This window comes from Lacrimispora sp., from assembly GCF_031982545.1.
In the GTDB taxonomy this organism is placed as follows: domain Bacteria; phylum Bacillota; class Clostridia; order Lachnospirales; family Lachnospiraceae; genus Lacrimispora.
This window is the reverse complement of record NZ_DALYXB010000006.1, coordinates 230,687-333,289: the sequence shown is the minus strand read 5'-3', so window position 1 is coordinate 333,289 and position 102,603 is coordinate 230,687. Positions and strand designations below refer to the sequence as shown.

At 41.8% G+C, this 102,603-nt stretch carries 104 protein-coding genes and 5 tRNA genes (1 of these 109 running past the window's edge); 21 read left to right on the top strand and 88 right to left on the bottom strand.

Translation table 11 applies throughout. The features are described 5' to 3' along the window. Nucleotides 1-122: 122 nt before the first annotated feature. The 16 genes from ABS301_RS12620 to ABS301_RS12545 form a co-directional block, all read right to left on the bottom strand. Nucleotides 123-899 carry a class I SAM-dependent methyltransferase gene (locus ABS301_RS12620; protein ID WP_349672550.1) on the bottom strand — a complete coding sequence of 259 codons (777 nt, stop codon included), beginning with the start codon at nt 897-899 and terminating at the stop codon, nt 123-125. 16 nt (nt 900-915) lie between these two features. Beyond that, on the bottom strand, nt 916-1,578 hold the full coding sequence (locus ABS301_RS12615) for a type 1 glutamine amidotransferase family protein (RefSeq protein ID WP_349672549.1): 663 nt from the start codon (nt 1,576-1,578) through the stop codon (nt 916-918). Between the two features lie 155 nt (nt 1,579-1,733). Then, complete coding sequence (locus tag ABS301_RS12610; RefSeq protein WP_349672548.1) at nt 1,734-4,001, bottom strand: hypothetical protein; 2,268 nt, start codon at nt 3,999-4,001, stop codon at nt 1,734-1,736. Between the two features lie 9 nt (nt 4,002-4,010). Beyond that, nucleotides 4,011-4,532, bottom strand: a complete 522-nt coding sequence (locus ABS301_RS12605) for a putative phage tail protein (RefSeq protein WP_349672547.1) — start codon at nt 4,530-4,532, stop codon at nt 4,011-4,013. Further along, complete coding sequence (locus ABS301_RS12600) at nt 4,522-5,670, bottom strand: baseplate J/gp47 family protein (RefSeq protein WP_349672546.1); 1,149 nt, start codon at nt 5,668-5,670, stop codon at nt 4,522-4,524. The genes ABS301_RS12605 and ABS301_RS12600 overlap by 11 nt, the downstream gene beginning before the upstream one ends. Further along, complete coding sequence (locus ABS301_RS12595) at nt 5,667-6,071, bottom strand: DUF2634 domain-containing protein (protein ID WP_349672545.1); 405 nt, start codon at nt 6,069-6,071, stop codon at nt 5,667-5,669. The genes ABS301_RS12600 and ABS301_RS12595 overlap by 4 nt, the downstream gene beginning before the upstream one ends. 13 nt (nt 6,072-6,084) lie before the next feature. Continuing rightward, the gene (locus ABS301_RS12590; protein ID WP_349672544.1) at nt 6,085-6,378 is read right to left on the bottom strand and encodes a DUF2577 family protein; all 294 of its coding nucleotides are present in this window, start codon (nt 6,376-6,378) and stop codon (nt 6,085-6,087) included. Then, complete coding sequence (locus ABS301_RS12585; RefSeq protein WP_349672543.1) at nt 6,365-7,366, bottom strand: XkdQ/YqbQ family protein; 1,002 nt, start codon at nt 7,364-7,366, stop codon at nt 6,365-6,367. Before ABS301_RS12585 ends, ABS301_RS12590 begins: the two co-directional genes overlap by 14 nt. Beyond that, nucleotides 7,363-8,085, bottom strand: coding sequence for a hypothetical protein (locus ABS301_RS12580; RefSeq protein ID WP_349672542.1), 723 nt, complete (start codon nt 8,083-8,085; stop codon nt 7,363-7,365). The genes ABS301_RS12585 and ABS301_RS12580 overlap by 4 nt, the downstream gene beginning before the upstream one ends. An 8-nt stretch (nt 8,086-8,093) precedes the next feature. Beyond that, nucleotides 8,094-10,256: a tape measure protein gene (locus ABS301_RS12575; RefSeq protein ID WP_349672541.1), complete on the bottom strand. Its 2,163-nt coding sequence runs from the start codon at nt 10,254-10,256 to the stop codon at nt 8,094-8,096. A 10-nt stretch (nt 10,257-10,266) separates the two neighbouring features. Further along, a complete protein-coding gene (locus ABS301_RS12570; protein WP_349672540.1) occupies nt 10,267-10,404 on the bottom strand; it encodes a hypothetical protein in 138 nt (45 codons plus the stop codon). 11 nt (nt 10,405-10,415) lie between these two features. After that, a complete protein-coding gene (locus tag ABS301_RS12565) occupies nt 10,416-10,832 on the bottom strand; it encodes a phage tail assembly chaperone (RefSeq protein WP_314464662.1) in 417 nt (138 codons plus the stop codon). 9 nt (nt 10,833-10,841) lie between these two features. After that, the gene (locus ABS301_RS12560; protein WP_104433682.1) at nt 10,842-11,312 is read right to left on the bottom strand and encodes a phage tail tube protein; all 471 of its coding nucleotides are present in this window, start codon (nt 11,310-11,312) and stop codon (nt 10,842-10,844) included. Between the two features lie 13 nt (nt 11,313-11,325). After that, nucleotides 11,326-12,663: a phage tail sheath family protein gene (locus ABS301_RS12555; RefSeq protein ID WP_349672539.1), complete on the bottom strand. Its 1,338-nt coding sequence runs from the start codon at nt 12,661-12,663 to the stop codon at nt 11,326-11,328. Next, nucleotides 12,664-12,858: a hypothetical protein gene (locus tag ABS301_RS12550; RefSeq protein WP_104433678.1), complete on the bottom strand. Its 195-nt coding sequence runs from the start codon at nt 12,856-12,858 to the stop codon at nt 12,664-12,666. Nucleotides 12,859-12,986: 128 nt separating this feature from the next. Beyond that, nucleotides 12,987-13,397, bottom strand: coding sequence for a hypothetical protein (locus tag ABS301_RS12545; protein ID WP_349672538.1), 411 nt, complete (start codon nt 13,395-13,397; stop codon nt 12,987-12,989). 323 nt (nt 13,398-13,720) lie between these two features. Here ABS301_RS12545 and ABS301_RS12540 point away from each other — a divergent pair, with 323 nt between their 5' ends. Next, nucleotides 13,721-14,218, top strand: a complete 498-nt coding sequence (locus ABS301_RS12540) for a transcriptional regulator (RefSeq protein WP_349672537.1) — start codon at nt 13,721-13,723, stop codon at nt 14,216-14,218. A 99-nt stretch (nt 14,219-14,317) separates the two neighbouring features. Here the strand turns inward: ABS301_RS12540 and ABS301_RS12535 are convergent, their stop codons facing one another. The 8 genes from ABS301_RS12535 to ABS301_RS12500 all read right to left on the bottom strand — a co-directional run bounded on the left by ABS301_RS12535 (nt 14,318) and on the right by ABS301_RS12500 (nt 25,046). Continuing rightward, on the bottom strand, nt 14,318-15,247 hold the full coding sequence (locus ABS301_RS12535; protein ID WP_349672536.1) for a hypothetical protein: 930 nt from the start codon (nt 15,245-15,247) through the stop codon (nt 14,318-14,320). Nucleotides 15,248-15,286: 39 nt separating this feature from the next. Next, nucleotides 15,287-17,122, bottom strand: a complete 1,836-nt coding sequence (locus ABS301_RS12530; RefSeq protein WP_349672535.1) for a M56 family metallopeptidase — start codon at nt 17,120-17,122, stop codon at nt 15,287-15,289. A 15-nt stretch (nt 17,123-17,137) separates the two neighbouring features. Beyond that, entirely contained in the window at nt 17,138-17,542 is a 405-nt protein-coding gene (locus ABS301_RS12525; RefSeq protein WP_349672534.1) for a BlaI/MecI/CopY family transcriptional regulator, read from the bottom strand. Between the two features lie 107 nt (nt 17,543-17,649). Next, nucleotides 17,650-19,902 carry an alpha-xylosidase gene (gene yicI / locus ABS301_RS12520; RefSeq protein WP_349672533.1) on the bottom strand — a complete coding sequence of 751 codons (2,253 nt, stop codon included), beginning with the start codon at nt 19,900-19,902 and terminating at the stop codon, nt 17,650-17,652. A gap of 11 nt (nt 19,903-19,913) precedes the next feature. After that, entirely contained in the window at nt 19,914-21,989 is a 2,076-nt protein-coding gene (locus ABS301_RS12515; protein ID WP_349672532.1) for a beta-glucosidase family protein, read from the bottom strand. 16 nt (nt 21,990-22,005) lie between these two features. Beyond that, entirely contained in the window at nt 22,006-22,824 is an 819-nt protein-coding gene (locus tag ABS301_RS12510; RefSeq protein ID WP_349672531.1) for a carbohydrate ABC transporter permease, read from the bottom strand. Next, nucleotides 22,824-23,702, bottom strand: coding sequence for a carbohydrate ABC transporter permease (locus ABS301_RS12505; RefSeq protein WP_349672530.1), 879 nt, complete (start codon nt 23,700-23,702; stop codon nt 22,824-22,826). Before ABS301_RS12505 ends, ABS301_RS12510 begins: the two co-directional genes overlap by 1 nt. 12 nt (nt 23,703-23,714) lie before the next feature. Next, complete coding sequence (locus ABS301_RS12500) at nt 23,715-25,046, bottom strand: ABC transporter substrate-binding protein (protein WP_349672529.1); 1,332 nt, start codon at nt 25,044-25,046, stop codon at nt 23,715-23,717. Nucleotides 25,047-25,237: 191 nt separating this feature from the next. On the opposite strand from ABS301_RS12500, the gene ABS301_RS12495 reads away from it, so the two are divergent. Both ABS301_RS12495 and ABS301_RS12490 read left to right on the top strand, forming a co-directional pair. Beyond that, the gene (locus ABS301_RS12495; protein WP_349672528.1) at nt 25,238-27,115 is read left to right on the top strand and encodes a cache domain-containing sensor histidine kinase; all 1,878 of its coding nucleotides are present in this window, start codon (nt 25,238-25,240) and stop codon (nt 27,113-27,115) included. Then, a complete protein-coding gene (locus ABS301_RS12490) occupies nt 27,093-27,851 on the top strand; it encodes a response regulator (RefSeq protein WP_349672527.1) in 759 nt (252 codons plus the stop codon). The genes ABS301_RS12495 and ABS301_RS12490 overlap by 23 nt, the downstream gene beginning before the upstream one ends. 35 nt (nt 27,852-27,886) lie before the next feature. Here the strand turns inward: ABS301_RS12490 and ABS301_RS12485 are convergent, their stop codons facing one another. The 5 genes from ABS301_RS12485 to ABS301_RS12465 form a co-directional block, all read right to left on the bottom strand. After that, on the bottom strand, nt 27,887-28,405 hold the full coding sequence (locus ABS301_RS12485; protein ID WP_349672526.1) for an HXXEE domain-containing protein: 519 nt from the start codon (nt 28,403-28,405) through the stop codon (nt 27,887-27,889). Nucleotides 28,406-28,433: 28 nt separating this feature from the next. Continuing rightward, nucleotides 28,434-29,072, bottom strand: a complete 639-nt coding sequence (locus tag ABS301_RS12480) for a GyrI-like domain-containing protein (protein ID WP_349672525.1) — start codon at nt 29,070-29,072, stop codon at nt 28,434-28,436. Between the two features lie 45 nt (nt 29,073-29,117). Continuing rightward, complete coding sequence (locus tag ABS301_RS12475; RefSeq protein WP_349672524.1) at nt 29,118-30,173, bottom strand: BtrH N-terminal domain-containing protein; 1,056 nt, start codon at nt 30,171-30,173, stop codon at nt 29,118-29,120. A gap of 79 nt (nt 30,174-30,252) precedes the next feature. Next, a complete protein-coding gene (locus tag ABS301_RS12470) occupies nt 30,253-30,774 on the bottom strand; it encodes a cysteine hydrolase family protein (protein WP_349672523.1) in 522 nt (173 codons plus the stop codon). Nucleotides 30,775-30,803: 29 nt separating this feature from the next. Beyond that, on the bottom strand, nt 30,804-31,325 hold the full coding sequence (locus ABS301_RS12465) for a DUF6886 family protein (RefSeq protein ID WP_349672522.1): 522 nt from the start codon (nt 31,323-31,325) through the stop codon (nt 30,804-30,806). Between the two features lie 237 nt (nt 31,326-31,562). On the opposite strand from ABS301_RS12465, the gene ABS301_RS12460 reads away from it, so the two are divergent. Continuing rightward, nucleotides 31,563-32,498, top strand: a complete 936-nt coding sequence (locus ABS301_RS12460; protein WP_349672521.1) for a substrate-binding domain-containing protein — start codon at nt 31,563-31,565, stop codon at nt 32,496-32,498. Nucleotides 32,499-32,550: 52 nt separating this feature from the next. On the opposite strand, the gene ABS301_RS12455 is transcribed toward ABS301_RS12460, so the two are convergent. The 9 genes from ABS301_RS12455 to ABS301_RS12415 all read right to left on the bottom strand — a co-directional run bounded on the left by ABS301_RS12455 (nt 32,551) and on the right by ABS301_RS12415 (nt 39,684). Then, nucleotides 32,551-32,958 carry a VOC family protein gene (locus ABS301_RS12455; protein WP_349672520.1) on the bottom strand — a complete coding sequence of 136 codons (408 nt, stop codon included), beginning with the start codon at nt 32,956-32,958 and terminating at the stop codon, nt 32,551-32,553. A 234-nt stretch (nt 32,959-33,192) separates the two neighbouring features. Then, complete coding sequence (locus tag ABS301_RS12450; protein ID WP_349672519.1) at nt 33,193-33,789, bottom strand: hypothetical protein; 597 nt, start codon at nt 33,787-33,789, stop codon at nt 33,193-33,195. A 339-nt stretch (nt 33,790-34,128) separates the two neighbouring features. Further along, nucleotides 34,129-34,788, bottom strand: a complete 660-nt coding sequence (locus ABS301_RS12445; RefSeq protein ID WP_349672518.1) for a cupin domain-containing protein — start codon at nt 34,786-34,788, stop codon at nt 34,129-34,131. A gap of 22 nt (nt 34,789-34,810) precedes the next feature. Then, nucleotides 34,811-35,650 carry a Rossmann-like domain-containing protein gene (locus ABS301_RS12440; protein ID WP_349672517.1) on the bottom strand — a complete coding sequence of 280 codons (840 nt, stop codon included), beginning with the start codon at nt 35,648-35,650 and terminating at the stop codon, nt 34,811-34,813. Further along, the gene (locus ABS301_RS12435) at nt 35,647-36,456 is read right to left on the bottom strand and encodes an ABC transporter ATP-binding protein (RefSeq protein ID WP_349672516.1); all 810 of its coding nucleotides are present in this window, start codon (nt 36,454-36,456) and stop codon (nt 35,647-35,649) included. Before ABS301_RS12435 ends, ABS301_RS12440 begins: the two co-directional genes overlap by 4 nt. After that, the gene (locus ABS301_RS12430; protein WP_349672515.1) at nt 36,453-37,478 is read right to left on the bottom strand and encodes a FecCD family ABC transporter permease; all 1,026 of its coding nucleotides are present in this window, start codon (nt 37,476-37,478) and stop codon (nt 36,453-36,455) included. The genes ABS301_RS12435 and ABS301_RS12430 overlap by 4 nt, the downstream gene beginning before the upstream one ends. Continuing rightward, entirely contained in the window at nt 37,475-38,659 is a 1,185-nt protein-coding gene (locus tag ABS301_RS12425; protein ID WP_349672514.1) for an ABC transporter substrate-binding protein, read from the bottom strand. The genes ABS301_RS12430 and ABS301_RS12425 overlap by 4 nt, the downstream gene beginning before the upstream one ends. A gap of 96 nt (nt 38,660-38,755) precedes the next feature. After that, a complete protein-coding gene (locus ABS301_RS12420) occupies nt 38,756-39,418 on the bottom strand; it encodes a Crp/Fnr family transcriptional regulator (protein ID WP_349672513.1) in 663 nt (220 codons plus the stop codon). Between the two features lie 193 nt (nt 39,419-39,611). Further along, nucleotides 39,612-39,684 (bottom strand) — tRNA-Gly (locus ABS301_RS12415). Nucleotides 39,685-40,018: 334 nt separating this feature from the next. Between ABS301_RS12415 and ABS301_RS12410 the strand changes: the two genes are divergently transcribed. The 5 genes from ABS301_RS12410 (at nt 40,019) to ABS301_RS12390 (ending at nt 45,292) form a co-directional block, all read left to right on the top strand. Next, nucleotides 40,019-40,639 (top strand): TetR/AcrR family transcriptional regulator, encoded by a 621-nt coding sequence (locus ABS301_RS12410; protein WP_349672512.1) that lies wholly within the window; start codon nt 40,019-40,021, stop codon nt 40,637-40,639. A 9-nt stretch (nt 40,640-40,648) separates the two neighbouring features. Then, the gene (locus ABS301_RS12405; RefSeq protein WP_349672511.1) at nt 40,649-42,163 is read left to right on the top strand and encodes an ABC transporter ATP-binding protein; all 1,515 of its coding nucleotides are present in this window, start codon (nt 40,649-40,651) and stop codon (nt 42,161-42,163) included. Between the two features lie 3 nt (nt 42,164-42,166). Then, nucleotides 42,167-43,228, top strand: coding sequence for an ABC transporter permease (locus ABS301_RS12400; RefSeq protein WP_349672510.1), 1,062 nt, complete (start codon nt 42,167-42,169; stop codon nt 43,226-43,228). Beyond that, nucleotides 43,228-44,169, top strand: coding sequence for an ABC transporter permease (locus tag ABS301_RS12395; protein ID WP_349672509.1), 942 nt, complete (start codon nt 43,228-43,230; stop codon nt 44,167-44,169). Before ABS301_RS12400 ends, ABS301_RS12395 begins: the two co-directional genes overlap by 1 nt. 61 nt (nt 44,170-44,230) lie before the next feature. Beyond that, nucleotides 44,231-45,292: a BMP family protein gene (locus ABS301_RS12390; RefSeq protein WP_349672508.1), complete on the top strand. Its 1,062-nt coding sequence runs from the start codon at nt 44,231-44,233 to the stop codon at nt 45,290-45,292. A 135-nt stretch (nt 45,293-45,427) separates the two neighbouring features. Here the strand turns inward: ABS301_RS12390 and ABS301_RS12385 are convergent, their stop codons facing one another. After that, nucleotides 45,428-46,030 carry a hypothetical protein gene (locus tag ABS301_RS12385; protein ID WP_349672507.1) on the bottom strand — a complete coding sequence of 201 codons (603 nt, stop codon included), beginning with the start codon at nt 46,028-46,030 and terminating at the stop codon, nt 45,428-45,430. Between the two features lie 217 nt (nt 46,031-46,247). Here ABS301_RS12385 and ABS301_RS12380 point away from each other — a divergent pair, with 217 nt between their 5' ends. From ABS301_RS12380 to ABS301_RS12365, 4 genes are read left to right on the top strand one after another with little or no spacing between them, the layout of a single operon-like run. Further along, nucleotides 46,248-47,045: a GntR family transcriptional regulator gene (locus tag ABS301_RS12380; RefSeq protein WP_349672506.1), complete on the top strand. Its 798-nt coding sequence runs from the start codon at nt 46,248-46,250 to the stop codon at nt 47,043-47,045. After that, entirely contained in the window at nt 47,038-47,820 is a 783-nt protein-coding gene (locus ABS301_RS12375; RefSeq protein ID WP_349672505.1) for an SDR family NAD(P)-dependent oxidoreductase, read from the top strand. The genes ABS301_RS12380 and ABS301_RS12375 overlap by 8 nt, the downstream gene beginning before the upstream one ends. A 44-nt stretch (nt 47,821-47,864) precedes the next feature. Continuing rightward, nucleotides 47,865-48,380: a NanQ anomerase/TabA/YiaL family protein gene (locus tag ABS301_RS12370; RefSeq protein ID WP_349672504.1), complete on the top strand. Its 516-nt coding sequence runs from the start codon at nt 47,865-47,867 to the stop codon at nt 48,378-48,380. Between the two features lie 13 nt (nt 48,381-48,393). Next, a complete protein-coding gene (locus ABS301_RS12365; protein ID WP_349672503.1) occupies nt 48,394-49,221 on the top strand; it encodes a M28 family peptidase in 828 nt (275 codons plus the stop codon). Between the two features lie 41 nt (nt 49,222-49,262). Here the strand turns inward: ABS301_RS12365 and ABS301_RS12360 are convergent, their stop codons facing one another. Genes ABS301_RS12360 through ABS301_RS12340 form a run of 5 tightly spaced genes read right to left on the bottom strand, consistent with a single transcriptional unit; the run spans nt 49,263 to nt 52,998 of the window. Further along, entirely contained in the window at nt 49,263-50,285 is a 1,023-nt protein-coding gene (locus tag ABS301_RS12360; RefSeq protein ID WP_349672502.1) for a zinc-binding alcohol dehydrogenase family protein, read from the bottom strand. Between the two features lie 21 nt (nt 50,286-50,306). Beyond that, complete coding sequence (locus ABS301_RS12355) at nt 50,307-51,182, bottom strand: dihydrodipicolinate synthase family protein (protein WP_349672501.1); 876 nt, start codon at nt 51,180-51,182, stop codon at nt 50,307-50,309. A gap of 21 nt (nt 51,183-51,203) precedes the next feature. Continuing rightward, nucleotides 51,204-51,335 carry a hypothetical protein gene (locus ABS301_RS12350; protein WP_349672500.1) on the bottom strand — a complete coding sequence of 44 codons (132 nt, stop codon included), beginning with the start codon at nt 51,333-51,335 and terminating at the stop codon, nt 51,204-51,206. Nucleotides 51,336-51,377: 42 nt separating this feature from the next. Beyond that, nucleotides 51,378-52,292: a ketopantoate reductase family protein gene (locus ABS301_RS12345; RefSeq protein ID WP_349672499.1), complete on the bottom strand. Its 915-nt coding sequence runs from the start codon at nt 52,290-52,292 to the stop codon at nt 51,378-51,380. Nucleotides 52,293-52,308: 16 nt separating this feature from the next. After that, the gene (locus tag ABS301_RS12340) at nt 52,309-52,998 is read right to left on the bottom strand and encodes a cyclase family protein (RefSeq protein WP_104433620.1); all 690 of its coding nucleotides are present in this window, start codon (nt 52,996-52,998) and stop codon (nt 52,309-52,311) included. 144 nt (nt 52,999-53,142) lie between these two features. On the opposite strand from ABS301_RS12340, the gene ABS301_RS12335 reads away from it, so the two are divergent. Continuing rightward, nucleotides 53,143-53,790, top strand: coding sequence for a GntR family transcriptional regulator (locus tag ABS301_RS12335; protein WP_349672498.1), 648 nt, complete (start codon nt 53,143-53,145; stop codon nt 53,788-53,790). Between the two features lie 12 nt (nt 53,791-53,802). Here ABS301_RS12335 and ABS301_RS12330 read toward each other — a convergent pair whose 3' ends face one another. The 19 genes from ABS301_RS12330 to ABS301_RS12240 form a co-directional block, all read right to left on the bottom strand. Next, on the bottom strand, nt 53,803-54,255 hold the full coding sequence (locus ABS301_RS12330; RefSeq protein ID WP_349672497.1) for a NanQ anomerase/TabA/YiaL family protein: 453 nt from the start codon (nt 54,253-54,255) through the stop codon (nt 53,803-53,805). A gap of 35 nt (nt 54,256-54,290) precedes the next feature. Continuing rightward, a complete protein-coding gene (yiaK, locus tag ABS301_RS12325) occupies nt 54,291-55,340 on the bottom strand; it encodes a 3-dehydro-L-gulonate 2-dehydrogenase (RefSeq protein WP_349672496.1) in 1,050 nt (349 codons plus the stop codon). A gap of 26 nt (nt 55,341-55,366) precedes the next feature. Beyond that, nucleotides 55,367-56,179 (bottom strand): hypothetical protein, encoded by an 813-nt coding sequence (locus ABS301_RS12320; protein ID WP_349672495.1) that lies wholly within the window; start codon nt 56,177-56,179, stop codon nt 55,367-55,369. 5 nt (nt 56,180-56,184) lie between these two features. Continuing rightward, nucleotides 56,185-58,323, bottom strand: a complete 2,139-nt coding sequence (locus ABS301_RS12315) for a hydantoinase/oxoprolinase family protein (RefSeq protein ID WP_349672494.1) — start codon at nt 58,321-58,323, stop codon at nt 56,185-56,187. 168 nt (nt 58,324-58,491) lie between these two features. Beyond that, nucleotides 58,492-59,883, bottom strand: a complete 1,392-nt coding sequence (locus ABS301_RS12310; RefSeq protein WP_349672493.1) for a citrate transporter — start codon at nt 59,881-59,883, stop codon at nt 58,492-58,494. A 142-nt stretch (nt 59,884-60,025) separates the two neighbouring features. Beyond that, complete coding sequence (locus ABS301_RS12305) at nt 60,026-60,739, bottom strand: GntR family transcriptional regulator (protein ID WP_349672492.1); 714 nt, start codon at nt 60,737-60,739, stop codon at nt 60,026-60,028. A 415-nt stretch (nt 60,740-61,154) separates the two neighbouring features. Then, nucleotides 61,155-62,822, bottom strand: a complete 1,668-nt coding sequence (locus ABS301_RS12300; protein ID WP_349672491.1) for a helix-turn-helix domain-containing protein — start codon at nt 62,820-62,822, stop codon at nt 61,155-61,157. Between the two features lie 108 nt (nt 62,823-62,930). Then, nucleotides 62,931-63,416, bottom strand: coding sequence for an L-2-amino-thiazoline-4-carboxylic acid hydrolase (locus tag ABS301_RS12295; RefSeq protein WP_349672490.1), 486 nt, complete (start codon nt 63,414-63,416; stop codon nt 62,931-62,933). Between the two features lie 12 nt (nt 63,417-63,428). Further along, entirely contained in the window at nt 63,429-64,079 is a 651-nt protein-coding gene (gene dhaL, locus ABS301_RS12290) for a dihydroxyacetone kinase subunit DhaL (RefSeq protein WP_349672489.1), read from the bottom strand. Between the two features lie 12 nt (nt 64,080-64,091). Further along, on the bottom strand, nt 64,092-65,078 hold the full coding sequence (gene dhaK, locus ABS301_RS12285) for a dihydroxyacetone kinase subunit DhaK (RefSeq protein ID WP_349672488.1): 987 nt from the start codon (nt 65,076-65,078) through the stop codon (nt 64,092-64,094). Between the two features lie 10 nt (nt 65,079-65,088). After that, on the bottom strand, nt 65,089-65,796 hold the full coding sequence (locus tag ABS301_RS12280) for an ABC transporter ATP-binding protein (protein WP_349672487.1): 708 nt from the start codon (nt 65,794-65,796) through the stop codon (nt 65,089-65,091). After that, entirely contained in the window at nt 65,780-66,568 is a 789-nt protein-coding gene (locus tag ABS301_RS12275) for an ABC transporter ATP-binding protein (RefSeq protein WP_349672486.1), read from the bottom strand. The genes ABS301_RS12280 and ABS301_RS12275 overlap by 17 nt, the downstream gene beginning before the upstream one ends. Then, nucleotides 66,561-67,610, bottom strand: coding sequence for a branched-chain amino acid ABC transporter permease (locus ABS301_RS12270; protein ID WP_349672485.1), 1,050 nt, complete (start codon nt 67,608-67,610; stop codon nt 66,561-66,563). Before ABS301_RS12270 ends, ABS301_RS12275 begins: the two co-directional genes overlap by 8 nt. A gap of 3 nt (nt 67,611-67,613) precedes the next feature. Further along, entirely contained in the window at nt 67,614-68,489 is an 876-nt protein-coding gene (locus ABS301_RS12265) for a branched-chain amino acid ABC transporter permease (RefSeq protein WP_349672484.1), read from the bottom strand. A gap of 49 nt (nt 68,490-68,538) precedes the next feature. Next, a complete protein-coding gene (locus tag ABS301_RS12260) occupies nt 68,539-69,735 on the bottom strand; it encodes an ABC transporter substrate-binding protein (RefSeq protein WP_349672483.1) in 1,197 nt (398 codons plus the stop codon). A gap of 39 nt (nt 69,736-69,774) precedes the next feature. Then, complete coding sequence (locus ABS301_RS12255) at nt 69,775-71,040, bottom strand: L-cysteine desulfidase family protein (RefSeq protein WP_349672482.1); 1,266 nt, start codon at nt 71,038-71,040, stop codon at nt 69,775-69,777. A 392-nt stretch (nt 71,041-71,432) separates the two neighbouring features. Further along, complete coding sequence (locus ABS301_RS12250; protein ID WP_349672481.1) at nt 71,433-72,920, bottom strand: aldehyde dehydrogenase family protein; 1,488 nt, start codon at nt 72,918-72,920, stop codon at nt 71,433-71,435. 446 nt (nt 72,921-73,366) lie between these two features. Then, a tRNA-Gly gene (locus ABS301_RS12245) sits at nt 73,367-73,437 on the bottom strand. A gap of 41 nt (nt 73,438-73,478) precedes the next feature. Further along, a tRNA-Phe gene (locus ABS301_RS12240) sits at nt 73,479-73,551 on the bottom strand. Between the two features lie 161 nt (nt 73,552-73,712). On the opposite strand from ABS301_RS12240, the gene ABS301_RS12235 reads away from it, so the two are divergent. Both ABS301_RS12235 and ABS301_RS12230 read left to right on the top strand, forming a co-directional pair. After that, entirely contained in the window at nt 73,713-74,261 is a 549-nt protein-coding gene (locus tag ABS301_RS12235) for a PadR family transcriptional regulator (RefSeq protein ID WP_349672480.1), read from the top strand. Beyond that, complete coding sequence (locus tag ABS301_RS12230) at nt 74,258-75,889, top strand: NAD(P)H-dependent oxidoreductase (RefSeq protein WP_349672479.1); 1,632 nt, start codon at nt 74,258-74,260, stop codon at nt 75,887-75,889. Before ABS301_RS12235 ends, ABS301_RS12230 begins: the two co-directional genes overlap by 4 nt. 123 nt (nt 75,890-76,012) lie before the next feature. Here the strand turns inward: ABS301_RS12230 and ABS301_RS12225 are convergent, their stop codons facing one another. Then, the gene (locus tag ABS301_RS12225; protein ID WP_349672478.1) at nt 76,013-76,444 is read right to left on the bottom strand and encodes a hypothetical protein; all 432 of its coding nucleotides are present in this window, start codon (nt 76,442-76,444) and stop codon (nt 76,013-76,015) included. Nucleotides 76,445-76,511: 67 nt separating this feature from the next. Between ABS301_RS12225 and ABS301_RS12220 the strand changes: the two genes are divergently transcribed. Then, nucleotides 76,512-76,904 (top strand): desulfoferrodoxin family protein, encoded by a 393-nt coding sequence (locus ABS301_RS12220; RefSeq protein WP_170821478.1) that lies wholly within the window; start codon nt 76,512-76,514, stop codon nt 76,902-76,904. Between the two features lie 79 nt (nt 76,905-76,983). Here the strand turns inward: ABS301_RS12220 and ABS301_RS12215 are convergent, their stop codons facing one another. The 4 genes from ABS301_RS12215 to ABS301_RS12200 all read right to left on the bottom strand — a co-directional run bounded on the left by ABS301_RS12215 (nt 76,984) and on the right by ABS301_RS12200 (nt 81,537). Continuing rightward, complete coding sequence (locus tag ABS301_RS12215) at nt 76,984-78,951, bottom strand: methyl-accepting chemotaxis protein (RefSeq protein ID WP_349672477.1); 1,968 nt, start codon at nt 78,949-78,951, stop codon at nt 76,984-76,986. Between the two features lie 183 nt (nt 78,952-79,134). After that, on the bottom strand, nt 79,135-79,869 hold the full coding sequence (locus tag ABS301_RS12210) for an ABC transporter permease (protein WP_349672476.1): 735 nt from the start codon (nt 79,867-79,869) through the stop codon (nt 79,135-79,137). A gap of 4 nt (nt 79,870-79,873) precedes the next feature. Further along, nucleotides 79,874-80,623: an ABC transporter permease gene (locus ABS301_RS12205; RefSeq protein ID WP_349672557.1), complete on the bottom strand. Its 750-nt coding sequence runs from the start codon at nt 80,621-80,623 to the stop codon at nt 79,874-79,876. Further along, nucleotides 80,623-81,537 (bottom strand): ABC transporter ATP-binding protein, encoded by a 915-nt coding sequence (locus ABS301_RS12200; RefSeq protein WP_349672475.1) that lies wholly within the window; start codon nt 81,535-81,537, stop codon nt 80,623-80,625. The genes ABS301_RS12205 and ABS301_RS12200 overlap by 1 nt, the downstream gene beginning before the upstream one ends. Before the next feature lie 161 nt (nt 81,538-81,698). Here ABS301_RS12200 and ABS301_RS12195 point away from each other — a divergent pair, with 161 nt between their 5' ends. Beyond that, nucleotides 81,699-82,418: a response regulator transcription factor gene (locus ABS301_RS12195; RefSeq protein WP_349672474.1), complete on the top strand. Its 720-nt coding sequence runs from the start codon at nt 81,699-81,701 to the stop codon at nt 82,416-82,418. Next, nucleotides 82,415-83,779, top strand: a complete 1,365-nt coding sequence (locus ABS301_RS12190) for a HAMP domain-containing sensor histidine kinase (RefSeq protein WP_349672473.1) — start codon at nt 82,415-82,417, stop codon at nt 83,777-83,779. The genes ABS301_RS12195 and ABS301_RS12190 overlap by 4 nt, the downstream gene beginning before the upstream one ends. A gap of 74 nt (nt 83,780-83,853) precedes the next feature. Here ABS301_RS12190 and ABS301_RS12185 read toward each other — a convergent pair whose 3' ends face one another. The 4 genes from ABS301_RS12185 to ABS301_RS12170 form a co-directional block, all read right to left on the bottom strand. Then, on the bottom strand, nt 83,854-84,522 hold the full coding sequence (locus tag ABS301_RS12185; protein ID WP_349672472.1) for a zinc-ribbon domain-containing protein: 669 nt from the start codon (nt 84,520-84,522) through the stop codon (nt 83,854-83,856). 77 nt (nt 84,523-84,599) lie between these two features. Beyond that, nucleotides 84,600-85,430: an alpha/beta fold hydrolase gene (locus tag ABS301_RS12180; RefSeq protein WP_349672471.1), complete on the bottom strand. Its 831-nt coding sequence runs from the start codon at nt 85,428-85,430 to the stop codon at nt 84,600-84,602. 85 nt (nt 85,431-85,515) lie between these two features. Beyond that, complete coding sequence (locus ABS301_RS12175; protein WP_349672470.1) at nt 85,516-85,923, bottom strand: MarR family winged helix-turn-helix transcriptional regulator; 408 nt, start codon at nt 85,921-85,923, stop codon at nt 85,516-85,518. 121 nt (nt 85,924-86,044) lie between these two features. Beyond that, nucleotides 86,045-86,130 (bottom strand) — tRNA-Leu (locus ABS301_RS12170). A 193-nt stretch (nt 86,131-86,323) separates the two neighbouring features. On the opposite strand from ABS301_RS12170, the gene nox reads away from it, so the two are divergent. Next, nucleotides 86,324-87,658: a H2O-forming NADH oxidase gene (gene nox / locus ABS301_RS12165; protein WP_349672469.1), complete on the top strand. Its 1,335-nt coding sequence runs from the start codon at nt 86,324-86,326 to the stop codon at nt 87,656-87,658. A 65-nt stretch (nt 87,659-87,723) separates the two neighbouring features. Here nox and ABS301_RS12160 read toward each other — a convergent pair. The 12 genes from ABS301_RS12160 to ABS301_RS12105 all read right to left on the bottom strand — a co-directional run bounded on the left by ABS301_RS12160 (nt 87,724) and on the right by ABS301_RS12105 (nt 97,837). Beyond that, nucleotides 87,724-87,805 (bottom strand) — tRNA-Tyr (locus ABS301_RS12160). A gap of 88 nt (nt 87,806-87,893) precedes the next feature. Next, nucleotides 87,894-89,954, bottom strand: coding sequence for a glycoside hydrolase family 13 protein (locus tag ABS301_RS12155; RefSeq protein WP_349672468.1), 2,061 nt, complete (start codon nt 89,952-89,954; stop codon nt 87,894-87,896). A gap of 366 nt (nt 89,955-90,320) precedes the next feature. After that, the gene (ftsH, locus tag ABS301_RS12150) at nt 90,321-92,138 is read right to left on the bottom strand and encodes an ATP-dependent zinc metalloprotease FtsH (RefSeq protein ID WP_349672556.1); all 1,818 of its coding nucleotides are present in this window, start codon (nt 92,136-92,138) and stop codon (nt 90,321-90,323) included. Nucleotides 92,139-92,150: 12 nt separating this feature from the next. Then, the gene (gene hpt / locus ABS301_RS12145; protein WP_349672467.1) at nt 92,151-92,678 is read right to left on the bottom strand and encodes a hypoxanthine phosphoribosyltransferase; all 528 of its coding nucleotides are present in this window, start codon (nt 92,676-92,678) and stop codon (nt 92,151-92,153) included. Then, nucleotides 92,671-94,047: a tRNA lysidine(34) synthetase TilS gene (gene tilS, locus ABS301_RS12140; protein WP_349672466.1), complete on the bottom strand. Its 1,377-nt coding sequence runs from the start codon at nt 94,045-94,047 to the stop codon at nt 92,671-92,673. The genes hpt and tilS overlap by 8 nt, the downstream gene beginning before the upstream one ends. Nucleotides 94,048-94,121: 74 nt before the next feature. After that, a complete protein-coding gene (locus tag ABS301_RS12135; protein ID WP_502877962.1) occupies nt 94,122-95,537 on the bottom strand; it encodes a SpoIIE family protein phosphatase in 1,416 nt (471 codons plus the stop codon). Between the two features lie 207 nt (nt 95,538-95,744). After that, complete coding sequence (locus ABS301_RS12130; protein ID WP_349672554.1) at nt 95,745-96,068, bottom strand: septum formation initiator family protein; 324 nt, start codon at nt 96,066-96,068, stop codon at nt 95,745-95,747. A gap of 17 nt (nt 96,069-96,085) precedes the next feature. Then, nucleotides 96,086-96,442 (bottom strand): spore cortex biosynthesis protein YabQ, encoded by a 357-nt coding sequence (gene yabQ / locus ABS301_RS12125; RefSeq protein ID WP_349672465.1) that lies wholly within the window; start codon nt 96,440-96,442, stop codon nt 96,086-96,088. Nucleotides 96,443-96,459: 17 nt separating this feature from the next. Next, on the bottom strand, nt 96,460-96,744 hold the full coding sequence (gene yabP, locus ABS301_RS12120; protein WP_104433542.1) for a sporulation protein YabP: 285 nt from the start codon (nt 96,742-96,744) through the stop codon (nt 96,460-96,462). Between the two features lie 90 nt (nt 96,745-96,834). Further along, entirely contained in the window at nt 96,835-97,074 is a 240-nt protein-coding gene (locus ABS301_RS12115; RefSeq protein ID WP_349672464.1) for an RNA-binding S4 domain-containing protein, read from the bottom strand. Between the two features lie 3 nt (nt 97,075-97,077). Then, a complete protein-coding gene (hbs, locus tag ABS301_RS12110; protein WP_268875600.1) occupies nt 97,078-97,380 on the bottom strand; it encodes a non-specific DNA-binding protein Hbs in 303 nt (100 codons plus the stop codon). Between the two features lie 64 nt (nt 97,381-97,444). After that, on the bottom strand, nt 97,445-97,837 hold the full coding sequence (locus ABS301_RS12105) for a MazG family protein (protein ID WP_349672463.1): 393 nt from the start codon (nt 97,835-97,837) through the stop codon (nt 97,445-97,447). A 157-nt stretch (nt 97,838-97,994) separates the two neighbouring features. Here ABS301_RS12105 and ABS301_RS12100 point away from each other — a divergent pair, with 157 nt between their 5' ends. Beyond that, entirely contained in the window at nt 97,995-98,975 is a 981-nt protein-coding gene (locus tag ABS301_RS12100; RefSeq protein WP_349672462.1) for a ComEC/Rec2 family competence protein, read from the top strand. A 70-nt stretch (nt 98,976-99,045) separates the two neighbouring features. Here the strand turns inward: ABS301_RS12100 and ABS301_RS12095 are convergent, their stop codons facing one another. The 4 genes from ABS301_RS12095 to mfd form a co-directional block, all read right to left on the bottom strand. Continuing rightward, a complete protein-coding gene (locus ABS301_RS12095) occupies nt 99,046-99,189 on the bottom strand; it encodes an AE-binding protein (RefSeq protein ID WP_104433535.1) in 144 nt (47 codons plus the stop codon). Between the two features lie 12 nt (nt 99,190-99,201). After that, on the bottom strand, nt 99,202-99,750 hold the full coding sequence (gene spoVT, locus ABS301_RS12090) for a stage V sporulation protein T (protein WP_349672461.1): 549 nt from the start codon (nt 99,748-99,750) through the stop codon (nt 99,202-99,204). 190 nt (nt 99,751-99,940) lie between these two features. Next, complete coding sequence (locus ABS301_RS12085; RefSeq protein WP_104433531.1) at nt 99,941-100,126, bottom strand: hypothetical protein; 186 nt, start codon at nt 100,124-100,126, stop codon at nt 99,941-99,943. 144 nt (nt 100,127-100,270) lie between these two features. After that, on the bottom strand, nt 100,271-102,603 hold the 3' portion of the coding sequence (gene mfd / locus ABS301_RS12080; protein ID WP_349672460.1) for a transcription-repair coupling factor. The gene runs 1,204 nt beyond the window's last position; the window shows 2,333 of its 3,537 coding nt (coding positions 1,205-3,537); its start codon lies off the right edge, out of view — the gene reads right to left on this strand; its stop codon occupies nt 100,271-100,273.

Below are 102,603 nucleotides of genomic sequence, written 5' to 3'. Positions count from 1 at the left end.
TAATCTATGGTATTGTTTTTCGTCATAGTTAAATTTTACCACAAAAATAGGACTTCCGATGCACGAACGTGCTTCGGAAAGTCCTATTTTATTGAGGAGTTATTTTACAGCCCCTTTACTTATTATAATGAAACGGCATCAAAATCAGGCTTCTTAGTCATATATAATGCGATTGTATCAATTATTTTTATCTGATTTCCAGCATTCAAAACAGCTTCCCTGATCCCTTCATAAAATCTGGTTTTATAGGGCTCTTTTAATGTTATATGCTCCACCTGGGTTCCTGCTAAGTATTCCACATACTCGTCAGCATTTAAAAATCTTTCTATTTTCCATTCGTAATACTTTAAGTCAGTAAATCCATAATTGAGAACATGTTCGTAGTCCAGTTTGCACGTATACTTTGTTTCAACATAAAAATGCTTTCTGTATACTTCCTCCATCTGTTCATACAAATCTTCATTCCCACTTTTGTAATCGGAGTATGTCATGAACATAGCTAAGATCCCGCCGGGTTTTAAAAGGTCGAATATTTTAGGAAATCCAATGTTCTCCGGAATCCACTGTATGGTTGCGGCGGAGTATATGAGGTTAAATTTCCGGTCTCCAAAATTGTGGGTCTCAAAGTCATCATTTACAATATGGAAATTATCATAAGTACCAAATTTGTTTGTCATGAACTCCGCAAAATTTTTCCCCAGTTCAATCGCCAGATAGTCACATCCTGTCTTTAGGAAAGGCTCCGTGGCCTGCCCTGTCCCCGGTCCGATTTCCAAAGCTGATTTATGGGGATCCAGATCTGTATGGGTGATTATTTCGGAATAAAGCTCCTCACAATACCTTGGTCTCCACTTATCAAATTGTTCCGGGATTGTGTCAAACGTTTTTCTGAAATCCATATTTTCTCCTTTATGTCTAAACCTGCCGTACAGCTCCATTTTTAAAATTATCATACCACTGACTCATTTCCTCATCACTGTCTACTTTAAGAATTTTAAATATCTCATAAGCAAATTCAACGGCAGCCGTTTCATTGGCAGTCATGATCCCTCCGTCTACTACGACCTGAGCGGGGATATAGAGGTCTTCCCCTTTGTAATTTTTTGCGCTCTTGAAATACTCCAAAGAATCTCCCGTATGCTTAACATGATCAAGGAATCCGTGTTTACACAGGAAATAGGTTGCACCACAGATTGCTGCTACTGGAATTTTTATGCTGATGAGCTGTTTGACAAATTCTTTTATTTCTATATAATCGTTCTCTTCCCAGGAAAGACCACCCGGCATAATTACCATGGCAAGATTGTCATAGGAATGGTAATCTTCAATGATATAATCAACGCTGGCTCTGATACCGCCCATTGAGGTTTTAGGAAGATTATCAATCGCTATGGTTTTAACTGTATAATCGGAAAATAAATTAATTACGGCAATTGCGTAACTTCCTTCCCAGTCGCACCATTGGTGAGTTAATAGAATTAGAACTTCTTTTTTTATAATGACTCCTCCCCCCAGGCTAAATATGTAACTGACGTTATCCTTTAATACTATTCTATCTAATAAATTATTAGCTATCAAGTCTGAATTTTTGCAAGTGCCCGTTTTGTCAGGAATCAGATGCTACTTCTTAAGTACCCCACCGTCTGACAGGTGAAGACTGCAACTGCCTTTTGCAATATTGTAGGCAATTTAGCCTACTTTAATTTTTTAGTAATTCATAATTTATGTCCTCCTTATGAGTTTGTTATATATGTGGCAGAGAAATTTAAGGTCTGTCCTGTTGTTAAATTTATTAAAGGTATAAAGTATATAAAGGCGTTTGAAGCATTATTTGTCACATAACATGTTTTCGTCCTATAAAAATCATCGACAGTACACGCAATAGGAAATCCATCAGCTACTAACGGGAAACCATTTACGGTGTAAACAGTACCAGCAGTCATTGCTTGCGTTATTGTTATCCTCATATTTACGACTATCTGTGCAACACCATTTACATTTCCAATTCTTCTGTGCCCACCTTGTATTGTCCCCCATGCACATGATAATCCATAAGATATTAAACCAAGTATCTGTGTCCCATTATCATATACAATCATGGCACCATAGGCTTGTATTACTGGTGTAGTTGCTATAGGTTGATTGCCCACTCGATGTACAACCGAAGATCCATCTGCGTACAACCCAGTGCCATTATTAGAGCCTATCACATTAGTCACATACCCGCTAGCATCGACAAATTTTATAGCTGTGACTTTATTAGACACATTTCCCGAATTAAATCTAAAATTATTGCAAACATTAATGTTCACACCCCATGTGCTTGATGAATCCATTAATGTACTCAAAAGTGTTACTAAATTGCAAAGTGTTATATTTATTGAAGCTCCATTTGTATTACTGCCATATACATAAATGCCAGACAGTTTTATATATGCTTCACAACAAGTAATTTCTACACATCGTATACCAGTGTCTGTATTTATATTTGTGGGTGTGCTTGAATTCAAACTAATAGTACCAGAATGAAATCCATTTATTGTAACTTTTTCATCGTAAACACCGTTGGCGATCTGAATGTTAACATTATGACCACCCAAATCTTTAGGTATTATATCAATCGCATGTTGTATAGTCTTAAATGGATTTTCAGATGTGCCATTACCTGTTATGTCCGATCCAGTGGTTGAAACATATAATATAATATCACTCTTTAATGTTCCAACTTTTGCACCAAAGACACCAGTAATTATACCACCTGCTGCATAATATTCATTCAACACCATTCCGGTTGGCTGATAAACATTACCTATAGCAATACGTCCTCCACCATCAACATATATCCCATACACATTACCTACGCTATCGCCAGACCAACTCCCTGAATAAATATACGAGCTATAAGATCTTAAGCAATTTTGATGATTTATCGATCTGCAACCAGTAACTCTGGCAACCGAAACATAATCAAAACTGAATGATTGGTTACTTGGTGCATTTTCTATTGATTGACAACAATTTATATATACAAATTCGCAGTTATTGAAGTATGTACTATCCATATTTTCGGCAGTCAAGTTAAAGCCTAAGATAGATATTGAACCACAAAAACTTGCGGTAATTTTACTTACATTGCAAAGAGAATTTAATTCTTCATTGCCATTTCTACGAAGAATCAGTGATCCATTTTTGATCCCATTTATATTAACAATCTCTGCATAAGTACCGTCTGACACATATATCGAAGTTGTAAATCCATTCAGGTTCTTTGGGACTACACTAAGTGCCTTTCCAATACTGGCATATGGATTTAATTCGCCACCATCACCGGTTATATCAGATCCAGTATTCGCAGATACATAAATATTGATATCTCCCGTAAGAGGTCTTATGTTTTTAAGGAACGTCAACAATTTCCCGAAAAACCGTTTAACACTCTCCCCTGCAGCCGGTACCGGATACTTATCCTCTATAATATCCAGAGTTTCAATAACTGTTTCTGAGATATCCCCTCCTGTGGCATCCACCCGCTCCATCACATCCTGAATCGTAGCTGTTCCGTTAGGATTAACGGTGATATTAAGCTCAGCAGCATCCTGAACTACATTCTGTATATTATAGATGTAGGAAGTTGACGCCACTCCGTTATATTGTGGCATTTCATCCGCAATCTCTGCTGTCACAATACAAAAAAGGACCTCCTGAGTCCCGTCCATGACATATAAGCCAATGTTATATATATAGTAGGTAGAAACCACTTCTTTATTGCTGAAAAGAACTCTGGTCTGGATCATTGCATTATCATATACACACGTTGTAGGATCGGTCATTGTCTGCTCGATTCCCTGCATATCCGTGAGCGATTTAAAATCTGTGCCACCGGGATATTCGTAACTTGATGTTTTCGCCTTAGTAATACTCAGCTTAATCTCTCCCGCCAATACCCGTGCAATTAATTTTTCTCCCGCAGTCGTCAGAACTGCTTTATTATATTGTCCCATAAAACCTCCTTAGATTGTAATTACCTTAGTTCCACTCACCGTTGAACCCAGACTTAAAACGCCTTTAAAATTCTTTGTATTCACCTGACTAGCGGTAATCTGTAAATGTGCCGGTAAAATATCCCATAGCAAACTGTAAAGAAGATCAACAGCCCCATAACGGTCTGAAGTGATTTTAATATCAATTAAACTTTTTTTATCTTCTACCATAACCTCATATCCATCCACTCCGTAAAGTTCGGCCAGACGGTCTTTTAAAAAACCTACCGTAAAAGGAACTACCGTATTATATCTCTGCATGATACGACTTCTTCTGAATTCCAGGCTTTCTCCCTGATAAACAATCCCAAATCTTTTTTCTAAAAGTATAATAGTCGCTTCATCAGCAGTCTGTATATAACAATTATTTCTTACAAAATGAATACAGTCTTCGGCCTCTTTCAGTTCTGTGGCCTCTGTTTCCAGCAATTCATTAAACTCAACTACATTTTGAAACCACTCCGGAAGAAGCATTTTCAGATCAACTGCCATTAACTGTCACCTTCCCTAATATTGGCACCTGCTGCAGCGAAAAATCTTCCTTGCATACCACGTCAGATGCTGCACCGTTTATTAATACTTCAGTTACATTTACCACCTCTGGAATATCAAGAATTGCATAAATTATTCTGGATATATACACAGTAACGGCATATTCTATTTTCTGACTTTTCACCATGGTTCCCCATGACTGTCGGACTGACTGAAGATATTCCTCTATCTTCTTTTCAATCTGGCTTTTATAGGCGAAACTCCCATCAGGTACAGTATTAAGGAACTGAACCGCAAGAGAAATATCTAACTCCGACTCAGTTCCCGTCCCAATCGTAACTGCTGCCCCGATGGGAGCAAGTCCATAACCACTTGCCGATGGCTCTGCTCCCCCTTCTTCTAAAGGACAAATGGTTTCTTGAACCGCATGTATCAGTTCCTCGCCAGCGGGACGAAAATTCCCGTCAAGAATGCTGCACAGAACCGTACCGCCTCCTTTCCATGCCGGATAAACCTGCACTTCTCCTACTCCGTCTATGGCAAGAATCGCATTGCGGTAAGAGGCTATGTTACCTCCAAATGAAGCTACATCAAAAGTAGCCAGATACCGTTCCCGTAAAGAACTATCCTTCTCTTCTTCCGTTCCTGCTAATAAAAGTTCAGTAAGCTCTGCAGAAGTCAGCCCGGTGACATAATCAATTGCTATCAACTGGCCGGTATAATTATTTCCTATTTCTCCGTCAGCTTCACATTTCATTTTATAGGCATAACCAGTCTCTGTCTGCCCAATGAATTCTGTAACCTGATAAGTCAGGTATCCATCACCTGTAAGGGCAGAGAAACGGGATCCAACCGGAACCGTTCTGTTAAATACACCCTTTTTAACTGCATAAGTAGATGTTTTTCTCTCAATCCCCCGCTCAGCCACCAGTAAGTCCAGGAAATTGCCTCCTGCGGTTTCGGCGTAAGCATTCTTTTGTACAGAGTCCAGATCAAGATACAAGCCTTCCAGATACCAGCTTTCCGGTCCAAGAGCGGTCTGAATCATGGATCCCTCTCTCTTATCTATGGTATCGGGTACACGCTTTAGCTGCCTGCTTAATATATTTCCATAAGTTTTATTACTAAAATCAATCAAATTTCCACCTCCTCTGAAAGGGTTCCAAACGCGGTCTTTAACTGAAATCCGCATTTTATTGTACCGGTGTCAGTTATCTCAAAAACAAAGTTATCTACTGATAAAAACCGAGAGTCTACGGAAAATGCCTCTCTGATCCGCCGTTTTAACATACTTGTCACATATTCTGGCGGCTTGCCCACCAATTTTTTTAACTCTCTGCCAAAATTTGAAGAATAGATCTGGTATTCATACCGTTCCACACTCAATATAATATCAGCCGCCTGTTTCATGGCCTCCAGACCTTGTCCCATTTTTTTGATTGTCCCAGTTCCTTTGTCAACCAGATATGTATCCGTAGGATACTCTCTCTTCTCGCCTTCATATAAAAATGCACTTGATGAATCCGGCAATGTTGCCATGTTTTTTCTTCACCTACACTTTCGAAATTACTATGTAGCTCTGACCGGAGTTGGCTTTTAAGTACAAAACCTTATCTCCTGGCTTCAGACCTTTATTAATTACTACAGTTTCTCCCTGAACGGTAACAGCCTTGTATCGTACATTATCTGTCATCACTGCCACCGGTTCCGTAACATTTAACCTTGTCGCCTCTATGCAAAGTGTAAGAGGTGAGGCCGATATAACAGTCGCATAACCAGTATCAAGTAAATCCAGGGCTCTTGTTGTATCAATAATAATGGATTGCAATCTTTCAATTAATTCCACCCAAATATACCTCCTTATCAACAATCCTGGCTTCCAGGTTCATTGTGTGTTCCCCGACGGAAAAAGTGTGCTTTACTTTATCCAAAATTAACAAGTACCTGTTTTTCAGTTCTGGTACATCCTTAAGTTTAAAGTAAGCCATTGCACCCGCTTTTAAATCCGTTGCTCCGCCTACACCGTTTATGGTTATTGTTTTTAATACCCGGTCATAATATGCCATCATAATATTTCCCTGCTCACTGATCTGGGCATCATTTAGATTCTCATCCACTTTAACAAAATTCTGGAGTAATCCCCATTTTTTAATTGTTGTCTGATCTCTAAATATGTAATTGTCTATCTGACCGGTTTCCTTATTTGATTTCACCAGTTTTACCTGATTATACGTATCTGTATCAATATCTGATTTATAGGTGTAATCGGTTATAACGCTTCCATCTCCAATCAGGATATCTGATTTCATATTCTGGGCTTCCCTAAGGCATAGCTTTCCGAAATCATCATAAAATACAAAGGTTTTTCCAGTTTTATATTGAGTTAACATAAGTCCATACTCAATAATATCCAGACATGAAGTATTTTCCTTTGTCAGCTTATCAAACGAGTGTCCGGTATTTTCCAGAACACCCGTATTAAGCTCCATATCCGTTGCAATCTGCTGAATGATTTCCCCAAGCGTTTTATTTATAAAGCTGTAGCTTGCATTGCATTTTAAGTACCGCAGCTGGTCATAGGCCGTAACTGATATCTCTTCCCAGCGGTTTTGCTCAATAACAAAAACAAATCCCTGGAAGATTTCTTTTCCATCAACATAGAATTGAACTCTTGCACCTTCCGTAAGGTTTAGGGATTGGTTTTTAAGTAAAGTAAATGTCAGTGTACCGGCACTTCCGTTTCTGTTGGTTGTATAGGTGACGCTTTCGGTCACAGGGGCATAATCAAATAAGGTGTTGGTTTCAGTATTCAAAACCAGAAGTTTATAACTCATCCGGTCACCTGCAGCTGATCTGCCTTAATCCAGCCACGGCTTCCCCCGATCAGAATTGGATAAGGTCTGGAAGCATCTGGAATAATCCTTGAGACAACAGTAGATAAGTTATTAGCCGTACCAGTCGGCTTATCCCCATAACTGCTGCTGTAGTAGGTGCCATTTGCAATAACGGCGGCTCCTACCCTTAATTCCAAAGCTGGGGATGGGGCTCTTTGTGAATTTTCGGAAGTGGAAGAACTGTCTGTATTGTTATTATTTTGCAGGGGTATTTTTATAGGTGCGTAATTCCGGTATTCTTTGAACTTAATCTTGTAGTATACGTCCCCTGCTTCCCCACCCTTTTCCGTTGTTTCAAAATCTGCAATTACTGCACTGATATTGGTATCATACATCCTGCCTCCGCCTGCATTATACCGGCTTATGACAAGATCACATATTTCCTGATTATCCATGGCATCCTTTATGGCTTCCACATAGTCCCCTGGCTCCATCCAGTCATGTCCGTATATCAACGGATCATCACTGTTTCCCGGGAAATAGGAGTCCCAGGATACCTCCATTAAAGAAGGCAGCCTGGGAACTATAATTTCACCTATATCCAATATGTCGTAGGTTTTATGATCGGCCGGATATGAAATGGTATACTCTTTTGGATTGACAGGGAATTCTATGGTGTCTCCACCAATATCTGCAAAAAATTTATATCTGTTTCGCATAATTCCTCCTAGGTTACTAATACATTGCTGCTGACTGACTGCTGTACTCCAAGTATATTGTTTAGCGCACCCACTATGGAATCTACATCAGATCCGCCTCCGCCATGTACAGTCTGGTTAATGGTCGCATTGGTCTGTGGTACCGTCAGATTGACAAGGGCAACATACTGCCGCTCTGATAAATCTCTGAGAAGCTTAATATTTTCATCAGCAATGTTTACATCCTGATTGATTTTTTCTACGCTGCCCACTTTATCGACACCTGATACATTTCCTATGTTATCCGTCATAGATCCGTAGCCATCTTTATTTCCGTCCAAGGTTCCTGTATATTTACTTATGGTCTCAATAGGATCGAATTTAAAATTATCAATTTTTCCACCTATTTTTTCAAAAAATTCTCCACTAGCTGCTGCTGTTTCCTTTACATCAATGTTATTCATTCTTTCTATTTTAATATCATTTTCGCCTAAGTTTTCTTTTACCCAGGATTTTACCTCATCCCTGAATCCGGAAACTGCAGATGTAAGATCACTATCAAGCATTGCATCTATAACACCTGCAGCTGTTTCTACAATACCAAGAATACCATCAAATACATCTGCAAACATTCGGACTGTCGCGCCTAACGGTTCGTTCCAAACATTTGCAAAAAATTCAGCGAATGAAGCAATGACATTCCAAAGAGCAACAAAAATGTTATATCCAACCGCATAGATGGTTCCAAAAATCTGCCCAACCCAACCGCCTATTTCTTCCATTCCAACGCCTAATTTTTGGGCAGCTATAAAAGCGCTGGCCAGAACGGCTATAAATAACAGTAACGGCCAGTTTGCAACAATCCAGGCCCCTGCTGTAGCCAGTGCTCCTCCAACAGTTGACAATGCTACTGCTATTGCAGCACTATTTATAATAGCAAGCATTACTCCGATAGCTGCAAGTACTGGCAGAATAAATCCCAGATTATCAACTATAAACCCAGCACCAGTCGTCAGCATTCCAATTACTCCTTCCGCTACATCAGCCAGAATATCAATTGCGCCTACAATTCCCCCAAGGGCTTTCTGTACACTATCACTGTTTAAGAATTCATTGATGTTCTCCGTAACCCCGCTTAGTGAATAAGTTGCCGCATTTTTTATTAATTCCCAAGCATTAGTCCATGTCATAGGCACACTCTTAAACTCTTCGTTTATATTATCCGTTGCACCAAGCATGGCATTTTTTACAATGTCTGAGGTGATTTTTCCTTCGGCAGCCAGTTTCCTGACTTCTTTTACAGGTTTTCCCATATAATCGGCAATTGTCTGAATAATATTGGGCGCCGTGCTAGAAACCGCATTAAACTGTTCACTTGTAAGCACTCCGGCTCCCAGTGCCTTGGTTAGTTGTTCAGACGCAGAAGCAGCATCCTGCTGGCTGGCCCCTGCCGACTTTAGCTGCTTATTCATATTTTCTGCAAACGCAACAACTTCGTCGCTGCTGGAAAAGGCATCTCCTGCCCCCATTGCTAAGGCGGTCACTGCATCTACAGTTCCTAGATAGCTCATTCTGGTTCGTTGGGCAGACTGATAAATGAGTTCCTGTATCCGGCTGGTTTCCTCCAGATCATTGCTGGCAGCTCCATTTCCCTCTGCTGAAGCGTTTTCAGAAGGGTGAAAGCTTTTGTTCATTCCATTTACACGGGTATTTGACTGAGACATCTTATCCGATAATCCAATCAGCCCTTTTCCAGCTGTTACACCCAGCGATCCTATTTTTTTAATTGTGTCCTTTAATTTTTTACCAAATTCTACTGACTGTTTTAATCTTATATTGTATTCATCCTGCTCTTCCTCAGCCTTTGTAGTATTTGCAACCACCTTTTTTATGTTTTCATTGATTTCATTCATCCCTTGAATTGCCACAAATTGGGAATCTTCTCCCATTTTCTCAATTGAGGCAGTAATGCGATCTAACTGCATTACTGTCTCACTGCTTGACTGTCTTATATTTCCGATTATTGCACCGGCCGCTCCACCCATGGAACGGCGCATGGTCAATTCAGTTTTTACAGCAGCCTGGCCGATTCGCCCCAATTGCTCCACCGAAGAATTCCCAAGGTCAATGAACCTGGAAAAAGATTCACTGAACTGGTCACTAACTACTAATTCTCCTGTTATCGTTCCCATTGTTCCTCCTCTACTTCTTAGGTCGGCTTTTAATTTCTTTTACCGCCATCTGGAACATTAATATTCTATCGTTTTCCGGAAGCCTGGCAACCTCTCCGGGGAAGCGGCCGTGGTTAACAAACATGTAGTAAGCCAACTGCACGTCCATATCTCCCCCGTTTAAGAGTTTTTTGCTTCTTCAATCTTCTCTCCCATGCTCTTCATGTCATTTAATTCCAGAATTGCATTGGATAAACGGTTATATTCTCCCACGCTCAGCATCTGGGAAGGAACCTCCAGGGGATCTTCAGTTCCGTAATATTTACACATTTCCTGATCGCTGAAATCCGGCTCCTGTACACATGCAAGAATCAGTCTTCTGGTATAAAGAATGCTATCTGTTTTCTCTACCGGAACACCATCAACCTTTGCTGTTTTCCGGCTCATGCGGGCAAGCTTCTCATTTTCCTTCTGGGAAATAGCTTTGATCACAAATGGGACAGGCTTCCCATCTTCTCCTTTAAAACGTTCAGAAATAATTACCTCTTTGGTTACTCCCTCCACTGATGGCTGTAAAAATGCTTTTAATGCACTCATAAAATCCTCCTATTCTCCCAGCTGAACCGGGGTTGAAAATGCGTTTAATACTTCTACGTTAGTAAAGCTGAAAGCAATATCCATTGTTAAAAACTCTGTATCTGCGTCCAGCATGGCAATGGGGAGCTTCTGGAGCTTTACGTTATAAAGAGCTACCGTCTGGCTGCCAATGGAACTGCCTTCATCTTCATTGGTAATCTGAATTGTAAAGTACGGAAGTGCTCCCGTCTTTAAATAAGTTTTCAACATGTTTAAAAATTCAGGTGTGCCATAGTACACCGTGGCAGAACCGGTAAGGGAAACGCCTGAAGTCTTTTTCTGTACCAGATTGGTTCCAACCACCTTAAAATCAGATTCCTGAAACTCTGCATCTGCCTGAATTTTCTTTAATCCGAACATTTCCACATTGCGTCCGTCTATTACTGCAAAGGCTCTTCCGGCCTTTCCGTTTAAAGCATCGCGTTCTAATAAAAAGCTCATAATATACCTCCTCCTAATCCGTCAGGGTTGCTATGATATAAATTTTTTCCACTGCAGCTACCGGCTGAATTGCCAGTGTTATTAAAACTGCATTCAGTGCATTTCCCGCTTCTACGGTCACATCATCAGATTCAAAATTCTGGATTCCTCCATTTGCCTGAATCTCATTTAAATACCCCACAATCCAGGATTTTAATAAGTCCCGGCCCGTAGCGTTGTTCTGGGTCTTCCCAACAAAGTTCTGGGAGAAATTCTTATAAATATCGCTGGTAAGAGTATCAGCAGTCCGAATCACCTGATTTAAGCTGAATGCTTCTCCTTTGTTTGCCGTGTAAGAAGTAAGTGTGTTAATATCTGACACGATCTTAACGGAACCAAATTCTTCAAAAAATACAATCTGCCCTTTGTCCAGCGCTTCATCAACTTCTGCTGATGTCAGACGTGGAGATACATCTGCTGCATTGGGATACTGGGCATAAACCAGTGATTCCGTATATTTTGCTCCTGCCTGCACACCGCCAACCCACCAGGTTGTCTTCTGTGGGGTAAGTGTAGTTCCATCTGAAAGCACTACCCCGTTTTTAACAGAGATGACTGCCTCCGTATCACTTTCAGCACCAGACATAACTGCCTGACACTTCCTTCCTGAATTTTCACGCATCCGTTTAATAAAGGCTGTATACGCTTCCTTAATTGTGCTGTCAGCGCCGTCATAGATAAGAATCTGAAAATTGCGGGATTCCAGGGCAGTTAAAAAGGTGGAGTACTCTGCATTTTTTACTGTACCATCGCTTCCTCCTGTTAAAGAAGTTCCAGCAGAAGCTGCCAGGTTACCGCTGCCTGAAAAAGCAACCCAGTCGTTTCCTTTTAAATCAGAAACAGTCTTTCCTGTCTGAGTATTTTTTACTGATCCTTCTACAATGGTTCGTACTACATAATTTCCTGACTCATCCGGGTTCTGGGTAAGTGAAACGGAAATATCATTACCACGTACACCCTGATATCTTGCAGTAACAGTAAGCTCACCAATAACAGCCGTGGCCTTTGCCGAGCCTTCCCCAGCCGGACGGTAAAGCATAACCTTCGCAGGTCCGCTTGTACGCTCACTTCCTTTAAAAATCTCTCTTAAAAACAATGACTTATCACAAGTTGCAGGGTAACCAATGTATGATGTAAAATCGTCCCCAGCAGTGATTGTCATAAGTTCTCCTTCTGGTCCCCATGATAATGGTTCACAAATTGCTACAATTCCCCTATCCCCTACTTTAACCGACTGCTCCATACTTGATTTTACATTAATGTAAACACCCGGCTGCTTTTTACTTTGAGATGTCCATGTTCCTCCAGCCATTTACTTTTCCTCCTTATTTTCAAAAAATTTATCAAGAATTTCCTTTGCTTCTTCCAGCGTGTACTCCGGTTTTGTAAGAAGCACCTTTGCAAAGTCCGGTTGATATCCGGAAAATTCCTTGCTTGCAAGAAGTGCCTCCCTATTAAATTTTACCGGTTCTCTCACCGTTTTTTTTGTGTCTTTTGCTTTTGACATCTTTGATTCTTTCCCCTTTCTTTTTTGTTTTTTAAGGCAGCGAATAATAATAAAAAAGAGTCTCCTGTGTGGAAACCCTTTTTCATACTACTAATATAGCATGTTGATTTGTCCCTTGATTACCAATCTTAATTTTTTCTTTTATCCAGAAGCCAGTAAAATTTACGGCGCCTGTCATAATATGTATTGTGACTGCAAGGAATTTCCATTATCATTCGCAAATATTCATACGTAATATCTTCCTCTGTCACAGCCTTCAATATATATTTGTAAATGTCCGCATCTGTTTCTATAGCCGTCTGTTCGATCAGCTTACAGTTCTGCTCAAGCATTACCCTTCTGATTGCAAGCTGCTGTGTAACATCCACCGGACTATGAGATGATGGCATGCTGGCAATTCTCACAGATTTAACTGTATCTGTTTTATACTTAAGTTCCTCTCTCCATTCTCCATATTGAAGACACCAAAAATACAATTCCCAGAAACGGTTTTTACTGATTCCGTATTTGCTATAATTTAAAGGTCTGACATTTCCCATTCTTTTATCCTCCCTGATATTTTTGCTTTATTCACAGTCATGTCGCTCATCATTGATATTTGCCAAACTATATTCCAGGCAATCCTTTATGTTCAATACTTTGAACTATTTTAACAAAAAATAAACCACATCTATCTAGACCATTGTTTTATATTGTGTGGCTCATTTGTTAGTTCTGGAGTTCAATAGTTTGAACTATCCGTATCATAACATGATTAGATTCTTCTGTCAATGCAAAAGTTCAATTATTTAAACTTAAAGATTGTTGTATTGAACTTTTATTCAACATATGATATATTATATAGAGAGAGGCGGTTTATATAATGAAAAATGAAAATACTGCTATTCGATTAAAAAAAATTATGGAAGATAAAAATTTGCGTCAGACCGACATATTAAATCTGGCAATTCCTTTTTGCAATATGTATAACGTTAAGATGAATAAATCTGATATCAGCCAATATTGCGCTGGTAAAACAGAACCTAACCAGAAGAAACTGTTTGTACTTGGTAAAGCTCTTAATGTGAGTGAGGCCTGGTTAATGGGTTTTGATGTACCTATGGAAAGAGTGCAGACTCCTGGTTCAAACGAGCATAAAGCCAGTGTTCTTTCCTCTGATAATGAGCTTTTTATTAATTATAATAAGCTTAATAGTGCTAATAAAAGGAAAGTACTTGACTACAGTAAGAATCTTTACCAAATACAGCTCATGGAAGAAGAAAACAATCGCCATCTTCTCACCAATGCAGCTCATGAACGTACTGACATAGAAGTGACTGATGAAATGAGAGAATATGATAACGCTTTTTTTGATGAATAGATAGGATATAGGAAGTCATTTGACTGTTACTCTTAACATACAACCCCCTCCTGGTGAACAGGAGGGGGTTGTATGTTATACCAATCTATAAAGCAATTATCATTCCACCCACGCCCCATCACTACCTACTTTATATCCGTCCGGGGTCGTTGTATTGGTGCACATGGCACCATCATTACCGCAGTAATACCACTTTGATTTCCAATTGATCCAACCGGTAACCATAGTTCCTGATTCATTCATAAAATACCATTTATCATTCTTATATTGCCAACGGCTTCCAGGACCTTCCAGACCCTTCTTCGATTTGCCAAAACTGATTCTTGAAGCATCTTCGGTAGTCACCTGGAAAGCATCTGACTTATTCCATGTTCCCTTGAGGGAGGAATCCGTTACTGCACGGACTTGATAGGAATACTTACCCTCTTTTGTAATATAAGCTGATAAATCATAGTTAGGGTCTTTCGTAATAAATGAGCTGATCAATCCGCTGCCACGGTAAAGTCTTAACTGATATTCATCGGCTTCACTCACCGCATCCCAGCTCACCATCCCGTTTGTTTTATCCCATTTCATCCCATTTACAATAAGATCAATTACATTCAGGCTATGGTTGCCGTTATTGTCATTTAACGCATCAAATATGATATATATCTTCATATCTGTTTCATTCATCAGTCCGCCGATCACGGTTCCTTTGGTTCCGGTAATTTTTATATTTTTTACAGCCCGATTAGAAAAAGTATAATTGCCATCAGTCTTGATCCGAACCACAAGCGTTGGCCGGTCAATATCCTTAAAATCACCATCTGGCTCATCTATATCATATACTTTATCTAAGTGATACATATCGGAATCGGTTGTAACCACCACATCTAAATTACCATCTCCGCTTGCTGCTCCTCCAGCTGATATAATATTCACCGAGACATCATTGATTGTACTGGAAGCCGCCATAGAAGTAAACGGAGCTGCCATAATAAAAAAAGCTGTACCTAAAGTAATCAAAGTCTTACTGCCACAAAACATATCATTCCCTCCTGCATACATTTATTTATAGAAATTTATTTAATTCATACCAACGACACGCGAATGATCCTCCACAGCCGATGTATTTGAATTTCCTGTTTCAATCCTATATCCGTCCCCATCAATCTTATAACCATCAACAACTGTATTTTTCAATACTTCTCCATTTTCGTTGTAATAATGCCACTTTCCATCATAATACTCCCATCCCCGGTTTTTATTCGTACATAGACCATTGTCTGCAAATACATAATCTTTGCTGCCAATTCTTAATGTGGTGTTGAAGACTAAATTTCCCTGATGATCAAAATAAAACCACTTACCATTGCCGGTCTTTAACCAGGTGCTTACTAAATCTTCACCCCCTAATTTACAACGCCATTTGTCATTTTGCTGGTACCACCCCGGATATTTACTTTTATCTTCTGAAATGAAACTTGATTCTGGTATTAGTATACCATTTTCGTCCAAATTTTTTCCATTTACAGTAGTATTTTTTAACATCACTCCGTTCTCATCAAAAAAGTACCATTTGTCATTACAATCCAGCTGCCAGCCAGTTTCTATTTTATTTGTACAGTGACCATCCGTTGCAAAATCGTAGTTTTTACCATCAATTGTGAGAGTGATATCATGAACCATGACCCCCTGCTTATCGAAATAGTACCACAATCCAGTATCAAATAACCAGTCATCCGATACATTCCCTACTACCATTTCTTCATCTTTCAATAACTCGCCTCGATAATACCATTTGTCATTTTGCTGATACCACCCAACCTTCAGACCTGGCCCGTTTGAGACTGAGCGAATCATGTTTTCCGTGTTTAACGCCTTTACCTGTAAATTATTGGATAATATAATACAGGCGGCAATGACGCAGCTCAAAGCCATTTTAAATGTAACCTTATTGGAACCTTTGCTAAATTTTTTGATCATATTTATTCTTTCCTTCATTTGATTATTGGTTTCAAAGTAAATGGGCATCTGGGTATATTCATTCTTATTAAAATAAGATTTGGAAATATTGAGAAGAGTCATTCCATATTCAATGTTTTCATCTTCATTAAGGAGTTCCAGCACACAGGCATCACAGGTACACTCTCTGTAAATCCTCATCTTTTTAACTGCAATCCATGCCAGGGGATTATACCAGTGGATTAATAACGCTATGATACTGAGCAAATTATAAAGTACATCTTTTCTTTTAAAATGAACAAGTTCATGTATAAAAATATGGGATATCTGATTGGAATTACTGATATTAAGAATATACTCTGGGATGTAAATTGTGGGTTTTATAATTCCAGTAATACATGGGCTTTTAATCCGGTCATTTATCACAACTCTGATTTCTTGTTTTATTGATAAATTTGCCTTCCATCTTTGTATCAATGCAAGCGTTTTCCCGTCACCAGTATTGGTTGTGCCTAAGTTTTTACGCCTGAAATTATAGTTGGTAATTAACAAAAAAATGCTAAGCAATACAACTCCGGTCAGCCATATAACGGATGCTATCTGTAAAATGGCGGGGAGAAAGTTATTGTTCTCACTGTTTTCAGAAGCCTCATCCGTCATACTGCTATTCATGTCTGAGAGCGGCTGGTTCATGCCTGCGCTGCCGCTTGTGACAATCTGCTCGGATTGAACCAGCGTGAGATATCTCTGATTTAAGATACTGAATAAATTTGAATCTATATGATCGGACACAGGAATCAACAGCTTGATCAGGATCAAAACCCACAACGCATTTTTAATTCTCACATTCATTTTCTCACCAAACAGCATTATAATTGCCATAACCAGTAAAATAAATATACCAGTTGACAGAGATGACCTTAAAAAGCATAGAAAAACCCTTGTTAAAAACTCCATATCAACGTTTTCTCCTTACAGATCTTCAGATTCATCGGATGATTTACTTTCTCTTTTTTCTTTTAAAACACGTTCCAATTGTTCAATCTGATCCATTGACAAATCTTTATCCTCTAAAAATTTAGTCAGAAGCAGGCCAAGTGCTCCATCATATACTCTTTTTAAAAAATCTTTGTTCTCAGATTTTATGTAATCATCTTTCGAGTATAACGGATAATAGTAATAAGTCCTGCCCTTCTTCTCGTAGCTTATGACTTCTTTATTGGCAAGCCGCGTTATAAAAGTTTTAATCGTCTGCTCGGACCATCTGTGTTTGGGTGACAGGCTTTGAATGATCTTCTCTGATGTCAGGGGGCTTGAATTCCATAGCAGTTTCATTACCTGCCACTCCGCTTCTGATATTTTGGGAATTTCTTCCACTTACTTTTCCACCTCCTAATAACATATTTTATCCAAAAAATTAACATCTACAATTGTAAACTATGGTTAAAGTCTACATCTGTAGATGTTAAATGTCAAGTGGTTCATTAAATTGTAAGAACTCTTACGTTTTGTGCTCCCAGAACTTTATAACTCCAGTTTCCGTTTCCGCCTACTACAGAAAGCCGGATCACATCTGCTTCCCGAACTGCCTTGATGTTCATCACAACTTTGCCGCTTAAATCAGTAACCGATGTTTCACAAATCCCCCCATCTTCAAATACAGACAGCCAGAATTCTACTCCGTCACCAAACTCATAATCAGTCCTGCTGTCACAACTGCCAACCGCTATTATACTATTTTCTCTTACTAAAACCGGCAGACCGTAATAATCAAATGTTTCCTTCTTCCAGCTTCCTCCTTCCATCACCTTTTCACTCAGGTAATTCACCCATTTCCCATCTGGCAGATAATATTCTACCTCTCCTGATTCTTTAAAAACAGGAGCTACGAGAAGACTGTCCCCCAGCATATATTGTCTGTCAAGAACCTCACATGACCGGTCCTCAGGAAATTCCATAAACATGGGTCGCATGACTGGAATCCCATTTTCATGGGCTGCCACTGCCTGCCTGTATAAATAGGGCATTAACCTGCATTTCAGTTTAACAAATTTCCGGAGTACATCACAGGCCTCCTCGTCGAACAACCAGGGAACCCGGTAGGAAGAAGATCCATGAAGACGGCTGTGTGAACTTAAGAGACCAAACTGGCACCAGCGTTTATATACATCAGCGGTTGCAGTGCTCTCAAAACCACCAATATCATGACTCCAGAAACCAAACCCGGAACATGCCAGAGACAGACCACTCCGAAGGGTCTCTGCCATGGAAGGATAAGAAGCAGAGCAGTCTCCTCCCCAATGAACCGGAAACTTCTGACTGCCTGCCGCAGCGGAACGGGCAAATAAAACTGCCTCACCTTCTCCCCGCTCCTTTACAAGAAGTTCAAAGACAGCTTTGTTATATAAATATGTATAGTGATTATGCATCCGCACCGGATCAGACCCATCGTGGTATACAATATCTTTTACTGGAATTCTTTCACCAAAATCCGTCTTAAAGCAGTCAACTCCCATAGTAAGAAGGGTTTTTAACTTTTCCTGATACCAGGCAGCTGCATCAGGATTGGTAAAATCCACCACACCCATACCTGCCTGCCACATATCAGTCTGCCATACAGAACCATCTCTCTTTTTAATGAAATAGCCATTTTTCATTCCCTCCTTAAACAGAGGGGACTTCTGGGCTATATATGGGTTGATCCAAACACAGATTTTAAGCCCTTTTTCATGGTAACGTTTCAGCATTCCGACTGGGTCTGGAAATGTCTTAGCGTCCCAGGTAAAATTACACCACTCATATGCTTCCATCCAAAAACAGTCAAAATGAAAAACCTGCAGGGGTATATCACGCTTTGCCATTCCATCAATAAAACCTGAGGTGGTATCCTCGTCATAGTCCGTAGTAAAGGATGTGGTAAGCCACAGTCCAAAGGACCAGGCAGGAGGAAGTGAGGGTTTTCCGGTTAGATCCGTGTATTTTTTAATAGTGCCTTTGGGTGTGCCGCCATTCATGATATAATAGTCCAGACGCTCGCCCTCCAAAGAAAACTGGATACGCTCCACCTTTTCGCTGGCAACCTCATAGGACACATCACCCGGATTACTGACTAAAACACCATAACCCTTATTGGTAAGATAAAACGGGATGTTTTTATAGGCGATTTCACTGGCAGTTCCCCCATCTTCATTCCACATTTCCACGATCTGCCCATTCTTAACAAACGGTGTAAACCGCTCACCCATCCCATAAACATATTCTCCCACATCAAGTGCCAGCTGCTCCACCATATAGCTTTTTCCATTGTCCCGGTTTTTCATATAGGCCATATTTTTTAAGCCAGTACTGGTAAGCTCCCTGTCCCCATCTAAAAATCGGATCCCCCAGGAATCAGGCCGTTTGTCAACAACCGCTTTCGTTCTGCCTGTCTGGAAAATGATATATTTCTCTGATTCATCAATACTTACCTTGGGATCACACTCTTCGATTACTGTAAAAGGCCCAGGGTCTGCCGCTCCTTCAAAATGGGAGACAGAGATTTTCAATACATCTTCCATGGGACTGGTAATGCGTATTGTCAGCATCCCCAGGTTTAAGATGTCTCCTCTGCTTTTGATCTGTTTCCCAGGAGCATAAATGGTTAATTCCCCTCCATTGATCCGGCTCCCTCCATACTCAACAGCATAGAGGGGTGTAATTTCATCTCTTATTTTCCAAAAACCATTGGTGAATTTCATATCTATTCTCCTTACCTGAATGAATCAGTTTCTGGCCCATTTGATTTTTCTGCCTCCAGCACGCATTTGTCAACTTCTATCCGCTGCTTTAAGCGTATATCCGAAACAGAACTTCCCACACAAATATCATACTCATCCTCAGGCACTGCAAAGCACTTTAACTCTTCATTGTAATAGGAAAAATCTTTTTCAGTGAAGCAGAATGCCAGTGTTCTTTTTTCTCCAGGCTCTAATAATATTTTATCAAACCCCCGCAGCTCCATGACAGGCCGCTTTATCGTTTCCCCCGCTGCCCTGACATAAACCTGAACGGTTTCAAGACCAGCACGGTTTCCGCAATTCTCCACGTCTGCCTTTACCAGGTAACCCTGACTGGTCTTCTCAACGCTAAGATTCCCATATCCATACTCTGTATAAGATAATCCATGACCAAAGCAGTATCTTACGGAAACCTCTTCTGATTCAAAGTAACGGTATCCTACGAATACGCCTTCCCTGTAAACAACTATCTCATCCCCCGGAAATTCCCCCAGTTTATGGGCTGGACAGTCTTCCAGACACCTTGGTAACGTAAACGGCAGCTTTCCGGAGGGATTCACATTGCCCAATAGAACTCCCGCAAGCGCCCGTCCTCCCTCCATTCCATTGTAACTGGTATAGACAATTGCTTTGGCACGGTCTGCAAAGGCTTCTAATTCCACCGGTGATCCCGCCAGAACAACGATAACAGCATTTTCATTGACATCTAACACTGCCGAAATTAATTCCTCCTGACCAGCAGGAATTTTCATATCTTTCCGATCCTGCCCTTCCACATCTGATTGATGATTCAAACCGGCAAAGACTATCACATCCTCACATTCTGCTGCCAGAATCTCAGCCTTTTTAATTCCCTCTGGCCCCACTCCGGGTTCATAATCAACCCCTATATTACCGCCAGCCTCAATCTTAAGCCCCATGAGAGGCGAAATCTCATACAATGCTTTGATTCCGGCACTTCCGCCTCCCATGGCATGGAGAGCGGCTGCATTTTCACCAATGACTGCCAGACGTTTCTTTCCTTCCAGTATTAATGGGAGCCGATCCTCCTCATTTTTTAACAGAACCACCGCTTCTTCCCCGCAGGACCGGATCGCTTCCTGATGAGCTGACATATTAAACACTCCTGGAGTTCTGTTTTTTCTTTTCTCTCCAAGCATGGACAGACGATTCATTAAATTAAGAATATGTCTGACCTTCTCATTTATGATTTCCTCATCCACTTCTTTCTCCAACACCTTCTTGAAAAGTGGATCTGCCATATAATAATCATCAAAATCATTGGTAACTGACATTTCAATATCAAGCCCGCCTAAAGCAGCTTCTAATGTATTATGAACAGCGCCCCAGTCAGAAATCACGACCCCGTCAAAATTCCATTCCTTACGAAGAATCTCCCGAAGAAGATATGGGTTGTGGCAGCAAAATACTCCCCTCAGCTTATTATAAGCTCCCATAATGGTCATGGACTTCCCCTCTTTTACTGCTGCTTCAAAACCTGGCAGGTAGATTTCCCGCAGCGCCCGTTCACTAACCTCCACACTGACAGTAAGCCGGTTTGTTTCCTGATTGTTCACTGCAAAATGTTTCACGCAGGCAGCTGTATCATTTTCCTGAATTCCTCTTATCAGTGGAACTGCCAGCTGGGCAGTCAGATATGGGTCTTCGCTCATATATTCAAAGTTGCGGCCACAAAGCGGGGTGCGGATTATATTGATTCCAGGAGCCAGGATTACATCTTTTCCCCTACCCCTTGCCTCTGCTCCCAAAACGCGCCCCATCTGTTCTGCCTGTCTGCGGTTCCACGTGCATGCAAGAGCCGTATTGGACGGTAAATAGGAAACAAAATCATCTGTAGTTCCGCTGGGATTCCAGTTATCATCTTCAAGCTCTCTTCTCACACCCATTGGCCCATCGGACATCCAGAGAGGTGGAATATGAAACCGCGTTACTCCGCCCGTATGAAAAATCCCCTGCCCATGTATCATCTCTATCTTTTCTTCCAATGTCAGTTCTTTTACTAATTTCTCTATCTCTTGCCTTTCCATGAAAACCTCCTGTAGCTTATCCCTTAACCGAACCAGCGGATACACCTCCTACAATATACTTCTGGCCCAGTATAAATACGATCAGAACTGGTGCCAGTGTTAAAATAATATCGGCTGCCACCAGATTCCAAGAATTCTCAAATGCTCCGAAAAAGCTGTAGACAGCAAGAGTCATGGGCCATTTTCCCGAATTATTCAAGTAATACAGGGGCATGGTAAAATCATTCCACACCGTCATAAATTCCAATACGAATACCGTTGACATAATGGGCTTGATTAACGGCACAATTACTCTTAGAAACAGCTGTCTGGGACTGCACCCGTCAATCACCGCCGCTTCATCAATCTCCCTGGGAATCGTCGCAATAAATCCAAAGGAAAGAAAAAGACTTAAAGGAATATTAATTGCGGCGTATAAAAGAATAATACCAATCCGCGTATTTACCAGATGCAGAACCTGAAGAACCTTCATCAGTGCTACGTTGTTAATAGGCACTGCAATGCCTGAAATAATAAAATAATACAAAAAGCGGTTAATCCCTTTCTGATTCCTGGAAATTACAAAAGCGGCTGCGGACACAAGAACAACAATTATCACAACGCTGCAGGAAGCATATAGAATACCATTTAAAAAAGACGAAAACAGCTTTCCTTTCTCAACCACTGTAACATAATTTTCAACCACCCATTTTTTAGGAAGAGAAAGGGTCATCCGGTTGGCTTCCGCTGAGGTTTTAAAAGAATTGATAAATAAGACTGCCAGCGGAAGCAATACAATCAGGCTGATTACAAATGAAACCAGATTACCCACGATGGATACAAGACTCTTCTTCATCAGACTTCTACCTCCTTGTTTTCCATGGACCAGATAATGAAATATAAAAGGGATAGAACTACAAGAAATAATATGCTGGAAAGAGTGGTACCCATGGCCAGATTGCCTTTGGAAAATTCTTTATATACTGCCGTATTAATCACTCCGGTTGCATTCCCCGGCCCGCCGTTTGTCAGGGAATAGATCATATCAAAGACCCGCAGACCGTAAGTCACATTTAAAACGGTTACATTTACAAGAACCGGTTTTAAAAGCGGCAGAGTTATACAGGTAAACTTCTTAAAAAAGCTGGCTCCGTCAATGCTGGCAGCCTCGTAGTATTCCGGGGCTACCGAAAGCAGCCCCGCAATGACAATCACCATAATATATCCCATACCCTTCCAGGTATCAACTAAGATTACAGTTGGAAAAACAAACTTTAAATCAGTCAGCCAGTTCTTTGCCAGTCCTCCCAAACCAATGCCTCTTAAAAAATTATTTATAAAGCCTGTGGTTGGATGAAGCATGCTGCGAAAAACCAGACCTACCACCAGATAGGACATGACCTGGGGTGAAAATATGATCATACGGTGGAGATTTTTCCCTTTAATGAAGGTCTGGGTTAATAGAAGCCCCAGTGCCAGACCCACAACCGTTTTTAATACCGTTGTTGCAACTGTAAACCAAAGGGTATTCACTATGTATTTCATATATTCCGAATTTCCATGAAAAACTGTCTTATAGTTTGCCAGCCCTACAAAATGAATCTCATTGCTGAAATTATTCCAGTCTGTAAAGGAATAGGCAATTCCAAGCACTCCCGGAAGAAAACACAGGAGAAAGAAGAGAATGGCTGCGCCGGCAGCATAGTACCAGGGGTATATTTTTTTTCTGTTCATTTCATCGTTCCTTTATTTTACCCAACCCGGATCTTTTTGAAGCGTTGCCTGCTCCGTACGCCGTTTCATAATCGAGTCGAGCACATCCTTAGGTGTCATTGCGCCAGTATACATGGATTCCAAATCTTTTCCTACATCCATCCACTGACTGTCTATGTAATTAACTGAGGTCTGAACCACGTTCGCCTTTTTTAAGGAATCCAGAAACTTCTGATCCTCTTCCGAATACTTGCTCTTAATCTCAGACCAGCATAAATTGCTGAGTTCCGGCTGTCCATCAAGACGTTTCTGTAAGTTTTCCGGTCTTGAGAGAAATTCAAAAAACTGTTTTGCTTCCTCTACATGCTTACCGTCCTTGTTAATAAAATAAGCATTGCTTGCAGGGTTCACTCCAACGGTTTGATTGTCGCCCCATGGCATTACAAAAGCACCTAATTTTTCTGAAGCTTTAAATTCAGGATAATCGGCGTCAATCTGCCCCCGGTAACCCAGTTCCGCAATTGTCATGGCACATCTGCCGGATGCCATTGCTTCTTTTCCATTTTCCCATGCATTGCTTAAGTAATCGTCTCCAAAATATCCTGCCCTGGCGCATTCATCCAACTGACCAATAATGGTAGAGAGTGCGGGAATCTGATCCAGATCGATTTTGTTGTCGTTTAATTTCTGATAAATATCAGGATCCTGTGCCAGCCATAATCCGCCTGTTTCAAACAGTGGCAGTACCTGATGCCAGCCATTGGTGGTAGCTTCATAAATTGGCGTAGTGCCGGAATCCTTAATCTTCTGGCAGACGTCTTTAAACTCCGCATAATTGGTAGGAACCGTCAGCCCCAGTTTATTGAAAATGTCCTTGTTATAGAGGTAAAAATACATTTTTGCCCCTGGAAAGGTAATCCCATATACTTTACCATCAACAGAAACTGCCGATTTTGCACTTGCATCCATCCGGTTTACCCAGGCCTGATCTGTCAGTTCTGCACAGTACCGATCCATGTGAATACTGGAAACAAGGCTGATTGGTGTATCCACACAGATAATATCCGGTGCCTCTCCTGAATCAAGCTTTACCTTGATTAAATCTCTCCACTGGGCATCCGGGGAAATCTGAAAATCAATCTTGATTCCAGTCTCTCCTTCAAACTCCTTGGCAAGCTCCTGAACAATACCTGAGGTAGGAAGTCCGCTTTGGTGACTGCCAAATGTCAGCGTAACATTCTTTTTCGTGCCACCGTTGTCACCACTTTTTGTGCTGCTGGCTCCCGTATTACACCCCGCTGTCATACCTGCTGCCAGAATTGCCGCCAAAGTCAGACTGATTAATTTCTTTCCGCTTTTTTTCATGACCTTCTCCTTTACTCTCCACACTTAGACTTGTTACTTTTCTTAAATATACTGCTAAATAAAAATAATCATTTGTTATAATTTCATAATACCACAAGGCTGCGAAGGGCAGAATAGACAAATCCAAACTGTCATTTGCATTTTTTTGAACTACATTGTATAATATTGTTCACGAAGGGAGGTGCTTTTCTATGAAATGGTCAGGAAAACAATATTCCCAAAAATGGTATCTCTTTATTATATATGGTCTTCTTATCCTGATACTGCTGGTCATTTTCTTTGTATTTACTTATAGCCATTACCGCAAAAATGCATTAAAGGATGCTTCCAAGGATCTGGAAAACATGTGCGCTTCAGTAGAAAGCTCCGTAAGAACCCAGCTAGACAACCTCTCATCGATTTCCATGAATATCGTATATTCCAATGCGATTAAAATGAACTTCAGGGAATTCTCCACCTCATACCAAAAATATGCTTCGGCGCCCACAGATCTGGCCGCTTCCCGGGAAAAAGCGATGGCAATCCATGATATTGTCACAGCTATGATCGGAGCATATCAAAGTGCCTCCGAAATCAACTTATATACCATGGACGGTTCCTGCGTTGAGGCCGGTTACTGGCTTAGAACCACTTCTGTAGATTTAGAGCGTCTGCCCTGGTACTCCCAGACTCTTGCATTAAACGGACATAAATACATAACTGCACCAGTGATAAACAAAGAACTGCCTGCAAAAGGGGAAAATCAGAAATCACAAAAATTCATCTCCCTGGTGCGTCTTTTTCTGGACTTTGACGGCACACCGGAGGGAATTGTTGAAGTTGTCCAGGATTGTGACAGGATTTTTTCCCTTTCCTCCCAGCTTGAGCATCAGAACCCGGACAGCCATGTATTTATCTACAATAACAGGCAGGAGCTGGTATATCCATATGCCTCCAATTCTTCCTACCCGGACTATTACTCCATCATAACCCAGGCTTCCTTACCGGAAAGCCAGGCAGGAATCATCAGTACAGGTAGCAGCGAAAAATTTCTTTATTCCTACCAGACCATCGAAGGCTACGACTGGACTGTCATCCTGGTCAGGCCCCAATCTGCATTTTATAGATCACTATCCCTTTTCCGCACAACATTTTTCCTGATCGGAGCAGTCTCCATCCTTGTGACCCTGTTTCTTTGTTTTTTTATTTCCAAGCGCCTGACCGTTCCTCTGGAAAAGCTGACGGCAGCCACGGGGAAGATTACCATCAACCGGGTACTGGATGAAAAAAAGGTTAATTTGACCTCCGCCGACAGCAGTATAAAGGAACTTTCCCTTCTCTGTGAATCCATCCGCAGTATGTACGAGAAGCTGCGTTCCACCTCACAGGAAGTTTTATTATCAAAATCAGAAGAAACCCGCGCCAAATTTCAGGCGGCCCAGTCACTGATCAATCCTCATTTTCTTTATAACTGCCTGACAAACATCTCTGTTATGGCAGAAGAAAATATGAATGAGGACATCGTACGAATGTGTAGTTACCTATGTGATTACTTTCGCTACATTTCATCCTCAAGGGAAATGATTGTCCCACTGAAAGAGGAAATCCTATATACAGAATGTTACTTAAACTGCATGCAGATGCGTTATAACGAAGGCTTTACCTATACCATGAATATAGAAGAAGGCACGGAAGAATTCCATATCCCAAAACTCATTATTCAGCCAATTGTGGAAAATGCCTTCAAGTACGGATTCCAGATTGCCCCACCATGGCAGCTGACCATTGCATCGTATACGAAAAATGAACGGTGGTATCTGAAGGTTGAGGATAATGGAGGACTCTTAAGTGAAGAGAAGAAAGAAGAACTGTTAAGACTCTATGAAAACCTGGATATGAATAAAGAATGGAATTCATTGCAAATCGGAAATATGGGACTTAAAAATGTCTGCCTGCGCCTAAGACTTCTCTACGGAACTGAAGCAGTTTTTCAAATTGACTGTTCCAGTCCCAATAGAACCAGTTTTATAGTGGGAGGCCCTATTTATCAATCAAAGGAGGAATATTATGAGCACCATCCAGAGATATAGTTATCTTGTGGCGGAAGACGAAGGCCTCATTCGAAAAAACCTGATCAAGAAAATCACTTCCTTAAATTTACCTCTTAAGCTGGCCGGTGAAGCCGCCAACGGACTGGAAGCCATAGAATTAACAGAAACAAACTGTCCCGATCTCATCATAACCGATATCCGTATGCCCCAGTGTGACGGGATTGAACTGGCAAGCTATCTAAAGAAAAACCACCCCAGTGCTAAAGTGATTATTATAAGCGGATATAATGATTTTTCCTACGCCCAATCCGCAATCCGCTATGGAGTCGTGGATTATTTATTAAAACCGGTCACTGCAGAAAGCCTTTTTGAGTCACTTCAAAAGCTTCTGATTACCATGAAATCCGAGACTAACGCACTGGAGTCTTACTGTACTGTAAATGAAAGGCTGAGTCAGGAGTCCATCTGCGGACTTATGGAAAAATATCTTCAGGAGAATTATAAGCAGGAAGTCTTTTTTCAGGAAATGAGTGAAAGGTTCGGATTTACACCGGAATACCTTGGAAAAATATTTAAGAAGAGGACTGGAGAAACGCCATCCAAGTACCTGACCAGACTGCGGATCAATGAGGCAAAACGGTTGCTGCTGCATAATCCGGATATGGAGGTCCAGAAAGTGGGGGAATTATCCGGTTATCCGGACAGTGCTTATTTCAGCAGAGTTTTTAAATCCTGTGTGGGGATCCAGCCCAGTGAATACAGGAATAAGGCTTGAAATTTTGACAGCTGTATCTGCTGATTTTGCCGTTCCTATTGTGCTGACCATTTGCTGAAAACCTCCATAGCTTTGTGGATCAGAATCAAATTAACTACCATAAGCGCAAAAGACAAAACAGAGTACAGGATAACCTCATTCAGGGGAAACAGTTTTACCCCATTGCCAATTATATAAATACAGATTGGCAGGCAGATGATACTTGTAATAACAGCCGGGACATATTTTCGTATAATCAGTGCCTGAAAACAGTGAATTACCAAATGCAAAGCAAAGGTTATAAATAGTCCTGTCCACAGAATATACCAGTTGGTCATATAAGAAACAACTGTAATCATACTGATTATGATAAATTCCTCTGCCACGCCAAGCGCAAATGCAGAGGTTGTTATTTGATCAAAATGAGAGGATAATTTTTTCGATAATGCAGGAAACCTATGGGTTAAATAATCTCTGTTCTTACTGATCCATGATTGCATAAAAATTATTTCTTCAAAATCATGAAACATAAAGAGGATTGGAAATAACCACACCATTGCCTTAATATCATTCATTTTATATCTCCCAAAAATTTATTTAAGGTTAAATACAGGTCTTTTTTATAGGATGCCGTATGACTGTCTTCCATTTTGAGGGTTGCACCTTACGAGTATCTGAAAGATAAATTTCATGATGAAGACGAATATCTGTCATATCATTCATATACCCATTTTCGGCCAGATACTCATCCATAATAGCAACAGTAGCAGGTTCGTCATCAAATGGTCCTATGTGCAGGATCTGTACGCATAACCCCTCATCTACCGTTAAGAACTCGGCCGATGAACAATCCATTTTTTTCTTTTTACCGGCTTCCGTAACAGCCCAGTCAAAGTCCCCTTTCGTCACAAAATCTGGCAAACGAATTACTGAAATCCAATTAAATGTGTCCTTATTTGAATAGTCCACCCCCGCGACATCATCCTGCCACCAGAAGCCTTCCAGAGGAGGAACTACATACTCAAAAAAGCCTTCTATTTTATGTGGACCCTTATAACTCATTTTGATGGTATAAGCTACCCCATATAAGATCCCCAGCGCGTTCTGATATGCTCCGCCTTCCTGATTCGGGTTTCCTTTGCCTCTTACTGCAACATAATTGGTAACTGGAACTGTTACGATCTCTGGGGTATTCCCCGGCATATAAAATTCTTTATACTCTTTCTTATAATCAAAAGCCATTTTTTTACCTCCACTATTCACTTATTATTCTTACAATATAGAATACTATCTTTCCAAAAGAATGAATCCCTCTGTCATGATCTCCATTATCTTTGCAAACAATTCTGGCAGTTGGTTGGTCCTGTCCTTTTCTCCAGTTAGATAGGCTACTATTATATCTTTTATATCTGAAATGATAACGGCTCCCTGCCTAAAAATAACGGATGCATTAAGCCAGGTCTCATTACCAAATTCTTTTCCCATATCATTAAGAACACAGCACATTTTATCAAAACCACCATAGAAGTTTACTTCATCGGGTTCCATAATTCCACGAAGAACGTTAGGAACTGTGGGTACTGCACCAAAAAACATAACCAGGTTTAAGAGTATCTTATCATAATCCTCCTTTGTGAGTTCACTTTTTAGTTTTGGCAATTCATATATAAATTTTTGTAATCCTTTTCTGCCGGTAAAGTTTACTTGGGGATTTAAAAACATCTCACTTTTTTTTGCAAGTGATTCTTCAGTAATCTGGTATTTGGTCTTTGCGTTATAAAATCTGACCGTGCAGACAGTGTTTGGTTTAGATAAACCTGAATAACTGCAATTCCAGGCTTTACGCAGCTGCGTATAAGGAAGTGTATGAACCTCCTTACGCCCGCAATCAAGCAAATCTATGCATTGTGCATCTTCATCATACCCTATCATCAAAACATAATGGAATGGTATATGCTCTTTAAGATAAATTTTTGAATAGTATGGCAGATCATACATATCCAGTGCCCCCAAAACTGGAGGATACCCAGCATCAATTTCTGACTTAGCCTTTCTAAGCGCCTGCTCAAACATTTTATATTCGTAATGTTTGTATTCAAAGCCTACAATGGGGGCAAGAAATTCATACATCTGCTTCGTGCGTCCATCTCCAAGCGCAATCATTCGTTTCAGGTCAGATTTCGGCGTTTTCATGTAGCAGAATGATCCGAAAGAGGAGAGCGTGAAAAAGAAATTTGGCGGAAGCTTTTCACCAGTTTCTCGTATATACAGATCCTCAATTCCATTCCACATACATTCATAGTCGTGTACATGATGCTCCAGCTTAATTAATTTCTTTTGCATAAATACAAACCTCCTGACGCTTATAGCATTCTTACAACAGGAGTATAAACCCTCACATTATGCGAGAGTCAATAGCAAATTATTTTAAAACCTGCTCCATGCTTTCAACCTTTGCATACCGGTTGTTCCAAATTTTGTTTTCATAATATTCTGCCAAATCTTTTCCGCTTGCAAATGCATTGTCAAATGTAGTAGTTGTCGACTGAGGTATGGTTACCTCATATTCGTATTCAAACGCCACTTTACAGGTAACATCCAGACAGTACTCTGTCTGCATTCCACATAAAATAATGTTTTTTACACCAATCTTCTGAAGATATTCATGAAGCCCGGTTTTTCTAAATGCACTGTTATACTGTTTCTCAAATATTTTATCATTTTGCATCGGAGCTATTTCTTTGTATATCGTCCAGCCTATGCTGCCATGCTCCAGTTCATCGCCAATTCCGCCATCGTGTTGAATGTATATAATGGGGAGGTCTTTTTTTCTGCAGGTATCCAATAATTCCTTTATATTTTCTACCACAGTCACCCAGTTGTAAGGTTCTGCTTCTACCAAAGCCGTCTGCATGTCCACAATTATTAATGCATCATAGTTCATAATAAATTCTCCCGGTTTCTTTTATAATTTTATAATCTTGGCTGGGCATATCCCATACGGCATATCGACCAATTTAATGTTGTAGTTTTAATTTTATCAGATATACCCCATAAATTCTTTATAATTCGAAGTTCCACATTTCTTTTTAACAAAGCCTCGAATAAATCATTAACAATATATTTTTCAATGGGTTTTTGAGCCTCTCTGGAAATATAATACCCTGCAATCTCATCCTGAACTTCAAAGCCTTCCAGAGCAAACTCATAAAGATATAAATGGGTATTTTTCATAGTTTGAAACCAGCTACTTTCAATAATAACAACATGCTGAATTTCAGGTGAGGTAAAAAATACCTCTTTGTCATGCCTGGAAGTATGTTCACCTATATGGTAAGTTACTCTTGGGCAGTTTCTTGGAGTCAAAAAATTTGGCAAATGCGTTTCATCTATAGCCCATACTAATCCAACACTTTTATCCAAGTCCTCTCTTTCCGGAATTCTGGGATTAAAAATATTGATATTACCATCCTCGCTTACGTGGAACAGCCGCATATCAGACGCACCCTTTCTCAGATAATCTTCTCAATAATTAGTAATTTCATTTCTAATATCTTAAAACTGTACAGGGTAAAATGCAACAGGTAAATAAAAAACCCCTGTATTACAAGTCTTTCTAGTAGTGGTAACCGCAGTTCTCAAGTAATGATCCCAACCTCCCTCGCATATAATTGAATATCCATGTATTCTTCCAAAGCTTAATAATGCCGGTTGTAGGAATATTAACTGAAATTGCAGATAAAGGATCTCAGCACCAGAAATGGAGCAACAAATAAATTGATTATTAATATAAGGGATGATGCAGAATTGAACCAAATGGTATATATGAATTATAAAATTTATTTAATAACAATGGATAAAAGTGATCAATTTTGGAGTTTTATGAATAATGGTGCCAGAGAAATGGCTTCTATGTTAGGTGTTACATGTGTATGGGATGGCCCCCTGACAAGAGATGTAAATAAACAAATCGAAATATTTAACAATGCAGTAGCAGCGGGAGCGGATGCAATCATGTTAGCCGCCAGTGATCCTATAAAAATTTCAAGTTCAGTTGAAGATGCAAAATCAAAGGGTGTAAAAATCATTTATGTTGATGCACCCGCATTTGAACAAGCCATCGTAACCTTAGCTACTGATAATTATGCAGCTGGTAAGATAGCCGGAGAAAATATGTTTTACGAATTAGATGATGCTGGGCTCACCAGTGGTTCAATAGGAGTCATTGGGGTAACGCCTGAAAACAGAACGACTGTAAATCGGGATTTAGGATTCCGCGATTATTTTAATATGTTTAGCAAATATCAAATATTAGATACTATTTACACCAATGGTGACCCGGAATTAGCTAAACAGGCTACGAAAAAATATATAAGAGACAATCCAAATCTAGTTGGTATCTTTTCAACCAATGAAGGTACTACGTTAGGGATGGGAAACGCTTTGAAAGAAAATAATACAAATATTATCGGTATTGGATTTGATATCACAGAGACCATACAGGAAATGATAAGAAATAATATTATAAAAGCTGTATTAGTACAAAGCCCATTTACAATGGGCTATTTGGGTATGGCTGAGGCAATTGCTGCATTAAGGGGATTAGATACAGGTTCACAATTTATTAATACCGGAGTGACTGTAGTTAATAGATATACGCCAGTTTAAGCCATGGCAACGCCAATCCTATCATTACCCCTGCACTGGTGCAACAGGTATGTCAGCACCCCAATTTATTTCTAAATTCAATAATTGTACCTTCCGGAGCCTTCAATTTAAATAATTTACCACCATTTACTTCATAAATATCATTTGCGCCATGTTTAATAAATGAATGGGCTCCTTTTTCACCGAGTTCATAATATAATTGATTTATATCATTTACCCAAAGGCAAATATGAGAGACACCCGTATGTTCATCATCTATTTGATCAAACTGTCGTTCATTTTTTGTTGTCTGTAATTCAATACAAAGGCTGTCATTTTTAATCCATGTATTATACTCTCTTCCATGGAAATCAGGTGTTTCCTCTATTATTTCCATATCAAGCATCTTACAATAAAATTTTAACGACTGCTCATAGTCGTTAGTTTGTATACAAATATGGTGAAGAAAGCTTTTTCTCATTTTATATATTTATCTCCTCTTCAAAACTAATCTTTTCAATTAAGAATACACCCATTACTATCTATTATCAATATTAAGTTTTCTATGTACAGTAATTCATTAAATGACCATGTAAATAGCGTTAAAGATATTTCACCCTATAGTGTCCGTACTCAGCGGAGTACCTGATGTACCATAAGTTTTAATTACTAAAGAATGAATTGTCCTGGTCCTGTCAACGTGTTTAAGGTGCATTTACTTTCTATTGTATTTATCATCTGCAACATAACGTCCTCCGTCACCTAAATCAAACATGTAAATTGAAAAAGAATCTTCTGTATCTGCCATAAAGTTATGCGGTAAGTAAGCATTCTCAAATTTTATATCATCTGCATTCGCCCATTGAGTAAATATATAAATAATAGTCTGGTTATATTCATCTAAAAGTGCATATTCATAGCATCCGTCATCCCCATAGATAGCAACATACGCCGGATATCCAAATTTTTCTGTATTATAACGTATCTTCTGTGTAATTCCCTGGTAGCTTTCTTTTATTTGTGCTAATCGTTTGACCTCATCAGAGTATGTGGGAGTATCGTAAGTACATTTTAGATATATTTGATAATAAGGATCAAAAATCTCATCCTTGTACTCAAAATAATATTGAGTACCCGTACCTTTATCTGGTATTTGTTCTGGAAAAATATCTAAATTACTATACCCTTTAAAACCATTAAACATACCATATTCATCTGTATCAGTAATAACTTTCTTCTGATTCATAGCAATACTTATTGTAATTAAAGTTAATAAAATAAAAGATATTACAATAAAACCTCTTTTTTTCATGCTATTTTTCCCTGACTTTCTTACATTGTATCAAGCAGGTGCTTAATCCTAATGTTGCCAAGCATTACCCAGTAGGATTTCTTGCTCACTTATTCATGAGTATAGCATAGTCTATTTTTTAACAACATAGCAAAACAGCGTAATATCCAAAGCATTACAACAAATAAAATAACAGTGAACAGGCGCTTTCATTTGCCGGATTAAAAGAACTTGATATGAGTAAATCATACTACCTAAAGGCTGACAGGCACTCAAAAATAGCGGAAGCCTTCATAAACCCAGGCTTCCGCTACAAATAAAAAAGTGCGGGACGGGACTCGGACCCGTAATTCTCTAAGCTTATTCTTTATTGAGCAGAAGCGCCATTTTAAATTTCCCTTCTGCTTTCACACTATGAAGTCCATTTTTCTCAAAGCGGAAATTTTCACCCTCTTTTATATTATATTTTTTTCCTTCATAGCCAATGGTTGCCTTTCCTTCCAGTGCAAAAAACAATGCATCACCAGGGGCTTTGTGTTCAGAAAGCATGCAGCCATCATCAAACGATAGTATCATAAACTTTATTCCTTCGCCAGATACAAGGTCCATATTAACGATACTTCCCTCTTCATAGTCTATCAGACTTTTTAAATCAAATACCTCATTGGCTTTTAAAATTTCGTTCATTTTAATCTCCTTTTCAAATAGTATTTCTGTGTAGATAAGCCCCTTTTCTCCTACGGAGTTCACTCCACACCATGTTCCCTCATGTAAAAAAATAATATTTTGTGAATTCATGGGCAGCTTACAATTACCGTCTTTCCCAATATCAAACATGCCAGTTCCATAGGCACCAATGTAGATAACTGGATTATTATAAGCTTCTTTACTTATATCCGTGCCGCTTCCAAGTGAAAAGTGGTGTACCTTAGACGTTTTTCCTATTTTCACATTTGTTGATATTGTCATTCCCGATTTTGGCACATGCTTTTCTGAAATTGAATATACTTCTGTCTGCAAAATAACTGCCTCCTTCGATTGATCAGACACGCCTAAGCTCATAGCAATCCATATAAGATAAATCCATTCCTTCCGGAATTGCTGCAAATGTAGACTTATAATAAGCTTCCTTATCCTTTACTGAAGCACTGAATATATAATTATATCCAAGATTAAACAAATATTCAGGGCACAGTTCAGCGCTTGGACCATATATTCCTCTGATTTTTGCATGCTTACATGCCTCCAGGATATCTATATAGGTGTTATTTACGATTGTGCATCCAGTCATTACTACAATATCCAGACTTTCAAGTACCTCTTTATGTAAAAGCGCATTATCTCCAAGATGCCAATGGATGTTTTCCGGATATACTTTCGTCTCATTTCCGATTTTATAATTTAAAATTCCTTTTGGATCCCTAAAATCAAAAGCATGAAATTCCTTACACTTTCCAAGAAATACTTCATTATACAGGCCATAACCTATGATTCCAACCTTTTTATCTTTTACTTCATAATCAAATAAACGCCCTTCTGTTCTGATAATTCCTCTGTCCTTCAGCCTGTCTGCTGAGTTAAATGGCTTGCTTAAAAGATTGCATAAGCAAGCCGCTATTGTCCTAAGTTCGGGATCAGACCGTTCCATAAGTTCATAAACACAATCATCTGCCGGTCTGCCAATTAAGGACTTTAGCAGATTCTCATATTCATCAAAACTCTTCTCCTGTCCCACTCGCAGTGACATGGATAATCTGTCATTGGTATCAGATACCATGAACCATCGGTATCCCATTATAAATTCTTTTATGATTGGCACAGCTTCCTTATATTTTTCATAGTTTTTCTGTATCATTTTCATTGCTATCCTTAAATCGTTCATAATCTTCCTCCTGTATCGTTGGTAATTGATATTGGAACGATGCTCTTTACGATACCATCGTTATATTGAAATTCATTTACTGCAACATTTACATGAAATGCTTTTGAAATATTCTCTTCATTCAGAATCTGCTGGGTTTGTCCGTATACATATTCGCCAGTATGATTGAGCATGAGCGTATCATCAGAAATAGAAATTGCATTTGCAGGATAATGTGTATTCATAACAGCACAAATCCCTTCCTCATGTGCCATACGCTCAATCAGACTCAGCACCAGTATCTGATTATGGAAATCAAGACCGGTTTCCGGCTCATCAAGAATAATAAGATCAGGTTTGTTGATCAGTGCTTTTGCTATGAGCACCATCTGCAGTTCTCCTCCGCTCATATGGTTGCAGTCTTTGTCTGCCAGTCTCTCTATTCCTATTTGCTTCATTATTTCTTTGGCCATCTCTATATCTTTGATACTTGGTTGTTCAAAAACCCCAAGATGTGCACTACGTCCAAGAACCACCATCTCAAGGCCTGTAATTGAAAATGCAAATGTATGAGACTGGGGTATATAGGAAACTTTCGACCACAGCTTTTTTGAATTCATACATTTTATATCCTCTCCATATAAAAAGCTTTTTCCATCCCCCCAGTCCAAAAGCCCAACCATACATTTCAAAAGTGTTGTCTTGCCTGCTCCATTGGGGCCAAGCACCGATAGAATTCTGCCCTCGTTTAATTTAAAGTTAATATTCTTTAATATCTTTTGCTGACGTGGATAGCCAAAATTCCCATTCTGTACTTCAAGTATCAATGTAAGCTCCCCCTATTTCTTTTTAGCAATGATATAAATACTGGTGCCCCGATAATTGCAGTGAGGATTGACAACGGGAGTTCAATTACACTAATGCTTCTGGAAAATGTATCAATAATAATCATAAAACTTGCACCAATACTGATTCCTACAGGAACCACATAACGATTGTTACTTCCTACAAACATTCTTGAACAGTGGGGGATCAAAAGCCCGATCCAACCAACCTGTCCACACATTGAAACACAGGAAGCCGTTATGACTGTAGCCGCCAGTACGAAAATTAATCGTGTTTTCTTTAAATCCATTCCGCTTGCTCTCGCCTCATCATCACTCAGTGATAATATATTTAATTTCCATCTCATCAGATAGATCACTGCAATTCCAGCAAGTATAAGCGGTGAGCCTACCATAATTTTTTTATAGGATGCACTAGTAAAGCTTCCCATCAGCCAATAGGTGATCGCAGGAAGTTTATCCAAAGGATCAGCAGTATATTTCAGCAATGAGCCTACTGCATTAAACAAAGCCGATATAATGACTCCAGCCAGCACAAGAAATACTACTGACTGACCGTTTCTATCTCCTGCAAGCATCATCGTAATCCATACAGCAAAAAGGCCAAAAGCCAATGCAAGCAGCTGAGTTTCCATAATACCCATGGACATAATAATGGCAATGATCGCACCCACACAGGTTCCACTTGTAACACCCAGAACATCTGGTGTTGCCAGCGGATTAGAAAAAAGTGACTGGAACGCATTTCCCGCACATGTAAGACCAGCGCCAACAATGATTGCCATAATAATTCTTGGCGCTCTTAAATTTATGACTATGGAATAGTTCTGGCTCTGTCTATTTCCCCTTGCTGCATCGGTTAAGGTATGAATTACCTCTATAATAGAAAGATTCATTCTTCCGATACACAAGCTTATAAGTGCCGTAGCAATGGGCAATAGAAACATTGTCAGTATTGCAGCAATCGTGAATTTGTTATGTCTGATCCAAACTGTATTTTTCATCGCAATTGAAGCATTCCCTTCATTTCTTCCTCAGTAATTTCATATCCATAATAGTTCTTGTAATAATCACGTATTACTGTTTCCAGAGGATAGTCTGAAAATTGTTCCGGATAAGTATTACATGCAAGCCAGGCTAATACAAGAGGTGCATCCGGATTCGGGGTAAACCAGTTCCACATTCCCAGTGTTGTGTTATATACACGTTCCTCTTTAACTGCCTGTATTGTTGAAAAATCTACACCCTCAATTTTATTATCTATCACATCCTGCCTGTTCAGCTTTAAAAGACCCGGTCCATTTAAAAATAGTACCTGCGGATTCCATTCATATATTTGTTCAAAGCTAACCTGTGCGAACCCCTTTGTCTCCTCTGCTACATTTTTAACTCCCAGGTGCTGCAGCCAATAATCACCAAATACACCTTTGCCGGAAACCTGTGGAACACCATCGATCAGCTTAAATAAAATCATTGTACTCGGACGCTCATCTTCCGGTATATTTCCTATTCTTGTTTCCACATCTTTAATAATCTTATTGCCCGCTTCAATAAAGTCATCCATCTTCCCCTTCTCTTCAAATACATCCTCAAGAAGTAGCAGCCACTCCTTATACCTTATAATAGGATCTGCTGGGGAATCTGCACCTACAGTCGCAAATCCTATGGATGGGATTCCACTTGAAGCCAGTATTTGTGCATGTTCTTTATTATTAGCATTATAGAAAATCACATCTGGTTTCAGCTTTATAATCTCCTCAATATTCAGCTCCGATTGCGCATATACTGTGTCCGATGATTCAAGCAGCTCTGGCGCAATATTCTTTAATGCTGTGTCTGATATGGTTTCCTTAAACGAACCGCTATATCCGACGATATGAGGTGCTGAACCTTTAAAATATGCCATATAGGTAGACAATATCGGAATCTGATCGATTACAATTCGTTCTATCTTATTTGGAACCTCAATACGATTTCCGGCATGATCTGTTACTATATGAGTACCTGATTGCCCGTTGTCTGCTTTGGATTCTGTTTTATTCTCTTCCGCAGCAGTGACAAATTCTTCAGATACTGCTTCTGCCCCAGATGAGACAGCCGTATTGTTCTTATTATTAGAAGCACAGGCGGTTAATAACAACAATGATGCTAATAAAAGTGAAGTTGCTTTAAATCTTAATCTCATAATATCCTCCTCGTCCGTTAGTTATAACTAACTCATATATAAGTCTATACGAAAAAAAGGATTATTTCCATTGCAACTGCAACGAAATGAATCCTTTTATTGATATTTATTTACTATAAATACATTTTTTCTATAATCTATAAAGCCTTCCTTTTTCATTCTGCTAAGCTCTCTTGATAATGCACTTCTCTCAACACCGAGATAGTCTGCCATTTCCTGTCTGTTCATATCGATCAGGCATCTATCTCCTTTCAGAGGAGTATATTTTAATAGTGCCCAAATTTTGTCACGTATTGAACGCCTGCTCATAATATGGATTCTTCTATTTTGTTCGAGATTGGCTAAAGCGGTCTGTCTTAACAAATTAGCAGTTACCAGCGAAGCAAATCTACAGCTGATTGCCTCCTGACTAAAAAGCTTTGACATTTTTAAAAACAGGATTTTTGTTTTTTTGCATGCAATCACAGTCACAAGAGATGGCTGGTCTGTAATACAGGAATGGGAGCAGCCAAAGGAATCCGAAGGGATTGCCACCTTTATACTAGAGTCATCTCCTATCGTTCCCGGTACAATCAGTTTCACCTTTCCCTCCAGAACCATACCAGCATTTGATATCATATCTCCATATTGATATATTATTTCACCCTTGCCATAGATTCTGATATGTCCCTCTAAACAATAGAGAACATGTTTTATCGTCTCATCATCGGCCAATTGAAATAGATCAGATTCTCTTAAAATACCATAGTATTGTTCCATTTATTCTCCGTATGCAGTGTGTTAGTCTCATCTAACTCTATCTCATTTTATATCCTTTGTCAAATAAATACAGGTTATTGCTTCACATGAAAGATGGCAAGGGCGCCCGGTCTACCCCAAAAAAGACATTTCAATTAAACAAAAAAAGCCTGAAACCCTTGTAAAACCAAGGTTCCGGCTATTCATTAATAAAAGCGCGAGACGGGACTCGAACCCGCGACCCCGACCTTGGCAAGGTCGTACTCCACCAACTGAGCCACTCGCGCATAAAATATTCATTTCACAACACTGGCATTATATCATATACAGTAGGAATTTGCAATATATTTGTAAATTTTTTTATAACAGAAATAATATAAAACAAAGGTTTATTTCAGAAAAACAGGAAACTTTATCCAATCAATTATCTTAATTAAATGCTGGAAATTTCACCCATTAGCCCTTATTATTTTCCTAGTTTCATTAATTTTCAAGCGCCATTCTTTTATATTCTTAATCCAATGCTTAATATAACCAATTATTCTGATTTTTCATTGACACCATACTAAGGGTTCCGTATAATGCAAGAAATTGGTCATCTGACCAAAAGGGAGGCATGATATGGGGCAAATTTTATCAATAGAAGAACAACCCTGCAGCATTTCAACAGAGGACAGAATTCTGGATGCAGCCCTCACCATCATTCAGGAAAAAACCATTAGCGGGTTGAGAATCCGGCAGGTGGCAGAAAGAGCAAATTTATTTCAATCCAACATTCATTATTATTACAACAGTAAGAAAGAGCTTCTCCTTGCTGTTCAGAAAAAAGTCTTAAACCGTTACCGCGAAATCCGCCAGCAATCCATTTATCAGTCAGGTATTGGTCCGGAAGCGACTCTGGAAGATCGCCTGGACATTTTTATAAAACAAAAGATTTACACCATTCTAATCGATAATAAATACGATGTGGCAGAGCTTGATTTTTGGAACCAGTCCCGCCTGGATCCTGATATGCATCAGGAATTCTGTCTTTCCTATCAGAACTGGAGAACAGAAATCAGGGAAATCGCAGAAATATTTGCACCAGATATGCCTTTTGCAAAACAGAATCTGATTGCCGGGATTGCGGTTTCTTTGCTGGAGGGGGCCGCGGTTCAGTTTCTGGTTGATAAAGACGCTTTTGATTTAGATTCTTATTTTGCTTATTGCAAATCAATCCTGATCAGAGAGATCAGAGGCTAGGAGGAACCAATGAAGGAATTGCTGAAAATGGAGCAGATTACCAAGCAGTTTGGGGATGTATATGCCAATCGCAATATCAATCTCTCTGTAATGGAGGGTGAGGTACATACTCTGCTGGGAGAAAACGGAGCAGGAAAAAGCACCCTGATGAATATTTTAATCGGCTTATACCAGCCTACTGCCGGAACCATTTATCTGCGTGGTGAAAAAGTGAAAATTGACTCACCAAAAGCGGCGGTAAAAATGGGCATTGGCATGGTTCATCAGCATTTTATGCTGGTAGAGGCCATGACTGTATTGGAAAACATTATTCTGGGAAGCCGGAAGGATTCCTCTGTCTTCATCAAAAAGGATCAGGTAAGAAAGGAAATCCTGGCTCTTTCTGAAAAATACGGCCTTGACGTGGAACTGGACAAGCAGATCACTGAAATCTCCGTTGGAGCCCAGCAGCGTGTGGAAATATTAAAAGCCCTTTACCGGGGAGCGGAACTTCTTATTCTTGATGAACCCACAGCTGCACTTACCGACATTGAAGCAGAAGGACTTTTTTCCATAATCCGCAAACTGACTGGAGAGCAAAAATCCGTGATATTTATTTCCCATAAGATGAGAGAGGTTCTTTCCATCAGCGACAGGATCACCATTTTGCGGGCAGGCGAGACTATCACCACTTTAAATAAAGAGGATACTGACGGCACTCAGCTGGCTAATTTAATGATTGGTAGGGAAATGGTGCCCAGTAATTATAAGAAGGTTACCTCTGACGGAGATGAAGTCCTAAGCTTTCAAAATATCAGCTATCAAAAGCAGCAGAAACACAACGGTTTAAATCAGGTAAGCCTTACCGTACGAAAGGGAGAAATTCTTGGCATCGCAGGAGTGGACGGAAACGGTCAGTCACAGCTTGCACAACTTGCAGCCGGAATTATTGCACCTGAAGAGGGAGAGGTTTTGTTAAAAGCATCCCGCGTATCCCGTTTTGCACCAAACGGCTTTATTCTCTCCCACGTTTCCCATGTTCCGGAGGACCGTAATAAGATGGGACTGATCGGCAATATGACAGTCAGGGAAAATCTGATTTTAAAAGCCACAGAAGAAGCCCGTTTTTCCTACGGACACGGAGCACTCTTAAAGAACAAAGCCATTACAAACTTTGCACTTGAAATGAAGGAAAAAAATGATATCCGCTGCGCCTCCATTGAGCAGGAGGTGCGAAACTTATCTGGAGGAAACCAGCAGAAAATCATACTTGCCAGAGAAATGGAAAATGACCCGGAACTTCTGATCGCGGTTCATCCAACCAGAGGTTTGGATATCGGCGCCGCCCGTTATGTTCATGATACTATGGCCGCTGCCAGGGATCGGGGCTGTTCGATTCTGTTAATCAGTGCTGATTTTGATGAAATACTCAATTTATCAGACCGGATTCTGGTTATGTTCGAGGGTCAGGTCATGGGAACCTACTCAGGAGTTAACCCTCCCATTGAACAAATCTCACTTGCAATGGCAGGAAAGGGGAATTAGGACATGAAGCAGAGAGAAAATTTAATGAAGGTCATCGTGCCCGTGTTATCCATTCTGGTAGCATTTATCATAGGAGGGATCATTATGATCTGCCTGGGTAAAAACCCCTTTCAGGCATATGGATTTCTGTTTTCCGGCGCATTTGGAAGCAGCAGAAAGATCGCTCAGACCCTTGTAATCGCCTGCCCTTTGATCTTTACCGGACTGACTGCAGCTTTTTCCTATAAATGCGGTGTTTTTAACCTTGGCGGCGAAGGCCAGTTTGTTATGGGCGCCGTTGCCAGCATCTTTTTTGTAACCAAGTCCGGAATCGGGGGAATTGCAGGAATCCTGCTCAGCCTTCTCATCGGCGCTGCGGCAGGAGCTGTATGGGGTGCAATTCCAGGAATTTTAAAGATTACAAGAGGCTTAAATGAAATGATTGTCAGCATCATGCTGAATTACGTAGCGACTCTCTTTATGGGTTACGTTTATACTACCCTTTTACGTGACGGAAGTGTTCCCCAGACCTTTGCAATTCCTGACAGCACCAAACTGGCAGTTGTATCGAAAAGCTTTCCCGTTCACTGGGGTGTATGGATTGCTTTATTTCTGGCATTTGCAGGGTATTACTTTTTATTCTATACCTCAAAGGGATTTAAACTGAGAGCAGTGGGCTTAAATTCAACTGCCGCATTTTACAATGGTTTTCCCGTAAACCGGTATGTACTCTTCTCCTTTATTGCATCCGGAGCGGTTGCCGGGCTGGGCGGAAGCGTAGAGCTTCATGGAAAACAGTTAAGACTGATGGGGGGATTTGGCCAGGGTTTCGGCTTTGATGGCGTGGCAATCGCACTGATTGCCCAGCTTAATCCCATCGGAACTGCTGCGGTTGCATTTATCTTTGCTGTACTGAGAAAAGGGGCAAGTACCTTGCAGACCGGTATGCAGATTCCTACCGCTGTGGTTGATATCATTCAGGCATTGGTAATTATATTTGCGGTGGCTGGCACAGCGCTGTTAAAGCTTCCCGCAATCAGACAATACATAAACAGCCATATGGGGAAAAAGGAGGTTACCAACTGATGAATGCATTTTTCAACATGAATTTTCTCACAGAGCTGCTTCTTTCTACCATACGAATGGCAACTCCCATTCTGTTCGTTGCACTGGCTGAAACCTACTCCGAACGGGCCGGACTGGTCAATATCGGTCTTGACGGAATCATGTCCTTTGGTGCATTAATTGGTTTCTTAATCGGTTATAAAACCGGCAGCCCCACAACCGGTATTCTGGCTGGTGCGCTGTCAGGCGTTGCCATTAATATGATTTATGCATTCTGCACCATCCGTTTATGTGCGCCCCAGATTGTTTATGGTATGGCAATTAATATTTTTGCACCGGCACTGGCTTCCTTTATCTACCGCCTTTCCTTTTCCGACACCTCAACACTGATCCAGGGCGTATCCATGAAAGCAATGCCCATTCCGGTTCTTTGTAACATTCCGGTTCTTGGACCTTTGTTTTTTAACCATATCCCTCTGGTGTACATGGCATATCTGCTGGTACCTGTCACAGCCGTGTTTTTTAACAGGACAAAAGCAGGACTTAATTTTAAAGCCGTTGGCGAATTTCCCAAAGCGGCAGAAACACTGGGAATCAATGTTGTACTTCAAAAATACATTGCCTGCATCATCTGCGGCGCACTTGCGGGAATCGGCGGAGCGTATTTAACCATCTGCTACACCAGCACTTACTCCGAAGGAATTGTGGCAGGCCGTGGATTTATTGCTCTTTCAGCTGTTATATTCGGGCGATGGATGCCTTCCGGTGTATTGTTAGCCTGCCTGCTTTTTGGGTTTTGTGATGCACTTCAGATCCGGCTCCAGCTGTTAAGTCCTTCCACCCCCTACCAGCTTCTCCAGATGATTCCCTATCTTTGTACCCTGTTTGTTCTTGCATTTTTCGGGATACGAAAAAGCGGTCCAAAAGCCAACGGACAGCCCTATTACAGGGAAGAACGATGATGATAATTCCAGGACAGCCCTGCAATTATATATTTTTTCAAACATAAAAGGAGGATTTATTATGAAAAAGACTATGAAAACAGCATCTCTTATTATGGCCGCAGTCCTTACTGCCATGAGTCTTGCCGCATGCAGCAGCGCGTCTGCACCAACAAAAGCGGCAGAAACTTCTGCAGCAGAGACAACAAAAGCTGAAACCACAAAAGCAGAAGAGACAAAGGCTGCTGACTCTTCAAAAGCAGCCGGCTATAAAGTGGCCATGGTTCTTGACTCTTCAGTTTCAGACGGAGGCTGGGGCGCAAGCTGCTATCAGGCTATGGTAAATGCAGCGAAAGACAGCGGCTGGGAAACTGTGTATACGGACAATGTGGCCACTGCTGATTTTACCACGGTTATGACCGATTACGCAGAATTGGGCTACAACCTGATCTTCGCACCAGGCAATCAGTATACCGATGCAGTAAAGCAGGTAGCAGAAGAATATCCGGATATCAAATTTGCTTTGTTAAATGGTACTGTTGAAACAGAAAACATTACCTCCATTCTTCCTGATGCAAAGCAGATTGGTTACATGGCAGGTGCTCTGGCAGGTCTCATGAGCAAGACAGACAACATCGGATTTATCGGCGGTATGGAGCTGGATACCACAAAGGCAAAGCTGGAATGCTATGAGAAGGCAGCCAAAAAAGTAAATCCTGATATTAAAGTCTCATCTGCTTATGCAGGCTCTTTCAGCGATACTGCCAAGGGTAAGGAAATCGCTTCCTCCATGGTTTCCACCTATGATGTTGACGTAATGTTTGGTGATGCCTCCGCAGTTGATACCGGAGCACGGGAAGCACTGGCTGGATCAGAGGGCAGATACGATATCGGTCAGCCAGGTGATTTAGGCTCTGCTGATCACAAAATTATCATCTGCTCTGTTGTGACCGACAACGCGGCTTTATTAAAAGCCTGTATGAAGGATGTGGAAGCAGATACCTTTGGCGGCAAAACCATTTACGGTGATTTAAGCAACGGATGCTTAAGCATCGGAACCTTTTCCAATTTAGTTCCGCAGGATATTCAGACACAGTACAAAGAAATAGTTGATCAGATTAAGGCAGGAACCTTTATTCAGTAATTAAAAATCCCCGTGAAAGCAAGTATGAAAATACTTCTCTCACGGGGATTTTCCTGTCTTTTTTTAACGGGAATCTTTCTAACAATACATAATGAACAGAATTGGGGAATCCTGATAATCGGTTATTACAACTTATTATTTCAGTGTAAAGGAATTAAAGAAAGTGTCAATTTCCGGTGTTCTTTCACCTGATTCAGACACTGCCTGAAGCTGATAAATATGATCTCCGGCAATATAGACTCTGTGATAGAAAACGATGGTATCAGATCCCAGGGGAGCACTGTATTTTAATTCTTTACCCTGGTATTCGCCAAGGGTAATATCCTTGGTGTCTTCAATGGTATAGGGAATATTTCCAACTGCACCTTCTAACATAGCGGAAGGATCTGCTGCTGCACCCTCAGGTATGGCACTGTACATAACATTGTAAAGGGCATCTTCCTGCTCAAGCATATAAGAATACAGATCAATTGCAGTTCCTTCAGAGGAAACTGACTGCTTCATCTCTTTTGGTGTTCCCGGGTAGCTGGCTGTAAATAATCCGTTTGGATCTTCAAATGTTGCGAAAGCGTCTGCGCCTGCTTCTGTACTGGCTTCAGCTGCTTTGCTTTCCTGAGTAATTTCCTGTGATTGTGCAACAGTTGTTTCTGTTGCAACGGCTTCTGCCTTTTTACCGCAGCCTGCAAGTGCTGCAATCAATAAACAGGCCAGTAAAATAGAATAAATTCTCTTTTTCATAATTTCTCCTCGTCAATTGGTATTGGCAATCCCCCTGCTTTTATATGTAAAATCGAAAGCAGTAAAATTATAGCATAAAATTCCAGTGGTAACAACCTATTATTTTTTAATTATTAATTAAGATTTTTGTAACGATTATTTTCAATCCATGAATGTCATGATTTTATCATAAGGGTTTACCAAATAACAAAATTCATGCTATAATATAGGAAGAAATATGCCGTCTCAATACGGCAGAACGGAGTTTTACATGTCACTCATACCGTTTCAAAAATTACCGCCCAGAAGGCATACGGAAGATGCCAGACAGTATGCGTACCGGATCATTCGGCATTTTATTTTAAATCTCCATCTTCCTCCCGGAAGAAAGATGAATGAAGTAGAACTGGCAGATGCGTTAAACATCAGCCGAACGCCTGTCCACGATACTCTGTACAAGCTTTCCCGAAAGAATCTGATCGATATTATTCCTCAGAAAGGTGCATTTGTTTCAAAGATCGATACTGCACGGATCGAGCAGACCTTATGGATTCATAAGCAGCTTGGAACAGCCATGATCCAGAATATCTTTATCCGGAATGTTAAGGGCGCTCAGTTTGATATCCTCTATCACCATTTGCGAGAGCTGGAGGACTATTTAACTCAGGGAGATTTATCCCATTCTGTCCGGTTAATTACTGATTATTACCATCTTCTTTATGAACTGGGAGGAAAGATGAATCATATATGGGAGGCTGTGCAGAAAGCCGGTATGGATCTTCAGAGACTTTTATATCTGGCTGCGTCGGATTCATCGGTTACAGAAGATTTTATAAAGGATCTTACGTCTCTTACCGATGCACTGGCTGCAAGAAACACCGATCGCGCATGCACCATCTACCGCCATCATTTATCCCGGATACAGCTTCTGATCCCACCTTTGCAGGAGTGTTATCCGGATTATTTTCTTGAAAGCCAGCCGGGTTATGATGCGGCGGCTTCCTACTATCAGAAAGGAATCAGCTACGATGAATGATTGGATACAAACCAGATTTGCCCTGACTGGAAAAAAGGCTCTGATTGCCGGCGGCACAGGCGGGCTTGGAAGTTCCATTGCAAAAGCATTTCTTGAAAGCGGAGCCGACGTTGCCGTCTGCGGAGGGCATCCGGAAAAGGCAGGTTTTTTAAGAGAAACAGCAGACAGGGAAGGCAGACGGCTTCTGGCTCTGGGCTGTGATATTACAGATCGCAATAAAGTAGAAGAGATGATGGACGAGATTAGCCGCGAATTCGGCAGTCTTGATATCTTAGTGAACAGCGCGGGTATGAACCGGCTGATTCCAGCCGAAGATTACGAAGAAGAAGTGTTTGCACAGGTTATGGATTTAAATGTGCTTGGAATTCATACAGTCACCCGGGCTGTGGGAAAACGTTTCATGATCCCAGCTGGATACGGGCGGATTTTAAACCTGTCATCGGTAAAAGGCCTCATTGGAACCGGACAGGATTATCTGGCTTACTGTACCAGCAAAGGGGCAGTGAATATGTATACCAAACAGCTTGCCTGTGAATGGGGCAAATACGGAGTCACATGTAACGCCATTGCCCCAACCTTTGTCCGGACCCCCATTAACGCGTTTCAGCTGGATGATCCTGAGTTTTACCAGAAGTTAACGAAACGGATTCCTTTGGGGCGTATTGGTCAGGAAGAAGATATTGCGGCAGCTGCGGTATTTTTATGCAGCGACGCCTCTTCCTTTGTAACTGGACAGATTCTTGGTGTAGACGGCGGTTTAACCGCAATGCAGTAAGGATCACATGAATCAGAATATAAGAATTGACGGAGGAATCGATTATGATTTTCGGAAATATCTATAGTTCCATGTTAAAAAAACAGCTTGCTATTCTGCCCGCTCCTCTTAGCTGCGCCATCCGTTATCTGACTGAGCATGATATGGCAGCCCATGAACCAGGGGTGTTTTCCATTGATTTAGATGGTGTCCCGGTAATTCTTCAGGTACTTGATTTAAAGACCGGTGACCGGAGCGGACTTCGTCCTGAGATTCACAGAAAGAATATCGATGTACAGTTTCTGGCCTGGGGCGGTCCGGAAGAAGCCGGCTTTTATACAGATGACGGCAACGGTCAGGTTGAAGAGGATCTTCTTGATACTCCAAGAGATATTCTTTTTTATAAAAATGATCCCGCTGCTGCGGAAGGGCGGATTCATATGATACCAGGAACCTTTGCCATTTATTTTCCCTGGGATGTGCATATTCCTGCAATTCAATCAGGTGATACCCAATCTCCCATCAGAAAGATTGTAATTAAGGTACCGTTAGATAGCTGCCTGCCGGACAGCACCCGTTAGGAGGTCACCAAATATGGAATTAAACCATTATCTGGAGGCGCTTTCTTTGAAAGATCCGGATCAGAGACGCAATGCGCTCAGAGAAGTTCTTGTAAAGGAGCATCTGGATTTCGATCTTCAGGAGGAACCGCCTTCCCAAAAAGCTCCAAGAGGGATTTATAACTATATTCTGGCACCATGGAACAGGGAACCCGGTCCTCTTTTTTGTGCTCATTATGATGCAGTGCCCGGCAGCTTTGGCGCCAATGATAATGCTGCTGCTTTGTGCATTCTCATCGCTCTGGCGGGAAAACTGAAAGAAGAGAATTTTCCTGCCCGATTTGCATTTTTTGATGGGGAAGAAACCGGTAATACCGGGAGCCGGCTCTTTGCTGCTTCCATGAATCATCAGGAGATAACGGGAATTATTAATCTGGATGTGTGCGGTTATGGGGATACCATTGCAGTTAACAGCCGGGGATATGAGAGAAAGCCGGGAGTGGAAGCATTTTGCAGAAAAGAAGTTCTGGCAGACCATAACGGTGTGCTTGTAAAATATCTTCCGGGAAGTGATGAAGCCTCCTTTTCCGGCAGCCGGACTCCTGCAATCAGTATTGCCAGCGTACCAAGATGGGATATCCAGTATCTAAACGCTCTTTCCAAAATGGGAAGCGGTTTATTAGGAAGACCCCCGGAATTTCATATGATTCTGGATCAGATGGAGATTTCCACTACCATGCATGGCGGATACCGGGATACTCCGGAATGGGTTGAATTAGCAGCCATGAATCGGATATACGATTATTTGACCGATGCACTTCATAAGTCTTTTGATAAAAAGAAAAGGTTCCTTCTGTTTTAATCAGCAGAAGGAACCTTTTCTTTTAGAGAGAGAGTGGGGTTTTAAAAATCAAATGTAAGAATAATCTTGCGGATCGATGGATCATGACTATCCACAAAATCAAAGGCCTCCTGAGCCTTAGTAAGCGGGAATGTGTGGGAAACAGAACCGGTTAAATCCAGTTTTCCCTCATGAATCATATTAATAGCTTTTCCAAACATTTTATTCTGAAGTCTGGAGCCTCTCACATCTAGCTCCTTGGCTGTTATGGCAAACTGATTGATCTCTGTGGGCGCAGTGGAAAATCCCATGGTGATAACTTTTCCGGCGTTTCCGGTTGCATTTAAAAGGCGGATCAGCGAATCCTTGTTGCAGACAGCATCGATGGATACAGTGGCTCCATGCATATGGGTGTATTCTTTTACTTTCTCCACAAGATCCTCATTTAATACATTAATCGTGTGCTCTGCTCCATTTGCTTTCGCAGTCTCAAGCTTATCATCCTGAATATCAGCTACAATAATGTGATCACAGATTTGTCTGGCAATCTTTAAAATAGAGCTTCCAAGAGCACCGGAACCGTAAATGAGAAGCATATCGTCTTTTTCCAGTTCTGCTCTGGTACAGGACTGTATGGCAATGGTGGTTGGCTCAATCATAACCGCATCCCGATCTGATATGGAATCAGGCAGAATATAGCAGTCAGCTTCCGGCACCGCGATAAACTCACGATAGCCTCCGTCAATATGAACGCCCCTTACCTTTAAATGATCACAGACATTGCCTCTTCCCTTACTGCATGGATAGCAGTGTCCGCAGCTGGTAACCTGGTTAACAATTACACGGTCACCCACTTTTAATTTCTGAGCAGAGGCGCCGGTCTCTGCCACTACGCCCACCATCTCATGTCCGATAATTCTTGGATAGGTTGCTGCTGCGTTGGTTCCGTGGTAGATACCAACATCTGAGCCGCAGATTCCGGCAGCTGTCATTTTTACAATCACATTGTTTTCTTCATCAAGAACAGGTTTTTCTATCTCAATTACCTTTAATTCTCCCGGTTTTACAATCTGTACCGCTTTCATATGATTCATCTCCTTTATGTCTTAGCGTACCTCCAGATATTTGGAAAGAATCTCATCCATTTCCTCTTTCCGGCTTTCTGTTAATGGCAGCATGGGCTTTCTTACTTCACCGGCTGGTATTCCCTGATTGGATACGATGTACTTTAAGTTTGCACAGAGGCCGTTTTTCAAAAGCACATCCAAAATGTTGTTGGATTTGGTCTGAAGAGCTCTGGCTTCTTCCTCTTTTCCTTCCAGGTACAATTCCATGATCCGTTTGAACTGGGGCAGCATGAAGTTGAAGCTGCTTCCAATAAATCCATCACAGCCAAACGCAAGAAATGCCACCATGGAGCTTTCAAAACCTCCGTAACAGATGATATCGGAATTTATGTTTTTGATCCGTTCCATCTGTAGAAGATTTAAATTGGTGTGCTTGATTGCTCCAATTGCTCCGGATTTTATAAGTTCTCTGGTCTCCGGATTATTTAGATCCAGCTCCCTGTGAGTGCTTGATGGGATATTATAGTAGAGGACGGATTCCCCCACTGCCTGGGCAATATCGTAATAGTATCCTGCAATTTCCTTCTCCGAAAATCCAAAATACAAAGGCGGTGTTGCCGCAATGCCGCGAATTCCAAGTTCCTTTGCTTTCTTTGCGTAAAAAATGGCTTCCTCAGTGCTGATGGCACCTACATGTGCATAGAGATCGCATCGGTCTTTTAACTCCGATGCCAGTTCAAACGAACGGATCCGCTCTTTACTGGTTAACAGAAAGCACTCACCGGAGCTTCCTCCGATAAAGAAGCCGTCTGCACCTTCTGTAAGGTTTCTTTCCCAAAGCTGTCTGGCTGAAGTTTCGTTGATTTTACCCTGTCTGTCAAATGGTGTTATTGAAGCAACAATTAATTTTTTCATGTTAGTATGTCCCCCTGACATTTAAATGAACCCCATATTGTCCCGGTCTGATGCCGGAATGAAATAAAAAACGGGTGTCTCAAAAAGCAGATAGCAGGATACAATCACTCCTGTACCGGAATTATTCCAGATACCTGATATTGCTGTATTCATTCACACTGACTCTTTGGGACACCCTCCCTTCTCTTGAGCAAATTACCGCTGTTTTCCTTCCAAAGCATGTACCATTTCCACTACAAACTCGTGGGTCGGAACAGGTATCCCGCATTTACCAGCTGCTCTTACAACGGAACCGCTGATCATATCCACCTCAGTTTTCCGTCCATTCTGTATATCAGCACGAATTGAGGTACATCCATTTGGTGACATTTCTGATGTCTTTTTTACTTTTTCTATTATTTCCTCTGCATCTGCTTCCAGTCCCAGACCATGAGCCACAGCCACCGCTTCGCGGATCAGTCGGACTGTCATATTCCAGGCATGTTCATTGGCAGCAATGTATCCCATGTCTACCTGTAAAATACCAGTAACTGCACTTAAGGAAACATTGGTAAACAGTTTATTCCAGATCAGCTGCTGGATATTGGAATGAATCTTCACGGAAAAACCGGAGCATTCAAATTCCTCTTTCAACCTGGGCAGAAATCCATGACTATCTTCTGTGAGCATTCCCACATTGGTATTCCCGGTTCCGCCTCTCCTGATAAATCCAGGACCCAGAACTGCTCCGTTATCTTCTGTTGTGCCAATAATAATGTGATCCGTAGGAGCAAATTCTTCCAGAATGTCTTCATGACCGGAGCCATTTTGCAGTGTCATTAAATAGGTATCTTTTCCGATCAGGTTCTTACCTGATACAAGTGCATCCCTGGAGTACAGAGATTTCACGAAAAGAAGTACCAGATCCATGACTGGAAGGCCTTCTGCAGAAGTAACTGCATTGGGCTGGTATACGTTTTCTTCCCCATTCTCCTGAAGTCTGATTCCTTCCTTCTGGATATGTTCTACGATGGCAGGGGAAGTATCGATCAGATAAACTTCATGCTTTTGGGACAAATGACCGCCATAGATGGAACCCATGGCTCCAGCCCCGATTACTGCAATTTTCATATCCATTCACCTTCCGTTATCTGGAAAACTCTGCAATACCCTCAATGGCATAAGCACGAATCGGGCAGGAATCAAGACCTTTGATCGGGATTGGTGTATAGGACATGAAGAAGGTGTCCGTTGTCAGCTCCTCTAAATTCTTAAGCACTTCTAAGAACACTACATCAACTTCCATTAAAACATCATGGAATGCAGAAACATCGGTGTTGTTGCTTTCGATGGAAACACCGTCGCCGAATCCCACACATTTCACTTTCTTCTCTTTCAGCCACTCAGCTGTTTCACGGCAGATAAAAAGTCTCTTATCTTCCTCTGTGTTGGAAGCTGGAGTAAATGGAGGCAGCTTATACTGGGAATCCAAAATAACGATATCGCCTTCTTTAATGCGGTCGCCGCAGGCTTTCTCTAAATCTTCTGCCTTAATTTTCCCGTTGGGCTCCATGTGGGTAATACTTACGTAAATAGCACGTCCCATAAATGTGCTGATTGGAAGGCCCTGAACATCAGTCCAGTTATCATTGTGATGATACGGACATTCTACATGGGTTCCTAAATGGCTGGTTAAATCCATGATGGTATGAAAATCCGGAATTGGGCCGCCTGTGTTAAAACGGAATAAATGGCACCGTCTTGATTCGGTAGCCGGATCCAGCTGCTTTGTTAAATCGATTACTCTTAAACCATTTCCTAATTGTGATACGCTCATTTGATTTTCCTCCTGCGAGATAAAATATTATTTTTCTTACTGCTACTATTATACCTGTATACCGGTATACCGGTCAATCATTTTTTGTTGACTTGTGAAATTTTCTAGGGTATGATAGGCTAAAACCCATGAAAGGAGTTTTTCATGTACGATAGCGGTTCCCTGCAGTCACAGGCTTATAATACCATCAAAGAACAGATTTTATCCAAATCACTGGACTCCGATCTCTTATATTCAGAGACCAGACTTGCAAAAGAACTTGGAATTTCACGGACTCCCCTTCGGGAAGCTCTCCAGTGCCTTTCCCAGGATGGCTACATCACCATCATTCCCAGCCGGGGATTTAAGATTCGCCGTCTTGATAAAGAAACCATGCGTGAATCCATCGAAGTCCGCTGTGCCATTGAAGGTTTCTGCGTTCATCTCGCTGCTTCTTTAAGAGGAGACGGGCGGTTTACAACTCTTCTTAAGGATATGGAAGAATCTCTTAAGAGACAAAAGGCCGCACTGACTTCAGACAACTTCCCAGCCTCATTTACGGAGGAGGACCATAAATTTCATATGCTTCTGGTCCATTTCGCCAGGAACAGTGAATTTGACCACTTATTCCAGCGCCTCCTTTATATGATCCATCTGACCACAGCCAATGCCCTTACTGTTACAGGACGGACACAGGCCACGTTAGAGGAGCACGAAAATTTTTATCAGCAATTAAAGGACGGAAATACCGATCAGGCTTATCAGGTTCTGATTGCTCATTTAATGATGCCTCTTGACATGAATTTAATCTGATTAAGCCAGCTGCTACAGAGCCACCTTTACTACTACTTTTTTGACCTGGCAGGGTACTCCTGCCACGCAGCGGGGCTTATGCGCATCCTCAGGTGCAACGATGATTAAGTCTCCCTCTTCCAGAAGTACACTGCCGCTCAGTCCCGGTTCTTCATAAAAGATTAAGTCGTTCTCTTCCCGGCGTTCCTTTACAGTGAGTCCTTCCCGTTTGCAGATACCAAACTGCTCCCTGCCGGAAACTACGTACTGGATATCGAAGAACTTTTCGTGAGTTTCAAATGAAGCCTCATCTGGAGAAATTGTGGTGTACTCCTGAACATTTGCCACAACCTGGTCACCAGCAACTATATAGCTTCCCGGCTGAAGGGATGCGATATCCGTGGTTCTCAGCCATTCATAGGCCTTTGTAAATTTTTCTTCCAGATAATTATATTTCTCTGCAACTGTGATATTAGAAAACTGCATAATCTTCTCCTCTTTTCGCCTAACTGGGCCGTGTTTTATTTGCTTGCAATATCTTTTGTATCTAAGTTTCCCTCAGAGATGGCGACAATCTGATTCCAGATCAGTTCATCCACATTGACTCCGTTTTCCATACTTTGCTTTCTTGTTTCTATGGTACGCTCGCCTGGACAGGTAACTTTGCCGCCCTCTTTTTCCGGATGGCTGGCATCTGCAGCTGCTACTCTCTTGTTTAACATTTCCTGAATTTCTTCCCTGGTGCCGAACAGATAAGGATCATAGGCAATGAAGATCTGACAGCAGCCGGTACAGCTTCCTCTTCCTTCTTCATCCAGGTTCAGACCGCTTTTTCCGTTAGCCATAAGAGCAGCCGCCAGATCCAGTGCGATGGCCATGGAGCTTCCCTTCCAGTAACCGGTAGGAAGAATACGCCTGCTTTCCTCAATTGCACCTGGATCATCGGTTAAATTGCCTTCTTTATCAAATCCGCCGGGGAAAGGCAGCTTTTTGCCTGCAAGGCGGTATACTCCAAGTTTTCCATACGCATACTGGCTCATTGCCATATCAAGAACAATCGGACCATCTTCTCTTGGAATAGCGATGCAGAACGGATTATTTCCTACGCTCGGTTCATCACTTCCCCAAAGCGGCATACAGCTCTCCGTATTAATCCAGCTCATTCCCATAAATCCTGCTTCTGCCATTCTCCATGCATAAGTGCCGCCACGCATCCAGTGAGTGGTATTCTTTAATGCAACACAGCCGATTCCGTGTTCTTTTGCAAGCTCCATGGCGCGGTCTGCACAGAAAAGAGCATTGGTGATGCCGATTCCCAGATGTCCGTCATAATTTTCTACTGCACCCTTACCACCGATTAATTCCGGCTCACCTTCCGGATCTACCAGACCGCCTGATACATACTCCACAAAACGTGGAACACGGTTTAAACCATGACTTTCCACACCGTCCGCACTGGACTGCGCGTGGATTTTTGCACAGATTTCCGCCTTTTCTTTGGAAAGTCCTGCCTGCAGCAGCGCCTTCTCTACGGTTTCTTTTACTTTTTCATAAGGAACTTTTATACTCATATCTTCTCCTTTTCTACTGCCTTTTTTTATACTGTCGTTTCTTCACCTACTGACGGTTCCTGTGGGGCTGGTCTGGGTTCTCTCTTTGCAGACTGCATCATCTCTTCATACAATCCGCTTGCCTCTTCCGGAGAATAGCCGTAAACCAGAAACACATCCATCAGATAGGGAGAATAACTGATCTTCATAATTTCCTGGGCAAATCCCATTGCTGCAATTTCACTAAAAGCAATTACATTAGAATCGTTATGAATGAATCCCAGAGACCAGAGTCTTATCTTCTCCGTTTTAGTAAAAATCTCACGCTTATATCGTTCTTCTACAAAATGAAAGAGTTCATGGGCCAATAAAAGTCTGCTTACATCAAGCCCTTCTGTCAGAACCTGAGTTACCTCCGGTTTCAAAAACAGTCTGGCAGCTTTGTTGACCGCATCCATATAAATACAGATCTTGTCAGGCACCCGGAATTCCGCAAACAGCACACGGTCCGTCTTTTCCGGAAATTCCGGATAAGAAACGTTCATTCCCATGGCTTTTGCCAGTTCCCTGGGATCCTGGGTTCCATATTCTCTGCATACAATACCGGCATACTCTTTTCCGCATGCAAGGCTCTTTTCCATCCATTCCCTGCGCTGATCATCATTAAATTTTCCGTTCAGGGGCTCTCTGGAAAATGCATAGCCATACCATTCCCATGGTTCTATCTCTGCAAGGTCAGAAAGCATGACCCCGATGGGGCGGATTGGAAAATGGGGGCGCTCATATCTTTGCTGGCTTGGTCTGCCTAAAAGCCCCGCCCCAATGGGTTTTAAGGCTTCCCTGAATTCTTCTTTTGTCATAATTTTTAACTTTCTCTAACGGATGCGATAATCAGGACTTCCTCTTCCGGCTCCCGATCACCCAGATCCAGACTCATTAACAGCATGACCTGTTCTAAATCCACAGCGCTGTAATCACTGACTCTTGGTCCTACGCAGACATAAAAGTCCGGGCGCAGTACGGTATCTGTTTTAAAGACTGCATTTTCATTCCAGATTTTTTCAACGGTTTCCTCATAATTCTTAATATGGCATTTCTCAACAACTCCATCAGAACACTGTACCTTGATAAAACCTTTCTTATCCACGATCCTAAGGGGTGATTTTCCTTCTCTGCTGCCCTGGTATACAAAGAATTTATCGGTCTTATCCGCCAGTCTGATATCGGAAACTTTTGGACCAAAATCTTCTTCTGCCAGTTTTCGCGCTTCTGGTTCATCGCATTCTTTTAACAGATCGGTTGTCTTAACTTCTGTGGAACCGGTAGCAATGGCGGTAACCTTACCGGTCTGATTATCAATTTCAATGTGGATTTCCACTGTATCTGGAGAAGCACCGGAACTAACTGCAAGGTCTGCCGCTTCTTTCTTTAAATCTCTGATGTCTTCCTGGCTTGGATTTGGAATCACACGCTCTACCACATCACGAACCATGGATAACGCTACACCAATGGAGGAAATTACTTCCGCATTCTCTGGAATGCTGAACTGAAGTCCCATCTTTTCTGCGCAGTAAGGTACTAAGGAAGCAGCTCCGCCTCCGCAGCCAACCAGTCTCATGCTGTCATGATCCAGCTTATATTTATCTGCCAGAGCGTTGATACAGGCACTTACCTTTTCGTAATCCTTATCAAGAATCTGAGTAGCAAGTTCTTCCACTGTAATGCCAAGTTTATCTGCCACCGGCTTCATTGCCTTGCGGGCAGATGCCGCATTGCCGTGTGCAAAATACTTCTCGTCAATTAATCCAAGAACATTGGCTGCATCTGTGTTTGTAAAACAGATTTTCTTTCCATTCTTTAAACGAAGGGTTACATAGTCAGCAGGATCTCCCGGCTTTGGACTTACCAGTTCAATCTGGGGATCTTCAATTTCTTCTTCCGGTAAAAAGCATGCATACTCGCAGCCTGCAATATGAGCAGAACGGGGACCTACGTCAACCACAGCTTTATCACCGATACGAACCATGGATCCGCCTGCACAGCCTAAAATTCTTACGTCAAGAGAGTTAATAAAGGTATCATGACCACCGATTTTAGCATAATCCACGCCTGGACGGCCATTTTTAATAACACCGATATTGGTAGTAGTTCCTCCTACCTCAAAGTAGATGGCATTGGAAGCACGAAGATACATTAAAGATCCCATAACAGAAGCAGCCGGACCTGAAAGAGCAGTAAGAATGGGACGCTTCCGCATCTCACTAATTTCCATAACACCTCCGTCACCTCTCATGATCATTAACGGAACAGTAATTCCTGCTGCACGAACCGAACTTTCTGTTGCATTCGCAGTGGACATCATCTTTGGAAGTATGGAAGCATTAATTGCAGCCGTACGGGTACGGCGGGTCAGACCATACAGTTTTGTAATATCAGAAGCCATTGTTACCGGCACATTTTTCTTCTTTGCGCAGTCGTGGATAAGAAGTTCCTCATCCATGCTGTCTACACCAAATGCCATGGAAGCCACCACTACCTTTGCTCCCTGGTCCAGGAGTTCGCTGATATTCTGATTAATGACATCTTCAGTCAGCATTTTTTTCTTAATAAACGTATTGTAAACCTTAATCATACGTCCTACTTTTTCATCCAGCACAATATCTTTCAGCGCCAGCTGACGTTTTGCCAGAAAACCTTCCAGACCGCCTCCGGCAACGCCTACTACACCGACCGTAGCAACGTCGCCTTCGATAAATGCATTGGTCGCCTGAGTGGTTGAATGGGCTACGAAAACTACATCTTCCGGTGAAATATTACTTTCCCGCATACAGTTTCTAAAACTCTGTACAACACCGGCAGCAACGCCATCTTTGTCATCATGTGTGGTCTTCACTTCATTTTTCCCGATAATTTCATGGGTTTCATTGTCCATGGCTACGCATTTGGTATATGTTCCGCCTACGTCAATGCCCATTCGGACTGCTCTGTGTTCACGCTCTGCCATTGTATTCCATTCCTTTCCAGATAAATAAATCAAATTTTACAAACAAGATTTTCATGTACTGCTCCTCAATTACATTTTGTTGAAAAGCGTCCGGGTGCGCAGGGGGCGCGCCCGGACAGGGGTTATCTTTTGGGTTTTGAGAGTTTGTCTCCTTGTCCGAGACTATTATTAAGACAGGAACCAAGCAGCGCCAAGTCCACCTAACATGATGAATGTAGCCACATACTGCAGTATTCCGGCAAAATATGCATTGGGTATGGAGAGCTTTAAGAAGTCACGTGATTCAACCTTCGAATAAGCAAGTCCCCATGCAACCCATGACTGAGTAATACAGCTTCCGATATTAACGGTAATGGTCGGAATTGCAAATACCGCATAGAGGAATGGAACTGAGAAAGATGCAACGTTGGAAAGTACACCAAGTGTTGCTGCGCCACAGCCTACTAAGGTCATCGGTCCACGGAACAGACCCATGCAAAGAAGAACTGCAAATACAATACAAACAACGATTTCGCTTCTTGGCATTACATTACCAAGGATCACCTTGAAGTAAGGAGAAGCAAGGGCTGCAACTGAGTTAAACATAGGAAGGGTAAGAAGGAATCCTACCAGAGGAGCGGTATCAACCACGCCGTCATAATAAAGTTTATTAACAAGCTGACAGTTCTCTTTGAAGCTTCCTTTCATTCTTCCGCACAGGAACAGTGCCAGGAAACCCGCAATTACGAAGCCTCCGATTACGGAGAAGTCCAGCCAGATTTTTAATACAACCGGAACAACAGGAAGGAGCAGGGTATAAAACGGTGCATTCTTCTGTTCGGAAGCAGCTCCTCTTGTCTGAGCAGCCCAGGCATGAACGGTCTTGGCACGCTTTAAATAGAAAGCAGCCAGAAGAGTGGTGATAACCAGCATAATAACAAGAGCAGCATAACCCCAGTGAGCAGCATACCAGCCCAGTGTGAAATCAGGCATCTCATCAGGTTTTAAGAAAAATGCACGATACTGTGTGAAGTTTACCGGATTAATATAAATACCTGCTGCAACGGATCCCATAAATGTAAACAGAGCCACTGATTTTGGAATACCCAGAGACATAAGAATCGGAAGTACGATAACACCGATTGCAATTACGGGGCCTGCACCTGTCATGGCAGTAAAAATCAAAGCTGTTACTATATTTAAAAGTGCTACTGTTACAAATGGCTTGTCTCCGCCTAACTCAACTGTCTTGCGGATCAGGGTAGATGCAATTCCGGTATCCATAAGTACACGGCCAAACCATGCACCCCAGCATACATTAACCAGAGTTGTTCCCCAGCCTTCAGGTGCTGACTGATAAATCTTATTTAAGGCAGCAATCAGAGTGTTGTCTTTTCCAAACTGTAAAATCGGATTGGAAACAAGAAATGACTCGCTTACAAACAGTGTTCCTCCAAGCGGAAGAATGGTCCAAAGAAGAGTAATCAGCAAGAAGCCGATCATCAGGTTATGGCCTTTGATACAGTAATACGCCAAACCAAAGAATGAAATTAATAAAATAATACCAATAATGTACTCCACAATAATACCTCCTATAACTTTTTATTCCCCATACTGCTGATAATAGTTAACCGGTCTGCCAATTAGCAGCCTATTCTCAAAACCTGGATTCCCCGCTCCTTTCCTCTCATATGATATTTCTATTTCTAACCGGGCCGGCTTCCTATGCCTGTCCGGAAAAGAACTGTGGATAAATATCCCGAAGTGTGCCTGCATTCCATAAAATCGTATTAAAATGATTGGCACAGATCAGGCTGGCTGCTTCCGCATCCTTTCTCCTTAAATTATCAAGGAGAAGCCGCCCTTCTACTAAAACATGTTCCCAACTGGTCAGGGAAGACATATCAATGCGGTAGTTGAATGTAGTAAATTGAAGATAGTTTAAGCGCAGCAGATCTGAGTCAATGGTTCTAAATACCTCCCAGGTATATTCCCGACCGCAAAAAGCGGAAAGAAGATAATGTACCTGCTGCTCTATCACCAGAAATTCCAGGGGATTTTCTTTATTTATCTCCAATTTCTGTCGATTTAAAACCTCTTCCAGCTGTTCAAATTGATTATCAGTTAATCCTTTGCGGCAAATCTCCTCAATCATGGCCTGTTCCAATACAGTATGTGAAAAAACAACCTGTCTGATCCGTTCTAAATCAAGTAAAGTTACTTCCGTACCGCGCTGCGGATAGACTACAATGTATCCTTCTTCAACCAGCTTTGATAGTGCATCTCTAACCATGGTCCGGCTGGCATTCATCTGACTGGATAATGTATTTTCACTGAGCCGTTCTCCCGGTTTGATGGTCAGATTCAGTATCTGCACCCTCAGTTGATTATAGATATCATTTCTCTGGTTTCCTTTTTCTGCTTCCAATTCTGGCATTTTTATTCTCCTTACTATCAACGGAAATGAAATGCATACAAGTGATTTGTTAAGATTGCATATCAGTATCCCGCCAAATGCATATCAGTTAGCATTTGCCACTTTGCAGTGGTCTTCCTTTTTGTAAAATATAACACATCTATTTTTGAAAATCAACTATATTTTTCATATTTTATACAGTGTTCCATAGTTTTTCTTCAATATCGACGTGTTTTTGCACAACACTTTTTTTAAAATCTCTTGTTTTTACCCTTATCAAGATTGCATACAAGTTGATTTTTCTTGATTTTCGAGCATGGCTAGTTAATTTCAAATTAAAAAACAGACTTTGACATTGTATTGAAACTGTCAAAGTCTGTTTCTCATATCTTTTTTAGGTTGCCTTATTCACCTGTCCTATTAGGCAAAACACACGTTACACTTCTTCGATTTCTCTGATTTTCCGATACAGGGTAGATCTTGAAATCCCCAGGATATCCGCAATATCCGTTTTTGAATACCCCCGCTCCAGCATGGTTTTTATCTGTTCCTTTGACATTTCCTCCAGCCCGCTGTAACCAGGTTCGTTTTCAGGAAGAAGATTCTTTTCCCTTAATTCCTCCACGGTCACTCTGCCAGAGAACTCTGCCGCAATCCGTTCAAGAATAATCTCCATACTGTGTTTTCCAATCTCAGTAAAATGATTTCTTAAATATGTGAGCAGCTCAGCAGACAGCTCCACGCCTTTATTATCATAAAGCCTCCTGTAATAATTAAGACCCGAAGTTACATAACTGCGGAATTTTACCATATCTTTTTCCATTCCTTCAAAGCTGATCTTATAGCGGGCAATAAGGCGGTATAATTCAGGGGAAAACAGCTGCTGTTCCACCAGAGATTCCAGTTCTCTGTCAACGCAGAATAAAAACCTGACATTAGAACGTACCGATTTATCACGGGTTTTAAATTTGCCAGTCTTCATAAAATCAGCAATATAATGCTGAATATACAAAGGCATTTTTTCCGGCTGGACAATTACCACCGTACAACCGTCCGCATTTTTTAAGACTCCGTACTCGTCCATCATATAGATTTCAAATAAATCCCTGTAAAGGTTATCGGAATAAACCACATACAGATCATGAAGATTTCGCTCCGACGTGTTAAATACCGCTTTGGCAAGAAGAAGGTTTAACTCGTTATCCGAACTCTGAATCAGTAAATTATGGTTTGTTTTCGCCATTTCCCTTGCCATTTGAAGTTCTTGGGCTGAAAAGTACTTTTTAAGCCAGTCAAACGTCACCAGGGAGCCCTGTTCCGATATGTTAATCCGTTTTACAAAATCACTCTGCGGTTTAAAATAAAACAAAGTCCCGTATTCCGTATCGCTTAAATAAATCTTTTTACTGGAAACCACGCCATGAAACAGATGGCTTTTCATCTCAAAAGTCAGCCGTTCATTGCTGATATCCTCGTGGTTTTTAAAATAATCCTCTATCAATTGAAACGGAAACAGTTCCTTCATGTTGCTTCCCAGCATGTCCTTATCCAGATGTATCACATCGCAGAAACGCTTGTTAACATGAATAATATTTCCGAAATAGTCAGTGTAAATAACCGCCTCAAACATCTTGTCTATAATGGCCTCAATCTCTTTTAAACGGTTTTCCAATCGGATGGTTCTTGTTTCATTTTCTATCTTTCCGGAAATAAGCTCCGCAAAATTCTCCAGAAATGAAACGGTTGAATCCAGACTTTCAAATAAAAACTTGGCTCTGTGTCTGGTTAAAATAAGAGCAAGGGCACCCACTGCCTGATTGTCAACCCTTATGGGTACTCCCACAAAACTGCTCATCTTACATTCCCGGTACTGATCGCATTTGCGGCAGCCGGCAAGACGTGATTTATCTTCCACAATCACATTTCTGTTTTCAATTAATATGGTGGATATGATGGTGCCGATCCTGATATCGGTATAAAGATTTAAGTATTTAAAGGAACTTCCCACTATGTTCATATTGGTATCTATAATCAGTATGTCTGTATCAAGCGTATCAGAAATAATTCTTGCCAAATGATTGGTATAACCTCCTATTAATCCCAACAGGCTTTTCTCCATCCCCGCACCTCACAAATATTCTTTTATAAACGCCAAACAGGGATGCTGTATTCGTACAACAACCCTTTTGGTGAAACAGTCTGATTCTGTTTATTAATCCTGGTTCTTATTAAAGGTTACCTCACAGATGGAGTCACCCTTTGCAATGGTTTTTCCCAGATGGAAGGTGAAATCCTCAAACTGGGAGCAGATTCCCCGGTCTCCATCCATGGCAATTTCACACATCTCTGCAATCAGTTCCTCATCATCGGTCAGCTTTCTCCACGCAGCTACAAGCGGGCAGTGATGAAAAGTAATTTCCAGCTTGTCATCGGTGCATTCTGTATCCATCTCAAAGATGTTTCTTACATTGTCACTGACAAATTCCTCCTCAAAAGCCTTTAAATCACTGGTCTTTGTATATTTGTTCTGACCATGGAAGCAGCCGCATTTCTTAATGGCATCATGGGCAAATTCACTGTCTAACCCTCTTTTCTTAGCCTCTGTGAACATATAGTAGAACCATGTGGCTCTGTGCTCAATTCCGTCCCGTAAATCCCTGATGTGCTGACCTCTGTCTTCCGGTGTGTTGCTGTACATAACTGTTCCTCCTTAGAAATTAATTTTTTCTTTTATGCAATTCATTAACGTTCCGATTTGATACGACATGGTAACTGCTCCCGGGTCCAGGTGTCCAAGCCCTTTATTGGCCTGATAAGTTGCTCTTCCTTTTACCGCTTCCATGCTTTTTGTATTGTCGGCGCCGCGGGCGGCTGCCTGTTTCACGGCTTCGCAGATTTCCAACTCACTTATCCCATCAGTAATCCCCTTCTTATATGCCATGACTGCCGGTGCAAGGCTGTCAATCATGGTTTTAAATCCTTCTTTTGCCTGCCCTCTGGACATAATCGCCTCCAGCATGGCTTCCAGGCTGTCACAAACTCCCTGGCTGTCCAATGTCTCTCTGCCCTTTACCGCTTTGGCTGCCGCCAGGTACGCAGATCCATAAAGCACTCCGGAGGAACCTCCGATTACCGCCATCATGGTCTTGCCAATCTCCTTAAATTCCTCACTGATGGGAAGCTGCCCCAGTTCCTCAGACTTCTCAACCAGTTTTTCAAAACCCATATTAATATTGGACCAGTGATCTCCGTCTCCAGTAGCCAGGTCAAGCTCTGTCACATAGTCTCCGTTTTCATGAATCAGTTCATATGCTTTCTTTATGTAATCCGCATAATCCTTACCCGTTAATTCAAATCCCATCTTTTCACCGCCTTATCGAATTTTTAAAGCCGGAGTATCACAGGGAGCGTCAAGAAGCTCCTTTAACTCGCCATCCAGCTTCATAAGGGTTAAAGAACAGCCAGTCATATCCAGTGCGGTCATATAATTTCCCACAAGTGTTTTATAAGCCCTGATATTCTTTTCTTCCAACAGCTTCTGAACTTCCATATTCAGGATATAGAGTTCCATCAGGGGAGTACCGCCAAGACCATTTACCAGCACAGCCACTTCACTTCCGGTATAATCATAGTCCTCAAGAATCTTCTCAAGCAGAATTTCAGCAGTCTCTTTTGCTGTTTTAACCTGGGTTCTTTCTACTCCCGGCTCTCCATGGATTCCCATACCAATCTCAATCTCGTTGTCTTCCAGAACGAATCCAGGTTTTCCAACTGCCGGAAGAATACAGGGGCTCATGGCCATTCCCATGCTTCTGATATTGGCAATGGCTTTTTCGGCCACTGCTTTCACCTCTTTTAAATTACCGCCGAGCTCTGCTTTTGCCCCTGCAATTTTATGGACAAATACGGTGCCTGCGATGCCCCTCCTTCCTGTGGAATAGGTACTGTCTGGAACAGCCACATCATCCTTAACAACTACGCTTTCCACCTGAATATCCTCTGCCTCTGCAAGATCAGAGGCAAGTCCGAAGTTCATAATGTCTCCGGAATAATTCTTAATAATTAAAAGAACTCCTTTTCCAGAATTCATTCGGTTTATGGCATCGCCAATCCGGTCAGGACTGGGGGAGGAAAATACATTTCCCGATACAGCCGCATCAAGCATGCCTTTTCCCACATAACCCGCGTGAGCCGGTTCATGTCCAGCCCCGCCTCCGGAGATAACCGCCACTTTATCTGCTTTCTCTATCCGGGATATTACTTCATATCCCGGAGTATACAAAAGTTCCGGATGGGCAAGTTCCATTCCGCGAAGCGCTTCCCCTACTACGTCCATGGGTTTGTTAATAATCTTTTTCATGGTACCTCCTTTAACCTAAGCCTAAATATGCTTTTTTAATTCTGGGATCATTTGCAATTTCTCTGGCATCACCCGACATGGTGACTTTCCCATTTTCCAGTACATATGCCCTGTTTGAGGCGCTTAAAGCCATGTTGGCATTCTGTTCAATGAGAAGAATCGTTACGCCCTGCCTGTTAATCTCTTTTATCAGATCAAAAATCAGCAGCACAAAGTTTGGTGCCAGGCCAAGTGACGGTTCATCTAACAACAATAGCTCCGGTCCGCACATTAACGCCCTTCCAATCGCAAGCATCTGCTGCTCTCCTCCGGAGAGAGTACCTGCCGACTGCCTGATTCGTTCCTTCAGCCTGGGAAATATCTGGTACACACGCTCGTAGCTGTCAGCAATCTTTTTCTTGTCGTTTACCGTATAAGCGCCAAGGCGGAGATTTTCCTCCACTGTAAGGGCAGGAAATACCTCTCTGCCTTCCGGCGAAATGCTGATTCCCAGCTTAGTCATTGTATGAGGCGGGCTGTTGGTAATCTCCTTGCCCATAAATTCAACCCTGCCTCCGGATGATCTTGCAATTCCCACAATGGTATTTAACAGGGTGGACTTCCCAGCTCCGTTGCTGCCGATTAAAGAGACGACTTCCCCTTTGCCAATCTCCATATCCACGCCTTTGAGAGCATGTATGGGACCGTAATGAGTATTTAAATCAGTTATCTTCAGCATCCTTATGCACCCCTCCCAAATAAGCTTCAATGACTCGTTCATTGTTTGCAATTTCCACAGGAAGCCCCTGGGCAATTGGTTTGCCGTGATCAATTACATATATCCGGTCTGAGATGTTCATAACCACACTCATATCGTGTTCAATGAGGAGTACGGTATATCCCTTCTGCTTTAAGGACCGGATAAAATACATCAGCTCCTCTGATTCCTTCGGATTCATTCCCGCTGCCGGTTCATCTAACAGAAGCAGCCCTGCACCGGTAGCAATTGCCCTGGCAATTTCCAGTTTCCTCTGGTCTCCATAAGGCAGATTGGAGGCATAGTCATCTTTTCTGTGCTCCAGACCCACGGATTTAAGAAGTTCAATTGCCTGCAGCACCTTTTCATCCTCTTCCCTGCGGTATCTTGCCGTACGGAAGGTGGAATCAAGAAAACTGTAAGAAGTCTTTATATGCGCGCCAATCAGTACGTTTTCGATTACCCTCATATCCTGAAACAACCGGATATTCTGGAAGGTCCGGGACATTCCCGCCATAACAATATGTTTGGGTTTTTTATTCTGTATCTCTTCTCCGTTAAATACAATCGTCCCTTCATCTACCTGGTACACACCCGTCAGCATATTAAAAACCGTGGTTTTTCCTGCACCGTTGGGGCCGATAATCGAAACCACTTCCCCTTTATTTATCTCAAAGCTTACCTGCTCTACCGCAACAATACCGCCGAATCTTTTGGTAATTCCTTTCACGGATAAATATGCATTGTCAGCCATTGTCTCCCGCCTCCTCTGTCTCCGCCGTTTTAAGCCGTTCCATGACCTGTCTGGATAATTTATATGGAAGCTGTGATTTCCAGCCAAGAATACCCTGAGGTCTGAATCGCATCATTACCACCAGAATCACGCCGTATAAAACAAAACGGTAAACCATTAAAAATCTGGACACCTCCGGAAGAGCAATTAAAATGGCTGCTCCCAGAAACATCCCCCGTATTGTTCCCATTCCGCCCAGAATCACAATGGAAAGAATCAGCGTGGATACCTCAAAGTTAAAGGTATTAGGATCTACATATCCGATTAGAGTGGCATATAGAGCACCAGCAGCGGCGCAAATGCAGGCTGACAGTACAAATGCCAGGATTTTATAGTAGGTAACATTAATTCCCATCATTACGCTTGCAAGCTCGTCTCCCTTTATTGCCTGCAGCGCCCTTCCTGTTTTTGATTTAACAAGAACCAGGCAGAAGACAGTGCAGACAACCAGAATGATCATAACCAGATAGTACAGACCGTGATTTGCGATGGTAAGCTTCATGCCGAAAACGGCAGGCTTTGGAATATTTTTTACGCCCAGTGTTCCGTTAGTTACAGGAGACCAGTTCATTGCAATCATTTTTATAATTTCGCCAAACCCCAATGTCACAATGGAAAGATAGGTTCCAGTAAGCCGGAGAGTCGGAAGTCCCAGAAGAATTCCCACAAGTCCTGCCACCACCATACCAAGTAGCATGGAAGGAAAGAAGCTTAAGCCAAGTTTGACTGCACAAAGGGAGGCCGTATAGGCTCCAATTGCAACGAACCCCGCATGTCCCAAGGATACCAGACCGGTATAGCCGGTAAGTATATTAAGTCCAAGACCGAACATGGCATAGACTGCCATCTTTACAATTACAGTCAGAAAATACTGGTTGTTTACGCCTTTTGGCAGCAGACAGAGAAATGCGGCCAGCAAAATAAGAAGCAGCTTTTGATTCTTGCTTATAAAGCTTTCAAACTGATATAAAAAGCTGTGTTTTTCCATTCTTGTACTTGTCATACTTTATACCTTCGTGATCCCTTTCTTTCCGAACAACCCATTAGGTCTGACGATCAGAACAATAATTAATATGATAAATGCCATGGAATCCCGATAGGTGGATCCTAAAACAGTGGCTGCCATAGACTCAGACACTCCCACTATCAGCCCGCCAATAATTGCACCAGGTAAACTTCCAATACCGCCAAGCACAGCCGCAGCAAATGCTTTTAAACCTGCCATAAATCCCATATTCGGGTAAACAATCTGATAATAGCTGCCTACCAGAGAACCGGCGATGGATGCGGATATTCCGCTTAAGAAAAAAGTAAATGAGATAACAAAGTTAACGTTAATTCCCATCAGGTTTGCAGCTTTTGGATTCTGTTCCGCCGCTCTCATTGCCAGCCCGATTTTTGTATAAAATACTATTCCAACCAGAAGCAGCATGAGAATCAGGGATACCGCAAACATGCCGATCTGCGTGGAGGAAACAACAATTTTCCCAATCTGGAGAGTTCCGAAATCGAACAGGGGCGGAAACGCCCGTTTTTCACTTCCAAATGCTACAATCAGAAGATTTGTCACAATATTGGAGATTCCAATGGTTGTAATTAAAGATGCAATGGGTATGGATTTCTTTTTTCTTAAAGGTTCCAGAGCAAGCTTATCAATTGCTACTCCAAGGACACCTGTAAGCACCATACTGGCGATTAAGCCAGGAATTACGCCAAACCGGAGACCAATGAAAACCATTGCCATCTGAGCTCCGAAAGCATAGACGGAACCGTGGGAAAAATTGACCAGCCGGAGTATACCAAACACCAGGGAATATCCTACCGCAATCAGGGCATATCCCATTCCCAAAGCCAGTCCATTAAATATCTGTTGTGCAATCATGGCTTCACCTTTCTGCGGGAACAGCGCCTGGCTATTCCCGCCGCTTAATCTAGTTCATCTTGACAAATTTTCCATCTTTAATTGTAACTTTGTTAAACTGCTTATCAACATCACCCTGTTCGTCAAACTTAATACTTCCGGTTACTCCTTTGTAGGTGATCTCATTTAACTTGTCTCTCACTTTTTCTGAATCCGTGGTACCGGCTTCCTTTATGGCGGTGAGGAGAATTCCTACTGAATCATAGGCCTGTGAGGTCAGGGCAGAGGGTGAATTTCCATAGACTTTTTTATATTCATCCACATAAGCCTTTACATCTGCATCATCCGATTCCGAGAAGAAAATAACCGGAAAGCATACACCTTCCACTGCCTGGCCTCCCAGCTGAATCAGCTGCTGGCTGTAAGCGTTGGAAAATCCAACGATGGAAATATCCGGATTAATATTTTTATACTGTTTGGCTACCGGTGCTACCAGATTATACATTCCACAGCAGATTACCACATCCGCTCCCGCTTCATTCAGCTTTGTAATTGCCGGTGTATAATCATCAGATCCTTCCATTACTTCCTCATGGGCTACCACTTTTACATTGGGATCATTTAATCCAGTAATCAGATCTTTGATAATTCCGGATGTATTGGTTCCCCAGTCAGTCATAATGGATATAATACCGATATTTTTCTTTTTCAGATCATGAACAGCAATATCCACAGAGGCTGCACCTTCTTTTGATATGACTGTATTATTTCTGAAAATATAATTACCGATCTTAGAATAATCCGGGTGAGAAGCAGACGGTGAAATCTCAATAATCTTATTTTCCTGGTAAATAGGAGCTGCAGTCATACATACCCCAGATGAGAAATGGCCGATTACGCCGCTGATATCTCCATCGGATACAATTTTCTGTGCAATGGTAGTTGCTTCCTCTGATGTATTCTTATCATCATAAGGTACGATTTCAATCTGTTTGCCCAGAACCCCTCCCTGAGCATTCCACTGATCTGCCATTAATTTGGCTGCATTGGTAAAGCCAATTCCATATTCTGAATTATCTCCAGTCATTGGACCGGCTACTGCAATCTTGACCGTTCCTTCTCCGCCTGTTGCGCTGGTCCCTTCCGTCTTCGCCCCGGAAGTATTCTTTGCTCCTTCTGAACTCTGTCCATTCCCCTGTGCACAGCCTGAAAGTAACCCCGCAAGTGCCATCATTGCCAATGAATACCTGATAAACCCCTTTTTCATAACTGAAACTACCTTCCTTTCCTTATCTGAGTTATTGTCTTAACTCTGAACCATAATGTTTAAAATGACCTCGTCTGTCTCCTTCATCCCTTCCCTTGCCAGTGTGATTACCCCTTCCACTGTCTTCTGGATATCTTCCTTTACAATCCCGTCTCCCGGTAGAAAAACGTGACCATTCATGGATAAATAGCTGCCCATAATTGCCGCATCCACACTGGAAGCAATCTTTGCTGCACAGGAAGCGCTTGCGCCGTCGCATACAATTCCCGATGTATTGGCCAGAGTATTGATAATGGTGTTTTCGATCTGTACCCTCACACCTCCCATTAAGTAAGTAATTCCGGCACCTGCACCTGCTGCCGCACTTACCGCTCCGCAATAAGCAGACAGTCTGCCCATACGGTACTTCTGATAAATAGCAATCAGATTGCTGAGCACCAGTGCCCGGTACAGCTCGTCTTCTCTGCTTCTGAGTGTCTTTGCATACTCAATCACCGGAAGGGATACTGTCATTCCCTGATTACCGCTGCCGGAATTAATGACTACCGGAAGCTCGCAGCCGTTCATTCGGGCATCCGATCCGGCCGCTGCCACTGCTTTTGCCCTGATTTTTACGTCATCTCCATAAACGGATAGAAGTGTTTTTCCAATCTCAGCTCCATAGCTGCTTGACAGCCCCGCCTGAGCAATGTTGGTATTACATTCAATTTGTTCAGCAATCAGCCTCCTCACTTTTTTTAAGTCTACCTGTTCTGTAAATTCAAATATGGAATCCATATTCAGACAGCTGTAATCCACCTGTTCTTCTTCCCCGCCTTCCTTCTCTTCAAAAAGGATCTGCTTATTTTTCTCAATTCCAGTTATCCCCAGATGCGTTTTTTTCAGTTCCACCTTAACCTCATTTAAGCCCTGTGTCATAATTACAATTAAGTGAAGCTTCTCCGTGGTATCCAGCAACTCAACCCGGCATATTTTTTCCTGAAGCAACCAGTTTGCAATCTGTAAATCCGGTTCCCTGACTGATGTCAATACTTCAAGTCCCTTATCCGGATCTCCACCTGCTGCCCCCACTGCTGCTGCCGCTTCAATTCCCTTCATGCCACCAGTCATGGGAACCACCACTGCTTTTGCATTCTTAATCATGTTCCCACTGCAGGAGACTGTTATTTTTTCAGGAATTGCTCCCAGATATTTCTTTGCCGTTGCACTTGCATAAGCTATTGCAATAGGCTCTGTACACCCCAATGCTTTTACCAGCTCTGTTTCCAGGATATGTATCAGCTGGTCTTCTGTCGTTTTCTGCATGTTCCTCCGATCTGCTGTGTTACTGCTAATTGCTTTTCATTCATTTTTTACGCTTGTTTTCTTGTCGTTTTTTGTAGATTTATGTAGTTCTTTTATGAATTCAGTATATCATCTGCATGTCTGCAATGCAATGAATTTTTGTGCATATTAACTAATATTTATCATTTTCAGCGTTTTTATTGGTTATTTTACACATTTATTTTGGTTATTTTATTGGTTTTAGATAGAGATCGTAATTCAAATGTATCATTTTGGCACACTTTGTTTTATTAAGTCAAAAATCTCCTGATTTCTTTCCCATTTTTTTGTTTCATTCCTGCTATACAGACATAAAAAATGCCGTGTACAGCAATAAAAAACTGTACACGGCATAACCGGTTTATTGAAAATTATTATTTAACAGGATAAAATCCAGAAGGCGCTTCGCTCAAATTAATCATAATATTCTTTGTCTGGGTATAATGATCCAGCATGACTTTATGAGTTTCACGTCCAACACCGGAAGTCTTATATCCACCAAAAGGAGCTCCCTCCGGGATTGCATTGTAGGTATTCACCCACATACGCCCCGTTTCCACAGCTCTTGCCACGCGTATTGCACGGTTTATGTCTCTGGTCCATACAGCTCCGCCCAGGCCGAATTCACTGTCATTAGCCATGGCAATTACTTCATCTTCCGTTTTAAATTTGATAATGCATGCAACCGGTCCGAAGATTTCTTCTTTTGCCACTCTCATATCATTGGTCACATCTCCAAGAAGAGTGGGACGCAGAAATGCACCGTTCTCAAGACCGTCTTCTGTAAATGCCTCACCACCGCACAGTACTTTGGCACCTTCTACCTTACCGATCTCAACATACCCTAATATTTTTTGCAAATGTCCTTTATTGATCTGGCTGCCCATTTGGGTATCTTCTTCCCATGGAAGTCCTACTTTCACTTTATTAAACCGCTCCACAGCTTCCTTTACAAAACGGTCGTAAATGTCCTCCTGTACAAATACTCTGGAACCTGCGCAGCATACCTGACCCTGGTTAAATAAGATCCCAAGCTGCACACCATCCATTGCCATCTCCCAGTCGCAGTCATTAAAGAAAATATTTGCTGACTTACCACCCAGCTCCAAGGTTGCAGGAATCAGCTTTTCTGCTGCAGCCAGGGCTACATTTCTTCCCACTTCGGTAGATCCTGTGAACGCCAGTTTTCTGAAACCAGGGTGCTCCAGCATATACTGTCCTGATTTGGAACCGCCTCCGGAGATAACGTTAAAGACACCTGCAGGAATCACATCCTGAATCAGTCTTGCCAGCTCAAATACACTTAAAGGAGTTGTGCTGGAGGTCTTAAATACAGTACAGCAGCCGCTTGCGAGAACAGGCGCCAGCTTCCAGGCAGCCATTAAAAACGGAAAGTTCCAGGGAACGATCTGGCCTACCACACCAATGGGTTCTTTTAAAATAAGGCTTAGCATATTGTCTCCCAAGATGTTGGCGCTTCCCTCCTCTGCCATGATACAGCCGGCAAAATAGCGGAAGTGCTGGGCAGCCAGGGGAATATCCACATTTAAAGTTTCCCTGATTGGTTTTCCATTATCCAGTGTTTCAACCATCGCCAGATGCTCTTTGTTTGCATCAATAATATCTGCAATTTTATTTAAGATTGCCGCTCTCTGATTAACCGGTACATTCTTCCATGTTTCAAAAGCCTTCCATGCAGCTTTAACCGCATCATTTACATCTTCCTTTGTCGCTTCTGCACACTGTGCCAGTACTCTGCCGTCTGCCGGACAGGTAACGGTAAATGTTTTTCCGTCGGAAGCAGGCTTCCACTCTCCACCTATAAATAATTGATATGTATCCTGAAGTGTAACATCCTTCATATGCTTTTCCTCGCTTTCATTCTGATATCTTTATTTGGCCTGTTGTTGCCCATACTCATGTATAATCATTATAGGCTTAATTTTATAACTGTCAATTTAATTATTTTTTTCACATTTTATTGATATTTATTTATCTATTAACGATTATTATTTAACGATGTATATTAATTCGCTTGTTAAAACTTTTATATATAATATCTGTCTTTTTATAAGGGTCAATCAAATACTGCTATCCGCTTTGTTTAAATTTTTTTCTATTAAATTCAATTGAAAGGGAGAAAAACGAATACTTCGATACGTTCTTAACGATTATAAGGTTCTGAATTGACAGGAGTTAGAAAACAGATGGTATTTTACGATATATTTTTAACTAATCTGATTATGATCTGCTTTTAAGAACAAAAAAACAGGAAACCTCAATATTGAAGTTTCCCGTTTCAGTAAGAAGCGGGTGATGGGAATCGAACCCACGTATCTAGCTTGGAAGGCTAGTGTTCTACCATTGAACTACACCCGCAAGGATTTCAGAAATATTACAAATGTGCTTCAAAAGCACAGTGCCCAAAGCCGGAATCGAACCAGCGACACGAGGATTTTCAGTCCTCTGCTCTACCAACTGAGCTATCTGGGCTTATTCTCCTGCAACATCAGTAATTTTACAAGATTTTACTCCAATTGTCAAGACAAGTTTTTAAAATTTTTGGAAAAAAACATAAAATATTAACATCTTATATCTTGACTATATTCCAACATTATAATATTATAAAATTATCATATAGAAGGAGATAAATTATGTCCCTAAGTCACAGCATATTAGGTTTTTTATCATATCAAAGCATGACCGGATACGATCTGGCCAAGGCATTTAGCTCATCTGTCCGGTTTTTCTGGTATGCACAGACCAGCCAGATCTACTTGGAGCTCAATAAACTGGAGAAGAAGGAGTTTGTCACCTGCGAAATCATAATCCAGACAGAAAAGCCCAGCAAAAAAATATATTCCATAACATCAAAAGGAAAAGATGAATTTTTACACTGGCTGTCCCAGGAGAATGATGAATTATCCAAGGGAAACAAAAATGCTTTTTTAATGAAAATTTTCTTTTCCGGCTGCAGACCCCCCAAAGAATGCATTGATATGCTGTCTGATTTTATTAACGACTGCAGTCAATATGAAAGTGAAATGCAGCAAATTCCTGGCAGCATCGGCCAGTATGGCAATCTTGTAGGATCGGAACAAAAACTATACTGGGAACTTTCTGCAGATTTTGGTTACTGCTATATTCAAATGTGCATAGACTGGGCCAAACGGTCCATAAAAAAACTGGAGGAACTGGAATGAATGTCCTGATTATCAACGGAAGTCCCAAAGGCGCTAAAAGCAATTCCCTGAAACTGGCAGAAGTATTCCTTCAGGGAATGAAGGAAACATCAACGGTACAATCTGAAACCCTGACAGTTTCAAAGCTGGACATCAAACCGTGTATCGGCTGCTTTCACTGTTGGAAGGAGACCCCTGGAAAATGCTGCATTTCCGATGACATGACTGTCGTTATAGAAAAAATTCTATCTGCCGATGTTTTAATATACAGCTTTCCCCTCTATTACTTTGGACTTCCTTCCCAGTTAAAGGCGCTGATAGACAGACAGCTGCCTATGGTCTTACCTTTCATGAAAAATGGCATTCACAGCGGCGCCCATCCCTCCCGGTATGATATGTCTGATAAGCGTTATGTACTAATTTCAACCTGCGGTTTCTATACGGCGGAAGGCAATTATGATGCCATTGACGCGCAGTTTTCTCATCATCTGGGTAAAGGCAGTTATGAATCTATATACTGCGGACAGGGAGAGCTTTTTGGTGTACCCGAATTAAAAAATCGTACAGAGGGGTATTTAGAGTATGTCCGTGCTGCAGGCAGAGAATTTGCCGAAGGCAGTATAACCAAAGAAACCAGAAATCTGCTTTCCCAGCTTCTTTTTCCAAGAGATGTATTTGAACGTATGGCAGATGCCAGTTGGGGAATCGAGCCACCGGATCAGAACAGAGTACAGGAAAAGTCCCATCCAGCCATTACGTTTACCAGACAGATGGCCGCACTCTACCGAAAGGAATCCTGGAACGGAAAAGACCTTGTTTTGGAAATGCATTATACTGATGAAGATAAAACCGCCCAGTTGATCATGGGAAAAGACAGCTGTAAGGTTTTAACCCAGGACTTTCAGCCTTTTACCACCAGAATATCAACTCCTCTTTCTATATGGATGAGCATTGCAAAAGGCGAAATTGACGGTCAGACTGCATTGATGAAACATCTCTATCAGGTTGATGGCGATTTTCAGCTGATGCTTCACTGGGATAATTATCTGGGCTCTACATTAAAACCTGATGTACAACAGGTTGTTCCAGAAAAGAAAAGCAACATGACTCTTATGCTGCTACCATGGTTCCCTCTTTGGTTTATAGGTATTACTCAACCTGTATTGGGGGGGATTCTTTCGATTTTGATCAGCACAGCCATACCTATCTTCTTTTTCCGGTATCAGCCCACTGTATTTGAAGTATTCTCAGGATTTACGACGGCATTTATTGGAGTACTCGCCATATCAGGTTTTTCTCCCGTGGTTTTAGTGCCCATATCCTATCTCATATTTGGGCTCATGTGGTTTGTAACTGTATTTTTAGAAATTCCCCTGACCGCATACTATTCCATCAATGAATATGGAGGAAAATCTGCTTTAAAGAATCCTCTTTTCATAAAAACCAACCGAATTTTAACGGCTTGCTGGGGGATCCTGTATCTGGCTACTCCTTTGTGGACTTATTTATTTCTTTTTTCAGATCATAAAGCACTTTTAAGTGTTATAAACACGGCACTTCCTTTCCTGCTTGGCTGCTTTACCAAATGGTTCCAGAAATGGTATCCTGCTCATTACGCAACCAGTAAAAAAGCCAAAAATCAATTGTAATATAACACGAAAGCAGGGAGATTACAGCAATAATCATTTGCGAATAGCGAATAGATAATAAATGCTGCATAGAAAAACCGGGGTTCTTTCCGTGTTTTTCTATGCAGCATTTGTTATCACAGATTAAAGAGAAGACTTCAGCTGTTCCACGTTATTCTCTTCAAATTTCAACAGTCGATTCATCAATTTCACTATCTCTTTTTCAGCTTCTCCCTCATACTGACGGATTCGCCTGATACAGTCAATAATACCGCGGACACTGCCAAGTATCAGCATCTCAGCCATATGGGAAGCACTTTTGTCAGTCATGGTCTTCATATCAATAGCTAAGTAGGTCATGATTTTTTGAATCTGCCCTATTTCTTTTTCCTGGCACCCATTTTTGTTTAACAGCTCCTTTGCCTCTTCATGAATTCCTGTATATTCCTTTAACTGCGCATGAAGCTGCTTTTTAAATGCCTCATTATCCGTCATTGGTAAAAGTTGGTGTAATGTTTCCACTCCCATTTGGGAATTCTGATAAATGAAATTAAGTAATTCTGCATCAGCACTCATACCTGCACCTCTTTTCTTTTTTATTAGTATGAGGCAAAAAAGAAGAATTTATGACAGGAGGAAAACAATGATCCAAAAACCGTTATTTTTTACTGATAAGAATCGAAATGTCATACTGGAAGCAATTCTTGGAACTCCTAATGCAGCCATTCCGGACAGCTTAAAACCCTTTGAGGTGTTAGAACCTAACACTTCCGATGGAGCCGCGGAAAAGCACGCTCCTGCTCTGGAGACAAATGGCCTTCACGTTACCATCTCAGTGGGAAGCGTGCTTCACCCTATGACAGCAGAACACAGCATTACCTGTATTATGCTTGAAACAAACGCCGGATGTATGATGAGAATTCATTTAACACCCGACTGCCAGCCAATCGCCCACTTCACCTTGGAAGAAGGAGACTCTCCTAAAGCGGCATATGCTTTATGTAATCTTCACGGCTTCTGGAAGACAGAGGCATAACTTCTCTGATGGAACCGTTTTCTTTTTTTTTGCATCTGATCTCTATATTTAAAAGAAAAAGCAGATTGAATCAGACTTCTTACCGGTCTGGTTCAATCTGCTTTTTTTCATCATTTACCCGAAAATGTGATACCTCCGTCTGAAGAGCCTGTGCCTGACCTGCCAGCCGTTCACTGGAGCCCGAGCTTTCCCTTGCAGTCTCCATATTGGACTGAACAACTTCTGACACGGTCATAAGGCTCTGACTGATCTGTTCCATTACCTGCACCTGATCCATAGAGGAGGCCTCTATCTCCCTGATTACCTCTTCTGTCATTCCTGCCTGTCCTGCAATTTCCTTTAAAATCCGGTCGGTATTTTCAGTCAGAAGTCTGCCCTTCGAAACCGCATTTACCGATTGTTCCACCAGACCTTTGGTTTCATTTGCAGCCTCTGCTGATTTTGCGGCCAGGTTACGGACCTCACCTGCAACCACTGCAAACCCTTTTCCCGCTGCCCCTGCACGCCCTGCTTCCACTGCAGCATTTAAAGCAAGTATATTGGTCTGGAACGCAATATCTTCAATCAGCTTTGTAATTCCTGTGATTTTTCTGGAAGTCAGATCCACCTCTTCCATGGCATGATTTAAGCTGCGCATATGTAAATTACCTTCATCCACTTTTTTACCGGATTCTATTGCATAAGTGGAGGCCTTCTTTACATAATCCGCATTTTTTACTGACTGCCTGAAGACACCATCCATGGCAGTCTGAAGTTCCTCTATGGCGCTCGCCTGTTCAGAGGACCGTTTGGCAAGTTCCTGGGCTCCATCCCAAACCTGACCAGCTCCCACAGTTACCTCATCTGCAGACGTATTAATTCTCTGCATGGTCTCTCTCAGACGGAAAGCAATCGCTTCCATGGATATCCGTATTCCGTTAAATTCTCCAGGATACTGACAGCCGCTTTCTGTCTGTAAATTACCACAGGATAATTCATGAAGAAACCGGGATATATCTGAGATTATATCTTTGTATTTTCCTGCCATCTCATTGACCTTCTGTACAATCTGACCAATCTCGTCCCTTCGCTGTACGGACAACTCCAGGTTTAGATCGCCTCCTGATAAACGTTCAATCGCCTCTGCCGCCTGACCAATTGGTTTTGTAATTCTGTTTGCAATATGAAGCATTGCCAGTCCTGCAAGCAGCATGGATACTATTCCAAGAACCAGGGAACCCAGCATGGAAACGGTAACCCCTGACATAAATTCTGCTTCCTTTGCTGTCACATTAACAGACCAGCCATTTGTATCCGCTATGGGAGTATATGCACCGATTTTTTTCTCCCCTTTCATCTTAAAAAACCGAAAGCCTGCATCTCCATTTATCATGGAACGCTCCAGACTTGCTGCTTCCCCATATGCCTTCGGGTCCTTTTTGGCATCTTCAATATCATTTTGGCCCTCTAGGACCAGGGAGAAATCTTCATGTGCCATTTTTCTGCCTTCCCGGTTGATCATATAAGTAATTCCAGTGTCACCAAGCTTGGTGTCTTTTATAATACCATCGAATATCGAGTAAGGAAATTCAAGCACGACTACAATATCTCCGTAAGGATAAATATATTCATAAGAAACGTTGCCTTCTTTTACAATTGGATCAGATAAAGAACCTTTTCCGTCTGCCGCCTGCAAAAATGCCGGATCCTGAGCATAAGAATCTCCGTTTACAATAGAAACTCCGTCCTTAGAAAGAATATCAATCTTATTAAGGCCATACTGGGAACTGGACATGTTTAAAAACAGTCCAATATTTCCTCCCCTTGCTGCATTTCCTTTCTGATAAAGCGCAATGGACTCTGCAATAACCGAATACTCTTTTAACTGCTGTGTAATTTTTTCTGATACCAGCTCTGATGTCTCCTTCAGACACTTATTTAGGGTTCTGCGGTTTAGATCGTAGGAAAGATATACAGAACCTGCGGATAATATTAATACAATACAGATAATACAGCCCATGGTAAACAAGATCAATTCTCTCTTTATTCCTGTCTGATGTCTTTTCATTTCTGCTGTCCTCCGTTATAAACGTGTAGTTCTATTCCATTATGGAAAGAGACAGGATCATTATAACGGATAATATTCTGATTAGCATAGACACTTTACCTATGTTTTACAATTTTTACCAACTGTTTACACTATTGTCGTATAACACATACAATATAGGAGCCACAAAATAGGAACCGCTGACTACTGAGTCGTTACATCTGTGTTACTCAGCCATAAAATTGCTATGACTGCAGAAATTATTAAATAAAACAGGCTGCCTGCAATAAACTGTACCTGACTGCACGCCATAGAACCTCCCGGGCTGTTAGCTCTCATGCCGAGACTTAACAGTGTATAGGGATAAAATGCTCCGACTCCTTTGGAAAGAGCCCCAATTCCCAGTATTCCTCCTGCCATTGCAATCCCTACCGGTACAGCAAAACTTCTGATTATCAGAGAAATGCTAAGCTGAATTCCGCAGATAACAATTCCCCCTATTGCTCCGTACACCAGCCATTCGGTTAATTCTGGTGGAACCGGACCTGACAGTCCTGACATTTTACCTGAGAGAATAAACAAAACTCCTACCCATAGCTGAGTCATTATTACCATTGCAGATGCCATGATAAGCTTTGCAAGATATATATGCAGCGCAGAAACAGGCAGCGTCATCACACAATTCCAGTTATGATTGGTGTGTTCCAGCCGAAAAAGGTAAGAACAATACACAGCAATCGTCGCTGGCAAAAAGAAGTAACAGGTAAACAGCGTGTGCTGAGTCCACAAACTGTACCACCCATCTCTTAAAATCTCAATATTTTGCAGATAATTAAATGTTCCCATAAACGCAGGAAGAACAGGCAAAATAAAGAAAGCCAGCCATACAGGACTTCTTCTCAGTTTCATTTGTTCCATACGAATTACATTCCACAGCATTAACTCAACGCTCCTTTCTTGTAAAGCACCGGCGTCCGGTGAAATAAATCACTGCGAACAATCCCATAAGCAGCCAGAAACTGCTCCAGTCAACAGGAATATACTGCAAATCTGCTATCCTGGTCTGGCCGTCCCAATTCATTCTTACTGGCATTAAAACTCCGTAATAGCTCCATAAAATCCCTCTTTGTATATTCCGCGGAAGAAATAAACTGAACAGCCCCGCAAAACTTCCTGTAATCCCAATTACAAAAGAAACCATCTGATTGGTAAACAATAGAGAAAACACCTGTTGAATTGCTAAAATTACGACAGTTACAAAAATTGTTATAACAAAATAATAAAACAGATAACCTGGCGGAAATGGCTCCGTAAATCCTGCTGCTTTACCCAGAACAATAATAAAGATCATCTGGACTGCCCCTACTGCCACCATATACATGGAGGCGCAGATAAATTTCGCATCAAATAACGTCCCCGCCGGCATGACTGTCAGGAGAAGCTTAAAGGTCTGTCCCTTATGCTCCAAATCACAGATCTTTGATGCCGTTATTGCTGCGGCCATCGGCATCATGATAGTATTAAACACAGTAAAATGGTACAGGCACTGCATATATCCCTGAGACAACTTTTTTGCATCCATATCCCGAAATGCCCACAGCCCCCAAAGACACTGCACTCCAAGCAGCACCAGAATCATAACCCAGATTTTCCTCCTCCGTATTTTATAAAATTCAAGAAGTATTCCTTTCATCAAAGCTTCACCACCATTCCTGTTAATTCCAAAAATATATCCTCTAACGTTTTCTTCCGTTCTTCTATGCGTACAACACCAATGTCTTCTTTTAAAAATCTCATAAAATACCCCGCCAGCTGATTATCGTTTAATTTAGGAATCAGCAGGTAGCCTTCCTGTTCCTGATATGCAATTCCCTGGCTGCTTAATACACTTCCAGCCGCTATATTATCCAGCGTACGAATTGCAATACGGCTTTCACTTCTGTCATGAAGTACGGACAGCCGATCCTGAAAAACCAGTTCTCCTCCTGATATAACACCAATATGTCCTGCCATCTGATCAATTTCGCTTAACAAATGACTGGAAACCATCACCGTTATACCGAAGGATTTAGGAAGGGAACAAATCAGTTCCCGTATTTCCTGGATTCCAGCCGGATCAAGTCCATTGGTCGGCTCATCTAAAATCAGAAGCCTTGGATTACCAAGCAATGCACCGGCAAGGCCAAGTCTTTGCTTCATTCCCAGAGAGTATTGACCTGCTTTTTTGTTTTTTTGATCCTCCAGACGAACAAACTTCAGTACCCGGTCAATTTCACTGTCAGGCAGTTCTTTTAAGGTACTGATAATCTTTAAGTTTTCTTTTCCTGTCAAATGGGAATAGAAGCTTGGGGCTTCAATGAGAGAACCCGTTTCTTTTAAAATAGCAAGGCGGTTTCTCCGATTCACCTGTTTATCAAATACAGTAATGGTTCCTCTGGTGGGCTTTGCCAGCCCCAGTATCATCTTCATGGTTGTTGATTTTCCAGCTCCATTTGGTCCCAGAAACCCGTAAATTACTCCCTCCGGTACGGAAAGATCTAAATCTTTTACTCCCATGGCAGCTCCATATTGTTTGCATAGACCGCTGGTGGTAATAATATTTTCCATAATGTTAATCTCCTCTGCTTATTATGGTCTCAGTCTAACAATGCTGCCTTACACCAGCCTGTAGGTGACCTTACATTTACCTTAAACATTTGTTTTTTTGTTCAATTTTTTCATAATTCGGTTATAATGATAGCTATAAAACCCAGAAAGGAACAAATGCAATGAATGATATCTTTGACTGTAAACTGCTTCTTGTTGATGATGAGCCAGAGCTTCGCAGAATGGTTGGAAGCATGTTAAGACAAAGCGGTTTTAAAAAGATCATTTCTGCGGCGGACTGCAGCCACGCTCGTCTGCTGTTTACTTCTGAAAAACCAGATGGAGTAATACTGGATGTTTCTCTTCCAGACGGCGATGGCTTTTCCCTGATGCGTGAATTCCGCTCTATTTCTGCGGCTCCGGTTTTGTTCCTTTCTGCCAGAGATGAAGATGAGGACCGCCTTCTGGGCCTGGGACTGGGTGCAGATGATTATATCACCAAACCATTTCTGCCAAGGGAACTAATCTTGCGGCTGCATGCAGTCTTAAACCGTACCTATTTTCCAGTTGTGTTTAACAAAAAGGAAAAGCCTGTCTTTTATCTTGGTAAAACAATGATAGATTTAAACAGCGGCTCTATTGCTTCTGAGAAAGGAACTTTCACACTTACAGCAAAGGAGTATGCTCTCCTTGAGAAATTGTTTGATAATAAAGAAAAGATTGTGACTGGAGACAGCCTCTGCCTTGCAGCATGGGGAGACCCCCTCTATGGATATGAAAATACACTTATGGTACACATTCGGCGTTTGCGCGAAAAAATAGAGTCAGAACCTTCCGACCCTGAATTTTTAATTACCGTCCGTGGACTGGGTTATAAGCTGGTGGGGGTGACATCATTTTGAAAAGCTTAATGAAAATCTTATCCAGATATGTACTTTCAGCTGCGACTACAGCCATACTTCTGCTCATTATCAACTTTACAGTTCTGACTGTCTGGCTGTTTCAATCAGCCAGTGAATACGGAAAGAACTACACCGTTGCACAGATGGCGGGAGAGTTAACGGAATCTGAAGGAATATATTCACTTTCTGAATCCGTTGCCAGGGAACTTAAGAATAAACAGCAATGGGCTATGCTGATAGATGAGAAAGGTGCAGTTGCATGGAGTACGGATCTGCCTTCTGATGTGCCTCTTTATTATAAGCTGACTGACGTGGCAGGGTTATCCCGCTGGTACTTAAAAGACTATCCAGTTAAAGTCTGGCAGCATGAAAGCGGACTTTTTGTAGTTGGAAGCCCTAAAAACAGCATGTGGAAAATTGGTCTGGAACTCCCTATGAAATTAGTGACCAATTCAGAGATCCTCATACCCATGCTATTAATCCTGAATCTTATTACCGCTGTATTACTCGCCCTGCTCTTCGGTTACCGACTGTTTTTGGCTTTAAAAAAACTGACCACAGGCATTGAGGACTTAGCTCAGATGAAACGTGTTGAATTGCCGGCTCAGGGGATTCTGGGAGATCTGGCCACGGGTATCAATCATGCATCAGCCCAACTGATCCGGCAGGAGTCCGCCCTGAATAAACGGGATAATGCCCGCACTACATGGATTGCAGGTATTTCCCACGACATCCGGACTCCCTTATCTGTAATTATGGGGTATGCAGGACAGATGGAAGAAGACAATTCCCTTAATAAGAAACAGCAGGAACTTGCTGTTACAATACGAATTCAATGCCAGAAAATAAAAGCTTTAATCAATGATCTGAATCTGGCCTCCAAGCTGGAATATGACATGCAGCCCATACGAAAAGAAGAATTTCTGCTTGCACCTCTTATCCGCAGTATTGTTGCAGAACTGTTAAACAGCAATTGTTCACCCAGACATACGCTGAGTTTATCGATTGATGAGAATGTACAGAATATTTCTATAATAGGGGACAGCCAGCTGATAAAGCGAGCCATTACCAATATAATCCTGAACAGCATAAGACATAACCCCGATGGCTGTGATATTGCAATCCAGCTGAACGCGGAGTCTGGGACGGCATTCCTTTCCGTTACAGATAATGGAACCGGATTTCCAGTACAGACGCTGAAACGTCTCAATCATCCCAGGGAACCAGTGGAACTGGATAATCACGGATTGGGGTTAACAATCGTCCGTCAGATCTTGAAAGCTCATAACGGCACAGTCTCCTTTTCCAACCTTACAGGCGGGGGATGCCGGGTGGCCCTTGCTTTGCCGGGAAAACCATAGGAGCTTATATAAAAAAAGCAGAGGTTATCTTAAACGATGTTTAACTGTTTAAAATAGCGTCTGCTTTCTTAATTTTAATTACTGCCTGGGACAAGGTTCGCATATACGTCAATAATATCTTCAACTTCCTCATCTGTTGCAGTATCACTCAATGGTATGAAATCAAAACTACTTTCTTTGTACTGTTCTTTTAAGCTATACTGTATATTATTACCTCTTTCATGCAGCCACACAACAACATCACTGGCCATGTAAACCACTTTATCTATACACCCGGATTCCTGAGCAACCAGAGTATACCCGACGCATTTCTGTAGAGTAAACCATGCAAATACTTGCCGTAATCTATCATCAGAATCGATATGTAACCAACGGTCATACTCCAATGTAACGTTATACATTACATCGATGTTATCTTTATAATCGCCTAGAGATGCAGCGTTCATAATTAATTTTTTCGTATTATACGCAGCTTCATAATCATTTTTGTCGTAAAGACTCTTTGCTTTGTTTACCAACGAATACTGCCATCCGATTAATGCAAAAATTGCTATAGCCAATACAATTATCATTGCACCTGTTTGTTGTTTCATAGTAAATTTCTTTGATTTGGGAATTATTGCTGATGGATCATCCTTACTTTCTTCATATAAATTTTCACTTACACCCTCTCGCTTTGTTCCACAATTAGAACAAAACATGCCATCTTCCGCTAGTTCCTGCCCACAATTTCTGCAATACATTTCTACTCAGCCCTCTTTTGTTTTCTTCTAATTATACATAAGAAAGCTATTAATTACCATAACTTTCTTTTTTATTGTTAATTAATGCTATCTAAAAATTGATCAAATATCTGATAGAACTCTTCCCTTTCTGCCAGATGCACATTATGGTTTGTGTTACTCATCGTATAAACAGTTCCATCTTTTAAACATGCTTCCATTTCCTTAAAGTCCTGTTTTGTAACAGCTCCTTCTCCTGCCGACTTTATAAGCAAGGTTTTACATGTAATCAGGGAAAGCAGATCCATCCAGTTATACTCATTCGCCCGATATGCGGCTAACGCCTGCTTTGAAAACAAAAAGTGGTATCCGGATTTATCTTCATATAAACTATTAACAAAATACTCTGTCTCCAGTTCTGAGCCTGAGGACATTCTTATACACTCCAAAGCTTCTCTTCTAGTGTCAAATGTATCACACCACTCCTTTGTAAAGGCATCGTATTCTTTTACCTGACTTGACAAAATAGGAATGTGCTTTTCAGGCCCCTTTGCGGTTTTATCCAGAATGGCTACCGCCTTAACCATGTTTTGATACCTGGCAGCAAGATATCCCACAATACCTCCCCCCATGGAATGACCCACAAGGATTGCCTGTTCTACTTCAAGCATCTCCATAAGTTCCCTCACATCTTCTCCCATCTCATCAATGGTATAATAGCCATCGGGTTTACTGCTTTGTCCATGCCCTCTTAAATCCAGCGCAATTACTCTGTATCCATTCGCGTAATGATCAATAAAATCACTCCAGGTTTCCGCTCTTCCATACATTCCATGTATACAGATAATTATTGGTTTCTCTCCCTTCGTATCATAATAAAATAATTCTGCCCCTTTTAAACTTACTGTCTCTCTAAAAATTTTTCCCATGTCTCTCTCCTTTTAATTAGTTTTATATAAAACTATTTGAATAAAAAAATACAATTTCCCACAAAAGCTATGCAGAAATTATATTTTAAATATCGCTAAAATTCTCGTTAATTTTTTCCAGAGATATCATCAGAGCTTCCCGCTCTTCTTTTGGGATATCTTTATATACAGTTTCAAATAGGCTTTTTGATATATCCTCAAACATGGGTCTCAAATCTGCTCCCTTCTGCGTAAGGGAAAGGTAGGTTATCCGGTTATCTCCTGCATCCCGTTCCTTTTTTATATACCCTAGACGGACCAGTTTTTCTACAAGAACAGTCACCGTGGATTTATCTTTTTTAATTGAACCTGCCAGATCCTTCATCGTAATTGCTTCCGTATTGAGTAATGTAAAAATAATATCTCCATGGGACGGTGCCAATTCACAGACTCCATGATCCGCCATTTTACCGGTAATAAATTTATTTGCCTGCGCCCTGATTTTGGACAGCATTGATATAATGTCTTGTTCTCTCATAGTTCTATAATAGTTTTATATAAAAGTATTGTCAAGCATAAATTTCATTATATTAAAAAAAGCTGCTGTACCCAAAAGTACAACAGCCTTTTTTCTATGCCGGCGACCGGAATCGAACCGGTACGGGCGATTAAGCCCGCAGGATTTTAAGTCCTGTGCGTCTGCCAGTTCCGCCACGCCGGCAACAACTGAATACAATGCTTGCGCACTGCACAACATAACGATTATACAAAATCATGTCCTACTTGTCAACTATTTTCGACTTTATTTCATCCTGAAAAAGGAAATAAAAAAGATTCAAATTATCAATAATAGTAATTGTTTTTATTTTAACGATATGATATAATGAAAAAAAATCCACTAAGGAGGGTATTTTATGGAGCGCATCGTAGTAATCGGAGCAAACCATGCAGGAACTGCTGCAATTAACACTATTTTAGATAATTATAAAGATAAAGAAGTAACAATATTTGATTCCAATAACAATATCAGTTTTTTAGGCTGCGGTATGGCTTTATGGATCGGAAACCAGATCACATCACCAGATGGGCTGTTTTATTGCAGCAAAGAAATTTTTGAACAGAAAGGTGCAAAAGTTTATTTAGAGACCATCGTTTATCATGTTGATTTTGAAAAGAAAGTGGTATTCGCAACAGGAAAAGATGGACAGAGTTATCAGCAGCCTTATGACAAGCTGATTATTGCCTCCGGATCACTTCCCATCTCTCCAAACATTGAGGGTACAGATCTTGCCAATGTTCAATTCGTTAAATTATATCAGAACGCCAAGGAAGTGATTGAGAAGCTTCACGAATCCATGATACGCAATGTCGTGGTAGTGGGTGCCGGATACATCGGCGTGGAACTGGCGGAAGCATTTAACCGGATTGGCAAGAAGGTAACTTTAATTGACAACATGAGCACCTGCCTGTCTGGTTATTACGACCGTGAATTTACAGATATTATGTCCCAAAATCTGGAGAGCCACGGAATTAAACTTGCCTATGAAGAGACTGTAACCGGCCTGAAAGGCAACGGTAAAGTAGAAAAGGTTGTAACAGATAAAAATGAATATGCAGCGGATATGGTAGTCCTGGGAATAGGCTTTAAGCCTAACAGCCAGCTGGGCAAAGATAACCTTAAACTGTTTAAGAATGGTGCCTATCTGGTTGACAGGCATCAGCAGACAAGTATACCTGATGTTTATGCTATCGGAGACTGTGCTACTGTATTTGATAATTCCATTCAGGCTACCAACTATATTGCGCTTGCCACCAATGCGGTCCGCTCCGGTATCGTGGCAGCACATAATGCCTGCGGTACTCCTCTTGAATCCATCGGTGTTCAGGGCTCCAATGGTATCTGCATCTGGAATCTGAAGATGGTATCTACTGGAATTTCATTGGAAAAGGCTAAAAAACTGGGTTATGATGCGGCTGCAGCTGACTATGAAGATACGCAGAAGCCTGCATTTATACAGCATGATAATTACAAAGTCAAAATCCGGATTGTATATGATAAAAAGACACGGATTGTCTTAGGTGCACAGATGTGTTCCGAATACGATATCTCCATGGCAATTCACATGTTCTCACTTGCCATTCAGGAGCAGGTAACCATCGACCGGTTAAAGCTGACAGATATCTTTTTCCTGCCACATTTTAATAAGCCATACAATTACTTTACCATGGCAGCGCTTCAGGCAGAATAATCTAAGGATATAAAAAAGACGGTGTGTCCAATGGAACACCGTCTTTTTATATCGCTATTTTTTAATGGGCGGAGAAGGATTCGAACCTTCGAAATCGTCGATAACAGATTTACAGTCTGCCCCCTTTGGCCACTCGGGAATCCGCCCATGCTTTATCATCAAGCGAGTGTTATTTTAACATAGACAAGTTAAAAAATCAAGGTATTTTAAAAAAATTATAACAAAAATGTACAACTTAGTCCCTGTCTCCCACCAGCAAAACTGAACTGAACGGCGGCATTGAAACCCTTACACAGCCATGTTCCACTGCAAATGAGATCTTACCTACATTATAACCACTCTCATACGTCAGCATAACCCGGGACATAGTCTCACCATCCTTCATACCAAGCTGCCAGACCGGTATGAAAACTTCCTGCTCACTCATATTGTTACTCACTGCAACCGCACAGATACAATTATTTAAAAAACGCCCGTAGACAATCAGGTGATCTCCAGCAAGAAGGGATTTTAATGAACCAATGCGCAGTGCAGGAAGACTTTGATGCAGCTCAGTCATATATCTGTGAAATTCAATCAGTTCCAGATTTTCATTTCCCCACGGATAAGTTCTCCGATTATCCGGATCTGTCCATCCGCAGACACCAGCCTCATCTCCGTAGTAAATGGCAGGTGCTCCCGGCCAGGTCATCTGAATCATCACACCTTCCCGGAATATACCATAGCTGATCCCTTGAGAAGCAGCCTCGGGTCCTTCCGTTGAGGTACGGCCTGTCTTTCCATTGGTTCTTGTAAGAAACCGGGAATGATCATGGTTGGAGAGCTGATTCATGGCAGTTAACAGTGATCCTGACATCATGCGGCTCATATGATAATTCATGGAATGAAAGAATGTTTCACCATCTCCCATAAGCTTTAAATTTTTCTCATCGCTATGTTTTTCCATTCCGGTTAAAAACCAGGAGACAGGCTCCATAAATGCGTCATAATTCATCACGGTATCCCATTCATCCCCCTGAAGCCAGCCAGATGGGTCTCCGTAATGCTCCGCCAGGACAATGGCATTGGGATTTGCTGCCTTTACAGCTTTTCGAAAGTCCTTCCAGAACTTATGATTAAACTGGCTACTGTGGCCTAAGTCTGCCGCCACATCAAGACGCCAGCCATCGGCGTTATAAGGCTCAGAAACCCATTTGGCGGCAATATCCAGGATATAACGGCAAAGGGTCTCAGACCCCTCATAATTAAGCTTTGGCAGAGTGGAATGCCCCCACCATCCATCGTAAGAATCATTGTATGGCCATTTTGAATCAAAAAATTTAAAAAACGACTGGTAAGGACTGTTATCCGATTCAAATGCTCCCGGCTCATAGTTCCCTGACAGTTCATAGATCCGTTCTCCGTCCAACCATTTATGAAAAGAACCACAGTGATTGAATACGCCGTCCAGAATCACTTTCATGCCCCGCTTATGGACTTCTTCCACAAATCTGGCAAAAAACTGATTGCTGGCCTTTAAATTTTCCCGATCCGTAGTGCGGATCATATATCTGGTAGCACTGCGGTTATCAGAAGCCTCCTGCGTCAGTGCCTCTCCTCCATCCGTTACAATCACACCGTAATGGGGATCTATATAGTCATAATCCTGACAATCATACTTGTGATTGGAAGGTGAAACAAAGATAGGATTTAAATAAATCACTTCAACGCCCAGATTTTCAAGATAGTCAAGCTTATCCCAGACCCCCTGTAAATCTCCGCCATAAAAACAGCCCACATCAAACTGATCCGGGTATTTATCCCAGTCATCCACTGCCATAACTCTTTGTCCGATGTAGAAATATTCATCTTTTACCACATCGTTGGAGTGATCCCCGTTGTAAAAACGATCCACGAAAATCTGGTACATCACAGCGCCCTTCGCCCAGTCAGGTGTGGAAAATCCCGGTACGATGGTAAACCAGCCCGTATCCGGATATTGCCAGACAGGACCGAGACGGCTGTAATAGCACACCGCATCTCCCTTTGTTACTGAGAAACAATATTGGATAGGGCAGTCTCCCGCCTTCAGCCTGTATTCATAATAATCAAACATATCGTCTGTGTCTGTTTTAATCATGGCAAAACCGGACGGACTTCCGGCCTCAATATAATTTACAGAATCTGCATTATTTGCTGCCGTCCGGAAAAGAAGAACTACTTCATCTCCTTCCTCAGGTTCCGAAGGAAACCGGAAGCTTTCAGTTTCATCGGTGAATAATGCATCTAAATTTAACGCCTCTGCCTGGAAGCACATAGATTCTTCATATCCTTTCCCATCTACTCTATTACCATTTTATCTGATTGGATTCAATTATACAACCCCGCCTTTTTTTAATTGCAATAAAAAACGGTCAGCGGGGTAGCTGACCGTTTTTCGGAGAAGGTATTTCGTTTCTTATGGGGTGTAGCAAAAACTATATAATGTATTGGGGGGGTTTACGTTTATTAATATACCACGCCTGAGAAAATAAGTGTGCACAAACATCAATTTTTTATTAATATTTTTTTATGCATTTTTTCATTCGTTCTCCACAGGCAACAAAAAAGCGCAGATTCACAGGCAAAAACTTAGATATTTTACCGGATCTCTGCGCTTTTATCTCAAATCAAAGTTTAGTCATCAGACTTCTGCTACAGCAGGGAACAGGCTTTCAAATTCTTTCTGGCCTATCTTTTCCTTTTCCATAAGCAGCTTACAGCAGGCATGAAGGACATCTTCATGTTTTAAAATGATTTCCTTCGCCTTCTCATAGCATTCATCAATGATTCGCTTCACTTCATTATCAATGGTATTAGCAACCTGGCCTCCATAATTCTTGGTATGAGCCAGATCCCTTCCGATGAATACCTCATCGCCATCATTATCATAATTGATCATTCCAACCTGATCAGACATTCCATACTGGGTTACCATAGCCCTGGCAAGAGCTGTTGCCTGCTTGATATCCTGGGAAGCACCTGTGGTAATGTCACCGAAGATAATCTCCTCTGCAATCCTTCCGCCCAGATCCACCATAATATCCTGCAGCATCTTGCCTTTCGTGTTAAACATATGATCACTTTCCGGAAGAGGCATGGTATAACCGGCAGCACTGACTCCCGTAGGTATGATGGATATGGTATGAACCGGTCCCTCATCCGGAAGCAGATGGAAAAGGATTGCATGCCCTGCCTCGTGGTAGGCCGTAATCTTCTTTTCTTTCTCCGTAATAACCTTGCTTTTCTTTTCAGCACCGATTCCCACCTTTACAAAGGCTTTATCGATATCAGACTGATTAATATACTTCTTCCCATGTCTTGCTGCATAAATAGCAGCTTCATTCATCAGGTTCTCCAAATCAGCCCCTGTGAATCCGGCTGTGGTCTGAGCAATTCTTCTTAAGTCCACATCTTCCGCGAGAGGTTTCTCCTTGGAATGAACCATTAAGATCTCTTCTCTTCCCTTCACATCCGGTCTCCCTACGCTGACCTTACGGTCGAAACGTCCGGGTCTTAAAATAGCCGGGTCTAAAATATCCACACGGTTGGTAGCTGCCATTACGATGATTCCTTCATTGATTCCAAAACCGTCCATCTCAACGAGAAGCTGGTTTAATGTCTGCTCTCTTTCATCATGGCCGCCGCCCATTCCGGTTCCTCTTCGGCGTGCAACTGCATCGATCTCATCGATAAAGATGATACACGGTGCGTGCTTCTTTCCCTCTTCAAACAAATCTCTGACACGGGATGCACCAACGCCCACAAACATCTCAACGAAATCCGAACCGGAAATCGAAAAGAACGGTACGCCTGCTTCTCCAGCTACTGCTTTAGCAAGAAGGGTTTTTCCTGTTCCGGGAGGTCCTACCAAAAGAATTCCCTTGGGAATTCGGGCTCCCACACCGGTATATTTTTGAGGATTCTTTAAGAAGTCTACCACTTCCTCCAGTTCCTCTTTCTCCTCTTCCAGTCCGGCTACCTTGCTGAAGTTTATTTTATTGGCATCCTTTGCAAGATGAGCACGGCTTCTTCCAAAATTCATCATCTTGGCATTGGCGCTGCCGGCTCCGGCTCTGGCATTCATTAACATAAACAGAAAAACCAGGGCTACTGCCGTTAAAATAATGGGTAAGGTTATGACAAGAAAAAGATTCTCTTTCTGGACTGCATCCACTGTGTAGGTAATTCCATTCCGGTCCAGAAGATCCTGAATCTCAATCACATTGGATACATTGGCCTGCTTTAATGAATTGTCAGTCATGACCATCTCGATTCTGCCGGTTGGCGGCGGATCGTTCTGTCTGACTGTCGCTGAGGTTATGGTCCCATTGTCAATCGCCTGCATGAGTTCCTGGTTTGTAATGATTCCGCTCTTTTGGGGCAGTCTGCTGGCAAATAATAGCATTATAGCCAGAAGGAGCAGGAATCCCAAGCCTTTAAATGGTTGCTGTTGTTTCAACATGCTGCCTCCTTATTGCTGTTCTATCACTCCAATATATGGCAAATTCCTGTATATCTGATCGTAGTCAAGACCATAACCGATGATAAACTCATCCGGTACGGTAAAGCAGGTATACTTTACTTCAACCTGTTTCTTCACCCGTCGTTCCGGTTTATCAAGCAGGGTACATAACTCAACACTGTTTGGATTTCTCTGTTTCAGCACCTCGATTAAGTAAGAAAGAGTATTGCCGGAATCAATGATATCCTCCACAATCAATACGTCCTTGCCTTCAATTGGGTCATCCAAATCTTTGATGATTTTCACGATTCCGCTTGATACGGTTCCGGATCCATAGCTGGAAACAGACATGAAGTCCATGGTTAACGGCAGACTAATCCGTTTTGCCAGTTCGCAGGTAAAGAAAACGCCTCCCTTTAAAATGCAAATCAGGTGAAGAGGTTTTCCCTCATAGTCCCTGCTGATCTCTTCTGCTATTTCCTTAATTCTCGTTGCTATCTCTTCCTCTGATAACATTACACGTATCTTGTCATCCATTAACTTTTCCTCCGTCTAGCTGCATTTGTATTACTGTATGGGTATCATCTGTTATCTTATAGTATTCACTGATCCGGTATCCGATTACCCATAGGACATGGGAACCTTCCGTTACGAGCGGAATTTTTCCACGCTCCTCTTTGGGAACCTTGGAATCGATCAGATAAGACTTTAAAGTCTTTCTTCCGCCCCCGGCCAGCGTCATGTAATCTCCGGTTTCCCGATACCTCACAGAAAGTGCACATTTGATTTTATCATAATCAAACCATTTCGTATACCCGTTTTTGGGAATTTCCATGCCTTTTTTGTAGGAAAATACAGAAAAATCAACATTTGGGAGAGAAACTTCCAGGTGGTTATCCACCGGATCTTCGACATTTTTCTTTTTTATCCACATTTGTTTTCCGGTTCTGACTGCAATCAGTCCTCCGGGAAGGTCAATCTGCCTGCCTGCAGGACCAAAAAGAAGCGCTGCCGCGCTTTCCACATGAATCATGGTAATATCTTTCATGGACTGATTGACGCCCTTAATCATCTGGCGGATTACATAACCCCTTATGATGTCATCCTCGTTTAAGAGTATTTCAGTTCTGATTCCCCACTGATAAACGGTTCCGTCTTTGTCTTTCTTTAAATCTCCATGATTCGTCAGCAGGCTGTCTGCCTGTTTTTCCAGATAGGCATCTGCTTTCGCCGCCATTAACCCTGCATGGATAATGTTCTCGCCTGCCCTTGCATTGAGCTGTTCCTTAATCTGGGGAAGGATCACTTTCCTGATCCGGTTTCTGGCATATTCAGTCCCGTTGTTGGTGGAATCCTCACAATAAGATATCCCATTTTCGCTGAGATATGCAAGAATTTCCTCTCTTCCTACACAGAGCAGAGGCCGCACAATCCGGTCTCTTAATGGCCGCATTCCACCAAGTCCCTTTAATCCGGTGCCCCGGAATAAATTGTACAGTATGGTCTCAGCCTGATCATCACCGTGATGAGCCACCGCAATTTTTGTTCCACCAAATAACAGTCTTTCTTCTTCAAAAATCTTATATCTTAAATGCCTTCCTGCTTCCTCCACAGACATTCCATGCTCTTTTGCATAGCCTGCTGCGTCTACATGGGTGCAGGAAAAGGGCACTCCCAGTTTTCCTGAAAGTTCCCCGGCATAGTTACTGTCTCTGTCCGCTTCTTCTCCTCTTAATCCATGATGAACATGCACTGCCTTTAAAGCCAGATCAAACTCCTGCTTCATTTCGTTTAAAACTACAAGAAGACAGACAGAATCGGCCCCACCGGATAACGCCACAATCACGCGGTCTCCCCGGTCAAACAGCTGGTTCCGTCTGACATAATCTAAAATCGTTTTGTACATTCAGTCACCTTCCTTAGTTGATTTTCTCCCCTCTCTATCATAAATATACCCGTAAAACATGTCTGTTGCAATTATTATTTTCTTTTCCATATCCCGGCAGTCAGCACCGTCATATCATCGGCGGCACTTTCTGTAAATGATCTTGCAAATAGCAGAATCCGATCCGCCATATCCTGGGGATTCTTTATTGGCATTCCTGCAATAAATTCCTGAAGCATCAGCTCCTTGTCATCTGCAGGAAGTGCATCTAACACGCCGTCGCTTACCATGATGATCCGGTTATCGTCCCATAGCTTTTTGGATAAAAGCACCGGTTCCACCGGACTTAGTATCCCCATGGGTACTTCGCCTGCCTCTAAGCGTTCCACACCTCTCTCACTGCGGATATAGGTGGCCGCTGCTCCCAGCTTCATGGCCTCCATGATTCCGGTCTTTAAATCGATGCAGCATAAGTCAAGGGTTGCCGGATGCTGGGTCAGTCCGGTAAGAAGAAGTACGGTATTTACCATTTTCAGCGCCGCCCTGGTAGAAAATCCGGCTTCCAGCAGTCTCTGGGTCAGCTCGATCACCTGTCTGCTCTCTTCTTCTGCTATTTTACCGCTTCCCATGCCGTCAGACAGACTCATAATAGCCTGTCCGGGCTGAACCTGTCCAAATGTATAGTTGTCTCCGGAAATCTCTTCTCCTGTTTTAACGGCCTTTGCAGCACCGTAGATAATCTGATAATCCCCCTTTTCAACAAAACGGATGGTGTCCGCCGACCTGGTAACCAGAGTTCTTCCGTCAGGAGCCACCGTCCACTCCCCGTCTTCCATGGCATCCTCTAATATCTCTGCTGCCTCCTTGACAGTGACGCAGCGCCCATTTAAAGTTCTCATTGTGAGATAGGCTTCTCTCTGCTGGTTCTCATATTCCAGAAGAAGCATTTTTTCGATCACAATATGATTTTTGCGGAAAGACCGCTTGATCTCCTCTTCCCATTCCGGTGTAATGTCAGTGGCATGCTCCACCTGATGGGAAAATTCTTCTAAGATCACTGCCAGTTCTTTAAACTGAACAATTATTGCATCCCTGCTTTCCAAAAACCGGTTCTTCCATGATAGATTCATGGTCGCCCGCCCAAGCCCCCTGTTTAAGTGAGCCAGATATTCTTCCCTTCTTTTACAGCTTTCCAGAAAAAAACGGGGCATGTCCCCGTAATCTACGCTTCCCTTTTGTTCAAACGCACGAATTAAATACTGCAGATAATACTGGTTGTCCTGTTCCTTACCGGGATATACGATACATTTGTTGCAGCCTGCGCATACCATTGCAGCAGCAGTCTCCAGTGCTGCTATCCCATCTTCCTTTGTAAGTCCCTGTTCTGCGGACAGCTCATCTGTGCACGCTCTGGCAAGTTCCCCAAGCGAATTTGCCATGTCGTTTAATCTCTTTGCCGTATATACATTCACATCAGCCATATCGTGATGTGCCGCCTTACGTCTGAACACAAAAATCCCTCCTGCCTGTATCATGCTTTAAACCATTATATACAGGCAGGAGGGAAAATTTTGTCAAAACAGCTGATTCATTTTTAAAATTGTACGACAGTTTCCTCTAATTATGTCCAAGTTTTTTGGACATCAAGGGATACCCGAAGGGTGTTTCCTCTAATTATGTCCAAGTTTTTTGGGCATCAAGGGATATCCGCAGAGATTCTACTTCTTCTGCGATGGTTTCAATAGTATTTCATCGGGTTTCACAAGCCCCAGCTTCTGCTTTGCCACTTCCTCCACATACTGCTTGGTCTGAACATATACCCGGTATTCTTCCAGTTCCTTGGCACGACCTTGCTCCTTGTCCACCTGCGCCTGAAGATTCTGCAGGCGATACTGATATTCCAGTTCTTTTTCTTTGAGCGAAGCGCCTTCTATCGTGACAATCACTGCCAGACTGAATACCACAAAGGTAATTCCAATCAAGGTCATGCGGTTGCCCCATCTATCTCTTCTTTTTCTTCTTGACTTTCCCATCTCATTCATACAATCACCAGTTGTTCCTACTGCCGTCTCTTTGGACGGATCCACTTATGCATTATCATTTTAAGGTATTTCTGAAGGTTTTTCAAGGATTTTAAAAAAAACCTGCTGACCAGCCGGTCATATAAAAACATTCCAAGAAAAATCCCGGCTATGACATATCCTCTCAATCCTCCGTCATTTTGTTCATACAACAGGGAAAATGTCACCAATGCGGCATAAACCCAATAAATCATGTCCTCAATTCCTGTGAATACATAAGAGTGAGGAATAAATATACGGAAAATTCGAAGCAGGTCATATGTCATCATAAGCCCTGCACCTGTAAAAAAGCTGTAGAGCAGAAGTTTTACTTCATATACGATATGAACGCTCATATGACTCCCTCTGGATTTTATTTAAACAGCCTGGACAGAAGAGATTCCCCCGACCTTCGAAGGGCCTCGTTAGAGGAATATAAAAGACTCTCTATGGTGCCGTTTAAATCCACTTCCCCCTTTTCCAGAGTTAACCGGCTGACATGAAGATCCTTGCCCTTTAAAGTCAGAAGCCCCATATCCGTATCCAGTACCACCTGGTTTTCATCAAAAGAGACCACATCCCGTATTCCAGTCATCGTACTGGAAGCACGATTATCTATTGTCAGCCTGTGAGGGCGTACGCTTATTTTTTCTTCCATAAAGAAAAACCTCCTAATATACCTGTATAAAGTATATTAGGAGGCGAGCTCCAATATTCCTGAAATTAAACTTTTGTATCAAGTGAAAGGCTAAAGATAACGATAAAGCTCTTTTGCCTCATCTTTTTTTACGGTTTCCGCCACATCAAGAACCTCTACCTTAACCGAACTGGTGCCAAAGTGTATTTCAATTACATCGCTTTCCTTAATGTTTAAGGAGGCTTTTGCAGGTTTATCATTCACAAGCACACGGCCTGCATCACAGGCTTCGTTTGCTATGGTTCTTCTCTTAATGATCCTGGAAACTTTCAGAAACTTATCAAGTCTCATGGATTATGCGTTCACCATATCCTTTAATGCCTTACCTGCTTTGAACTTTGGAGTCTTGGAAGCCGGTATATTCATTACTTCACCGCTCTTAGGATTTCTGCCTTCTCTGGCAGCTCTCTCAGATACTTCGAATGTACCAAAGCCAACTAACTGGATTTTCTCGCCCTTAACTAATTCTTCAGATATTACATCTGTTAAAGCTTTTACTGCCTTTTCTGCATCCTTCTTGGACAGCTCTGCTTTCTCTGCTACTGCCGCGATTAACTCTGCTTTGTTCATTGATATCTTCCTCCTAGAATGTAGCACCAGGCTACTGATTTTCTCGTTGACACGATTACTATATCATTTATAGCTGTTTCTCCTGTTTTTGTCAAGGTTTTTTGCTCTTTTCACGAGCCTTCTCCTGCATTTTTATCGCATTCCAGACAGCCTCTCCCTCTTCCGACGAAATCACCTTTTTATCGCCAAAAACATGGGGATGCCTGCGGATCATTTTCTCACAGATTCCATTCACCACATCGTCAATGGAAAAGCAGTGGCTTTCCTTGGCAATCTGGCTGTGCAGCATTACCTGAAACAAAACGTCTCCAAGTTCTTCACAAAGATTCTCCATATCCTTATTGTCGATTGCCTGGAATACTTCCTGGCTCTCTTCTTCCAGATGTTTTTTTAAGCTCTCGTGAGTCTGCTCTCTGTCCCAGGGACAACCATCCTCCGCCCGCAGTTTATTTGTAATATCTACTAAATCTTTAAAAGTATACATGCACGGAACCTCCTTTTTTCAGATTATAACATATACCGGAACAAACCGGGGAATCTGTTTCCAATTCTGACGTTTTTCTGACATTTGTCCCGGACCCCTGTTAAAAATCCCTTGATTCTATTATAATAAGTGCAGTTAAATAAAACCGGAGGTTAACATGAAACAGTTTAGTATATGGAAAAAAATAGCCGCCTGCGTGCTGTTTATTAACATCGTTTTAAGTGCATTTACACCTGAAATAGTAACGCCCGGAAGTACCGCGGATGAGTTGACAGCCGTACGTATGGGCATTGGTCCTTCCTTAAATATCGGCCCTGGCAGCAAGCTCTTTAACGGAGGGAGCCTTTCCCTTCTTGCAGATTATGACAACCGTCAGATGCTTTCCATGGTTTTGCAGGATAAGAACGGATCATTGGTAGTTATTGACGGCGGCTGGGATATTGATGCGGATCATTTAAGTGATGTAATCCGTTCAAAAGGCGGACATGTTTCTGCCTGGTTTGTCACCCACCCCCACTCTGACCACGTGGGAGCACTGGTTAAAATTTTAAATAATCCAGATCGTAAGATTACAATTGACAATGTTTACTACTCTCTGGCAGACCAGTCCTGGTATGATAAGGTAGAGTCCTCCCGGTCTCTGCTGGTAACAGATTTACGTTCTGCCTTGTCTACACTCCCGGCGGCAAGTCTCCATACCGTGAAAAAGGGAGATGAGATCCAGGTAGGCTCAATCAAGGCCAAAGTACTGAATAACCCCTACCTGCTTGATGTAACATCAGTAAACAACAGCTCTGTTGCGTACAAATTCTTTTTAAATAATGTAAGCATTCTTGTTTTGGGAGATATGGGGCCTGAGGCAGGAAAACTCCTCTTGGAAGAGACAAGCGCAGCTGATTTAAAAAGCGATATTGTACAGATGTCCCACCATGGCCAGTATGGCGTAAGCCGGGAAGTATACGCAGCCATTAAACCCCAGATCGCTTTATGGCCATGTCCCCTCTGGCTGTGGAATAATGATAATGGCAGCGGTATTGGAAGCGGTGACTGGAAAACCCTGGAGACCAGAAAATGGATGGAAGAGCTGGGTGTAAAGGTTAATTATTGTATTAAGGATGGCGATCAGACCATCAACTGATCACGAACCGTCATCAAAACGGCAGCCCTATTAATTTCTGGCTGCCGTTTTTAGTTGCGTATTTTTTGTATTAATCCCCTCCAGGACCATCTCTTCTTGGTCTTTCTGATTCTGGAAGTGGTTCTACATAAAAACCGTCTTTGTAAGGGTCCGTATCAATCTCCGGGATATCGCCATCACTGTAGTCATCCTCTTCGGGCATAAAAATCCTCATATTCTCACCTCCTTAACCTTCCATCTGGCGGCCTAAAAATCCGGCAGCTGTTGTCGCAAGTTTTGTCTCCATATCACCAAAGCGCGCTCTTGGCTCTCTGCTTAAAAGTGCAACTGCTCCAATGGCATCTCCTTCACAAATAATTGGTGCCACTACCTGAGCCGTGATGCCCTCCAGGGTCTCTCCTGTCAATGCAGTAAATCCTTTATCATCTTTTCCTGCCACAATAACTGTACGCTCATTAATGATCGTCTCCAGCTGCTTGCTGATGGTCTTTTGGAGAAGCTCCTTTTTTGATCCGCCAGCCACAGCGATAATCTGATCCCGGTCACTGATACATACGGTCAGTCCGGTAGTCTGTGCCATGGCTTCCGCATACTGGGAAGCAAACGCAGTAAGCTCTACCATAGGAGAATATTTTTTTAATATAATTTCGCCTTCTCTGTCTGTAAATATCTCAAGCGGAGTTCCTTCTCTGAGTCTGAGTGTTCGTCTGATCTCTTTTGGTATTACCACGCGTCCAAGATCATCAATTCTTCTTACAATACCAGTTGCTTTCATATTTAATGTTCCTCCATCTTGTGCATTTTTATATCACTGATATTATTTTGCATCGATTACACCAGATTATACTTAAGTCTGCCATTTTTCCCAAATTTTAAAATCAGGGCCAGACTTTTAATAAAGTCCAACCCTGATTTTTAATTAGTAAATTATGAAATTTTAAGAAGTGGGATGTTCCATACCCAGATTAAAAATCACCTTGTTTGACACGATGGGGAACTTCTTTTGAAGAGGTTATATACGCCTCGTGTGCCACTTTTGCTGCCGGATTATCGGGAACAGGGGACACAAACCTGTTTTCAAAAGAACCATAGCGCTGAATGGTTAATTCATCTGATACTCGTTGGAGAAGATACATACCTAAAACGTCCATAGCTACCACCTTTCTTCGAAACAAATGTATTGAAGTAAGAAAGCATCCGGGACTTAATCCCATCTTCTACTATTAGTATATCACAAAATGCCGAAAAATCAACCAGACAAGCCTTATTTTTTTAGTTATATTTTCTATTTTTTTCTATTTATCAGATAATTCGCTAATCTGCTTTAAGATGATCTCAGCCTGGCTTATCATGGCATCTGTTGTTGCATTTTTCTTCCGGTCAAGGTAGGCAAATTTGGGCTCTTCTCCCATATGGAATTTTAAATCTCCCCTGTACTGCTCAATAATCTTAGGAATCCCTTCTACCTTAAGCTTTGCATTCCTGTACATGGTAAGCCGGATTTCCTGGCGGTTAATATTTACCTCGGTCACATAGGCGCTGTGTGCCAGGGCCTTTAATGCCGCAACCTTAAGAAGATTCTCAACTGGCTTTGGCATCTCGCCGAAACGGTCCATCAGTTCATCCTGCATATCCAGATGTTCTTCTTCATTTTCAATGGAAGAAATTCGCTTATAGATGTCAAGTTTCTGATATTCATTTTTAATATATGAGGTTGGAATATAGGCATCGATATCGCAGTCCACCAGGGTCTGGTAGGTGTCCTCTTCTTTTCTCTCGCCCTTCAGTTCCAAAACTGCCTGATTCAAAAGTTTGCAGTAAAGGTCATAACCCACCGCTTCCATATGTCCATGCTGCTCTGCACCCAGAACATTGCCAGCTCCTCTTATTTCCAGATCCCGCATGGCAATTTTGATACCAGAACCAAGCTCTGTAAATTCCCGGATCGCCTGAAGACGCTTCTCTGCCTCTTCTTTTAACATTTTATCCCGTTTATACATGAGAAATGCGTATGCAGTACGGCTGGAACGTCCCACCCGGCCTCTTAACTGATAAAGCTGGGAAAGTCCCATGCGGTCCGCATCCTGAATAATCATGGTGTTTGCATTGGAAATATCAAGTCCTGTCTCAATAATTGTGGTACATACCAGAACATCAATTTCGCCGTTCACAAAATCAAACATGATTCGTTCCAGTTCATGCTCGTGCATCTGTCCATGGGCAAATGTAACCACTGCCTCCGGAACCAGCTTTGCAATGTGGTTTGCAATCTCATCAATGTTGTTAACCCGGTTATATACATAATAGACCTGTCCTCCCCTTGACAGTTCCCTGTGGATCGCTTCCCGGACCATTTCGTCATTATGCTCCATTACATAAGTCTGTATGGGCATTCGGTCAACAGGCGGCTCTTCCAGAACGCTCATGTCCCGGATTCCAACAAGGCTCATATGAAGAGTCCTTGGGATTGGGGTGGCCGTAAGGGTAAGAACGTCAATATTATCCTTTAACTGCTTGATTTTCTCTTTATGGGCAACTCCAAAACGCTGTTCTTCATCAATAATCAAAAGACCCAGATCCTTAAACTGCACATCTTTGGATAATACCCGGTGGGTGCCTATCACAATATCCACCATTCCTTTTCTTAAGTCTTCCACCGTTTTCTTAATCTGGGCAGAGGTCTTAAACCGGGACATTAAATCCACCCGTACCGGAAAGTCCTTCATTCTCTGTGCAAAGGTATTATAATGCTGTTGGGCCAGAATCGTGGTGGGAACAAGGTAGACCACCTGTTTTCCTTCCTGAACCGCCTTAAAGGCCGCTCTCAGTGCAATCTCAGTTTTACCATATCCCACATCTCCACAGATTAAGCGATCCATAATTTTGCCGCTCTCCATATCTGCTTTAGTGGATTCGATTGCATCCCACTGATCCTCAGTCTCTTCGTAGGGAAACATCTCTTCAAACTCTTTCTGCCAGACGGTATCCTCACCGTAACGGAATCCGTGAGTCTGTTGTCTGGCTGCATAGAGCATAACCAGATCCTTGGCTATCTCTTTTACAGCACCCTTAACTCTGGTTTTTGTTTTATTCCACTGATCTCCTCCAAGACGGTTCAGCTTTGGTTTCTTGGCTTCCGCACCGGCATACTTCTGGATCCCGTCAAGCCTGGTAGCCGGAAGATAAAGATTGCCGTTTTCTGCATACTCCACTTTTAAGTAATCCTTGATTACCCCGTCCTGTTCAATTTTTTCAATTCCCCGGTATATACCAAGACCATGATCCTCATGAACCACATAATCGCCAACAGCGAGATCAGAAAAGTTCTGGATTCTGGTACCTTCATAGACCGTCTTTTTCCGTTTACGTTTCTTTTTCTCCACACCGAACATGTCACCTTCGGTAATCACAAGGAATTTAATCATGGGGTATTCAAACCCCCGGTGTATGTTGCCGTGGGTCACCAGAATTTCTCCCGGCTTCACCTCATGCTCCCCATCCTGATCGTCCGGGCAATAAGCGCGTAATTCGTATTCTCTTAAATCCCCTGCCAGACGGCTGGCCCTGGTTCTGGAGGCAGACAGTAGAATGACCCGGTATCCCTCCCGTTTCCATCTGGTTAAATCCT

Excerpts from the sequence above, each read along its gene's own strand:
- ABS301_RS12620 (WP_349672550.1), bottom strand. The coding sequence starts at position 899 with ATGGATTTCAGAAAAACGTTTGACACAATCCCGGAACAATTTGATAAG.
- ABS301_RS12610 (WP_349672548.1), bottom strand. The coding sequence starts at position 4,001 with ATGGGACAATATAATAAAGCAGTTCTGACGACTGCGGGAGAAAAATTA.
- ABS301_RS12605 (WP_349672547.1), bottom strand. The coding sequence starts at position 4,532 with ATGGCAGTTGATCTGAAAATGCTTCTTCCGGAGTGGTTTCAAAATGTA.
- ABS301_RS12595 (WP_349672545.1), bottom strand. The coding sequence starts at position 6,071 with ATGGCAACATTGCCGGATTCATCAAGTGCATTTTTATATGAAGGCGAG.
- ABS301_RS12585 (WP_349672543.1), bottom strand. The coding sequence starts at position 7,366 with ATGAGTTATAAACTTCTGGTTTTGAATACTGAAACCAACACCTTATTT.
- ABS301_RS12580 (WP_349672542.1), bottom strand. The coding sequence starts at position 8,085 with ATGCGAAACAGATATAAATTTTTTGCAGATATTGGTGGAGACACCATA.
- ABS301_RS12575 (WP_349672541.1), bottom strand. The coding sequence starts at position 10,256 with ATGGGAACGATAACAGGAGAATTAGTAGTTAGTGACCAGTTCAGTGAA.
- ABS301_RS12570 (WP_349672540.1), bottom strand. The coding sequence starts at position 10,404 with ATGGACGTGCAGTTGGCTTACTACATGTTTGTTAACCACGGCCGCTTC.
- ABS301_RS12565 (WP_314464662.1), bottom strand. The coding sequence starts at position 10,832 with ATGAGTGCATTAAAAGCATTTTTACAGCCATCAGTGGAGGGAGTAACC.
- ABS301_RS12560 (WP_104433682.1), bottom strand. The coding sequence starts at position 11,312 with ATGAGCTTTTTATTAGAACGCGATGCTTTAAACGGAAAGGCCGGAAGA.
- ABS301_RS12555 (WP_349672539.1), bottom strand. The coding sequence starts at position 12,663 with ATGGCTGGAGGAACATGGACATCTCAAAGTAAAAAGCAGCCGGGTGTT.
- ABS301_RS12550 (WP_104433678.1), bottom strand. The coding sequence starts at position 12,858 with ATGTCAAAAGCAAAAGACACAAAAAAAACGGTGAGAGAACCGGTAAAA.
- ABS301_RS12545 (WP_349672538.1), bottom strand. The coding sequence starts at position 13,397 with ATGGGAAATGTCAGACCTTTAAATTATAGCAAATACGGAATCAGTAAA.
- ABS301_RS12540 (WP_349672537.1), top strand. The coding sequence starts at position 13,721 with ATGAAAAATGAAAATACTGCTATTCGATTAAAAAAAATTATGGAAGAT.
- ABS301_RS12535 (WP_349672536.1), bottom strand. The coding sequence starts at position 15,247 with ATGTTTTGTGGCAGTAAGACTTTGATTACTTTAGGTACAGCTTTTTTT.
- ABS301_RS12530 (WP_349672535.1), bottom strand. The coding sequence starts at position 17,122 with ATGGAGTTTTTAACAAGGGTTTTTCTATGCTTTTTAAGGTCATCTCTG.
- yicI (WP_349672533.1), bottom strand. The coding sequence starts at position 19,902 with ATGAAATTCACCAATGGTTTTTGGAAAATAAGAGATGAAATTACACCC.
- ABS301_RS12515 (WP_349672532.1), bottom strand. The coding sequence starts at position 21,989 with ATGGAAAGGCAAGAGATAGAGAAATTAGTAAAAGAACTGACATTGGAA.
- ABS301_RS12510 (WP_349672531.1), bottom strand. The coding sequence starts at position 22,824 with ATGAAGAAGAGTCTTGTATCCATCGTGGGTAATCTGGTTTCATTTGTA.
- ABS301_RS12505 (WP_349672530.1), bottom strand. The coding sequence starts at position 23,702 with ATGAACAGAAAAAAAATATACCCCTGGTACTATGCTGCCGGCGCAGCC.
- ABS301_RS12500 (WP_349672529.1), bottom strand. The coding sequence starts at position 25,046 with ATGAAAAAAAGCGGAAAGAAATTAATCAGTCTGACTTTGGCGGCAATT.
- ABS301_RS12495 (WP_349672528.1), top strand. The coding sequence starts at position 25,238 with ATGAAATGGTCAGGAAAACAATATTCCCAAAAATGGTATCTCTTTATT.
- ABS301_RS12490 (WP_349672527.1), top strand. The coding sequence starts at position 27,093 with ATGAGCACCATCCAGAGATATAGTTATCTTGTGGCGGAAGACGAAGGC.
- ABS301_RS12485 (WP_349672526.1), bottom strand. The coding sequence starts at position 28,405 with ATGAATGATATTAAGGCAATGGTGTGGTTATTTCCAATCCTCTTTATG.
- ABS301_RS12480 (WP_349672525.1), bottom strand. The coding sequence starts at position 29,072 with ATGGCTTTTGATTATAAGAAAGAGTATAAAGAATTTTATATGCCGGGG.
- ABS301_RS12475 (WP_349672524.1), bottom strand. The coding sequence starts at position 30,173 with ATGCAAAAGAAATTAATTAAGCTGGAGCATCATGTACACGACTATGAA.
- ABS301_RS12470 (WP_349672523.1), bottom strand. The coding sequence starts at position 30,774 with ATGAACTATGATGCATTAATAATTGTGGACATGCAGACGGCTTTGGTA.
- ABS301_RS12465 (WP_349672522.1), bottom strand. The coding sequence starts at position 31,325 with ATGCGGCTGTTCCACGTAAGCGAGGATGGTAATATCAATATTTTTAAT.
- ABS301_RS12455 (WP_349672520.1), bottom strand. The coding sequence starts at position 32,958 with ATGAGAAAAAGCTTTCTTCACCATATTTGTATACAAACTAACGACTAT.
- ABS301_RS12450 (WP_349672519.1), bottom strand. The coding sequence starts at position 33,789 with ATGAAAAAAAGAGGTTTTATTGTAATATCTTTTATTTTATTAACTTTA.
- ABS301_RS12440 (WP_349672517.1), bottom strand. The coding sequence starts at position 35,650 with ATGAACGATTTAAGGATAGCAATGAAAATGATACAGAAAAACTATGAA.
- ABS301_RS12430 (WP_349672515.1), bottom strand. The coding sequence starts at position 37,478 with ATGAAAAATACAGTTTGGATCAGACATAACAAATTCACGATTGCTGCA.
- ABS301_RS12425 (WP_349672514.1), bottom strand. The coding sequence starts at position 38,659 with ATGAGATTAAGATTTAAAGCAACTTCACTTTTATTAGCATCATTGTTG.
- ABS301_RS12420 (WP_349672513.1), bottom strand. The coding sequence starts at position 39,418 with ATGGAACAATACTATGGTATTTTAAGAGAATCTGATCTATTTCAATTG.
- ABS301_RS12410 (WP_349672512.1), top strand. The coding sequence starts at position 40,019 with ATGGGGCAAATTTTATCAATAGAAGAACAACCCTGCAGCATTTCAACA.
- ABS301_RS12405 (WP_349672511.1), top strand. The coding sequence starts at position 40,649 with ATGAAGGAATTGCTGAAAATGGAGCAGATTACCAAGCAGTTTGGGGAT.
- ABS301_RS12400 (WP_349672510.1), top strand. The coding sequence starts at position 42,167 with ATGAAGCAGAGAGAAAATTTAATGAAGGTCATCGTGCCCGTGTTATCC.
- ABS301_RS12395 (WP_349672509.1), top strand. The coding sequence starts at position 43,228 with ATGAATGCATTTTTCAACATGAATTTTCTCACAGAGCTGCTTCTTTCT.
- ABS301_RS12390 (WP_349672508.1), top strand. The coding sequence starts at position 44,231 with ATGAAAAAGACTATGAAAACAGCATCTCTTATTATGGCCGCAGTCCTT.
- ABS301_RS12385 (WP_349672507.1), bottom strand. The coding sequence starts at position 46,030 with ATGAAAAAGAGAATTTATTCTATTTTACTGGCCTGTTTATTGATTGCA.
- ABS301_RS12380 (WP_349672506.1), top strand. The coding sequence starts at position 46,248 with ATGCCGTCTCAATACGGCAGAACGGAGTTTTACATGTCACTCATACCG.
- ABS301_RS12375 (WP_349672505.1), top strand. The coding sequence starts at position 47,038 with ATGAATGATTGGATACAAACCAGATTTGCCCTGACTGGAAAAAAGGCT.
- ABS301_RS12370 (WP_349672504.1), top strand. The coding sequence starts at position 47,865 with ATGATTTTCGGAAATATCTATAGTTCCATGTTAAAAAAACAGCTTGCT.
- ABS301_RS12365 (WP_349672503.1), top strand. The coding sequence starts at position 48,394 with ATGGAATTAAACCATTATCTGGAGGCGCTTTCTTTGAAAGATCCGGAT.
- ABS301_RS12360 (WP_349672502.1), bottom strand. The coding sequence starts at position 50,285 with ATGAAAGCGGTACAGATTGTAAAACCGGGAGAATTAAAGGTAATTGAG.
- ABS301_RS12355 (WP_349672501.1), bottom strand. The coding sequence starts at position 51,182 with ATGAAAAAATTAATTGTTGCTTCAATAACACCATTTGACAGACAGGGT.
- ABS301_RS12350 (WP_349672500.1), bottom strand. The coding sequence starts at position 51,335 with ATGAATACAGCAATATCAGGTATCTGGAATAATTCCGGTACAGGAGTG.
- ABS301_RS12345 (WP_349672499.1), bottom strand. The coding sequence starts at position 52,292 with ATGAAAATTGCAGTAATCGGGGCTGGAGCCATGGGTTCCATCTATGGC.
- ABS301_RS12340 (WP_104433620.1), bottom strand. The coding sequence starts at position 52,998 with ATGAGCGTATCACAATTAGGAAATGGTTTAAGAGTAATCGATTTAACA.
- ABS301_RS12335 (WP_349672498.1), top strand. The coding sequence starts at position 53,143 with ATGTACGATAGCGGTTCCCTGCAGTCACAGGCTTATAATACCATCAAA.
- ABS301_RS12330 (WP_349672497.1), bottom strand. The coding sequence starts at position 54,255 with ATGCAGTTTTCTAATATCACAGTTGCAGAGAAATATAATTATCTGGAA.
- yiaK (WP_349672496.1), bottom strand. The coding sequence starts at position 55,340 with ATGAGTATAAAAGTTCCTTATGAAAAAGTAAAAGAAACCGTAGAGAAG.
- ABS301_RS12320 (WP_349672495.1), bottom strand. The coding sequence starts at position 56,179 with ATGACAAAAGAAGAATTCAGGGAAGCCTTAAAACCCATTGGGGCGGGG.
- ABS301_RS12315 (WP_349672494.1), bottom strand. The coding sequence starts at position 58,323 with ATGGCAGAGCGTGAACACAGAGCAGTCCGAATGGGCATTGACGTAGGC.
- ABS301_RS12305 (WP_349672492.1), bottom strand. The coding sequence starts at position 60,739 with ATGCCAGAATTGGAAGCAGAAAAAGGAAACCAGAGAAATGATATCTAT.
- ABS301_RS12295 (WP_349672490.1), bottom strand. The coding sequence starts at position 63,416 with ATGTACAGCAACACACCGGAAGACAGAGGTCAGCACATCAGGGATTTA.
- dhaL (WP_349672489.1), bottom strand. The coding sequence starts at position 64,079 with ATGGGATTTGAATTAACGGGTAAGGATTATGCGGATTACATAAAGAAA.
- dhaK (WP_349672488.1), bottom strand. The coding sequence starts at position 65,078 with ATGAAAAAGATTATTAACAAACCCATGGACGTAGTAGGGGAAGCGCTT.
- ABS301_RS12280 (WP_349672487.1), bottom strand. The coding sequence starts at position 65,796 with ATGCTGAAGATAACTGATTTAAATACTCATTACGGTCCCATACATGCT.
- ABS301_RS12275 (WP_349672486.1), bottom strand. The coding sequence starts at position 66,568 with ATGGCTGACAATGCATATTTATCCGTGAAAGGAATTACCAAAAGATTC.
- ABS301_RS12270 (WP_349672485.1), bottom strand. The coding sequence starts at position 67,610 with ATGACAAGTACAAGAATGGAAAAACACAGCTTTTTATATCAGTTTGAA.
- ABS301_RS12265 (WP_349672484.1), bottom strand. The coding sequence starts at position 68,489 with ATGATTGCACAACAGATATTTAATGGACTGGCTTTGGGAATGGGATAT.
- ABS301_RS12260 (WP_349672483.1), bottom strand. The coding sequence starts at position 69,735 with ATGAAAAAGGGGTTTATCAGGTATTCATTGGCAATGATGGCACTTGCG.
- ABS301_RS12255 (WP_349672482.1), bottom strand. The coding sequence starts at position 71,040 with ATGCAGAAAACGACAGAAGACCAGCTGATACATATCCTGGAAACAGAG.
- ABS301_RS12250 (WP_349672481.1), bottom strand. The coding sequence starts at position 72,920 with ATGAAGGATGTTACACTTCAGGATACATATCAATTATTTATAGGTGGA.
- ABS301_RS12235 (WP_349672480.1), top strand. The coding sequence starts at position 73,713 with ATGTCCCTAAGTCACAGCATATTAGGTTTTTTATCATATCAAAGCATG.
- ABS301_RS12230 (WP_349672479.1), top strand. The coding sequence starts at position 74,258 with ATGAATGTCCTGATTATCAACGGAAGTCCCAAAGGCGCTAAAAGCAAT.
- ABS301_RS12225 (WP_349672478.1), bottom strand. The coding sequence starts at position 76,444 with ATGAGTGCTGATGCAGAATTACTTAATTTCATTTATCAGAATTCCCAA.
- ABS301_RS12220 (WP_170821478.1), top strand. The coding sequence starts at position 76,512 with ATGATCCAAAAACCGTTATTTTTTACTGATAAGAATCGAAATGTCATA.
- ABS301_RS12215 (WP_349672477.1), bottom strand. The coding sequence starts at position 78,951 with ATGAAAAGACATCAGACAGGAATAAAGAGAGAATTGATCTTGTTTACC.
- ABS301_RS12210 (WP_349672476.1), bottom strand. The coding sequence starts at position 79,869 with ATGCTGTGGAATGTAATTCGTATGGAACAAATGAAACTGAGAAGAAGT.
- ABS301_RS12205 (WP_349672557.1), bottom strand. The coding sequence starts at position 80,623 with ATGAAAGGAATACTTCTTGAATTTTATAAAATACGGAGGAGGAAAATC.
- ABS301_RS12200 (WP_349672475.1), bottom strand. The coding sequence starts at position 81,537 with ATGGAAAATATTATTACCACCAGCGGTCTATGCAAACAATATGGAGCT.
- ABS301_RS12195 (WP_349672474.1), top strand. The coding sequence starts at position 81,699 with ATGAATGATATCTTTGACTGTAAACTGCTTCTTGTTGATGATGAGCCA.
- ABS301_RS12185 (WP_349672472.1), bottom strand. The coding sequence starts at position 84,522 with ATGTATTGCAGAAATTGTGGGCAGGAACTAGCGGAAGATGGCATGTTT.
- ABS301_RS12180 (WP_349672471.1), bottom strand. The coding sequence starts at position 85,430 with ATGGGAAAAATTTTTAGAGAGACAGTAAGTTTAAAAGGGGCAGAATTA.
- ABS301_RS12175 (WP_349672470.1), bottom strand. The coding sequence starts at position 85,923 with ATGCTGTCCAAAATCAGGGCGCAGGCAAATAAATTTATTACCGGTAAA.
- nox (WP_349672469.1), top strand. The coding sequence starts at position 86,324 with ATGGAGCGCATCGTAGTAATCGGAGCAAACCATGCAGGAACTGCTGCA.
- ABS301_RS12155 (WP_349672468.1), bottom strand. The coding sequence starts at position 89,954 with ATGTGCTTCCAGGCAGAGGCGTTAAATTTAGATGCATTATTCACCGAT.
- hpt (WP_349672467.1), bottom strand. The coding sequence starts at position 92,678 with ATGGATGACAAGATACGTGTAATGTTATCAGAGGAAGAGATAGCAACG.
- tilS (WP_349672466.1), bottom strand. The coding sequence starts at position 94,047 with ATGTACAAAACGATTTTAGATTATGTCAGACGGAACCAGCTGTTTGAC.
- ABS301_RS12130 (WP_349672554.1), bottom strand. The coding sequence starts at position 96,068 with ATGAATGAGATGGGAAAGTCAAGAAGAAAAAGAAGAGATAGATGGGGC.
- yabQ (WP_349672465.1), bottom strand. The coding sequence starts at position 96,442 with ATGAGCGTTCATATCGTATATGAAGTAAAACTTCTGCTCTACAGCTTT.
- yabP (WP_104433542.1), bottom strand. The coding sequence starts at position 96,744 with ATGGAAGAAAAAATAAGCGTACGCCCTCACAGGCTGACAATAGATAAT.
- ABS301_RS12115 (WP_349672464.1), bottom strand. The coding sequence starts at position 97,074 with ATGAGACTTGATAAGTTTCTGAAAGTTTCCAGGATCATTAAGAGAAGA.
- ABS301_RS12105 (WP_349672463.1), bottom strand. The coding sequence starts at position 97,837 with ATGTATACTTTTAAAGATTTAGTAGATATTACAAATAAACTGCGGGCG.
- ABS301_RS12100 (WP_349672462.1), top strand. The coding sequence starts at position 97,995 with ATGAAACAGTTTAGTATATGGAAAAAAATAGCCGCCTGCGTGCTGTTT.
- ABS301_RS12095 (WP_104433535.1), bottom strand. The coding sequence starts at position 99,189 with ATGAGGATTTTTATGCCCGAAGAGGATGACTACAGTGATGGCGATATC.
- spoVT (WP_349672461.1), bottom strand. The coding sequence starts at position 99,750 with ATGAAAGCAACTGGTATTGTAAGAAGAATTGATGATCTTGGACGCGTG.
- ABS301_RS12085 (WP_104433531.1), bottom strand. The coding sequence starts at position 100,126 with ATGGACGTTTTAGGTATGTATCTTCTCCAACGAGTATCAGATGAATTA.